This window comes from Peribacillus sp. S4 (genome assembly GCF_046715815.1).
Lineage (GTDB): Bacteria > Bacillota > Bacilli > Bacillales > DSM-1321 > Peribacillus > Peribacillus frigoritolerans.
The window spans coordinates 1,972,475-2,087,817 of sequence record NZ_CP175708.1; the positions used below are offsets into that span (position 1 = coordinate 1,972,475).

The 115,343-nt window shown below is 39.2% G+C and carries 102 protein-coding genes, 3 rRNA genes and 4 pseudogenes (1 of these 109 cut by a window edge); 76 read left to right on the forward strand and 33 right to left on the reverse strand.

Annotated elements, in window-relative coordinates; genetic code table 11:
- Positions 1–543: 543 nt before the first annotated feature.
- Entirely contained in the window at positions 544–1,038 is a 495-nt protein-coding gene (locus ACJ9PY_RS09470; RefSeq protein WP_411739873.1) for a pLS20_p028 family conjugation system transmembrane protein, read from the reverse strand.
- Between the two features lie 384 nt (positions 1,039–1,422).
- Here ACJ9PY_RS09470 and ACJ9PY_RS09475 point away from each other — a divergent pair, with 384 nt between their 5' ends.
- Positions 1,423–4,056, forward strand: coding sequence for a zinc-ribbon domain-containing protein (locus ACJ9PY_RS09475; RefSeq protein WP_411739874.1), 2,634 nt, complete (start codon positions 1,423–1,425; stop codon positions 4,054–4,056).
- Between the two features lie 299 nt (positions 4,057–4,355).
- Here the strand turns inward: ACJ9PY_RS09475 and ACJ9PY_RS09480 are convergent, their stop codons facing one another.
- The 4 genes from ACJ9PY_RS09480 to ACJ9PY_RS09495 form a co-directional block, all read right to left on the reverse strand.
- Entirely contained in the window at positions 4,356–6,593 is a 2,238-nt protein-coding gene (locus ACJ9PY_RS09480; protein WP_411739875.1) for a M14 family metallopeptidase, read from the reverse strand.
- Between the two features lie 1,473 nt (positions 6,594–8,066).
- Entirely contained in the window at positions 8,067–9,389 is a 1,323-nt protein-coding gene (locus ACJ9PY_RS09485) for a citrate:proton symporter (RefSeq protein ID WP_328132037.1), read from the reverse strand.
- 403 nt (positions 9,390–9,792) lie between these two features.
- Complete coding sequence (locus tag ACJ9PY_RS09490) at positions 9,793–10,917, reverse strand: AbrB family transcriptional regulator (RefSeq protein WP_098936060.1); 1,125 nt, start codon at positions 10,915–10,917, stop codon at positions 9,793–9,795.
- Positions 10,918–10,964: 47 nt separating this feature from the next.
- On the reverse strand, positions 10,965–11,825 hold the full coding sequence (locus ACJ9PY_RS09495) for a LysR family transcriptional regulator (RefSeq protein ID WP_063576696.1): 861 nt from the start codon (positions 11,823–11,825) through the stop codon (positions 10,965–10,967).
- Positions 11,826–12,093: 268 nt separating this feature from the next.
- Between ACJ9PY_RS09495 and tcuA the strand changes: the two genes are divergently transcribed.
- Positions 12,094–13,605, forward strand: coding sequence for an FAD-dependent tricarballylate dehydrogenase TcuA (tcuA, locus tag ACJ9PY_RS09500; RefSeq protein WP_411739876.1), 1,512 nt, complete (start codon positions 12,094–12,096; stop codon positions 13,603–13,605).
- Positions 13,606–14,263: 658 nt separating this feature from the next.
- On the opposite strand, the gene ACJ9PY_RS09505 is transcribed toward tcuA, so the two are convergent.
- The gene (locus ACJ9PY_RS09505; protein ID WP_164468794.1) at positions 14,264–14,410 is read right to left on the reverse strand and encodes a hypothetical protein; all 147 of its coding nucleotides are present in this window, start codon (positions 14,408–14,410) and stop codon (positions 14,264–14,266) included.
- A gap of 57 nt (positions 14,411–14,467) precedes the next feature.
- Positions 14,468–15,595 carry a 2-methylaconitate cis-trans isomerase PrpF family protein gene (locus ACJ9PY_RS09510; protein WP_411739877.1) on the reverse strand — a complete coding sequence of 376 codons (1,128 nt, stop codon included), beginning with the start codon at positions 15,593–15,595 and terminating at the stop codon, positions 14,468–14,470.
- Positions 15,596–15,743: 148 nt separating this feature from the next.
- Here ACJ9PY_RS09510 and ACJ9PY_RS09515 point away from each other — a divergent pair, with 148 nt between their 5' ends.
- Complete coding sequence (locus ACJ9PY_RS09515) at positions 15,744–16,607, forward strand: LysR family transcriptional regulator (protein WP_034313052.1); 864 nt, start codon at positions 15,744–15,746, stop codon at positions 16,605–16,607.
- A gap of 248 nt (positions 16,608–16,855) precedes the next feature.
- Positions 16,856–18,166: a CitMHS family transporter gene (locus tag ACJ9PY_RS09520; protein WP_095680033.1), complete on the forward strand. Its 1,311-nt coding sequence runs from the start codon at positions 16,856–16,858 to the stop codon at positions 18,164–18,166.
- A gap of 93 nt (positions 18,167–18,259) precedes the next feature.
- Here the strand turns inward: ACJ9PY_RS09520 and yyaC are convergent, their stop codons facing one another.
- Positions 18,260–18,793 carry a spore protease YyaC gene (yyaC, locus tag ACJ9PY_RS09525; protein WP_098864185.1) on the reverse strand — a complete coding sequence of 178 codons (534 nt, stop codon included), beginning with the start codon at positions 18,791–18,793 and terminating at the stop codon, positions 18,260–18,262.
- 515 nt (positions 18,794–19,308) lie between these two features.
- Here yyaC and ACJ9PY_RS09530 point away from each other — a divergent pair.
- Positions 19,309–19,668: pseudogene (locus ACJ9PY_RS09530) on the forward strand (VOC family protein).
- A gap of 360 nt (positions 19,669–20,028) precedes the next feature.
- Here ACJ9PY_RS09530 and ACJ9PY_RS09535 read toward each other — a convergent pair.
- Complete coding sequence (locus ACJ9PY_RS09535; protein WP_411739878.1) at positions 20,029–21,249, reverse strand: cytochrome P450; 1,221 nt, start codon at positions 21,247–21,249, stop codon at positions 20,029–20,031.
- 595 nt (positions 21,250–21,844) lie between these two features.
- On the opposite strand from ACJ9PY_RS09535, the gene ACJ9PY_RS09540 reads away from it, so the two are divergent.
- The 6 genes from ACJ9PY_RS09540 to ACJ9PY_RS09565 all read left to right on the forward strand — a co-directional run bounded on the left by ACJ9PY_RS09540 (position 21,845) and on the right by ACJ9PY_RS09565 (position 27,302).
- A complete protein-coding gene (locus ACJ9PY_RS09540; protein WP_170956404.1) occupies positions 21,845–22,006 on the forward strand; it encodes a hypothetical protein in 162 nt (53 codons plus the stop codon).
- A 49-nt stretch (positions 22,007–22,055) separates the two neighbouring features.
- Entirely contained in the window at positions 22,056–22,412 is a 357-nt protein-coding gene (locus tag ACJ9PY_RS09545; RefSeq protein ID WP_411739879.1) for a DUF1796 family putative cysteine peptidase, read from the forward strand.
- 472 nt (positions 22,413–22,884) lie between these two features.
- Complete coding sequence (locus ACJ9PY_RS09550; RefSeq protein ID WP_411739880.1) at positions 22,885–23,946, forward strand: ABC transporter substrate-binding protein; 1,062 nt, start codon at positions 22,885–22,887, stop codon at positions 23,944–23,946.
- Between the two features lie 28 nt (positions 23,947–23,974).
- Complete coding sequence (locus ACJ9PY_RS09555) at positions 23,975–24,790, forward strand: ABC transporter ATP-binding protein (RefSeq protein ID WP_063576690.1); 816 nt, start codon at positions 23,975–23,977, stop codon at positions 24,788–24,790.
- A gap of 21 nt (positions 24,791–24,811) precedes the next feature.
- On the forward strand, positions 24,812–25,636 hold the full coding sequence (locus ACJ9PY_RS09560; RefSeq protein WP_057276162.1) for an ABC transporter permease: 825 nt from the start codon (positions 24,812–24,814) through the stop codon (positions 25,634–25,636).
- 769 nt (positions 25,637–26,405) lie between these two features.
- Entirely contained in the window at positions 26,406–27,302 is an 897-nt protein-coding gene (locus tag ACJ9PY_RS09565; protein ID WP_330502452.1) for a DMT family transporter, read from the forward strand.
- A 157-nt stretch (positions 27,303–27,459) separates the two neighbouring features.
- On the opposite strand, the gene ACJ9PY_RS09570 is transcribed toward ACJ9PY_RS09565, so the two are convergent.
- On the reverse strand, positions 27,460–29,253 hold the full coding sequence (locus ACJ9PY_RS09570; protein WP_278089222.1) for a LamG-like jellyroll fold domain-containing protein: 1,794 nt from the start codon (positions 29,251–29,253) through the stop codon (positions 27,460–27,462).
- Between the two features lie 442 nt (positions 29,254–29,695).
- Here ACJ9PY_RS09570 and ACJ9PY_RS09575 point away from each other — a divergent pair, with 442 nt between their 5' ends.
- Complete coding sequence (locus ACJ9PY_RS09575) at positions 29,696–30,445, forward strand: class I SAM-dependent methyltransferase (protein ID WP_411739881.1); 750 nt, start codon at positions 29,696–29,698, stop codon at positions 30,443–30,445.
- A gap of 361 nt (positions 30,446–30,806) precedes the next feature.
- Positions 30,807–31,516, forward strand: a pseudogene (locus ACJ9PY_RS09580) (transposase).
- Between the two features lie 134 nt (positions 31,517–31,650).
- Here the strand turns inward: ACJ9PY_RS09580 and ACJ9PY_RS09585 are convergent.
- The gene (locus tag ACJ9PY_RS09585) at positions 31,651–32,064 is read right to left on the reverse strand and encodes a hypothetical protein (RefSeq protein WP_411739882.1); all 414 of its coding nucleotides are present in this window, start codon (positions 32,062–32,064) and stop codon (positions 31,651–31,653) included.
- Between the two features lie 456 nt (positions 32,065–32,520).
- Here ACJ9PY_RS09585 and ACJ9PY_RS09590 point away from each other — a divergent pair, with 456 nt between their 5' ends.
- Entirely contained in the window at positions 32,521–33,075 is a 555-nt protein-coding gene (locus ACJ9PY_RS09590; protein ID WP_369316614.1) for a GNAT family N-acetyltransferase, read from the forward strand.
- Between the two features lie 539 nt (positions 33,076–33,614).
- Here ACJ9PY_RS09590 and ACJ9PY_RS09595 read toward each other — a convergent pair.
- The gene (locus ACJ9PY_RS09595) at positions 33,615–33,941 is read right to left on the reverse strand and encodes an antibiotic biosynthesis monooxygenase family protein (protein WP_057276156.1); all 327 of its coding nucleotides are present in this window, start codon (positions 33,939–33,941) and stop codon (positions 33,615–33,617) included.
- 208 nt (positions 33,942–34,149) lie between these two features.
- Here ACJ9PY_RS09595 and ACJ9PY_RS09600 point away from each other — a divergent pair, with 208 nt between their 5' ends.
- The 5 genes from ACJ9PY_RS09600 (at position 34,150) to ACJ9PY_RS09620 (ending at position 39,508) form a co-directional block, all read left to right on the forward strand.
- Positions 34,150–34,995 (forward strand): aminoglycoside 6-adenylyltransferase, encoded by an 846-nt coding sequence (locus ACJ9PY_RS09600; protein ID WP_411739883.1) that lies wholly within the window; start codon positions 34,150–34,152, stop codon positions 34,993–34,995.
- Positions 34,996–35,060: 65 nt separating this feature from the next.
- Positions 35,061–35,612, forward strand: coding sequence for a dihydrofolate reductase family protein (locus ACJ9PY_RS09605; RefSeq protein WP_411739884.1), 552 nt, complete (start codon positions 35,061–35,063; stop codon positions 35,610–35,612).
- 283 nt (positions 35,613–35,895) lie between these two features.
- The gene (locus tag ACJ9PY_RS09610; RefSeq protein WP_098187227.1) at positions 35,896–36,765 is read left to right on the forward strand and encodes a cation diffusion facilitator family transporter; all 870 of its coding nucleotides are present in this window, start codon (positions 35,896–35,898) and stop codon (positions 36,763–36,765) included.
- A gap of 451 nt (positions 36,766–37,216) precedes the next feature.
- Positions 37,217–38,845 (forward strand): ribosomal protection-like ABC-F family protein, encoded by a 1,629-nt coding sequence (gene abc-f, locus ACJ9PY_RS09615; protein WP_411739885.1) that lies wholly within the window; start codon positions 37,217–37,219, stop codon positions 38,843–38,845.
- 243 nt (positions 38,846–39,088) lie between these two features.
- Positions 39,089–39,508, forward strand: coding sequence for a VOC family protein (locus tag ACJ9PY_RS09620; RefSeq protein ID WP_411739886.1), 420 nt, complete (start codon positions 39,089–39,091; stop codon positions 39,506–39,508).
- 230 nt (positions 39,509–39,738) lie between these two features.
- On the opposite strand, the gene ACJ9PY_RS09625 is transcribed toward ACJ9PY_RS09620, so the two are convergent.
- A complete protein-coding gene (locus ACJ9PY_RS09625) occupies positions 39,739–40,011 on the reverse strand; it encodes a ribbon-helix-helix domain-containing protein (protein ID WP_198426235.1) in 273 nt (90 codons plus the stop codon).
- A 376-nt stretch (positions 40,012–40,387) separates the two neighbouring features.
- Here ACJ9PY_RS09625 and ACJ9PY_RS09630 point away from each other — a divergent pair, with 376 nt between their 5' ends.
- From ACJ9PY_RS09630 to ACJ9PY_RS09685, 12 genes are all read left to right on the forward strand, one after another.
- Positions 40,388–41,716: a PTS sugar transporter subunit IIC gene (locus tag ACJ9PY_RS09630; protein ID WP_063576676.1), complete on the forward strand. Its 1,329-nt coding sequence runs from the start codon at positions 40,388–40,390 to the stop codon at positions 41,714–41,716.
- Positions 41,709–42,005, forward strand: coding sequence for a hypothetical protein (locus ACJ9PY_RS09635; protein ID WP_411739887.1), 297 nt, complete (start codon positions 41,709–41,711; stop codon positions 42,003–42,005). Before ACJ9PY_RS09630 ends, ACJ9PY_RS09635 begins: the two co-directional genes overlap by 8 nt.
- On the forward strand, positions 42,002–43,084 hold the full coding sequence (locus tag ACJ9PY_RS09640) for a DUF871 domain-containing protein (protein ID WP_411739888.1): 1,083 nt from the start codon (positions 42,002–42,004) through the stop codon (positions 43,082–43,084). The genes ACJ9PY_RS09635 and ACJ9PY_RS09640 overlap by 4 nt, the downstream gene beginning before the upstream one ends.
- A 30-nt stretch (positions 43,085–43,114) precedes the next feature.
- Positions 43,115–43,420: a PTS sugar transporter subunit IIB gene (locus ACJ9PY_RS09645; protein ID WP_048685915.1), complete on the forward strand. Its 306-nt coding sequence runs from the start codon at positions 43,115–43,117 to the stop codon at positions 43,418–43,420.
- 24 nt (positions 43,421–43,444) lie between these two features.
- A complete protein-coding gene (locus ACJ9PY_RS09650) occupies positions 43,445–43,771 on the forward strand; it encodes a PTS lactose/cellobiose transporter subunit IIA (RefSeq protein ID WP_063576673.1) in 327 nt (108 codons plus the stop codon).
- Between the two features lie 272 nt (positions 43,772–44,043).
- A complete protein-coding gene (locus ACJ9PY_RS09655; protein WP_411739889.1) occupies positions 44,044–44,946 on the forward strand; it encodes an aldo/keto reductase family oxidoreductase in 903 nt (300 codons plus the stop codon).
- Between the two features lie 817 nt (positions 44,947–45,763).
- The gene (locus tag ACJ9PY_RS09660; RefSeq protein ID WP_411739890.1) at positions 45,764–46,363 is read left to right on the forward strand and encodes an NTP transferase domain-containing protein; all 600 of its coding nucleotides are present in this window, start codon (positions 45,764–45,766) and stop codon (positions 46,361–46,363) included.
- A gap of 135 nt (positions 46,364–46,498) precedes the next feature.
- Entirely contained in the window at positions 46,499–48,658 is a 2,160-nt protein-coding gene (locus ACJ9PY_RS09665; protein ID WP_411739891.1) for a xanthine dehydrogenase family protein molybdopterin-binding subunit, read from the forward strand.
- The gene (locus ACJ9PY_RS09670; RefSeq protein ID WP_063576666.1) at positions 48,655–49,119 is read left to right on the forward strand and encodes a (2Fe-2S)-binding protein; all 465 of its coding nucleotides are present in this window, start codon (positions 48,655–48,657) and stop codon (positions 49,117–49,119) included. Before ACJ9PY_RS09665 ends, ACJ9PY_RS09670 begins: the two co-directional genes overlap by 4 nt.
- Complete coding sequence (locus tag ACJ9PY_RS09675; RefSeq protein WP_411739892.1) at positions 49,116–49,982, forward strand: FAD binding domain-containing protein; 867 nt, start codon at positions 49,116–49,118, stop codon at positions 49,980–49,982. The genes ACJ9PY_RS09670 and ACJ9PY_RS09675 overlap by 4 nt, the downstream gene beginning before the upstream one ends.
- A 26-nt stretch (positions 49,983–50,008) precedes the next feature.
- Entirely contained in the window at positions 50,009–50,803 is a 795-nt protein-coding gene (locus ACJ9PY_RS09680; RefSeq protein ID WP_176548577.1) for an XdhC family protein, read from the forward strand.
- Positions 50,804–51,309: 506 nt separating this feature from the next.
- Positions 51,310–52,419, forward strand: coding sequence for a DNA alkylation repair protein (locus ACJ9PY_RS09685; protein WP_411739893.1), 1,110 nt, complete (start codon positions 51,310–51,312; stop codon positions 52,417–52,419).
- A gap of 148 nt (positions 52,420–52,567) precedes the next feature.
- Here ACJ9PY_RS09685 and ACJ9PY_RS09690 read toward each other — a convergent pair whose 3' ends face one another.
- Positions 52,568–53,122, reverse strand: coding sequence for an HPP family protein (locus ACJ9PY_RS09690; RefSeq protein WP_057276138.1), 555 nt, complete (start codon positions 53,120–53,122; stop codon positions 52,568–52,570).
- Between the two features lie 289 nt (positions 53,123–53,411).
- Positions 53,412–53,996 (reverse strand): CGNR zinc finger domain-containing protein, encoded by a 585-nt coding sequence (locus ACJ9PY_RS09695; RefSeq protein ID WP_063576662.1) that lies wholly within the window; start codon positions 53,994–53,996, stop codon positions 53,412–53,414.
- 378 nt (positions 53,997–54,374) lie between these two features.
- Between ACJ9PY_RS09695 and treP the strand changes: the two genes are divergently transcribed.
- The 3 genes from treP to treR all read left to right on the forward strand — a co-directional run bounded on the left by treP (position 54,375) and on the right by treR (position 58,323).
- Positions 54,375–55,826, forward strand: a complete 1,452-nt coding sequence (gene treP, locus ACJ9PY_RS09700) for a PTS system trehalose-specific EIIBC component (protein ID WP_063576661.1) — start codon at positions 54,375–54,377, stop codon at positions 55,824–55,826.
- 81 nt (positions 55,827–55,907) lie between these two features.
- On the forward strand, positions 55,908–57,578 hold the full coding sequence (gene treC, locus ACJ9PY_RS09705) for an alpha,alpha-phosphotrehalase (protein ID WP_411739895.1): 1,671 nt from the start codon (positions 55,908–55,910) through the stop codon (positions 57,576–57,578).
- Positions 57,579–57,609: 31 nt separating this feature from the next.
- Positions 57,610–58,323 carry a trehalose operon repressor gene (gene treR, locus ACJ9PY_RS09710; RefSeq protein WP_411739896.1) on the forward strand — a complete coding sequence of 238 codons (714 nt, stop codon included), beginning with the start codon at positions 57,610–57,612 and terminating at the stop codon, positions 58,321–58,323.
- A 47-nt stretch (positions 58,324–58,370) separates the two neighbouring features.
- Here the strand turns inward: treR and ACJ9PY_RS09715 are convergent, their stop codons facing one another.
- Positions 58,371–58,718, reverse strand: coding sequence for a DMT family transporter (locus ACJ9PY_RS09715; protein ID WP_057276133.1), 348 nt, complete (start codon positions 58,716–58,718; stop codon positions 58,371–58,373).
- A gap of 25 nt (positions 58,719–58,743) precedes the next feature.
- Positions 58,744–59,073, reverse strand: a complete 330-nt coding sequence (locus ACJ9PY_RS09720; protein WP_054396540.1) for a DMT family transporter — start codon at positions 59,071–59,073, stop codon at positions 58,744–58,746.
- Between the two features lie 193 nt (positions 59,074–59,266).
- Between ACJ9PY_RS09720 and ACJ9PY_RS09725 the strand changes: the two genes are divergently transcribed.
- Entirely contained in the window at positions 59,267–59,527 is a 261-nt protein-coding gene (locus ACJ9PY_RS09725) for a hypothetical protein (RefSeq protein WP_098864509.1), read from the forward strand.
- Positions 59,528–59,976: 449 nt separating this feature from the next.
- Here ACJ9PY_RS09725 and ACJ9PY_RS09730 read toward each other — a convergent pair whose 3' ends face one another.
- Positions 59,977–60,216: a hypothetical protein gene (locus ACJ9PY_RS09730; protein ID WP_411739897.1), complete on the reverse strand. Its 240-nt coding sequence runs from the start codon at positions 60,214–60,216 to the stop codon at positions 59,977–59,979.
- Between the two features lie 1,019 nt (positions 60,217–61,235).
- On the opposite strand from ACJ9PY_RS09730, the gene ACJ9PY_RS09735 reads away from it, so the two are divergent.
- Positions 61,236–61,697 carry a GNAT family N-acetyltransferase gene (locus ACJ9PY_RS09735; RefSeq protein ID WP_106027894.1) on the forward strand — a complete coding sequence of 154 codons (462 nt, stop codon included), beginning with the start codon at positions 61,236–61,238 and terminating at the stop codon, positions 61,695–61,697.
- Between the two features lie 63 nt (positions 61,698–61,760).
- Here the strand turns inward: ACJ9PY_RS09735 and ACJ9PY_RS09740 are convergent, their stop codons facing one another.
- Positions 61,761–62,180 carry a CotD family spore coat protein gene (locus ACJ9PY_RS09740; RefSeq protein ID WP_411740257.1) on the reverse strand — a complete coding sequence of 140 codons (420 nt, stop codon included), beginning with the start codon at positions 62,178–62,180 and terminating at the stop codon, positions 61,761–61,763.
- 27 nt (positions 62,181–62,207) lie between these two features.
- Positions 62,208–63,122, reverse strand: a complete 915-nt coding sequence (locus ACJ9PY_RS09745) for an aminoglycoside phosphotransferase family protein (RefSeq protein WP_268937567.1) — start codon at positions 63,120–63,122, stop codon at positions 62,208–62,210.
- Positions 63,123–63,650: 528 nt separating this feature from the next.
- On the opposite strand from ACJ9PY_RS09745, the gene ACJ9PY_RS09750 reads away from it, so the two are divergent.
- Positions 63,651–64,340, forward strand: coding sequence for an N-acetylmuramoyl-L-alanine amidase (locus ACJ9PY_RS09750; protein ID WP_411739898.1), 690 nt, complete (start codon positions 63,651–63,653; stop codon positions 64,338–64,340).
- Positions 64,341–64,696: 356 nt separating this feature from the next.
- Here ACJ9PY_RS09750 and ACJ9PY_RS09755 read toward each other — a convergent pair whose 3' ends face one another.
- Positions 64,697–65,335: a LexA family protein gene (locus ACJ9PY_RS09755; protein WP_187049242.1), complete on the reverse strand. Its 639-nt coding sequence runs from the start codon at positions 65,333–65,335 to the stop codon at positions 64,697–64,699.
- 134 nt (positions 65,336–65,469) lie between these two features.
- Here ACJ9PY_RS09755 and ACJ9PY_RS09760 point away from each other — a divergent pair, with 134 nt between their 5' ends.
- Positions 65,470–65,694 carry a helix-turn-helix transcriptional regulator gene (locus ACJ9PY_RS09760; RefSeq protein WP_034312951.1) on the forward strand — a complete coding sequence of 75 codons (225 nt, stop codon included), beginning with the start codon at positions 65,470–65,472 and terminating at the stop codon, positions 65,692–65,694.
- Positions 65,695–66,425: 731 nt separating this feature from the next.
- Positions 66,426–67,958, forward strand: coding sequence for an esterase/lipase family protein (locus tag ACJ9PY_RS09765; protein ID WP_411740258.1), 1,533 nt, complete (start codon positions 66,426–66,428; stop codon positions 67,956–67,958).
- A gap of 479 nt (positions 67,959–68,437) precedes the next feature.
- On the opposite strand, the gene lexA is transcribed toward ACJ9PY_RS09765, so the two are convergent.
- Positions 68,438–69,061: a transcriptional repressor LexA gene (gene lexA / locus ACJ9PY_RS09770; RefSeq protein WP_034312948.1), complete on the reverse strand. Its 624-nt coding sequence runs from the start codon at positions 69,059–69,061 to the stop codon at positions 68,438–68,440.
- 154 nt (positions 69,062–69,215) lie between these two features.
- Between lexA and ACJ9PY_RS09775 the strand changes: the two genes are divergently transcribed.
- From ACJ9PY_RS09775 to ACJ9PY_RS09820, 10 genes are all read left to right on the forward strand, one after another.
- A complete protein-coding gene (locus tag ACJ9PY_RS09775; protein ID WP_034312946.1) occupies positions 69,216–69,527 on the forward strand; it encodes a LysM peptidoglycan-binding domain-containing protein in 312 nt (103 codons plus the stop codon).
- A gap of 19 nt (positions 69,528–69,546) precedes the next feature.
- Positions 69,547–70,203: a recombinase family protein gene (locus ACJ9PY_RS09780; RefSeq protein ID WP_034312943.1), complete on the forward strand. Its 657-nt coding sequence runs from the start codon at positions 69,547–69,549 to the stop codon at positions 70,201–70,203.
- Positions 70,204–70,268: 65 nt separating this feature from the next.
- Positions 70,269–70,502, forward strand: a complete 234-nt coding sequence (locus ACJ9PY_RS09785) for a DUF896 domain-containing protein (protein ID WP_034312941.1) — start codon at positions 70,269–70,271, stop codon at positions 70,500–70,502.
- 229 nt (positions 70,503–70,731) lie between these two features.
- The gene (tkt, locus tag ACJ9PY_RS09790) at positions 70,732–72,735 is read left to right on the forward strand and encodes a transketolase (protein WP_411739899.1); all 2,004 of its coding nucleotides are present in this window, start codon (positions 70,732–70,734) and stop codon (positions 72,733–72,735) included.
- Positions 72,736–73,031: 296 nt separating this feature from the next.
- A complete protein-coding gene (sirA, locus tag ACJ9PY_RS09795; RefSeq protein WP_411739900.1) occupies positions 73,032–73,472 on the forward strand; it encodes a sporulation inhibitor of replication protein SirA in 441 nt (146 codons plus the stop codon).
- A gap of 84 nt (positions 73,473–73,556) precedes the next feature.
- A complete protein-coding gene (locus tag ACJ9PY_RS09800) occupies positions 73,557–73,772 on the forward strand; it encodes a YneF family protein (protein WP_034312934.1) in 216 nt (71 codons plus the stop codon).
- Between the two features lie 817 nt (positions 73,773–74,589).
- Positions 74,590–75,009 carry an RrF2 family transcriptional regulator gene (locus tag ACJ9PY_RS09805; protein WP_034312932.1) on the forward strand — a complete coding sequence of 140 codons (420 nt, stop codon included), beginning with the start codon at positions 74,590–74,592 and terminating at the stop codon, positions 75,007–75,009.
- A gap of 100 nt (positions 75,010–75,109) precedes the next feature.
- Positions 75,110–75,493 carry an IDEAL domain-containing protein gene (locus ACJ9PY_RS09810; protein WP_057276124.1) on the forward strand — a complete coding sequence of 128 codons (384 nt, stop codon included), beginning with the start codon at positions 75,110–75,112 and terminating at the stop codon, positions 75,491–75,493.
- Positions 75,494–75,542: 49 nt separating this feature from the next.
- Positions 75,543–75,857 (forward strand): thioredoxin, encoded by a 315-nt coding sequence (trxA, locus tag ACJ9PY_RS09815; RefSeq protein ID WP_034312928.1) that lies wholly within the window; start codon positions 75,543–75,545, stop codon positions 75,855–75,857.
- Between the two features lie 79 nt (positions 75,858–75,936).
- Positions 75,937–77,058: an NADH-dependent flavin oxidoreductase gene (locus ACJ9PY_RS09820; RefSeq protein WP_264640878.1), complete on the forward strand. Its 1,122-nt coding sequence runs from the start codon at positions 75,937–75,939 to the stop codon at positions 77,056–77,058.
- Between the two features lie 533 nt (positions 77,059–77,591).
- Here the strand turns inward: ACJ9PY_RS09820 and ACJ9PY_RS09825 are convergent.
- From ACJ9PY_RS09825 to ACJ9PY_RS09840, 4 genes are all read right to left on the reverse strand, one after another.
- On the reverse strand, positions 77,592–77,987 hold the full coding sequence (locus ACJ9PY_RS09825; RefSeq protein WP_328145171.1) for a hypothetical protein: 396 nt from the start codon (positions 77,985–77,987) through the stop codon (positions 77,592–77,594).
- Between the two features lie 91 nt (positions 77,988–78,078).
- Positions 78,079–78,411, reverse strand: coding sequence for a hypothetical protein (locus ACJ9PY_RS09830; RefSeq protein ID WP_411739901.1), 333 nt, complete (start codon positions 78,409–78,411; stop codon positions 78,079–78,081).
- Positions 78,412–78,901: 490 nt separating this feature from the next.
- Positions 78,902–79,300 carry a DoxX family protein gene (locus ACJ9PY_RS09835; RefSeq protein ID WP_095679715.1) on the reverse strand — a complete coding sequence of 133 codons (399 nt, stop codon included), beginning with the start codon at positions 79,298–79,300 and terminating at the stop codon, positions 78,902–78,904.
- Positions 79,301–80,246: 946 nt separating this feature from the next.
- Positions 80,247–80,420 (reverse strand): aspartyl-phosphate phosphatase Spo0E family protein, encoded by a 174-nt coding sequence (locus ACJ9PY_RS09840; RefSeq protein WP_072272814.1) that lies wholly within the window; start codon positions 80,418–80,420, stop codon positions 80,247–80,249.
- Between the two features lie 246 nt (positions 80,421–80,666).
- Here ACJ9PY_RS09840 and ACJ9PY_RS09845 point away from each other — a divergent pair, with 246 nt between their 5' ends.
- From ACJ9PY_RS09845 to ACJ9PY_RS09870, 6 genes are all read left to right on the forward strand, one after another.
- Positions 80,667–81,374: a cytochrome c biogenesis protein CcdA gene (locus tag ACJ9PY_RS09845; protein ID WP_411739902.1), complete on the forward strand. Its 708-nt coding sequence runs from the start codon at positions 80,667–80,669 to the stop codon at positions 81,372–81,374.
- Positions 81,375–81,797: 423 nt separating this feature from the next.
- On the forward strand, positions 81,798–82,274 hold the full coding sequence (locus ACJ9PY_RS09850) for a CcdC family protein (protein WP_034312912.1): 477 nt from the start codon (positions 81,798–81,800) through the stop codon (positions 82,272–82,274).
- A gap of 166 nt (positions 82,275–82,440) precedes the next feature.
- Entirely contained in the window at positions 82,441–83,496 is a 1,056-nt protein-coding gene (locus ACJ9PY_RS09855) for a YeeE/YedE thiosulfate transporter family protein (RefSeq protein ID WP_411739903.1), read from the forward strand.
- A gap of 41 nt (positions 83,497–83,537) precedes the next feature.
- On the forward strand, positions 83,538–83,765 hold the full coding sequence (locus tag ACJ9PY_RS09860) for a sulfurtransferase TusA family protein (protein WP_034312908.1): 228 nt from the start codon (positions 83,538–83,540) through the stop codon (positions 83,763–83,765).
- A gap of 128 nt (positions 83,766–83,893) precedes the next feature.
- Entirely contained in the window at positions 83,894–84,199 is a 306-nt protein-coding gene (locus tag ACJ9PY_RS09865) for a DUF3219 family protein (RefSeq protein WP_095394913.1), read from the forward strand.
- An 80-nt stretch (positions 84,200–84,279) separates the two neighbouring features.
- Entirely contained in the window at positions 84,280–84,708 is a 429-nt protein-coding gene (locus ACJ9PY_RS09870) for a DUF2621 domain-containing protein (RefSeq protein WP_034312903.1), read from the forward strand.
- 143 nt (positions 84,709–84,851) lie between these two features.
- Here ACJ9PY_RS09870 and ACJ9PY_RS09875 read toward each other — a convergent pair whose 3' ends face one another.
- Together ACJ9PY_RS09875 and ACJ9PY_RS09880 are read right to left on the reverse strand one after the other, a co-directional pair.
- The gene (locus tag ACJ9PY_RS09875) at positions 84,852–85,007 is read right to left on the reverse strand and encodes a transposase (protein ID WP_098187409.1); all 156 of its coding nucleotides are present in this window, start codon (positions 85,005–85,007) and stop codon (positions 84,852–84,854) included.
- Between the two features lie 2 nt (positions 85,008–85,009).
- Positions 85,010–85,201: pseudogene (locus ACJ9PY_RS09880) on the reverse strand (IS5/IS1182 family transposase); the annotation flags it as partial.
- Positions 85,202–85,669: 468 nt separating this feature from the next.
- On the opposite strand from ACJ9PY_RS09880, the gene ACJ9PY_RS09885 reads away from it, so the two are divergent.
- Together ACJ9PY_RS09885 and ACJ9PY_RS09890 are read left to right on the forward strand one after the other, a co-directional pair.
- Positions 85,670–86,815 carry an exonuclease SbcCD subunit D gene (locus ACJ9PY_RS09885; protein WP_095679709.1) on the forward strand — a complete coding sequence of 382 codons (1,146 nt, stop codon included), beginning with the start codon at positions 85,670–85,672 and terminating at the stop codon, positions 86,813–86,815.
- A complete protein-coding gene (locus tag ACJ9PY_RS09890; protein ID WP_411739904.1) occupies positions 86,812–89,943 on the forward strand; it encodes an AAA family ATPase in 3,132 nt (1,043 codons plus the stop codon). Before ACJ9PY_RS09885 ends, ACJ9PY_RS09890 begins: the two co-directional genes overlap by 4 nt.
- Positions 89,944–90,009: 66 nt before the next feature.
- On the opposite strand, the gene ACJ9PY_RS09895 is transcribed toward ACJ9PY_RS09890, so the two are convergent.
- The gene (locus ACJ9PY_RS09895; protein ID WP_034312897.1) at positions 90,010–90,417 is read right to left on the reverse strand and encodes an Hsp20/alpha crystallin family protein; all 408 of its coding nucleotides are present in this window, start codon (positions 90,415–90,417) and stop codon (positions 90,010–90,012) included.
- A 496-nt stretch (positions 90,418–90,913) separates the two neighbouring features.
- Here ACJ9PY_RS09895 and ACJ9PY_RS09900 point away from each other — a divergent pair, with 496 nt between their 5' ends.
- Both ACJ9PY_RS09900 and ACJ9PY_RS09905 read left to right on the forward strand, forming a co-directional pair.
- A complete protein-coding gene (locus ACJ9PY_RS09900; RefSeq protein ID WP_411739905.1) occupies positions 90,914–91,258 on the forward strand; it encodes a hypothetical protein in 345 nt (114 codons plus the stop codon).
- Positions 91,259–91,441: 183 nt separating this feature from the next.
- Complete coding sequence (locus tag ACJ9PY_RS09905; RefSeq protein ID WP_411739906.1) at positions 91,442–91,666, forward strand: hypothetical protein; 225 nt, start codon at positions 91,442–91,444, stop codon at positions 91,664–91,666.
- A 393-nt stretch (positions 91,667–92,059) separates the two neighbouring features.
- On the opposite strand, the gene ACJ9PY_RS09910 is transcribed toward ACJ9PY_RS09905, so the two are convergent.
- Positions 92,060–92,206, reverse strand: a complete 147-nt coding sequence (locus ACJ9PY_RS09910; RefSeq protein ID WP_186442107.1) for a hypothetical protein — start codon at positions 92,204–92,206, stop codon at positions 92,060–92,062.
- A gap of 399 nt (positions 92,207–92,605) precedes the next feature.
- On the opposite strand from ACJ9PY_RS09910, the gene ACJ9PY_RS09915 reads away from it, so the two are divergent.
- The 6 genes from ACJ9PY_RS09915 (at position 92,606) to ACJ9PY_RS09940 (ending at position 99,437) form a co-directional block, all read left to right on the forward strand.
- The gene (locus tag ACJ9PY_RS09915) at positions 92,606–92,926 is read left to right on the forward strand and encodes an RNA polymerase sigma factor (protein ID WP_411739907.1); all 321 of its coding nucleotides are present in this window, start codon (positions 92,606–92,608) and stop codon (positions 92,924–92,926) included.
- Complete coding sequence (locus ACJ9PY_RS09920; RefSeq protein WP_411739908.1) at positions 92,904–93,176, forward strand: hypothetical protein; 273 nt, start codon at positions 92,904–92,906, stop codon at positions 93,174–93,176. Before ACJ9PY_RS09915 ends, ACJ9PY_RS09920 begins: the two co-directional genes overlap by 23 nt.
- 407 nt (positions 93,177–93,583) lie before the next feature.
- Positions 93,584–95,134, forward strand: a 16S ribosomal RNA gene (locus tag ACJ9PY_RS09925).
- Between the two features lie 177 nt (positions 95,135–95,311).
- Positions 95,312–98,244 (forward strand): 23S ribosomal RNA (locus ACJ9PY_RS09930).
- Positions 98,245–98,308: 64 nt separating this feature from the next.
- Positions 98,309–98,424 (forward strand): 5S ribosomal RNA (gene rrf / locus ACJ9PY_RS09935).
- The 16S, 23S and 5S rRNA genes sit together here, the layout of an rRNA operon.
- A gap of 161 nt (positions 98,425–98,585) precedes the next feature.
- Positions 98,586–99,437, forward strand: a complete 852-nt coding sequence (locus ACJ9PY_RS09940) for a tyrosine-type recombinase/integrase (RefSeq protein WP_411739909.1) — start codon at positions 98,586–98,588, stop codon at positions 99,435–99,437.
- Between the two features lie 279 nt (positions 99,438–99,716).
- Here the strand turns inward: ACJ9PY_RS09940 and ACJ9PY_RS09945 are convergent, their stop codons facing one another.
- Entirely contained in the window at positions 99,717–99,956 is a 240-nt protein-coding gene (locus tag ACJ9PY_RS09945) for a hypothetical protein (protein ID WP_098865472.1), read from the reverse strand.
- Positions 99,957–100,526: 570 nt separating this feature from the next.
- On the opposite strand from ACJ9PY_RS09945, the pseudogene ACJ9PY_RS09950 reads away from it, so the two are divergent.
- From ACJ9PY_RS09950 to ACJ9PY_RS09985, 8 genes and pseudogenes are all read left to right on the forward strand, one after another.
- Positions 100,527–100,625: pseudogene (locus tag ACJ9PY_RS09950) on the forward strand (recombinase family protein); the annotation flags it as partial.
- Positions 100,626–101,129: 504 nt separating this feature from the next.
- A complete protein-coding gene (locus ACJ9PY_RS09955) occupies positions 101,130–102,731 on the forward strand; it encodes a long-chain-fatty-acid--CoA ligase (protein WP_411739910.1) in 1,602 nt (533 codons plus the stop codon).
- Between the two features lie 84 nt (positions 102,732–102,815).
- Positions 102,816–104,084 carry an MFS transporter gene (locus ACJ9PY_RS09960; RefSeq protein WP_411739911.1) on the forward strand — a complete coding sequence of 423 codons (1,269 nt, stop codon included), beginning with the start codon at positions 102,816–102,818 and terminating at the stop codon, positions 104,082–104,084.
- Between the two features lie 95 nt (positions 104,085–104,179).
- Positions 104,180–105,352 carry a thiolase family protein gene (locus tag ACJ9PY_RS09965; RefSeq protein ID WP_411739912.1) on the forward strand — a complete coding sequence of 391 codons (1,173 nt, stop codon included), beginning with the start codon at positions 104,180–104,182 and terminating at the stop codon, positions 105,350–105,352.
- A gap of 111 nt (positions 105,353–105,463) precedes the next feature.
- Entirely contained in the window at positions 105,464–106,612 is a 1,149-nt protein-coding gene (locus tag ACJ9PY_RS09970; RefSeq protein WP_063576639.1) for an acyl-CoA dehydrogenase family protein, read from the forward strand.
- Between the two features lie 70 nt (positions 106,613–106,682).
- Positions 106,683–107,867, forward strand: a complete 1,185-nt coding sequence (locus ACJ9PY_RS09975) for a thiolase family protein (protein WP_411739913.1) — start codon at positions 106,683–106,685, stop codon at positions 107,865–107,867.
- Positions 107,868–107,953: 86 nt separating this feature from the next.
- Positions 107,954–108,358, forward strand: coding sequence for a PaaI family thioesterase (locus tag ACJ9PY_RS09980; protein WP_063576637.1), 405 nt, complete (start codon positions 107,954–107,956; stop codon positions 108,356–108,358).
- A gap of 63 nt (positions 108,359–108,421) precedes the next feature.
- Positions 108,422–110,026 carry a long-chain-fatty-acid--CoA ligase gene (locus ACJ9PY_RS09985; protein WP_411739914.1) on the forward strand — a complete coding sequence of 535 codons (1,605 nt, stop codon included), beginning with the start codon at positions 108,422–108,424 and terminating at the stop codon, positions 110,024–110,026.
- Between the two features lie 94 nt (positions 110,027–110,120).
- Here ACJ9PY_RS09985 and ACJ9PY_RS09990 read toward each other — a convergent pair whose 3' ends face one another.
- Entirely contained in the window at positions 110,121–110,885 is a 765-nt protein-coding gene (locus ACJ9PY_RS09990; RefSeq protein ID WP_411739915.1) for a hypothetical protein, read from the reverse strand.
- A gap of 343 nt (positions 110,886–111,228) precedes the next feature.
- Here ACJ9PY_RS09990 and ACJ9PY_RS09995 point away from each other — a divergent pair, with 343 nt between their 5' ends.
- Positions 111,229–111,804 (forward strand): hypothetical protein, encoded by a 576-nt coding sequence (locus ACJ9PY_RS09995; protein WP_411739916.1) that lies wholly within the window; start codon positions 111,229–111,231, stop codon positions 111,802–111,804.
- A gap of 153 nt (positions 111,805–111,957) precedes the next feature.
- Here the strand turns inward: ACJ9PY_RS09995 and ACJ9PY_RS10000 are convergent, their stop codons facing one another.
- Positions 111,958–112,374, reverse strand: a complete 417-nt coding sequence (locus tag ACJ9PY_RS10000) for a PaaI family thioesterase (protein ID WP_411739917.1) — start codon at positions 112,372–112,374, stop codon at positions 111,958–111,960.
- A gap of 1,253 nt (positions 112,375–113,627) precedes the next feature.
- Between ACJ9PY_RS10000 and ACJ9PY_RS10005 the strand changes: the two genes are divergently transcribed.
- Together ACJ9PY_RS10005 and ACJ9PY_RS10010 are read left to right on the forward strand one after the other, a co-directional pair.
- Positions 113,628–114,485 carry a MurR/RpiR family transcriptional regulator gene (locus ACJ9PY_RS10005; RefSeq protein WP_411739918.1) on the forward strand — a complete coding sequence of 286 codons (858 nt, stop codon included), beginning with the start codon at positions 113,628–113,630 and terminating at the stop codon, positions 114,483–114,485.
- A 46-nt stretch (positions 114,486–114,531) separates the two neighbouring features.
- Positions 114,532–115,343, forward strand: the 5' portion of a protein-coding gene (locus tag ACJ9PY_RS10010) for an amidohydrolase (RefSeq protein WP_411739919.1). It continues 319 nt past the right edge of the window; only the first 812 of its 1,131 coding nucleotides appear in the window; its start codon is at positions 114,532–114,534; the stop codon falls past the right edge of the window.

Genomic DNA, 115,343 nt, shown 5'->3' on the forward strand with positions numbered 1-115,343 from the left:
GGTTAGTTAGCATGTGTTAACTTACGTTAAGCATGTTGCCATAAGAACTAAAAATGATGATTCAAAAAGGAAGGAAGATAATAATGGAACTTGAAAAATTAAAAAGTGATATCGAGCAATTAAAAAACAATCAAAATACAATCAAAATACAATAATCATTTGATCATGTAACCCCATTACTTTCCCTATTCTTGTTTGCCCTTCTTGTTGTTGCTGTACCATTTCTTGTTCAATTGAAAAAGCAACTTCTTGCGTTCAAGTTTCGGTTTTCCAGGAACCATTCGAACCATTTGGACTTTGTTTTTCTTGATTTTGATTTTGTGCTTTTAAATCTGCAGAATAACCACTTTTAGAACCATACGAAGTCTGTTCTGTGGATTGGTCCTGTCCTTTTGATCTAAAAGGCTTTGTGCCATTCCTGCAACTCCTGGAATACCACTTACACCCTTCAATGCGGCCATTTACCTTTTGATAATCCTTTCAGAGTATTTGCAGTACCCTTTGTTGCACCCGTTACGCCTTTTGCAACAGCATAACCACCGGCTATACGGCACCCCAGCTAGATTTCAGTACTGCATCAATACCAAATAACGGTTCAACGATATTGGGACCATCAATTACAGCAAGAGAGAAAGCAAATAATGCAATTAAATAGGCGACACCATCTAATTTATCGGTAATAAACTCTGTACCAATCAGATAGATTTTCATTGATAGGAAAATCATAATTGTCACTAGAAAAGTATTTGGGATACTTTGAAGGATTTGCTTTGTCTTTTGCCCTGAATGAATATCAGAAGGGGCTAAAATGATTGCTAATACGTAGTTGAATGTTAACTCAAAGAAAAGTTTTGCTAACTTAATAGTAATTGTCAGCATAGTGAATGCTGTAATAGCTAATGTTATGGCGATTGTCCCAAAGTTCCAATCCCAACGGTAATACTTCTCTTTAAACGCAGTGAACCAACCATTATCTAACTCAATTTCCTTTGGATTACCTAAATCGTCATACTCCAAACGATTAGAAAAAACCCCCAAGTCCTATTTCAGACATTTCTTTAGCTTCCCCTGCGGGATCAAAATCCTTATCAATCGCCTGTGTAATATTAATTTTCAAAAAAATTCGATCTTTTGGAACTCGGTTTGAATGGTTTAGCTCAGTTGTTTTCCAACCCGTTGCATCAAATTTTTATGACTTTTTAAGATTTAGGTCTGGATGACTGCTGAAAGTTATACCATTTGTAAAAAAGCCGTTTCATTCCTTTTCGATTAAAGAATTCTAAGTGATTTTTAATCAAACTTTTTTATAAAATGGATTCTTTTTTTGTTCCGTAGAATATGGGTTTATTGAACGTTTTTGATTAAACTTTATTTTAAAGCTACAATGAATTAACTTAAAGACTTTTTAAGGATGTGTAGAATGTGCCTGTAAGGATGGATATAGCAGGAATTCAAAAACTCGCTCAAGCAAAGGGGGGAGTCTGTTTATCTAAAAGATACATTAATAATAAGCAAAAGTTATTTTTTAAGTGTAGGGAAGGTCATATCTTTCAAAAACGTTTGAATGATTTAAAATCTTATGATAGCTGGTGTCCATTCTGTGCTAAGGTTAGAAAATTAACTCCTGAATATTTAGAACAGATACTTAAATCCTTGGAAGAAGAAGAAGTGAGTCTTTCGAAAAAATTACACAAAAGTACAACACATAATCGACTGTCGATTGAAGATATGCATAAACTTGCTCAACTAAACGCTGGTAAGTGTTTATCAGAAATTTATGTAAATATTATGACGGCTCTGGAGTGGGAGTGCCAAAAAGGGCACAGGTTTGAAGTAATACCCAACGATATTAAAAATTCTAATACATGGTGTCCATATTGTAGTAATAAAAAAGTATGTGATGATAACTGCTTAGCAACTGCTTATCCTGACATTGCGAAAGAATGGCATCCTAAATTAAATGGAGAGCTGACGCCTTATGAAGTAGTGTTTGGTTCATCGGAACGTGTATGGTGGCAATGCCAATTTGATAAAAGCCACACATGGCAAGCAAGAGTGGTAGATCGATTAAATCGAGGATGCCCAAAGTGTTGGAAAGGTCAAAAGACATCTTTTCCAGAACAGGCAATTCATTTTTACTTGAAACAAGTGATGGAAGACACTGAAAATAAGTTTTATCATGAAACTTTTAAAGATAAAAAGCAAGAAATAGACATCTATATTCCATCTGTTAAATTTGCTGTGGAGTATGATGGAAGACCTTTTCATGATAGAAACAGGCAACAGGAAAACGATGAACAGAAAAACTATGTTCTGAAAGAAGCGGGAGTCCAACTGATACGTGTACGTTCTGATGGATTACCATTTATACGATTACATGATGCATTATTGTTGACTCATTATTATTCGCAGGGTCGTTATTATTCATCGTTAGATAGAGTGATTCTTGAAATTTTTATTTCCTTGGGTTTGCATCTCAAAAAACTATGTCCATCTATATATGAAAAGAAGAAAGACTTAATTCAAAAAGCCATGCAATCTATTTCTTCGTTTAATGACAGATTAGAAATTTTGAGTCAGTACCGTACTAATAAAAAAGAAAAAAGTTTAAAAATATTATTTCCAGAGATTACAGCAGAATGGCACCTAACAAAGAATAGTGTAGTAAGTCCAGAACATATTTTTGCTAATTCTCATAAAGTTGTATGGTGGCAATGCGAGCAAGGGCATGAGTGGGAAGCACCAGTGAAACAACGAAAAAACGGAGGGGGAAAATGCCCGATTTGTAACTCTATTGTTACAACACACCCTGATATAGCTGCGCAATGGCATCAAAAGTTTAATAAAGCAAACATTCCATACGGTATTACATATGGATCAGATATTGAGGCTTGGTGGATTTGTTCATGTGGATATGAATGGAAAGAGGAAATATCTAAAAGAACAGGCAGAAAAGACAAAGGCTGTCCAGTTTGCCGAAGCAAAATCTTAAATCAATTATCTTCATTACAGGGTAAATATCCAGAGATTGCGGCAGAATGGCATCCAACATTAAATGGAGATGTAACACCGAATGATGTATTACCAAACTCCAAAGAATCTGTGTATTGGATGTGTCGAAACAATTCAGAGCACGTATGGAAAATGAATATTGCGTATCGAGTGAATGGAAAAACAACTTGTATATATTGTGCAGGTACAAGAACATACTTTGAAAATGGATTTGCTTCTCAATATCCTAAACTTATGGAAGAATGGTGTTATGAACAAAATAAGGGAATTAATCCGGATGATCCATTATTAAAACCTATGGGCAAAGTATGGTGGCGCTGTAAAAGGGAACAGAACCATATCTGGGATATGCCCGTTTGGTACCGTATTAGAGGAGAAGGCTGTCCTTATTGTGCCAAAAAAAGAGTGTTGCCAGAAGAGAGCTTTGCTGCCCTACATCCAACATTGCTCTCAGAACTACATTCAAAATTGAACGAGGAAGTAGACCCATGGCAGTTGACACCTAAATCAGGGAAAAAAGTGACATGGCAGTGCAAGAGGGATGAACGGCATATATGGGAAATAGGAATTAATAGACGTACTCATCATGGTGAGGGTTGCCCGTACTGCTCAAAGACACGAGTGTTACCAGAGGAAAGCTTTGCTGCATTATTCCCTGGTATGCTCGAAGAATGGCACCCTATCTTGAATGAAGGAATTAATCCCTGGAGTCTATCCTCTAAATCGGGGAAAAGAATAACTTGGCAATGTGTAAATAACGAAAGACATATCTGGGAAACTCTTGTGAGTTCCAGAACATCAGATTTAACCAAGTGTCCTTACTGTTCGGGAAAGCGTTTTTTGCCAGAAGAAAGCTTTGGTGGTCACTATCCATATTTAGGAAAGCAATGGCATCCTACCAAAAATAAAAGAGATCCTTACGGATATGCTCCTAATTCAAAAATGGTTGTTTGGTGGTTCTGTGAAGAATGTAATCATGAGTGGAAAGAGGAAATGGTAAAACGCACAACTACAAAAAAACAGAAACCTTGCTGTGGTAAATAATGAAATTTGTCCGGAATGCGGTAAGGTGTTTGAGCAAGGAACCTTGGGTGTAGCTTTTTGTAGACCTTGTGAATTAGAACGAAGAGATTAATATTTATTAATAAAATAGTTACCAGGTTTTATTCAATATAAAAATCTATATTTCAATTCACATTGATAAAAGTGGAGTAACAAAAGGGTAACGCAACCCTGTGTTACTCCTTGAATTGAGTTAAAGATGTTACATTAAAAGTCATAAAAAAACGCATAATAACGCGGGTTAGTTAGCATGTGTTAACTTACGTTAAGCATGTTACAAATTAGTGGAAATATGGGCGGCTGCCGTCAAGCGTATAATATATCGTGGCTGGCTCACTTGTTTCAATCTTAACATCAACCGGACCTGTGTATTTACCGTTTCCAGGTGTAGCTTTTGAGGAAGGCGGCTGATGGTCTTTTGCACTGTTGTAGGCTACTTTAATTAAGCCAATCAACCCATTGGCAAATTCCATTGCTTCTTCATGACCTTCTACAAAGGCTGGCTGGAATCCAACTGCCTGCCATCTTTTTGTATCCTTATTCCATAAATCTGCCCCTACTTCGAAGTTCCAGGCATAAATCCCCTTTTCATACCATAGGTAGTCCGCAGAGTTACCTGCAGCAGAGTATAGTACGTCAGGAATTGGACCTGTACGACTAGGTAGAATGACCGTTCCGCGGTGGTCCTGAATATCATTTAAGATGTTATCAGAAGCTGCCCAGTAAAACGCTTCTTCACCAGCTGATGGGCGTGGCAGTGTAGTACGTTTTGAATCGTAAGCACCAGGGGACCACATGAAGTAGCCGCCATAACTATGAATATTCATTGCAAACTTAATATTTGGGTTTTTGTCAGCAAGCCAGACAAGGTTTCTTCCTTCAGGCTCAGAGTTTTCAGCTGGTCCAGCGTAAGTATCTCCCGTGCAACTTGTACCTCCGCCAATATAGCCATCAAAAACGGAACCAACAGAATGGTTGCGGTTAAGGTCAACTCCCCAATTATTTCGGTACCCAGGATCAGAGGCAGTGGGGCCACAGTGATTGGTCATATTCTTACGCTGCATATTGTAATCATTTAAGCTGTAATTAGCACCATCAGGGTTTACTGAAGGTACAAGGAATATATCAAGATTATCAACAAGCTTTCTTGTCTCACTATCTTGATTATAGTTTCGCAGTAGTCTTTCCGCCGTTTCGATTGTTACGAGTGGGGTCACCCATTCACGGGCATGCTCCTGAGCATATCCAAGAACACCTGGTTTAGAACCGTCACGATGCTTGCCGATTCGGATCGCTTTTACTGTGAAAGGATCACGGGAAACGTCTGCCCCAGCTTTCAAGCCGTCAGTTAATATCGCAGCATTTGTAGTTGGTGCGACAACACCAGCACCAGTATTACCGCGGTATGTAGTCGCAGTGACAAGTTGGCTAGCATTCTCATTCAGTGCTTTAACCACTTGTGCGGCAGTACTTGTTGCCTTTCCTGACGAATCAGTAGCTAAATCTACTAAAATCTTGGTACCATCCACAGTCACTTTTAGTGGTGCATTATTGGTTCCCGGATTCTTGAATTCTACCGATACATCATTCCCGCCTTCATGTCCCCATGCTTTTGAGGAAACAACAACTGCGAGATTGGTCGTGCCGCCGATAGTTGCTTGGGCAAGACGTCTGTAACCATTTGTTTTATTTGGCATATCAATGATTTCTACCAAGTTCGGGAATTCTTTTGAAAGATTTTCGGCACGTTCATATAATTCATTTGGTGCCATATAGTGGTCAACAAAATCCGTAACATAATCTGTTTTTGGATGTTTCGGCTCTTTCCCTAACCATTCAGTAATGGTGCTCGTAGCTGTTCCTCCAAGATTACTTTCAATTTTAACAGATGAAGGAATGGCGCTAACTGGTAAAAGCAAATAGTGATAAAAATATTCACCGTAATCTACCAATCTAGAAAGTGTAGCAGATTTTTCCTCACCGTTCTCGGTCCAAGTTGCTTTAAGTGCTGTGCTAGCAGTCGCACCGGCGCTTGATTTTACTTCGAGATATAGGAAGGTGCCTGATTGATTGGTAAAATGGTTTGCCCTAAGGACTTTAAGTGTATCCTCGGAAGCTGCCAGACTGGCTTGCAGCTGGACAGTAGATTGCCGCTCTGCCACGCGTGTGCTCCATTGATTTTCGGTGATCAGGGTCTCTTTTACATTGATGCCAAAGGTCTTTAACATGGCAATTTCTGTTGGTGTGACAACGGCATCCACTTCATAGACTCCGTCGTGTGCTTCGATTCTGTGGGTAAGGTCAATTCCAAGCTCAAGAAGCTTGTCCTTTGCCTTATCATTTGGTACTACAAGTTGAACAATTGAGACCGTTTCTTTCTTAGGAATCGGCTGGTCAGGTTGTTCGACCGCTGCAACCGGAATACTTAGGCTTGTATAGAATGTAGAGAACCCTAGTCCGGTTATGGCAGTCATCACCACTAAATTCCTTTTCCATTTCTGCTTTTTCTGTTGTGTCAAAAACTGCACCCCCAAAATGCTAAAAATTTTAATACAAGCTTATTGTAAGTTGAATGTACTTAATATCTTGTCGTAAAATCAGAGGCAGTTAAAAATACAAAAATTTTATTGAGAAAATATAATACTTTATTTTAGAAGATTGAATTTTAGACTGTTTTTCCTATTTAAAAAGTACTGCGCCACTCGAAATCCAGTAATTTCAGGAGTACAAAATTACTGGATTTTATTCCATTATAATTCCTATAAACTGTATATTGGTAATCAACTGTTTTTATTGTTTAATATTGTTGTTGTTTGTTTAATTTTGTAAAAGGAAAGTTGTAATATATTTCATGTGAATTGCGGCTCTATTGTTAAAAACCATCAAATGCCTATCAACCTTTGTGCCAGTCCAACATTTAATAAAGAAACAAGAATTATTATGAATAGGAATGATGGGGAATGGCAAAAAGAAACCGAGGAAAATCAATCAGCTACTTGCCTTCAAATGGCAGAGGGAAATGCCCACTGTGTGAAAGAACAGGAGTAAAGCTTCTCTACCCGCACAAAACTGAAACATCCCAAACCATCAAAGTCTGCAAAAACTGCCGCCATAAATAAAAATCACATAGTAAAAAATCACATTCAGCAAATGACCGTAAAAATTGAAACCATGGAAATGGTGGCTATTACATGGTAAAAGTGCTACAAGCAAGTAACAACCGCACAGAAGCAGAATCTGCTATTAAAAAACCGAATATAGTCTATTACATGAGAATGCATGAGAATCTATTGAACTCTAGTAGATTGTCATATATTCTCTTTTTTAGTATTATCAAGCGATGGTGATCCAGAGAAAGATTGAAAGTTCACTGGAAGAGGAGGCGAACCAGGCATGGTCCAACTTGCCTGAGGATCAACGCCTTAAGCGGGTGTTTTTTTTAGAGGCTCTTTTCGTAAAGATTGTTGTTTTTAAAACGAAACTATTTAAGGTTGATTGGAGCGGAAGTGCGAGACTCCTGCGGGAGCAACGGGACAGGTGAGACCCCACAGGCGTTTACGCCGAGGAGGCTCACCGCCCGCACCAAGGAAAGCGAGCATCTGGAGGGGAAATCAACCACAACTCACTACCTGGTAAATAGCAACAAAGTATGTTAAAACAGCCTTTTTAGAAAAGACATCGATTTGGAAAAAGGACCAGTTTGTCCGTACTTATATCAATGAGCGTTTTGTGGAACGGTTGAAAAAGAAATGGAACTTGGTAAGTAAGTCAATTGAAGGACATGCTTTACATTAACATAATGAATGATAAAAATATTTACATTCTTTAATCCAATAGATCCACATAATATCAGTAATTACTTCAGTTTTCCAATCTTATTTCATGGTTTCAATCATAGAACTTTACCTAACAACAAAGTTGTATCAAAAAACCATCTAGCTGAAAAATGCCACAAAAGTCCTTGCAAACAAGTATACAAGGACTTTTATAAATTACATAAAAGAAATAGCACCACTAATAATAGCTAATACTGTTAAGATTAACGTTGTCAAGATGGCCCATTTGTATGCGAATTTCTGATATTCTCCAAGGTCTTTATCAACCATACCAACTAATAGAATGGTTGATGCAACAAGTGGACTCATTAAATGAGCGGGTTGTCCCAATATAGAAGCACGAGCAATTTCCAATGGGCTAATACCATAGGCTGATGCTGCTTCTGCAAGAATAGGGAGAACTCCAAAATAATAGGCATCATTCGATAAAACAAAAGTGAATGGCATACTTGTAATGCCAACAATGACAGGAAAAAACTGTCCTAATGAAGCAGGTATTATCGCAACCAGTCCATTAGCAATAGCATCAACCATTTTTGTACCGGAAAAGATTCCTGCAAATACTCCTGCCGCAAAAACTAATAGAACAACAATTAAAGCGTTTCCAGAATGTGCTAAGATACGTCTTTTTTGCATTTCCAGATTGGGGTAGTTAACCATTAAAGCTATAGCGAAACCGACCAAAAATAAAATGGGGGAAGGAACCAATCCCATAATAAGCATGACCATAATGCCTACCACAATTAATAAGTTAACCCACAAAAAACGAGGACGTTTAATGTCAATATGAGGAAATGTTTCAGTGGCTTCATTTTCAACAGTAGCAGCTATTTCATTTTTGAACTCTTCTATGTGTATTACACCAAGTCGTTTACGTTCTCTTTTCCCTAAAATAAATGCGACGAAAATAACCCAAAGAGCACCACCGATCATGGTAGGAATAAGTGGAACAAAAAATTCGGATGCATCAAGTCCCAATACTGCTATTGCTCGGGTAGCAGGGCCGCCCCAGGGGGTCATACCACTCATAACACTTAAAGCCAGCATGGCTACAGTGGCTAAAACCAATGGATTCATACCGATTCGTTTATAAAGTGGATACATAGCTGAAACAGTAATGATATACGTTGTTGTACCGTCTCCATCTAGGGCCACAAGTAATGCAAGAATTGTGGTACCCATCGAAATTTTGACAGGATCTCCCTTGACAACTTCTAATAACTTTTTGATAAGTGGGTCAAATAAGCCCGTATCTATCATAATGCCAAAAAACAATATGGCGAATAATAATAGAGCTGCAGAAGGAGCGACTAGCTTAATGCCTTCCATCATCATAGTGCCAATTTTGCTTCCAAAACCACCAACTACAGCAAAAACGATCGGAACTAAAGTTAAAGCAACAATGGGTGATAAACGTTTGGACATAATTAAATAGGTAAAAACGGTAACCATGGAGATGCCTAAAATTGTAAGAAACATTAATAAATCCCCTCCCAAATTTTGAATGCGCTTTCAATTGATCTCTGGATGACTAAGAATTAATTTCGTGACTCTTCATAAAAAATTAACTGGTAGATTAATAAGTTTTACATTATGCTTATGCGCTTTTCTTAATTAAAGGTAATACAGGGAGAACAATAAGTTAAATACATATTTTTTTTGTGTTGGTATCAAAATAATTTATTCTTAAAAAAAAGATTGGAGGGAGGAGAGCAAAGAAAGCCAAAGGATAAGTGATACAATAAAGAAATTTTTAAAAATTTAATGCTATTTTTAGTATTTAAAAAGAAGGTCATCATCTTAATATTGTGAATGATGACCTTCTTTTCTTTATAAATCAGACTTTTTCAGTGTCCTTGAGCAAAGCTCTCTCCTTTTTTAATTAACATTTAGTTTTAACGTTACTGTTCTTGTCTTTTTTTCTTAAACTTAATTTTAATACCAATCTTAGTAATGGAGGCACTGCGGCATAAATAAAAGCCATCCGAAATAGTTGATAGCTGGTAACAGTAGATACATCAGCATTTACTTCTTGTGCAATGATTCCCATTTGATCCATTCCACCAGGGGCTAAACTTAAAAAACCCGTAATAGTCGATAAATCATAATAATGGGTCAGTAGAAAACTAAAAAACATTGTTGCGCAGATCAAAATCAGTCCGTTCATCAAAGCAAATAATAAGGTTTTTCTTTTGTTGTCAAGTTGTTCCGGTTTTAATAGTAAACCGATATAACCGCCAACCATAAATTGAGATATATCAAGAAGTGAAGGAGGAAGTGGTGGTCCCTGCAAACCTAAAAGACCTATTGCAGCAGTAACAATTACTGGTCCTAAAAAGTAAGGAGCTGGTAATTTGAATATTTTACCTATTCTTGCTGCGAGAAAACAAATAAGCGCGAACAGAAAGATCAGAGGAAATAAATCACTCCACTCTGGAATAACGTTATCCATTATATTAGAGGAATCATTGGTACGATTCGCTGCAAAAATGGGACTGAAAATTAAAAGGGGAACTAAGAAAACAACCATTATCACTCTTGTAACATGGAAAAAGGTTACGGTCGTAATATCAATACCTTTCATTTCTTCTGCAAACACAACAATTTGTGACAAACCTCCAGGTATACTACTTGTTAAGGAGGTAGGATAGTCAATGCCGGAATATTTTGACATAACAAAAGCTGTACATACACACACAAGGACAATTAAGGTTGTAAGGATCAACATTGAGGGAAGGTGACTAATCATGTCAGACAGTGAGCTCTTGGTAAAAGAGATGCCAATTGAATAACCTACAATAATTAATCCAGTATTTCTCATCGAGACGGGCCAAATTAATTTAACGTTTTTGAAACGTGATGCAATTAATAGGGCTGCCATTGGCCCTAGAAGCCAGGGGATTGGCAACCTGATAAGAGAGAAAAGACTGCCTCCAATAAAAGCAGTTAGAAGTGCAGCTGAAAATTGGATTGTCTTGCTTGCATCATTTAAATCCCACTTTTTCATGTTAATTCTCTTCCTTTGTACTAGTTTTATTTCGATTCGTCTTATTTCTATTGTTTAGAATCATTAAGAAAATCAATAAATGCTTTTACTTGTGCCAAATCCATAGTCACATCTCGGTAAAAAACCCAAGTTTCTCTAAGCAAAAAGCTATTATCGCTTAATACAATGGGGAAAGTATACAGTGGTTCATCATCTTTAATACAGATTTCTGGTAAAATGGCATATCCTAAACCATTAAGAACCAGTTCCTTACATGTTTCAATCCGATCTACCTCCATTGAAATCTTAGGTGGTACCGCAAATGTTTCCTGCCACCAGTTTTCAATAGTATTTCTTAACGATTGGTCTGTCTGATAATTAACTCTAGGAAGAAAAGGAAGTTCTTTTAATTCAATTTTTTTACTGGAGGCAATACAAATCTTTTCTTCTTGAAACAACACTTTATTTTCCTGCCATTTGTAAGGACCTCTAACGATCCCGAGGTGTGCTTCTTCTTTTTGAAGCATCTGATGAATTTGAGAACTCCATCCAGTTTTCAAACTGATTTCAACCTCTGGATATAGGGTTAGAAATTCTTTTAATAATACTGGTAGTTTATATCGGGCAAACAAGCCAGATACACCCAAGCGTAAAGTTCCTTTTACTTTTTTATCCAAATTTGAGATGTGTTCTTTTGCAGCGCCTAATTGCTTACGCATATTTTTCGAATATTGTACGAGGTATTCCCCTTCAACTGTAAACTCGACACCTCTTTTGCCTCTAGAGATTAAATTTGTTTTGAACTCTTTTTCCAGCTGTTTTATACGATAGGATAAAGCTGGCTGAGAAATAAATAGTCGTTGTGCCGCCTTGGTTATATTTCTTTCTTCGTAAAGAGTAATTAATATAAGCCAGTCTTTTTCATCCATAAAATTTTTCTCCTTTAACCATAAAAAATATTTATGGGTAATTATAAATAATGATAATTTATTTGATTTCTAAAAGTATAATACAACTATTGAAAAAAGAAATCTATCTTTTTATGTAAACCAATAGACTCACTATATTTTTGCCTTTCCAGCATTCCTTCATAAATTTTTTCTATGGCAATGAATAAAAAAACAATATTATTTTTATTTATTATAATCACTTATTATTTACATGAAGCGTTATCACTACTTATCAGGAGGGGTAAAGATGTCAAATACACGAAATTATGATGTAGTTGTAGTAGGGGCAGGAAATGCAGCATTATGTGCCGCAATCTCAGCAAAAGAGGGAGGTGCTAGAGTTCTTGTATTAGAACGAGGACCATTGGAAAAGCGTGGAGGGAACTCTTTCTTCACGGATGGAGCCATTCGTGTGGCATACAATAATTTAGACGCAATCAGAAAAGTAATACCTGAATTAACAGATGAAGAATCCGATTTAATTGTAATGCCTGAATACACGGAATCCGACTATTACAATGATTTAATGCGAGTAACAGGCGGACAAAGTAATCCCGAATTAGCAAAACAGCTGGTTACTAAATCGTATGAAACAATTGCGTGGATGCGTGATCAGGGAATAAAATTTGAATTGAATTATGAAAATCAATCTTTCGTACAAGCTGGCAAGCGCAATTTCTGGGGAGGACTGCCTATCAAAACGGAAGATAAAGGCGTGGGCTTAATGAGACAGCTCTTTGCGCGGACAGAAGAAATTGGCATTGACGTTTGGTACGATTCACGTGCTGTGGAGCTCGTATCAAAGAATAACACAATATCCGGTGTCGTTGTTGAGAAGGATCAAACAATGGTAACAGTTCAGACATCCGGTGTGATTTTGGCTTGTGGCGGCTTTGAAGCCAATAAGAAAATGAGATGTGAAAATATTGGTGAAGAATGGGAAGCTGCAATTGTTCGTGGAACCGAGTTCAACACAGGAGACGGCATTTCCATGGCTATGGCAGTAGGGGCTCAAAAATTTGGGCAGTGGTCTGGATGTCATTCGATTGGGACAGATTATAACGCGCCAAAAGTAGGAGATTTCACAAAGCCGGGAGATATTTTTAAAAAGCATTCTTATCCGTACAGCGTCATGCTTAATAATGAAGGAAAACGTTTTGTTGATGAAGGAGCAGATTTGCGAAATTACACCTATGCCAAATACGGCCGTGAGGTATTAAAACAGCCTGGACATGTGGCATATCAAATTTATGATGCACAGGTACGCCCGATGCTGCGTAAAGAATATGACCTTGAAGAAGCGACTATTTATAAAGCAGATACACTTGGAGAGTTGGCTAGTTTACTGCCGGTCAATCAAACACAATTCCTTAAAACGATCGAAGAATACAACAGTGCCGTACAAGATGGCGAGTATAGACCCGCAGAGAAAGATGGCAAAGGAACGAAAGGAATTACCCCTCCTAAATCCAACTGGGCACTTCGAATTGAGCAAGGGCCATTCTATGCTTTCCCTGTAACGTGCGGAATTACGTTCTCGTTCGGCGGTTTGCATGTAGATGTTACGGGACATGTGTTAAACAAAGAAGAACAACCGATAAATGGTCTCTTTGCGGCTGGTGAAATGATTGGGGGGATTTTTTATGAAAACTATCCTGGTGGATCCGGGTTAATGTCTGGAGCAGTCTTTGGAAAATTAGCTGGTTCATCCGCAGCCCACTATATTCAAGAAAAGGTTGAAGCGGTCAATAATCATTGAGTCCTTTCCTTGCATAGTTAATTAGATAAGAATTTGTCCAAAAAATCTAGGGATACATTAAATAGAAGAATGAAAAACAGCCAAGGCTTAAAAAAGTTCTTGGCTGTTTGGTACTTCAAATATTAAAAGTCTTTATGCATTGACTAAAACTCATATCATATAGGGATATGAGTTTTAGAGTATAGCTTTAAGCGTCCTGATGGCCAGACAATATGATTTTTCTTCTATTATAGCTATTCAATTTTAGCACCAGCTGAATGGATCAGCTGGGCACTATCGCGCATGAAGTCAGCGCTGACTTATCAACAGTTACCAGATATCAACTATTTTGTATGATATATATTTATATAGCTGTTCTTCCTATGCTCCGATTGATGCAAAAATTGAGCCTGTGAAAAAGGATACCATTCAATAAATAATGGGTTGGTTTGTGGGTGTTTTTCCCTATATCAAGGATGATAGATAACAATTTGTTTTCTTTTTGGTTAAATACTCCAGTAACCATGAAAATCGGGATTCAGTATATCCTAACTTGTATAAGGGTGAGCGCTCCCCCCCGGAAAATTTTCATCTATTCTCAATCCTATTTTATAATTGAATTTTGTAGGCATCGGTTAGTTGGAGATACATTATAGTCTGGGCTCTATTGAAAACTCACTTATACAAAACAAGGATCATTGAAGTAAACTATTTCGGAAAGAATTTTAGTGCCTTTCATATTTTTGAATAGTTCTTTCGCTTCTTTTTCTGTGTCAAATTCAAAAATTTTAATATTTCCTTTTAAAAAGACAGTGATGACCCACATTGAAAAGCCTCCAAGTGTTAGATAATTTTTTTGCTGTAATTTGCAAATCAATTCAAATCAAGCTAATTGATAGGAAAGCTCGTAATTTTTTTTCGTGTACACGTATCCCTCTAAAATGATTCTCGCTGTGCGTACCACCTTAATAGCGCGTATGTGTCCTGCCAAAAAATCAACTTTTGTTTCCATGATCCCTGCCGGGTGGGCTAATCGAAAAATTTCCTGTTTAACGTTCACCATCTCAGATAAAATCGTTTCCTGTAAGTAAGCTCCTGCAGTTGCACAGATGGCTCCTGTAATAGCAAGCGCTTGATGGGGCTTTTGCATCGACATCATTCTGATCATCAAATCCATCTCTGACGCTTTTCTTTCCGATCCGTTTAGGTCGACGTAATCCATAGGAGGAGCAATTAGGGTCATTTTAGGCACAGCAGGAGATTTGACAGTTGCTGATTTCTTATCGGAAAATTGACACATTTCAGCTGCAATCGACCGGATTTCTTCTAGTTCATTTAATTTTTCCTGTGAATAATCAGTGGGCAATTCGCTTCCGTTTAGACCAATATCCTGTGCCCTTACAAAAACAAGTGGATTGGCAACATCAATGATTGAAACTTGAATCAGTCGATCCTTCGTTTTAATCATGTCAATTGGATTTCCTGTAGGGAAAAGTTTTCCTGTAACTGCTCCTTCAGCACGAGTAAAAGAAAGATAAATAGGTGATCCTTTACCAGGCACGCCTGGAATTGAGCAGCTGCCTTCTTTTTTCACTTGTCCATTTTCAACCTCTACTTCTGCAATTATCAATTTCTGTGTATTCACGTTAAAAATTCTCACCGTTGTAACAGGTTCTTGTATAGGGACTAATCCTTGCTCAATTGCGTAAGGTCCTACAGCAGATGAAATATTCCCACAATTTCCTTTAAAATCAACCATTTGATTATCGATACTGATTTGCGCAAATGTATATTCCACATCGAATTCCGGTGATTCTGATTTTTTGATGATCGCTGCTTTACTTGTCAATGAATTCGCTCCTCCAAGACCATCAATCTGTCTCCGATCCGGACTGCCCATCACGTCAAGTAAGAAATCTTCCCAGAGTGAGCGATTCGAAGGCATATGTTCAAAGTTAAGGAACACACCTTTACTTGTCCCGCCGCGCATTACAACTACAGGTACTTTCATTGTATAACCACCTTTTCTCAAATCAATATTTATAGCACTACCGGTTCCTTTGAAAATATAGTATGATATGTTCATTCATAAGTAAAATACATATTTTTTTTAAAAAAATGATAAAAAAACTTATAATCCAAAAGCGGGAGATGGTTAAGTGGACGAAAAAGATTGGATTGCGATAAGGGTACTATATGAAGAAAAAAACATTAGCCGTGCCGCAGAGCGTTTATATATATCGCAGCCGGCGCTAACGTATCGGCTTAAAAATTTAGAAAAAGAATTTAGCACAAACCTATTTTTCAAAATAAAAGGAGGCATTGAGTTCACTTCAGAAGGGATACATTTGGCGGGCTATGCGGAAGAAATGGTGAAAAAGTTGCAAAAAACGAAAGATTATATGCTGAATATGAAAAATGAGGTAAGAGGAACGTTAAGGCTTGGCGTTTCCAGCAACTTTGCCCAATATAAACTACCAGAAATATTGAAAAAGTTTTCAACACAATATCCTCATGTACAATTTAATGTGAATACAGGGTGGAGTACTGAAATCATGCATCTTCTGGATTCCTCTAGTGTTCAATTAGGCATACTGCGTGGAAATTATGAATGGTATGGAATCAAATCATTACTGCATAAAGAAAGACTTTGTTTAATTTCTAAGAAAGAGGTAGACTTGGATAATTTGCCGGAACTTCCATTCATAAATTATAAGACCGACAGTTCTTTAAAAAACTTAATAAATGGCTGGTGGCATGATAGATTTCCAGAGCCACCATTTGTAACTATGGAAACGGATCGGCAGGAGACGTGCAAAGAGATGGTCAAAAATGATCTTGGTGTTTCCATTCTGCCGGAAATATGCCTGCAGCCTTCAGATAATTTGCATACATACGGGTTATCCTACAAAAATGGGAAGCCGGTATTAAGAAATACATGGTTAATGTATAACCAGGATTCATTAAAACTCTCTACTGTGAAAAACTTTATTGATTTCTTGAATAAAAATTCCAATCTTTAACGAAAAAGCACTATGAAAGTATTGAAAATTTCATAGTGCTTTTTTGGATTTATTAATTTAATATAAAATGGATTATAAGTTTTTTTTTCGAAAAAGTAAAAAAAATATGTATTTCACTTATTTGATGATATGAACTATTCTAAAAATAGAAAATAAAGCAACAGGGAATCAGAAGATATGCAATATTTTTTAGTTATTCAAACTTCTCATCTGGTTTGTAAGCGGTTTCTTTAATAGGAGGGATTCATATTCTTACGTTACTTGGAATTTCAATGGTCGTTGTCTTTACTTATTTAATCATGTCTAAACGGTTATCACCTGTTAATTCTCTTGTAGTCATTCCAATTATCTTTGCATTAATTGGCGGATTTGGTCCAGAGCTCGGAGATATGATGCTCGATGGAATAAAGGTTGTCGCACCTTCAGCCGCTTTGCTATTGTTCGCTATTTTGTTTTTCGGAGTTCTGATTGACGCTGGATTATTTGATCCACTCATTAAAACCATGTTAAAAATCGTAAAAGGGGATCCGGTAAAAATAGCGATAGGTACAGCAGTAATCGCAATGACCGTTGCCTTAGATGGTGATGGTACCACGACTCATATGATTACGATTTCCGCTATGCTGCCTCTTTACTTACGCCTTGGTATGAATCCACTTATTCTTGCCACTATTTCTATGCTGGCTGTAAGTATTATGAGTGGTATGACTCCTTGGGGAGGACCTGCAACAAGAGCAATAGCATCTTTAGGTCTCGATGCAAATGAATTCTTTGTTCCGATTATCCCAACACTATTCGCAGGTATTGCAGCTATTCTTTTTACCGCTTACGTACTTGGGAAAAAAGAGCGTAAAAGGCTTGGTGTTGTTCATATCAAAGCTGCACCTGAAATGAAAGGGGCTCTAGCTGAAGCAGCGGTAGCTTCCGCCATACAAGACGATTTAAAGCGCCCTAAATTAATATGGGTCAATCTTTTGTTGACGCTCACGGTTATGGTCATTCTTGTAATGGGCTTAGTGCCGGTACCTGTGTTGTTTCTAATCGGTTTTGTGCTTGCTTCAATCATTAATTACCCTAATCTAGAACAGCAAAAAGAGCGAATCGTGTCACATGCAGGAAATGCTATTACCGTCGTCACACTAGTATTTGCGGCTGGTATTTTCACTGGGATCTTTTCCGGAACGAAAATGGTAGATGCCATTGCAAATTCATTAGTGGCCATCATTCCGGATTCTTTAGGCTCTTTTTTACCGATGGTCGTTGCGTTCACCAGCATGCCATTTACGTTCGTTTTATCCAATGATGCTTACTACTTTGGTGTTTTGCCAATTCTTGCAGAAGCAGGAGAAGCTTATGGAGTGAGTCCTTTAGAAATTGCCAGAGCTTCCGTATTGGGCCAGCCTGTACATTTCTTAAGTCCACTCGTGGCATCGACTCTTTTACTGGTAGGGATGGTAAAAACGGATATCGGGGAACTACAGCGGTATGCATTTAAATGGGCTCTAATTTGTTCATTAGTCCTTATCATTGTTGCTATCTTGACAGGGGCTATTATTTAAGTACAATGTTATCTAATAAATTCTTCGAACTTAAACAAAGTAGGGCTGTGCCAAAACCAATTATTATTAGTGGTTTTGGCACAGCCCATTCTTTTATTTAATTCCAGAAGTCTCGCCGCTAGCTTGAGTAATTATTTTTACGATTGTTTTCGCAAGGTTCATAACCGTGTATAGACGAGTATCATTTAAAAATTGCATCGTTGGCAGCGGATCTATATAATTGACCATTCCTGTAATATGATAATCTCCAACTTCCGGCAATACTTTTTTTAAAGCTTTCCCAGGGACAAGAGGTCCATCCTTCAAAAAAACATAACCGACCTGGTTTTGATTCCCTAAACAAGCATCCACACTAAAAATAAGAGGCTTTTTGAATTGTTTTTTAATTTTTTTCAATGTGTCTTTTAAATTAAATGCATGAACAGGATTTTCCAAAGTACCGTAAACACGATAAGGCACCGTATGTTCTTTAAGCATTGTCCCGACTAAAGGGCCTAATGAATCCCCAACTGATCGGTCTGAACCAATGCACAGAAAGATTACATCTTCATTTTGACATCCAGAAGATTGAATAATCTCTTTGACTTTTAATGCTAAGCAGTTTATATCTTCGCCTTTTGTTTCCACAGAACAAATTGCTCCTCTTCTTGTAAATTAGACTCATCTTAATTCCCCTTTGTCCTATTATACGAACAAAAAGGACATCATGCATGTAAATATAAGCATATGCTTGGGAAAGATAGTTAACACTCTGAAAAATGGCAGTAATTCAAAACATCCCTTTTAATTTATTTGGCGAGGAAGTGGGAGTTGGTTTACAACTAGAAAACGTAACGACTTTATTTTAAACTACAACCAAGTACACCAATATACAAAGTTAATTAACATAATCAGCGTTCTAGGAATCTATATTATTGATCGAGAGAGTAGGAGGGGAAGGCTCCTTTTTTATTATACGTTTTTTTAGATTACTTATATTATACGCCCTTTGTAAAGACCTATATCCAGGTGAAAGGGAAATGGATGTACCAGTATGGTGCAGTATATTCCGAAGGAAGCACTGAAATCTAATTTTTTTATAAATGGATAACTTTGGTAAAGCTAGATTATTAAAATAACCAATGTTCTTAGGGAGGAAACAAATGAAGGTAAAAAAAATACATCATGTCAATAATTTGTTCCGATTATGAAAAATTAGGGTGTGATATCGTGAAGGAGACATATCGGTCAGATAGGCAGTCGTATAAATTGGATTTAATGGTCGGAGGGGAAATTTAGCTTGAATTGTTCTCATTTCCTGATAGCCCAAATCGTCCAGTTATCCTGAAGCAAGAGGGCTTAGACATCTTGCTTTTGAAGTGGAAGATATTAATCGAGCGATTGAAGATTTAGAAAAAGAAATCATTCCAGTCGAACCTATCCGTGTTGATGAGTTAACAGGAAAAAGGTTTACCTTTTTTTGTGATCCGGATGATTTGCCTCTTGAAATATATGGAAAGTAGTATTTGCAGTAGGGTTATGTATATTTTGATAAGAAAAATCTTTCATCAAGGTGCCCTAAAACAAAATAGTACTCAAAACAAAAATGGAACTCATTTTGTGATTTCCATTTTTGTTTCTGTATTTTTTATGTCATAAAATCCGTATTATATATAAATTTTTATCAACCTAGTACAATGGAATTTTTAATAACTGGATAAATGTAGGATTTAATATCTTCTCCAATAAATGCTTTTCAAATATTCAATTTTAAAAGGTCGTAATTTTAATATACTTCTTTTTCATTGAGTTATTAAAAATTCATTTTTTGTTATTGATAGGTTTTTGTATTACCTAATCTATATATTCTCAGGCAGCAAGGCTCATTGTCTTGTGAATTTTAAAGGAAGTCTTTTCACTCCAAAAACGAACGGACTTGGAATCGCCTCCAGCTCAGTCCCTTTTACATCTTCCAATTTTGCAAATGTACTTAATAGTTTCACGAGAGCTACTTCTGCTTCTAGACGTGCAAGCGGGGCACCTAAACAAAAATGAATACCAAACCCGAAACTCAAATGAGGATTTAATTTCCTTTCTAATGTGAACCGATTAGGCTCTGCAAACTTTTGTTCATCCCGGTTTGCCGAAGCGACCCAGCAAATTACTTGTTCCCCCTTTTGGATTGTTTTGCCCCCAACTTTGACTTGTTCCTTTGTAACACGGCCAATTGCCTGTATTGGAGGATAAAAGCGTAGTGTTTCTTCTACCAATTTTGGTATTAAAGGCAGATTTGTCCTAGCTTGTTCTTGAATGTTTTTATCTTCTGTCATATAGCGTACGGCATTTGTAATCAAATTAGTTGTTGTTTCATTTCCCGCAACTAATAATAAAACACAGAAAGATAGTACCTCTTCTTCTGTTAATTTTTCCCCATCAATTTTTGCTGCTAATAATAGCGAAATTAAATCTTCTTCTGGATTTACTTTTCTCTCTAAAATTATTTTTTTGAAATATTCTTTAAGAAACTCACTTCCTTCCTTACGTTTCTGTGCCATTCTTTGAAAGGCTTCATTTGAATTATCCTTGGCGCCTGCCACGAGAACATCAGAATAGGTTTTAAAAAGATCCCGATCCCTAGCAGGGACCCCCAATAATTCGGCAATTATTATGACAGGCAACGGACCAGCAAGGTTATGAACGAGATCCATAGTCCCTTTCTCATTAACTTGATCGAGAAGGTAAAGTGTCACCTCTTCGATTTTATTTTTTAAATCCTTCACTGCTTTAGGAGTGAATGCCTTGTTCACTAAGTTTCTCATTTTTGTGTGTCTAGGAGGGTCCATTGTCAAAATGCTTCCTTGAAGAGTTCCAGACCCTCGTTCCGATGAAAACAGTTTTGGATTTTTTAGAATATAATGAACGTCCTCATATCGAAATACATCCCAGCAGCTTCGAGCCTCGTCGTACCTTACAGGAGTTTTTTGTCGTAAACTATTAAAGATTGGAAAAGGAAATAATTGATCTGCGTTCGAAGCAATTTCACTCATGGGGATGAGATTAGCATACTGCTCCACTGCGCTTGTTGAGTTACGTACTTGTGTCATGGTTTCATCTCTCCTTTTATTGTGACTAATATTCATACATAAACTAGTCATGAACCGGTTCATTAACTAAGATAACAAACTCATAAATTGGTTTCAATTGACATAAATTGAGATATTTTTCAATAAGAAGAAAGTAATGACTTTGAATATTTGACTCACCACCTATTGAAAAACTCTTTTGAGTTTCATAGCTTCTCGTTTAAGATCATACCGGTACCCCAAATAGTCGGAGGGGAATATCAGCCGGAATTGTTCTCTTTTTTCTTATAGCCCAATTGTCCAACTTATCCTGAAGCAAGAGGGCTTAGGCATCTTGCCTTTGAAGTGGGTGATAGAATCAAGCGATTGAGGAGTTAGATAAAGATTATTGACCCTACAATAAAAGGTGGAAAGGGGACAATATTTAGATAGTCATTAACTTCTCCATAATTTTCTTTTGCATTTCCAATAATCCCTCAAGTTCCCAACAAGTCCACTTTATCAAAGTTGGGATTCTTTTATTTTTCATGTACATAAAAAGGGCTGTTAGTAATCTATTAAGTACTATACAGATTTCCATGAAGCTTCATAGGATATAAAAAAGGAGGTACAAGCTATGAGAGAAAAAATAATTAACCCGGAAAATAACCGTTTCCGCTTAATAACAGGCACATTTCCGGATAAAGAAACTGCCGAAATAATGGCTGAAGAACTGAAAATTCGTTATGGCTGGATTGTGTATATAATTCCAGAACAAAGTGAAAAAGACTGGCAATAAAATTAGTTACCTCGGTGAAATAGGGAAATTAGTAGAGCGGATGACTGAATTGAAATTACAAGATATAAAAGGATCTTATGATGTAATCATTAGCCTTGGCAGTTGGTGTGGACCTTCCCTTAATTTAAGGCGGTCTTCATTTCCCCTTGATTGGGTTGAATTTAATTCGCTCCCGGATGTAAGCAGAATATTGAAGAACAGATTTGTCGGATTTATGGATCTTAACAATATGAAGCAGGTAGATGGCATCGCTTTTTATCTTGATGATGGAGAAGTGGTTTTTTCAGATGAGTGCGGCAAGCAGCAAAAAGCGCATATTATTCAAGATACCTATTATAATGTTATTTCAGTTCATGATTTCCCTATGATACCTAATCAAGATTGGACTCATCTTTACCCTGCTTGAAAAACTCAATTACCGAATAAATAAGTATATTGAAATAATGTCAAATGGCAATTCCATCTTATTCGTTAGGTGGGGGCAATTTCCGTTCACAAAGCAGTGGAATTACAATATACAATGTGGGATTATGTGTATAATGGGGTAACCTTAACAAAAACATATTCTAGTACTGACTTCGATTCTTATACTGCAATCTTTTTTAAATTGCTGAAGCATTAAGTTTTTTTCTTTATTTCGCATAAAATTGTATCTCAAGAGTTAAAGGGCACTCATGATTTTAATGAGTGTTTTTTTGTGCAGTAATTTGCTCAATTATCTAAATATTCCAAAATTACAATTGACCCATAAGGGACAGCTGATTTAGAATTGATATGTATATGAAATTATGTTTTGTATATAAAACTAAAATAGAGGAGGAATATAGTTAGTTAGTGAATGAAATGTTAAAAATATTTGATTTAGGGAGGTAAGTAATATGTTTAAGAATAAATTGGCGTTCGTTCTGCTTTGTTTGGTGTTAATAGTATCTGCATGCGGTCCAAGTGACGAAACAACTACAGAAAACAAAGGGAATTCAGGAGGAAAAGCGGTTAAGCTTACTTTTACGGAACCTGCACGATTATTGTCGGTTGCCCCATTGTATGTAGCAATAGAGCAAGGTTTTTTTGAAAAGGAAGGAATTGAAGCTGAGATTGTTTCTGGTGGTGGAGGAGCACAAGTAATCGCTTCTGTATTATCAGGTGAAGCTCAGTTTGCGGTCTCGGGTCCTCGAAGTATGTTTACTCCTCTTGACAAAGGTGAAGATTTATTGGCAATTCAATCTTTAAATTCTGCGCTAACCTATCAAATTACACTCTCTAAACAATATCAAAAGAAAAAGAATGTTTCTAAAGACTCATCACTTGAAGATAGAGTGGCTTCATTGAAAGGCGCAACTATTGGTACAAACCTTGTTGGAGATTCTGGAGACGTATACACCCGTCAGTTAATGCAAATGCATGGAGTTGATCCCAATACTCTTAAAACCGTCAAATTAGCAGGAGATGGATCGAAGATTGGCGGTATGCAGGAGGGGATTGTTGACGGGGGAATAGCATCACCCCCAATGGGTTTACAAGCGGAAAGTAAAGATATAGGAGACATTGTAATCAATACAAGTGAAGAGCCAATGTATGGGAATATGGTCTGGGAAGCTGTATTTGCTAAAAAAGAATATTTAGAAGAAAATCATGAAACATCATTGAAAGTAGTTCGGGCAATAGGGAAAGGTATGGAATTCACACGTAATAACCCAAGAGAGGCAGCCGAATCGATCGAATCTTATTTTGATGGAATAGATGTTGATATTCTAGAGGAATCATTAATCGGATTGAAAAACACTTTTAAAGGCTATGGGGAAATGAATCAAGAAGCTTGGGATAATGCCCAGGATCCATTAGTTGAATTTGGCAAGATATCAGGCGTTTCTACTAAACAGGATACAACTGAAGATGTTATTTGGACAAATAGTTATATAGAAGAGGTTTTTAAAAAATAATTAGAATGGAAAGGAGATGATAGGTAAGATGGAAAATGCACAACTGGAAAACTTTAAATTGTCTACTCGTTTTTTAGATGTTACTTACGTAAATAACAAAACTGGTGCAGAAGTGATTGCCCTGCAGAATATAAATTTAAACATTAAAGATGGTGAATTTATATGTATTGTTGGGCCGAGCGGCTGTGGAAAGACCACTTTTTTAAATACTGTAGTTGGATTGCTAAAGCCAAGTAAGGGAGAAATACTATTAGATCAGCAAAAAATTGATGGTCCCGGCAAGGACAGGGCAATGGTTTTTCAAAACCCGAGTCTATTACCTTGGAGAACTGTTTTGGAAAATGTTCTTTATGGAGTTGAACTGTTAAAGCAAATAACCGCAGAGAAAAAGAAAGAGGCCAAAGAATTTATTGAAATGGTCGGTTTAAAAGGTTATGAAAATCATTATCCACATGAATTGTCAGGTGGGATGCAGCAACGGGTAAACTTGGCTCGGGCATTAACGGTAAACCCATCATTAATATTATTGGATGAACCATTTTCGGCATTGGACGCACAAACTAGGGAATTTATGCAAGGTGAGTTACTTAGAATATGGGATGAGACAAAAAAGACAAGTCTTTTCATTACACACCAAATTGATGAAGCGGTATTTTTAGCTGATAGAGTTTTTGTTTTTGGGGCAAGACCAGGACGTGTAGTGGAGGTTGTTGATGTTGATATACCTAGACCAAGAGATCTCCATGTGAAGCGCAGCCCGGAATTTTTAGAGTTTGTAGATCATATTTGGTCCATTATTGAACAGGAGTCTTCTAAACAAGGTTTCGATAATAAAGAGAAATAATTAATGTGAAAGGAGAACACTATGACGAAGGGTATGATAGAACTTACACAATCAAAGCAAAAGATAAAAAAGGCGAAGAAAATGAAAAAAGAAAAAAAGTCATTTTTTATCAGTGTTGCTTCTGTTTTACTATTCCTGTTGCTTTGGGAAACTGCCTCTCAAAATGAATGGATAAATCCATTGTTCATAAGCTCACCAATTGAAATTGCACAAGCGGCAGTTTTAATGGTCCAAGAAGTTTCCTTTTGGGAAAATATGAAGGTAAGTGGTTACGAATTTGTTTCAGGCTTTGTTTTAGCCATACTTATTGGAATCCCAATAGGTGTGTTATCAGGTTGGAACTCTACCTTTAATGCAGTGGTTAACCCTTTCATTTCAGGATTATATGTAACTCCTAAAGTAGCACTATTACCAGTGATCATCATTGCATTCGGAATAGGGCCAGCATCAAAAATTGTTATCGTATTTTTGATGGCCTTCTTTCCAATAGTGATGAGCGCTCAAAAAGCTATGTTAACATTAGATCAAAACTTAATAAAAGCAGCAAGGACATTTAGTGCAAGTGAATTTCAAATTTTTAAAACAATTGCATTGCCTTCGACGGTACCATTCCTTTTAAACGGTATTCGCTTAGGTATAGGTCAAGGATTAATTGCAGTGGTTGTAGGTGAATTATTCGCTTCGACAGCTGGTATCGGATACCAATTGACAAGCAATGGTCAAAATCTACAAACAGATCGCATGTTTGTTGGCGTGTTAGTCATTACGATTACGGGAATCATTCTTACTTCATTATTAGGCATTATTGAAAGACGCTTTTCATCTTGGAAACCTGAAAATAATTAATTAAATTAATTCTGTATCCAAACTCAATGAAAATCGAGTTTATCCGCGGTTTGAACGTTGATTTCCATTCCAGGCACTCGCTTTCCGCGGGCGGTCCGGGAGCCTCCTCGGCGCTATTTGCGCCTGTGGGGTCTCCCTTGGCCTCGCTTTTCCCGCAGGAGTCTCGTACCTTCCATTCCAATCAACTAAACTGTAGCCAAACTCAATGAAAATCGAGGTTGGATACGTTTTTTTATTAAAAAACGTTTCAGTCGATTTCAGAAATCCGCTCCCTTTCCGCCGGCTGCCTGCCAAGCCTCCTCGACGCAAGCCTCCTCGACGCAAGCGTTTGCGGTGTCTCGGCCAGCCAGTAATTCGGCAGGAGTGTCGCAAATTTCTTCAATCCAATAAGGATTACAGTGAAAAAAATTTAGGTAGAACTCTCCAGGCACTCCCTTTCCGCAGGCAGTCCGCCCTCAGCGCAATTGCGCCTTCGGGGTCTCACTGGAAACGCTTTTCCCGCAGGAGTCTCGCACATCCGCTCCAATCAACTTGTTTTGACTATATAACTATTTGGTTTAGTATGCTTTTCAAACCTGATCCATCTTTTAACAAAGCTCTCAAATCCAATCCCAAATGGAATAGAATTTCTTCAGCGATGGTTACAACACAGAATGTACTTAAATTCGTTATTTTACTGTGACACTTCACAGCGAGATAGAAATTTTATTGAAGTTCTCACGTATCCATGATACCTTCAATTTATAGGGATGGTTGGGAGGAATAGGTTTTGAACACTAAGGCATTTTTATTGGCATCTATAACAGTAATTATTTGGGGCTCTACATTCGCTGCTATTCGTGCAAGCTTGCATGGCGGATATTCAGCCGGTCATTTGGTACTTGTTCGTTATCTTATAGCATCAGGAGTTTTTATCCTTTATGCTCTCTGGCCTGGGGTGAAATTTCGACTCCCGAAAAAAGAGGATTTGTTGAGGATTTCGATTCTTGCATTTATTGGCATTAGTATTTACCATATCGGGGTGACATTCGGGGAACAAACGGTTTCGGCGGGAACGGCTGGAATGCTGATCGGTTCAGCACCTGTCTTCATCGCGATCATTGCTGGGTTCGTTTTAAAAGAACGCCTCGGACTTTACGGATGGATTGGTTTAGGAATTGGATTCACAGGAATCACCTTAATAACATTAGGTACCGCAGGACCTTCCCTGAATATTTCTGAAGGAGCTTTTTTAGTACTGATGTCAGCTATTGCTTCTGCGGTGTTTTTTGTTTTCCAAAAGCCACTGTTTAGCCGTTATAATCCGATTGAATTGACAGCTTACTTCACATGGATCGGTACAATACCCTTTTTTATATTTTTTCCTGGGCTATTTCAAGAAATTCAACATGCAACGATGGAAGGTCATTTATCAGCGATTTTTGTTGGTATTTTCCCTGCGGCCATCGGTTATGTAACTTGGGCAGTCGCTTTATCATTAGGAAAAGCCAGTTCCGTTTCCAGTTTGTTGTACATTGAACCTGTGATTGCCATTTTCGTCGCTTGGGTTTGGCTGCAGGAAGTACCTAGTACCCTTTCAGTCATTGGCGGCAGTATTGCGATATTGGGGGTCCTTGTCGTTAATGGTTTCGGAAAGTATAAATCAGTGGTGAAAAAAGCAGCATGAAAACTAGAAAAAATAGCAGCATCCCAGATCATCATGAATGAACGTATATCCTTCTAGGACGACTCAACACATAGGAGGGTATCCTAATAAAAGGAATTCACCCAGGTTGATGAGGTTAATCAGACACCTGGGGAATTGGATTTTTCCGACCTGTTCATTACCTGAAATTAAATCTATGTTTAAAGTCCCATTTCAATTTAAATGAATTATTTTCACTTGTTAAAAATTTATAATCAATATAGGACTTTTCTTTCCTAGTCATTCCGTCAACATATGGGGAATAAGTACGGAATAATAATACATTTTTCTTTTCATCAAATTCTACAAGTCTTAGCCAGCCATTTCCCCCTCGATAATTCGTTTGGTAATTGACCAGCATTTGAATGACATCATTTCCTGCTGAGTTTTGTTTTACCCGATGCGCTATCCCATAAAAATGTCCATTAACCGTCATGAACACTTGATTATGGTTCTTTACAAGTTCATCCCATATCAGCCGGCCATTGGACGAATCGGCGGCAATGGTTTTATCATCTTTAACTTTCGGAAAAATAATATCATGTGAGACGAGGATTGTCGGTTTATCTTTATGCCGTTCCAGAACTTTTTTTGACCATTCCAAGTCCTTATGGAGATTTTTCATATCCACGATTAAAACTAAGTATTCATAACTCCCGGCCTTAGCGATTGCATATGAGCTATACCCAGAGGGAGCCGATCCCTTATAGTATTTTTTATTCATAAAACGCTGTGGCCCATAATGTGTTAAAAAAGGATCTCCGGCAGCATAGTCATGATTCCCAGCCGCCATCATATATGGAATTTCCTTTTTATCCAAAAGGGAAATGGCTCTGAGCGAATTCTGCCATTGTTTTTCTGAATCACTATCGACAATGTCCCCAACAAATGTATTCATGATAATATTGTTCTTCTTGGTGTTATTGGATATCCAGTTCATTTGACTATTGAAAATCTCAGGATTTTGGCTTGAATATTTCTGGGTATCTGGAATAAAGAGGAAATTGTAATTCTTCTTATTCGTTAGAATGGGGAAGGACTTGTTTGATCCTTCAAAGGGTTCATCGTCACGAGCATCCTGTACTAGCCATTCTTTTTCAGTTAATGCCTTATTGGCAATTCGTATTTCCTGGATATTCCCTCCGAAAAGCGCATCCAACTTATTTCCCCACTCTGTGGCGCCGATATTCCAGCCTTTACCTTTTAATGCTGCAATACCTATGGCCTTTTCTGATTCTCCATAATCACTAACGCCATTTAAAGTTAGAGTCGTTGTGCTACCATCATTAACGACTGCCAAATGGTACCATTCACCAGCATTTAACGAACGAGACCAATTGCTTACATTATAGTTTAGATTGGATGGATGGCTTGTCCAGTGTAATTTTTGATCACTGGATATAGATAAAGCAGAAAGGATTTTTTTCTCGCCTTCCATTTTATTAAGATCTGCCGCCTGACCTTGTCTTGAAAAAAGCCCCATGCCACTTTTGGGTTTCCTTGGCATCTTAAATACAAATTCAATGGTAAAACCCCTATCGAAATTCTCTGAATTGATAGGTGCATCCCGTATGGTTTTAAAATACCTTCCTGCAGGGGCGTTTTCGTAATTGGCGAATTTCAAGCTATCAACTTTATCTTGAGCGTAATAATCTTCTTCAGACCATTTCAACATTTTTTTTAATTCGGGTGATGCAGGGTCACCTTTCGTCACTAACTCTAAATCATTTCCATGTTTGCTTGTATCTTCAATAATTAAATTGCCTTTATCGATTGAACCGCTTTTAACATGTTGTTTTGTGAATTTCCAATTTGCAACGATACTGCTCCGATCATTTTCAGCAACGGAATTTAAAGAATCGGCTGACTTGGCAATACCAGGAACAATCATACATAAGAGTGAGAGACCTATAAATGCTTTTTTCATTCTCATAATATATTCACCCCTTTAAATTAGATTAAGCAATTTAAAAATAATGGTTAAACATGTTAAACATGTATTCTTTACTTACTACCTGGGTAATTTTTGAGAAATAAGCCTAGGTAGGGAAGATTCCGTATAAGCTGCAATAAGGTATAGTTTGCTTATCTTCTCGATAACTTATTAAGGATGAGTAAAAAAGACTTATTACTAAAAAAGACATTAGGAGATAAGGCCTAATGCCTACAATTTGAAATCAAGGATAACAACTAATTTGAAGTATTTTGTTCTTTAGGTGGGAGGGTAGGAAAACAAGCAATGTGTTAGTATTAGGACAGTGATCCATCAAGATAATGAGGTGAAAAAAATGGTGAGAAGGAGATAGGTAGCCTCCTGTAATAGATGTGGTATTAATCTTAGGAGGCTATCTTGAATTATAGGAGATGTATGAGTTATGAAACAAAACAAATATGATGATGCAAATTTCTTTTCTGCGTATGAGCAAATGCCACGATCAGTCAAAGGACTCGAAGCTGCCGGAGAATGGCATGTATTAAAAGAGCTAATGCCAAATCTGCGTAATAAAACGGTACTTGATTTGGGCTGCGGTTTCGGCTGGCATTGCCGATTTGCCCGAGAGCAACAGGCAAGTTCCGTCGTTGGTGTGGATATTTCCGACAATATGCTTCAAAGAGCACGTGAAAAAACGGATGACCCTTGTATTTCATATATTAAAATGCCGATTGAAGATATCGATTTTTCCAGCTCTGAATTTGATGTGGTTATCAGTTCATTGGCTTTTCATTACATTAAGTCATATGAGGCAATCTGCAAAAAGGTCCATGATTGTTTAAAGCCTGGAGGCACTTTTGTTTTCTCGGTTGAACATCCAATCTTTACTTCTCGCAACGAACAAGCTTGGTATGACGATAATCACGGCAATCATCTGCATTGGCCAGTTGACAACTATCAGTACGAAGGTGTGAGAGAAACAACCTTCTTAACCGAAAACGTAGTAAAGTATCATCGAACGATTTCAACATATATGAATGACTTGATTGGTGCAGGTTTCAGCATAAAGGCAGTAAAGGAACCGATGCCTTCTGATGACATGTTAAAAAGTGTTCCTGAAATGAAAGATGAAAATCGAAGGCCCATGTTTTTAATGATCTCAGCAGTAAAGGAACCGAAAATAATGAAGTAAACGAAAAAAAGGCGTTTCTACGAAAGTAGGGACGCCTCAGACTGTAGACAAACTCGATGTAAATCGAGTTTGTCTATTTTTATGGCTTGTACAATTTTGACGTTGATTGGAACGTAGGTTACTCGCTTTCCGCGGGCGGTCGGGAGCCTCCTCGGCTTTCGCCTGCGTGGTCGCCCCTAGACGCGCTTTTCTAAGCAGGAGTCTCGAACACCCGCTCCAATCAACTTTGTCTTACCGTTTAGATAAAATCAAACAAGATCGTGAAAACCATGGAAAAAAGCCTTTTCCACCAGATAAATTTGATAAAGAAGAGACCAAAGAGATTAAAGAAAGTATAACGGATTCTGAGAGTTGTAACTATGTGAAAGATGAACGAACAAAACAGTTTGCCTATTCATTCCACGCGGCAGCAGACCTCAACGGTTTTGTAATGGGAACGATTGTAACACATGGAAATACACATGACAGTCAGATCTTAGAGCCACTAGTTGAACAAGTGATTGAGAAAGTTGGAAAACCGGAAGCCGTTGCCGCAGATGGAGCTTATAAAACACCAGCGATTACAAGCTACCTATTTAACAAAGAAATCATACCGGCTTTACCTTATACACGTCCTCGCACCAAAGAAGGATTTTTCCGCAAACAGGACTATGTATTCGATGAACATTTTGATTGTTACCTTTGCCCTTCGGGCGAAACTTTAAAGTACTCAACAACTAATAAAGAGGGCTATCGCGAGTACAAATCGCCAAAACAAATTTGTACAACATGCTCATTTTTATCTCGTTGTACAGAAAGCAAGGACTGTCAAAAAGTGGCGACGCGGCATATCTGGCAAACACATGTGGAAGAAGCAGATCATCTGCGTCGTCATCAAGATGCAAACCTATATATGCAAAACGTAAAGAAACGATTGAGCGTGTATTCGCAGATGCAAAAGAAAAGCATGGTATGCGTTGGACTCTTTTAAGGGGACTTAAAAAATTGTCGATGCAGGCGATGCTTACTTTCGCTGCCATTCATTTAAAGAAGATGGCCAATTGGGCATGGCGAGGTCCAAAAATGGCCTAACATAGTAGGCCCGTTGAGCCCCAATCTCTTAACTTTAGGCGAAAATTCAAAGGGAATTTCAAAAAGGGGTCGGAATTTTTTAATTCCGAACCCCTTTTGTCTACAAACTGAGACAGCATAAGCTGTCTTTTTTTTCACCATCTACAAATCCAATTCCAACCAAATCCGGGAACCCATACTCTCCTACAGCGTGGAATCCATTGTCCGTGTTCCCAATGACCGCCGCCATGACCGCCACCGTGTCCGCCCCATTGACCGCCGCCATGACCGCCACCGTGTCCGTTCCAATGACCGCCGCCATGACCGCCACCGTGTCCGTCCCATTGACCGCCGCCATGACCACCACCGTGTCCGTCCCATTGACCGCCGCCATGACCGCCACCGTGTCCGTCCCATTGACCGCCGCCATGACCGCCACCGTGTCCGTCCCATTGACCGCCGCCATGACCGCCACCGTGTCCGTCCCATTGACCGCCGCCCGGGCCAGGTATTCGTTCTCCATCTATATAATAATGCACATTATTAGGGTAGTAAGTGTAATTATACATTCAAGAAATCCTCCTTTTTTTGTTTACCCTTTCAGACTATGTACAAAGGGTGGGAAGGGTCCTATATGGACAATGATGGACAACAAAACAGGGCTGCCTATTTATTGTTGTTAAAATAAAAGACAACAATATTAATGGCTGTTTTTTTTTTTTGCCTCATATTGAATTTTTGTTCAGCATTAAGGTAGTAAAGGAACCGATGCCTTCTGATGACATGTTAAAAATTGTTCCTGAAATGAAAGATGAAAATCGAAGGCCCATGTTTTTAATGATCTCAGCAGTAAAGGAACCGAAAATAATGAAGTAAACGAAAAAAGGCGTTTCTACGAAAGTAGGGACGCCTTTTAGTTATTAACATTAATTTTTAAGCAATAATGCGTTGATTATCGACTTTAATTAGGTAATGATTAAATAGTTAAATATGGAAATGGGAGTTTGGAAGGGGGAAATTGAATGGTGAAGGTATTTCCGGTTATTGAAACCAAACGATTGATATTAAGGGAAGTGACACTGGAAGATGCGGGTGACATGTTCAAATATCTATCTGATACAGATGTGGTGAAGCCAATGGGGTTAGATCCATTCGAGACAGTAAATGATGTATGGGATGAAATTAAGTGGTATGAATCTATTTTCGAAAAAGGTTCGGGAATTAGATGGGGAATTACATTAAAAGATTCCGGTAAGGTTATAGGAAGTTGTGGTTATCTGAATATGGTAACCAAACACCATCGTGCTGAAATTGGATATGAATTAAGTAAAGACCATTGGGGAAAAGGCATTGCGAGTGAAACATTGGAAGCCGTTGTTATGTATGGTTATCGCCACTTTCACCTGGAAAGGATTGAAGCTTTAATTGAACCTGATAATCACCCATCCCAAAAACTAGTGGAAAAACAAGGATTTAGAAGAGAAGGACTTCTTAGGCATTATGAATTTACCCGTGGCAAATTCGATGATTTATACATGTACTCACTCATAAAGGAAGATCTTAACGGCAATTCCTTTTAATTAATTCATTATGAAGATCGTTTAAGAAGCGGTCCCTGTTTGTCGACAAAAGTGGATTTCGGAATGCACTCATTGCGAAGCCCTTTTACGATTTTACTGAGGGGATGATTACCAATTGGGGTTTTAGCGGTCTGAAGACAAACTCAATGGAAAACTAGTTTGATTTCAGTTAAAAAAAGTTCTAACCGCAAGCGGCTTTGGTATCTGAAAGTTACTCTCCAAGGGTATGGTGAAATTGTCGAATTTAATAAGTGTTTCACAAAACAGTAAAAATCCATAATGGGAATTAGTCTTTAACATGTTTTGGGATGAACATCCTAAAGTGAAAAAAAAATCTAGTTGATTGAAATGGAAGGTACGAGACTCCTGCGGGAAAAGCGCGTCCAAGGGAGACCCCACAGGCGCGAAGAGCGCCGAGGAGGCTCCCGGACCGCCCGCGGAAAGCGAGTGCCTGGAATGGAAATCAACGTTCGAATTTACAAACCCAAAATAGTAGAGCGGTTTTTTTTATAACTATATATTCATAAATCTTAGTTTACTCATTTGCTTGTATAATCTCTTTCAACCTTACAAATTCGGGTAGTGTATGACGAGTACCAATCTTTCATACCTTTTTCTTGTGCCTTTTTGTGAGCGGCATTTTCCTTCCAAAGCTTTATGGCATCCAAGGACTTCCAATAGGATACGGTAATTCCTAACCCGTTTTGATCTCTTACGCTTTCGACTCCTAAATAGCCATCTTGTTGAGCGGCAAGTTCATCCATGAATTCTGCGGTTGAATTATAGCTTGCGGCATCCTTATCGCTTCTTAGCGAAGTAAAAATGCAAGCGTAATAGGGCGGTTCGGGAGTATTTGCAAATAACATGAAATGATGCCTCCTTTTAACTTAATATTCAAAATAATACCACATAGGCGAGAATGGGAATAGTTGCCCGGTAAAGAGGTACTCAGCAAAGAAAACAAGGAGGTAAAAAGCAGTATATATATCTGACACGGCAATTCTGCTAAAGGGATTTTATTCTGATTCACGAATATATATTACTTTAACGGCTTTACAAAAAAAGGAGATGGTCTTGTGTGCGGGATTCGTTAGCAACCATATAGAAAGAGATGCATTTTTACCGGAACAACGCGATATTCTTTTGGAAAGTGCATTAAAAGATTTATCGGCAGATCCTGATGTTTTGGCTATTTACATTTCTGGTTCATTAGCAAAAGGAAACGATGATCAATACTCCGATATAGATTTGCACACCATTGTTAATCCAAAACGTAAAGCAGAATTTTTAAAGGGAAAAAGGGATAGAGCCAATAATTGGGGAGATGTTTCATTTCACGAAGACTGCAATCCTTATTCACCGTATGTCGTCACTCATTATAATACCTTTGTAAAAGTTGATAGCTGGTATCATGCACCTGAGGAAATTGTTCCCTCCATTTGGTTAAAAGAGGTAGAAGTCATCTATGATCCTTTAAATAGTATGAGTCCTGTTATAAAAGAATCGGCAGAGAAAGTGTATAAACCTACACCTGATGAAGTTGAGCATTGGAGAGGAAAGCTGCTTGCATTTGTCCATGAAACCTACAGGGCCGTTATGAGAAGAGAAATGCTATATGCACTATCCAATCTTGATAGGATACGGTGGCTGATTGTGTCTGGTTGGTATATGGAAATGGAAGAGCATTTAGATGTTCCCTATGGAGTATGGACAAAAATTGAGGGCAATAGAAGTAAGTTAGCTGGAAAGCAGTTATCCCTGTTGGAAAGTTGGGATTGTGGCCGCAATTCAAATGAAATTATTAAAACGGTGAGACGTATGATCTCGGAATTCCTCAGACTAAATGAATACTTATGTACTCAATGGGGTGTCGAAACAAATGAAGACCAAATCAAAAGAATAATCGATATGGCTATCTGATACCACATGAGGCTAATGAAATAAAGTACGTGTAAAATGTGTATTCTCTATTGGAGGGATGCTAAGTGGCACAATTGGTATATCATGTAGCCGTTTCACTGGATAATTTCATTGCCGACCAAGCAATGTTGGAAGGGGATATCAATCATTCTTTTTTCTTATTTGAAGGAGAGCATGTCCCGGACTTTTTATCCGATATCCAGCATTATGAAGCGGTGTTGATGGGAAGTAAAACATATGAATTTGGATTTCAATTCGGAGCCAAACCTGGTGAACCAGGTTATAAGGGTTTGAAACATTATATATTTTCGAGCTCCCTTCAGTTTGAATCGAATGAGGAGGTAGAGCTTATCGAGGGAAACGCCGTTGCGTTTATTGAAAACCTCAAACAGCAAGGTGACGGAAAGCTATGGCTTTGCGGGGGCGGAGAACTGGCTGGAACGTTATTGAAACATAAACTCATTGATCAATTGGTGCTGAAAGTGAATCCAGTCATAATCGGTGAAGGCATCCCTCTTTTCGGCAGTGTTAAGCCAAGTCTAAAATTAGATTTAGTTGAAATGAAACAATATCCAAACGGGGTGCTTAAACCTACATATAATATTATTTATGCGTAGGAACTTCATTCCCTAAATAAGTTGTACTTCTCCTTAGCAGTGAGGGTTGTGTTACCGCAACCCTTTTCTAATGCAACAAATCTTCTTTCGGAGGGAAATTTGCAGCATAAGGGCTTTTCCTATAATAAAACCACCATAAATATCATTCTTTTCAGATAGTTTGCCATATGCAACATAGTTATCTATCACTTACTTATATAAAGTGATACAAAAAGGTTGCTATAGACCCACCCATTTTTAAGTTGATATGATATTCAGGTACTTAATTGTGGGGGGAAGTTGAATGGAAGAACAAAAATATAATGACCTCAAATTAGGCGAACGTGGTGCAATCATCAGTATTATTGCTTATATTTGTCTATCAATCATAAAGCTGGCTATCGGATACATAAGCGACTCAGCGGCTTTAAAAGCGGATGGGTTGAACAACACGACTGATATTATCGCGTCCCTTGCCGTACTGATCGGTTTAAGGCTAGCTCAAAGACCCCCAGATAAAGATCATGGTTATGGTCATTGGAAGAGTGAAACGATTGCATCAATGGTAGCTTCATTTATCATGTTTGCTGTTGGTGTACAAGTATTGATAGATGCTGCTGCTTCCATGCTTAAAGGTGGAGAGGAATCACCTGACATTATTGCCGGATATGTAGGTGTTTTATCAGCAATAGCCATGTATTTTGTATACCGATATAATAAAAAGCTTGCTATGAAAATTAACAGTAAAGCCGTTATGGCAGCTTCGAAAGATAATATTTCCGATGCTTGGGTAAGTATAGGAACAGCTATAGGGATTTTCGGATCCCAATTAAACATGCCATGGCTTGATCCCCTTACGGCCATCATTGTTGGATTATTAATATGCAAAACAGCCTGGGATATATTCAGTCAAGCCTCACATGAACTTTCTGACGGTTTTGATGAAAATAAAATTCATCTATATAAGGATGTAATTACAAATGTAGATGGAGTCAAGGGGATAAAAGAAATTAAAGGAAGAAATTACGGGAACAATGAAGTGATTGATGTTGTGATCCTTGTCAATTCCACCTTGGATATTAAAGAAGCACATGATATAGCAACACATGTAGAAAAAGTGATGATGAAAGATCATGGAGTTTATGATGTTCATGTCCATGTAGAGCCCAATTAACTCTCTCTTTCATTATGAATTAAAAAAAGGTCTAAATCTGCTTTACAAACATATAAATGATATGCAATCATTAATTCATTACATTGGAAGGAAAAGGTACCTTATACAATGAAGCAGTAATCTTATCAAATAAACAGTAAATCTGAATCAATTTCAATGGGTGTAATCGGTTAGATATGTTCAATGCAAATAAGCCGTCACTTTGTTTGCTTACCGGATTTATCGGTAAGTAAAGTGAATTCATTTTTTCATTTGAACAAGAATCTTTTTAGATACCCATGTGAGATTTTTAATGATTATGTTTAGAGATGGATTCGTCTGTTCGTTTATAGGTACTAATTCATATACAATTACTTTTTCTGATATTCAATCAGATGAGGTATATTTGGTTTATGTATATTAATTTAGTAACAGGCGATCTCTCTCTAGAAAAATGGAGGGGGATTTTTTTATGTTATTTTTAAAAGCGAATGATTTAAAGAAAAGTTACGGAAGCCGTGAAGTTCTTTCTGTTGATACACTTCATCTTTACAGTCATGACCGTGTTGGTTTGGTTGGCAGGAATGGAGAAGGTAAAACGACCCTGCTTTCTATACTAGCGGGAGTGAGGGAACCCGATTCCGGTCATATCGAGAGCTATGGAACAGTCAGCTATATCCCGCAGATGGAAGAAACTGAACAAGAAATAAGCGGGGTATTAACGAGTATATGGAAACTGCCCGATGAGAATCAAGAAATCATCAGCGGCGGTGAACGAACCCGAAGAAAAATCGCCGCAGCCCTTTCTTCCAATGCGGATGTATTGATCGCGGATGAACCTACCAGCCATTTGGATATATTCGGAATTGAACAATTGGAAAAAGATTTAAAATCTTTTAATGGCGCTATTTTGCTTACTTCACATGATAAAGCATTCTTGAATCATCTATGTACAACAATATGGGAAGTTGAGCAAGGCAAGGTAACGGTATATGAAGGGAATTACGAAGCGTATATAGTACAAAAGCAGGCAAAAACAGAAAAGGAAAATAAGCAATATGAAGAGTATACCCGCGAAAAGAACCGGTTGAAACAGGCTGCACAAAACCTCCAAGCCAAATCCGATTCAATTAGGAAAGCCCCTAAACGAATGGGTAATTCAGAAGCAAGGCTGCATAAACGGAGCTCCGGGAAACAGAAGGCGAAATTGAACCGTTCTGCTGAAGCGATCGAAACTCGAATCGAAAAATTAGCAAAAATAGAAAAACCGAGGGAAGATTCCCCCATCATCTTTGATATTTCAGAATTTCCATCTTTGCATAGCAAAAGGGTCATTCGATTTAATGGCTGTTCCCTGAAAGTCGGGTCACGGGTGCTGAAACAACATATTTTCGGAGATGTCCCCTTAGCTTGCAGACTCGCCATCAATGGTCAAAATGGTTCAGGAAAAACGACATTATTGAAAAAGATAGTGGAAAGGCACCCAGATTTATATGTCGCGATGCCAGCAAAGATTGGATTTTTTGCCCAACAACAAGAAAATTTAAATGAAAGTAAAACGGTTCTCGAAAATATATTGGAGGACAGTCCCTACAATCAAGCCTTTATTCGTACACTTTTATCACGATTAGCTTTTAAAGGAAATGACGTTCACAAACAAGTATCACTTTTAAGCGGTGGGGAAAAAGTCAGGGCTTCCCTAGCAAAAGTTTTTTTGGGAAACTATAATGTACTGGTTTTGGATGAACCTACAAATTACCTGGATATTCATACTAAAGAGGCTTTAACAGAAGTGTTAAAAGCATATCCAGGAACGATCGTTTTTGTGACTCATGATCGTTCATTGATCCAATCGCTTGCAACACATTCACTTTCATTTGAAAAAGAACCTCCGAGAGTATGTGCTATAAATAAGGAATCAACAAAATCAGCCACTCGCAAGGATGGCCTTGAAGATAAGCAGGCTGAGCTTCTTATGATTGAAGTGCAAATCATCGAGACACTTGGTAAACTGTCCAGTGTTATGAAGGAAGAGGAAAAAGCGGAATTGGATAGGGAATACCTCCAACTCTTGAACAAGAAAAAAGAGCTTGAAGGTTAAGTGCAATCCATTAAAGGCCCTTCTCAATCGAGAGGGGCCTTTTGATTGATAAAGAGCGGTTAAAGTAGAGAGATAGATTACACTTTAAATACCAATAAAATGGATTAGTGAAATTAATGAAAAAAAAGATGGGGGATGTTAAAATTAACCAAGTGTATGAAGGAAAGACTCATCTTGATTGGGATTCAATTAGATAAAATAAATGAGATTTAGAAGGAGAAACTAAGTAAGAAGGGGGCAATCATGAAACCACGTATTACTGTCATTACATTAGGTGTGGATGATTTGGAAAAATCGCTGGAATTCTATCGGGATGGCCTGGGATTTCAAACAGAAGGAATAGTGGGCAAAGAATTTGAGCATGGAGCCGTTGCCTTTTTGGACTTGCAAGAAGGCCTAAAGCTTGCCATATGGAATCGAAGGGATATAGCTCATGAGGCCAAGGTTCCTTTGTCTCCAGCAAGCCCTACTGAATTTACCCTTGGTCACAATGTAGGCAGTAAAGAGGAAGTGGATATTGTGTTGGAAAAAGCAAAAATAGCTGGAGCGATCATAACCGATCCGGCACATGACACTTTCTGGGGAGGATACTCTGCACACTTTCAAGACCCTGATGGACACCTTTGGGAAGTCGTTTGGAATCCGCAGTGGGATGGTGAATAGAATCATGATTAGAGATCATTTCGATACTCTAGTTTTATTCATTCCATTAAAACAATGAAGATCAGAGTCTAGGGGAGACCGCGCAGGTTTAAAGGCGCCGAGGGCTGTCCGCCCGCAAAAAGCGAGTGCCTGGAGTGAAAATCCAACGTTCAAATTATAAAAACCATAAAAAATTGTAGGCAAAATCGATTTTCATCAAGTTTGCCTACAGTATGAAACAAGTACTTTACCTAGGGGTTATGTGCTTGTTTTTTATTTATGAACTCTCTGCTTTTTGCAATCAATTCATTATTCTTTTCAATCGCTTCGTTATTACTGTATTTCACCTGATTAACGGTATCATTATCTTCCATGTATTCAAGCAGCAAGTCTACCGCTTTATCCATCAGTCTTTCGATGGGGATACCTCTTTCTTCAGCCAAATTAGCGAGTCTATTATTCAAGTACGGATTGAGGGTAATGTTTATTGGTTTTCTCGTTTCAGAATTGATAGGCCGTTCCACCTTCAGTCTTTTAATCTATCATATACCTTTAATTGAGGGTTAACAAATATAGTGTAGGGAAATGTATGTAGGCTTTGGTTCATCTTTGCACTCAATTCTGGAAGTGAAAAGTGATTTCAAAAAAGAAAGCAGGAAATTGGCAGTGATCAATTTTCCAGTTTTCTTTTTTTTGTGCACTTGGGGAGTCACGAGAAGGGTTTGCGCTACTTTTATCAACAGCGGATTTATAACTGCACTATGTATTCTTGGATTTCAAAGTTTATAACACAAACTATATTTTCAATAAAAATATTGACATAATCAATATAACGTTATAATGTTTATTTATTGTAATTGTGTGTTTTTTCAGACTTTTAATCAAAAGGGGGAAAAGTTATTGAATAATTTTATGGGGATACTCGAAATGAAAGTGCTTCCAGTCGCAAACAAAATTGGTTCACAAAGACATCTGCTGGCAATCAGGCACGGTGTTCTGGCAACACTTCCACTGACGATCATTGGATCATTCTTTGTTATTTTGTTGAATTTTCCAATCAATGGGTATGACGAATGGATTGCACCTTATCGTGCCGCTTTGGATGTTCCGTTTCGGTTTACGGTCGGAGCAATGGCATTATATGCAGCTTTTGGGGTGGGGTCAGCGCTTGCAGGACATTATAAATTAGATCAGCTCAGTGCAGGCCTTCTATCAGTCTTAGCTTTTCTGATTACATGTGTTGTGCCTACCCAAGTCATGGAATCCGTTCCAGGAGTAATAGAAGCCGGTCGCTGGTTACCTATCAGCTCTTTAAGCGCAGCCTCTTTATTCGGTGCAATAGTAACATCCTTGATTTCCGTTGAGATTTATCATTTTTTGATTAAACGCGATATTAAAATCAAATTACCGGAAAGCGTTCCGCCAATGGTTTCGAATTCCTTTGCAGCCCTGATTCCAACATTGGTCGTAGTTCTTCTTTTCTGGGGCATTCGTTATGGTTTGGGCTTTGACATTAACTCGATCATCACTACTTTGGTGTCACCTCTCAAAAATTTATTGGTTGGCAATAGTTTAATAGGAGGTTTGCTTACAGTCTTTCTCATCGTTTTCTTTTGGTCTCTTGGTATTCATGGACCGGCAATATTGGGTCCAATCATACGGCCGATGTGGGATTCGGCGATTCTCGAGAATATGGATGCATTTGCAAGAACGGGTAATGCGGCGAATTTACCCAATCTATTTACCGAACAATTCATTCAATGGTTCGTCTGGATTGGCGGGGCGGGCTCGACATTATCACTTGTTGTACTATTCCTATTTTCAAAATCGAAGTATTTGAAAGAGCTTGGTAAACTGTCCTTTGTTCCAGGGATTTTTAATATTAACGAACCTATCATTTTTGGAGCGCCGATTGTCATGAACCCCATTTTAATGGTTCCATTCATTGTTGCCCCTTTGGTAAATGTCATCGTCTCTTATACATTCTTTCAATTAGGGTTAATACCGATGATAATGGCTAAACTGCCGTTTACGGTCTTTAGTCCAATTGCCGCTGTCATCAGTACAAATTGGACAATCATGGCCGGGGTTCTCGTTTTATTGAATTTTGTCATCTCATTAATGATCTATTTTCCATTTTTCAAGATGTTCGAGAAGCAGCATCTACGTGATGAAAATAAAATAGAAGCTGGACCGGAAGAAAAGAAAGCGGGCATTAAATATGCCTGAAATAATATTCGCCATTCTATCATTTGTCGGGGCGCAAATCATTTTTTCCCGTACTCGGCTAGGTGAAAGTTTAACACCATGGAAATCGGTTGGCCTGTCTATTTTAATCATTAGCTTTTCAATCTTTCTATTTACCGCAATGGGATCGACTTATTATTTGATTGTCATTGTACCAACGATTATTTGTTCTGTAATGGTATCCTCCCGCTACCGTGACTATTTAATGGGATTACAAACTAAGCGGTCTCAATGGAAAGAAAGTAGAAAAGGAGTGAATGATAGCTTATGAGAAGATTAGGTATTTCAATTTATCCGGAACACTCTACACCGGATAAAGACAAGCAATATATTAAACTTGCCCATAGTTATGGTGTTGAACGAATATTCACGTGTTTATTATCGGTTTCAAAACCATATGAAATTGTCATGGAAGAATATAAAAATATTATTTCTTATGCGAAAGCGCTACATATGGAAGTCATACTTGATGTTGCTCCAGCTGTTTTCGATAAGTTTGATATTAGCTATGATGATTTAAGTTTTTTCGCAGAAATGGGAGCTGACGGCGTTCGTCTGGATCTTGGATTCGATGGCTTGAAAGAAGCTAAAATGACCTATAATCCTTATGGATTGAAAATCGAATTGAATATGAGTAATGATGTTGATTATTTATCGAACATTCTGACGCATCAGGGCAATAAAAATCAAATCATTGGCTGTCATAATTTCTATCCCCAAAAATTCACAGGTCTTCCTTACGACTTCTTCATCGCCTGCAGTAAACGGTTTAAAGAACATGGCATTCGTACAGCTGCATTCGTTACTTCACAGACCGGTGATATAGGTCCTTGGAGTATAAATGATGGATTATGCACATTAGAACAGCACCGTGAACTTTCAATTGATGTACAAGCCAAGCATCTATGGGCAACGGGTTTAATTGATGATGTCATCATTGGGAATGCTTACGCTAGTGAAGAGGAACTAAGAATGCTGGGGGCCTTACAGCGTGACATGATCGAGTTGAAAGTGGAACTCCATTCGGATGCGTCACCAATTGAGCAAAAAGTTGTACTGGATGAATTACACCTTCGCCGTGGTGACATCAGCGAGTATATGGTCCGTTCAGTGGAGGTCCGAAAAAAATATGCGAATGAAGATTTCGCAGTCCGGGAAAGTATCCCACAGCGCAAAGGGGCCGTTTTCATTGGCAATGATTCTTTTGGAAAATACAAAGGCGAACTTCAAGTCATCTTAAGGGATATGCCATTGGATGAACGTAAAAATGCAGTCGCCCATGTTGTAAAAGAGGAACTTTTTTTACTGGATTATATTAAACCATGGGGCACATTTAGATTGATTAAATAACCTGACCCTAATTTATAAGGAGGAATAATGATGAATATTTTATTATGCTGTTCTGCAGGTATGTCCACTAGTCTTTTGGTTAATAAGATGGAGAAAGCGGCGGTGGAAGAAGGATTGAGCGTGAAAATCCAGGCTGTTGCCACTATGGAAGTAAGAAACCATATAAATGAGGTGGATGTTATTCTTTTAGGCCCTCAAGTTCGGTATCAACTTAATGATATAAAGAAAATAGGGGATGAAAAAGGAATACCTGTAGATACGATAAATCCAATGCATTATGGAACTTGTAATGGCAAGGAAGTATTGCGTACGGCCCTCCAATTAATTTCAAAATAGCATACTATCAAAAGGAGTGGTAAAATGACGAAAACAAAAGAGGATCTATCAGAATTATCATTTCAATTAATTCTCCATAGCGGGAATGCCCGCAGTTGTGCAATGGAGGCCATTGCCTTGCAAAAACAAGGTAAATCAAGCGATGCCCAGGATAAATTAAAGGAAGCGGAACATGAGTTTGTTGCTGCACATAAAATCCAAACCGCATTGATTCAACAGGAAGTGAATGGTGAGAAATTCGATATTCCAATGCTCTTGATCCATGCTCAAGATCACTTGATGACTTCCATGACAACAAAAGATTTAGCGATAGAAATCGTGGAATTACACAAGAAAACACAAAAGAACTAACAATATTCAGGAGGTTGCTGCGGCAGCCTTTTTCTTATGTTCATAACGTGTGAACTTCAACGAGAAGGCGGAGATATCCTCCTTCATGAACCTAAGTTAAATGAATATGGCAGATAAGGGTCACTCAGGATTAGGATTCTCCGAAAATTTAAATTATACTAGGTTCATGACAGTAGCCATAGATACTGTCACTGATTAACGAAGGGCAGTCATGATAGAAAAACAAACAACTAATTAGCAAGCGCAATCATTTTATAAAAGGGGAGAAAAGCATGCAAAGAGTCAATCTAACTGAAGATCTTAGTCTTTCAAGAATTGTACACGGTATGTGGAGATTGGCAGATTGGAGATTTTCTGCCGAGGAAATCTTAACTCTTATTGAACATGGAATGGATCGGGGCGTCACTACATATGATCACGCAGATATATATGGAAGCTATACGTGTGAAGAGATTTTTGGGAACGCACTTTCATTAAAGCCTTCTTTACGCTATAAAATGGAAATCGTTACGAAATGTGGCATCGTTCTTCAATCAAAAAACCGTCCTTCCCATAAAAGTCACCATTACGATACTAGTAAAACCCATATCATAAAGTCAGTTGAACAATCTCTTATGAATCTTAAAACCGATTATATTGATCTGTTACTTATCCATCGTCCGGATCCCCTGATGGACCCGGCGGAAACGGCTGAGGCGTTTAATCAATTAAAGGAATCAGGAAAGGTCCGAAACTTTGGGGTATCGAACTTCAAAAAACCGCAATGGGATATGCTCCAATCATATCTAGACTATCCGCTTGTGACGAATCAGCTGGAGCTTTCGGCATACAATCTTGAAAACTTCGAAGACGGAACCTTGAACTTATGTCAGGAAAAGGGCGTTGCGCCTATGGCATGGTCACCGCTTTCAGGAGGCAGCATCTTTGAGGAATCGAACGAAAAGGCTGTCCGTTTAAGAAAAACGTTAGAAACCGTGAAAGAAGAAATCGGTGCCAATGGAATAGATGAAGTGATGTATGCCTGGCTGTTGAGGCATCCCGCAAAAATCATTCCAATCGTTGGGTCCGGTAAGAAAGAACGGTTGGACAGCGCCATTGATTCACTAAACTTAAGCATGGAAAAAGAGCAATGGTTTAACATATTTACTAGCTCGATGGGACATGATATTCCGTAATGAATTGTACCTTTGAACAAGAAACCTTGCCTTCATTAATGGGGACCTCCGTAAAGAGGTCCCCATTCTTAAATTTCAAACAGAGACGAGATGGACTTTCACTTTACAAAGCATGATTTTTGGTGAATTTTTTTAAGTGCTAATAAGATTTTTCCATATAATAAAAATACTATTTGATTTTAGCGGTGAAACAACATGAAAATCGGGGTAATAGGCTCAAATTATTTTGTTTGAATCCATATCAATCCACTTTCCCATGTTTCCCAAACCATTCATTTCCGTTCAATATGATATGTGGAAGAAAGCAGTCTATTAATAGAAAATGCGGGAAAACAAACCAATCTATTACTGTTTTCAGGTTCCAAACCTTTTTTATGGATACGAAAAGGTTAAAAGGAACTTATATAGAAACTATTTATGTCCCATCTTCTGGACTTTAATTCATGAACAAGTAAAATAGATAAGCAAAGATGCACCACTACATCTCATCTTTATTTTGTATATTTCCTACCTCCGCACTCTACACATATAGTATGTGGGAACATAGTTTACACCTTCAATGTTGTGAAAATTTAGGGGTGAAATGATTCTGATTCTTATTTTGAATAAACTAAAACAGACAGGAAAATATTTATCCTGTCTGTTTTTTTGCCTCTTAAATAACTACGGTGAAGCGTACCATAAGTAATATAATGAGGCTTTTAAGCATATAAAGAAAAAACAATATGTTCTCTTATTAGTCCATACAGCAAATCCTGCCTCCGCTTGTGCTTTTATTGTGAGATTTAAGAAAAATGATAGGTAGAAGGTGACGAAAATGGAAGCGATCGTCCTAGCTGCTGGATATTCCAGCCGAGCGAATGCATTTAAGATGACTTTGCCGATGGGGCAAATGAGCGTGTTGGAGCAAACGATCTCTAAATTTGAAGGAATATGCAGCAGGGTCATCGTCGTAGCTGGATTTCAAGCGGAAATCATCCGAGAGGAAATTGCCAAAATCATCAGTGAAAATGCCTATTCATTTCAGATCAAATTTGTTTATAATGAAAACTTTAACCAGGGAATGTTTCATTCCATTCAAAAGGGCTGTAACGAAGTAAATGCCCCAACCTTCTTTTTAACTCCCGGCGATTGTCCGCTTGTAAAAAAAGAGTCTGTTCAGCTACTAGCAAAACACAAAGGAAACGTGGTTATTCCGAGCTTTGACTATAAAGGCGGCCATCCCATTAAATTATCGAGCGAAGTGAAACAGAAAATTCTCGAAACCAATCCAGAAAGTAATTTGCGTGTGGTCCTGGACGGTTACGAAAAGCAATACATGAATGTAGATGATGCGGGAGTATTAATGGATGTTGATACACCGGAGGATTACCAAAAAGCCATTGATTATGATAATGCTTTAAATTTCTCGAAGTAAAAATAAAAATAAAACCTACGAAAATCTTGAATAGAAATGAATCATAAAAGATCATGCTCATTGATAAAATCATTGGAAGAGGTTTCTATTCAGAATATGTCCCATTAAAAAAATGAGTCGAAGGGTGTTGTTGCAATGAATCTCAAAGACATAAGCACCTCAGTGCCCAAAAAGGACCATAAAGGTAAAGTATCGGGCCAGTTGCCCTATATTAGTGACGTGAAAGTGGAAAATATGGTTTATGGTGTTTTGTATCGATCGCCAATTGCTTATGGAAAAATCATATCCATTCAATTACCCAATCTTCCGGAAGGGTATGAAGCTGTTGGAGCAGAGCATATCCCCGGACCGAATTATGTCAAAATTATCAAAGAAGATCAGCCCATTTTTGCCAATGAGTGGGTCAATTATATTGGTGAGCCAATTCTCATGCTCACGGGCAAAGACCTGGATATCCTATACAGTTTGTTAAATGAAGTGAAGGTTGAATTTGAAGAACATCAGGCTATCTATACATTGGACGAAGCGATCAAGCAAAAATCAGTATCCTTAGTTTTGGCAAGCTATGAATTTGGGGAAAGCTTAGAAAACATTTCAGCTATCGAGCAGGGAGCCCATCAAATCATCGAAGAAGAATATGATACGGGTTATCAGGAGCATGTCTATCTTGAGCCGCAAGGAATGCTCGCCGTTTATAAGGATGATGAAATTGTCGTCCAGGGATCGATGCAATGTCTTTATTATATAAAAAATGCATTGCTAAGCGCATTAGCCTGTGGTGACGATGAAGTCAGGGTTGTTCAAAGTCCTACCGGCGGAGGTTTTGGCGGAAAAGAAGATTATCCTTCTATGATGGCTTGTCACGTAGCCGTTGCCGCAAGAGCAGTAAAAAAATCGGTAATGCTCGTGTTCGACCGTTCTGAGGATATGCTGGTAACGACGAAAAGGCATCCGGCCAAACTCAAATATCGGACGGCCCTTGATAAGGAAGGAAATATTTTAAGCATGTGTGTTGACATCTTTCTCGATGGAGGGGCAAATGTTGGATTGAGCTCTGTCGTGCTGCAGCGCGCATTATTAAACAGTGCTGGTGTTTATAAAATTCCGCATTTTCATGCAAAAGGCTATGTCTTAAAAACCAATACCGTTCCGAACGGCGCCTTCAGAGGCTTTGGTGCTCCTCAAAGCTTTGCCGGAATCGAAAGTCATATTGGACATCTTAGTAAACTGGCAAAAATCGACCCGCTTGATTATAAACGAAAATACCTCGTCAAACAAGGAGATCCCACCATCACCAAAGGTAAATTCCGCGACCCGATATTAGTGGAAGATATGATTGAGGACGTACTCACCGTGTCAGAATACAATAAGAAAAAAGAAGACTTTCAGCGCTTAAATCAACAAAATCAGCGCTATAAAAAAGGGATAGGAACTTCGCTGTTCCTCCACGGCTGTGGGTTTACTGGCAGTGGCGAAAGAGATCATATTAAAGCAGAGGTGAAACTGGTTAAATCAAAGGACGACCAGGTATCACTAAAAATCTCAAACTCTGATATGGGACAAGGTATTTTGACGACGTTGTGTAAAATTGTCGCCAAAGAACTTAACCTCCCGTTCGAAGATATTTTGTACCCCTACCCCGACACAAAAGAGGTTCCCGACTCGGGTCCGACAGTAGCTTCCAGGACGACGATGATTGTCGGAAAATTGCTTGAACGGGCCGCGAAAAAACTTAAGAATCAGTGGCAAACAGGGGTGGAACAGGAGGTGGTTGAGCACTATGTTCACCGTGAAATGATTCCTTGGGACGAGAAAACCTTCACTGGAGATGCGTACCCGGCTTATTCATGGGGCGTTAATATCGTTGAAGTAGAAGTTGATACGTTAACAGGTAATTTAAAGTTAGAAAAAGTATACGGCAATTATGAAGTTGGGAAGGTCATCGATGAACGGATTATGAAAGGCCAAATTGACGGTGGTTTGGCTCAAGGGCTAGCATACGGTTATCTGGAAAAGATGACGTCAAAACAAGGTAGAATCCAACAAAAAAGCATATCGGATTATGGACCGCCGACTTCCTTGGATATTGTTTCAATTGAAAGCAAGGTCTTTGATAACCCTTATGCTGATGGTCCATACGGGGCGAAGGGCGCAGGTGAATTGACTTTAATCGGAGGCGCTCCAGCAGTCCAAGCTGCGATTGAGGATGCCCTGCACACTTCTTTTCAGCAAATTCCGATTACACCGGAAGTCATTATTGAAAGTCTTTGGATGAAAGAAGGTGAAGAGGGTTGATTACTTTCACACTAAATGGAAGAACGGTAGAAACTGACGCCCCTGCTACAGCAAGATTACTAGATTTATTAAGAGATGAGTTTGAGTTAATCGGAACAAAGGAAGGCTGTGGTGAAGGGGAGTGCGGAGCCTGCAGTGTTTTTGTGAATAACCTCCTGCAAAACAGCTGCCTTATTCCAATTGGCTCGATTGCTGGTGCCGATATTCAAACGATCGAAGGCATCATTGAAACGGAACAATTTAAAATTTTAGATGAAAGCTATTCCATAGCCGGGGGAGTGCAATGCGGCTATTGCATACCGGGAATGATTATGGCAAGTGCAGCTTTGTTATCTGAAAATCCTCATCCTTCAGAGGCTGAAATTCGTGAGGGCATCTCCGGAAATCTGTGCCGCTGTACGGGCTACAATATGATTGTTGATGCGATTAACCTAGCAGCTAAAAAAGGTGATGGCTTATGATAGAGAAAATAACAGCGTATCGCTTCGAGCGTTTAGACGAAACTTTGAGCCAATTGAATAGAGAAGATTGTGCAATCATAGCCGGAGGCACCGATGTTATGGTCCTTCACAAAAGTAGAAGGGGAGTACCTCCAAAAATCCCTAAACCGATTGTTTTCATTAATCATCTTTCCGAATTAAAGCAGGTGTATCAACATCACAAGGATCTCCACATCGGGGCCTGCTGTACCTATAGTGAATTACTTGAAAATCCGTTGATTCCTTTTGCTTTAAAGAATGTAATTAAAACAATTGCTGCCCCGGCAATTAGAAACCGGGGAACATTAGGCGGTAATATATGCAACGCCTCTCCAGCCGGTGACATGCTTCCTTTGTTATATGTATACAATGCAAAGCTTCTGTTGCGCTCCGTAAATGGTGATCGCATGGTCGCGATTAGCGATTTCATTCAAGGTCCACGACAGGTTCAACGCTTTCACAATGAAATGGTAACGGAGATTATTCTGCCGTTTGTATTAGGAGATTCACATGTCGTTTTCGAGAAAGTCGGCAACCGCAACGCAGATGCCATTGCCAAAGTATCGTTTGCGGGTTTCGTCCGGATAAGCAAAGATCGAATCGATGACATTCGATTTGCCTTCGGGGCGGTCGGACCTACGATGGTTCGTTCCATTGATATTGAGAGGAAACTGGTTGGAAAAACGATACCATTAGCCGATGCAGACATCGCTGAAATTGTGGCAGCCTTCGATAAGATCATTAGACCAATCGACGATCAACGCTCCACTGCGGCATACAGAAAAACCGTCGCATTACATCTTTTACGTTATTTTCTTAGCATGAAGCAATATCAACCGAATTAATGTTTAAAGATAGGGGGGAGCTTTTCATGCAGCTGATGGAAAAAGTGGCCATGCTGACGCGCCAAAACGAAACCTTTGCTTTAGCCATGATTATTGAATCAAAGGGCTCGACTCCCAGGCATGTTGGAAAAATGATTGTCTACCGGGATGGTACCATTGAAGGGACTGTCGGAGGGGGCTTGGCTGAACACTATGTGATCGAAGATAGTGTAAAGGCGATCCAAAATGGACAATCGAAAATCGTTGAATATAAATTGAATAAACATGCAAAAGACGGAATTCAGATGAATTGTGGCGGCACGTTACGGGTCTTTATTGAAGTCTATAAAAGCAGGCCTGAACTCATTCTGGCTGGGGCCGGTCATTTAGGCCATGCGTTGGCAAAGCTTGCTGATTTCCTTGAATATCCTTATTGCATTGTCGATGATCGCGTTGGTTATTGTACAAAGGAACGCTTTCCGAATGCGGCAAACCTTTTTGTGAACGAGGATATTGGAAAGGCTTTGCTCGCAGCCAACCTAAATGAAAAATCATATGTGGTAATTGTTACAAAAGATTGTGATGATATTGTATTAAAAACGGCACTGCAATTTCCGATTGCATATGTTGGGATGGTAGCCAGTAAACGCAAGGTCATAAGCATATTTGAAAAGTTAAAAAGTGAAGGGGTCACGCAAGAACAGTTGGAGCAGGTCCATTCTCCAATCGGTTTGGAAATTGACTCGGAAACATCAGAAGAAATTGCCATCAGTATTATCGGTCAAATCATCAAATTAAGCAAGGAAAAAAAGCCTGTAAAGGTGAAACAATTAAATAGATAAGTAGAAAGGTCAGATAAAGCAAAAATCAAAATGTCTAATAGATAATGGGGTCAGTCCCCACTGTGTTAAAGTACTAACTCAGTGGGACTGACCCTTTTTCTTTGATAAAAGCTAGAAGCAGGCCCTTGCTATTAGAGTGGGCCTTTTGTCGTTTTGATTCATTCATTAATATGCTAGAAATATTTTACTTTATATGCTACTACTATCATACTATACACAAAGGAAAACTCCTGTATGGGGATATTAAATGGACTTATGGGAAACGGGTTCTGGTGCAAAGATTACATCCATTGGAAAGAGGTTTATAGATTCCTATAGAATCAGCTATTATGCAGTCGTTCCTAATAGTGATGAATGAACTTCACTTGATTTTGGACAGACTTGTTCTGTAAAGTAAGCTTCCTTTTTTAATGATTGTATCGTGCATAACATAGTTTGAAATGATAGCTGATAGGCAGTGCAAGTATCCAAAAGCAAATTTAACCTGAAGAAAAGAAGTGAATGAAATGGCTGAGCCTTTAAAGGATTTATATAATGAAATGTTCATTCGTGAATTCGGTGAAAAAGTAAAGGGTGTCCATCCGTCCTTCTCTACTGAATCGTTTAAAGGGGAAGTAATTGATGAGCATTGGGACGAGAGGAAGTTAAAAGAACGAATAAGGCACATTTCCATTACTCTTGGAAAGTATCTTCCAAGTGATTATCAAGAGGCTTTGGATATTTTGTATCGGCTTGATAAGGATTGTGAGGGTTTTAGATATTTATTTTTCCCTGATTTTGTAGAGGTACATGGATTGAATAAGAAAGATTGGCCGTTATCGCTAGATGCGTTGGAGCGTTTTACAGCAAGGTCATCCTCCGAGTTTGCAATCCGTGCTTTTATCTTGCTTGATCCCGTTTTAATGATCGAGAAGATGAAGGGATGGACCAATCATGATGATGAGCATGTCCGCAGGCTGGCTAGTGAGGGATGCAGGCCCAGGTTACCTTGGGGCCAATCTTTACCGATGTTCAAATCCGATCCGGCACCCGTCTTGGAATTACTTGAGAACCTGAAAAACGATCCGTCCCTATATGTTCGCAAAAGTGTGGCCAATAACTTGAATGATATTGCCAAAGATCATCCGAAAACCGTAATAGAAACAGCTAAGCGCTGGTATGAAAGCGGAGAACCCAACACGATTTGGATTATTCGACGGGGATGCAGGACCTTAGTTCGTCAAGCAGATCCAGAAGTCCTTTCTTTATTTGGATACACGGATATATTGAATAATCCGAATATCATTACAAACGCATTTATTAGAAATGAACCAGACTCGATTATTATTGGGGAAACGAGTGAACTTCATTTCGGTTTTCAAGTTCAAGGAAAGAACACTGTGAAACTTCGCATCGAGTATGCCATCGATTTTGTGAAAGCAAATCAGAAAACTTCCCGTAAAATTTTCCTATTGGCAGATAGGGATTTCTCAGATGGTGAAGGAGTTGAAAGAGTGAGGATTCACAATTGGAAAGACCTGACGACACGTCGACATTACATGGGGATCCATCGAATATCACTCCTTGTGAACGGAGTGGAAGTTGCTGAAACGCAAGTCAAACTAAATGATGGATGATAAAGGTTATTGAAAAGCGAGGGAGAACTTAATTAACAGGAATACAGCAATTAAGGTTGACAAAAACGAGGAGTCTGAGCGTTCCTCGTTTATTATTTCATGATAGTGAAACATTGAAAAATTATGCTTTATCCACATTAAAAAGCAATCAAATCCAAAAGGTTGGATAGCTCCGATTGCTGCGCAAATTATTAATTAACAATGCCAGTAAAACGATTATCACGGCACCAGTTAAAACAGGAGTAAATAAATAACTCCAGCCATACTGGCCAAGCATGATTACAAGCGGGTCTGCTCCAGCTGGCGGGTGCGTCGTTTTTGTCAGCATCATCACCGCAATTGCTAATCCGACAGCCAAGCCGATTGCCCAAGGTTCATCGCCAAAAAAATGATAGGAAGCTAAACCTACGAATGTTGAAATAAAATGACCGCCTATAATATTACGCGGTTGTGATAATGGTGCATTCCACAGACCGAACGCCAGCACACAGCTGGCACCAAATGGAGCCATTAACCACACTGCTGATGTTATTTTTGTTAAAAGAATTAAGGCGAATATAGTTAAAAATCCCCCAATCAACCCCGTTATTGCGTCCTTTACATTTATTTGTAAAGGGCTTCTTCCTTTTCCCTTCATCTTCGATAAATAATGAATATGAAATAAGCGTTTTTCATTATGCCTCGCGGCTGAAATACGGTCCAAAGTGAACCCTCCTTTTTTATATAATTAGACTTTACATGAAATGGACTAACCCGTCAAAATAATTTTTAGTGGTTAGTTTAAAAATCCAAAAATAGCAAAAAAAGCCAACTTAGTGTGTTGACAAGAGGAGGTTCAGAATAGTTTCAACCCGAATCATTTTACTGTTTTATGAAATCCTAAATGGATGTGAAGAAATTAACTGGAATCGTTTTATAATGAATAAACTGCAGGCAACAAGCTTACTTCAAAATTTGTTTACATTCTGACAAACTTAATAAGGTGTGTATCTTCATTCATCATCAGATTTCCGGTGTTGAAATCTGGCTACCTTTTTCCTATTCCCGCATATTTTCATTGAACACCATTTGCGTCTTCCGCTTTCATCGATAAATAACAGGACGCAATCATCATTCGAGCATCGCTTTAATGATGACAGCTTATTTTTTTCAATTAAAGTTAATGAGTCGAAGGCAATATAAGATTGCAGGATACCTTCCGCTTCTCCAACAGGTATGGGAACCAGTTTTTGATCACTTAATTTATATGTGAAAGGCGATTTTTCGATTTTTTTTTCCAAATAGGCGATAAACCCATCAGGAATCGAATTCCCATCTGCTATTAATTCAAATTGTTTTCTTAAAATAGTACGCATTTCTAGAATGCTTGCAAATACTCGTTGAATTCTCTCTTTAATTATTGGGGATAACTGATTATCCAAATATGAGTTATTCCCTTTTATTACAGTAAGCCAGTCCAGCATATCCCGTTCTGATAGTATTAAGTCTTGCCGTTGGCCACGACTGACCAGTTCCGTATTCACTAAATCCAGAGAAAGATTCCCTGATATAAGTGGAAATTTATTAGTTTCAGACATAAGTTCATCTCCCATTTCCCTGCTAAATTCTAACCATTAAAATATAAATTGAGAGGTTATATCTTCATTATACCTTATTTCTGAATTTTTCAGCTACTCGTCTAAAATCACGGGATAATATGAATGCTATCAAAATCCAAATGTGCAAGAACAGAATCGTAAATGAAAGTCCATGATAATCAATTCTTTTAAAGTGGGGGAAAAGTGCAAGAACAGAATCGTAAATGAAAGTCCATGATAATCAATTCTTTTAAAGTGGGGGAAAAAGTTCTTGACATATCCTGTACGTACAGGATAATATGAAAGCGTATACAGAACCTATACGTACAGGTTATAAAAACAACTATATTTTGCTTTCTAGGGAAAGGAAGTAGTGAAATGGGTAAATACACAGAACCAGCAACGGATTTGCTCCAACATGTCGGAGGGAAAGAAAATATTGCGACGGTTACGCATTGTGCAACAAGAATGCGTTTTGCGTTGAAAGATCCCGCCAAGGCGGATGTAACGAATATCGAATCGATTAAGCTTGTGAAAGGAACTTTTACACAAGCTGGCCAGTTTCAGGTCATAATCGGGAACGAAGTATCATCGTTTTATAATGAATTCGTTTCCATAGCTGGACTTCAGGAAGCGTCAAAAGAAGATGTGAAAAATGCAGCAAAACAGAATATGAGCTGGCTGCAGCGTATGATTGCTCATCTTGCGGATATTTTCACCCCGCTGATTCCTGCCATAGTCGTTGGCGGACTCATTCTTGGATTCCGCAATATCATCGGGGATATTAAAATGTTCGATGACAGCACAAAGACCCTTGTGGATATTTCACAATTTTGGGGAGGGGTACACGCCTTCCTTTGGCTTATAGGTGAAGCTATTTTTCATTTTCTTCCTGTTGGGATTACATGGTCGATCTCGAAGAAAATGGGCACGACTCAAATTCTCGGCATCGTCCTTGGTTTGACCCTGGTTTCCCCACAGCTTCTTAATGCATATGCAGTGGCAAACACAAAGGCAAGTGATATACCTTTTTGGGATTTCGGTTTTGCCCATGTCGATATGATCGGCTACCAGGCTCAAGTCATACCAGCGATACTTGCAGGGTTCGTCTTGGCGTATTTAGAACGGTTCTTGAGAGATAAAGTGCACAATTCCATTTCCATGATCGTCGTTCCATTTTTCGCGTTACTTCCAACTGTAATCATTGCCCATACCATTCTGGGGCCTATAGGCTGGAAAATCGGTTCTGTCATTTCTACGATTGTATATTCCGGATTGACTTCATCAGTTGGCTGGCTATTTGCTGCCGTTTTCGGCTTTGCCTATGCACCGCTTGTCATCACAGGCCTGCATCACATGACAAACGCAATCGATCTTCAGCTTATGAGTGAACTTGGCGGTACGAACCTATGGCCGATGATCGCGTTATCCAATATTGCACAAGGTACGGCAGTGCTAGCAATGATTTACATCAACAGAAAGGACCAGGAGGAGAGACAGGTTTCCATACCTGCCACGATTTCTTGTTATCTCGGTGTAACCGAGCCAGCCATGTTCGGCATTAACTTGAAATACGGCTTTCCGTTCTTAGCCGGTATGATCGGTTCACTTTTCGCAGGCATCGTTTCAGTCGGATCTGGAGTAATGGCAAACTCAATCGGTGTTGGAGGGATTCCAGGTATCCTATCCATCCAGCCGCAGCATATGGGAATGTTTGCACTCGCGATGCTGGTTGCTTTCGTTGTGCCATTCATTTTGACTATAGCATTCTCCAAACGTCCTAATATGAACTTGAAAACTAGAACGAAAACAACGAAATTAAATGCTTGATAACGCGGAGGGAGAAGCATTCTCCCTCTTTTTTACGATACTTACGAAAGATACATCGGGGATCGAAGAGGAGGAATTACAATGAAGGATTTTAAAAAAAGTACCATCTATCAAATTTATCCGAAATCATTTAAGGATTCGAACGGTGACGGCATCGGGGACATAAATGGTGTTATTGAAAAACTTGATTATCTGAATAAACTGGGAGTGGATTATATTTGGCTCACCCCTTTTTATCGTTCACCGCAAAATGATAATGGATATGATGTAGCCGATTATACATCCATTGATCCTGTTTTTGGGACGATGGATGATTTCGAAAGATTGGTGAAAGAGGCGAATTCGCGGGATATCCAAATCATGTTGGATATGGTATTCAACCATACATCAACAGAGCATGAATGGTTCCAAAAAGCATTGGCTGGAGATAAAGAATATAAGGACTATTATATTTTCAAGAAATCGAAAGATGGAGAGCCCCCTACGAATTGGATTTCGAAATTCGGAGGTCCTGCATGGGAATATGTAGCGGAACATGATGAATACTACCTCCATTTGTTCGATCGAACACAAGCTGACCTTAATTGGGAAAATCCCAGAGTGAGGCAGGAAATCTTTAATGTAGTAAACTTCTGGCTGGATAAAGGTGTCAAAGGATTCCGTTTGGACGTCATCAATCTTATTTCGAAACCTGACATCTATGAAAATGACAAAGATGGAGATGGCCGATGTTTTTATACAGACGGTCCCAAGATTCATCAATTCCTCAAAGAAATGAATGAAGAAACTTTCGGGAAGGATGAAGAGGTGCTGACAGTAGGGGAAATGTCATCGACGACCATTAACCATTGCATCAAATATTCAGCTCCAGTTGAAAAGGAGCTGTCCATGGTATTCAGTTTCCATCATCTAAAGGTGGATTATAAGGATGGGGAAAAGTGGTCACTTGCAGATTTTGACTTCAGTCAGTTAAAGGAGATACTAAGCAGCTGGCAATATGGGATGCAAGAAGGAAATGGATGGAATGCCCTGTTCTGGTGCAACCATGACCAGCCGAGGATTGTAACCAGGTTCGGGAATGATCAAGAGTATCATAACGAATCTGCCAAGATGCTGGCAACAGCCATTCATATGCTTAGGGGAACCCCTTATATTTATCAAGGGGAGGAAATAGGGATGACCAACCCGAAGTTCAATGATATTGGACAATACCGGGATGTGGAATCGATTAATTATTATAATATTTTAAAAGAGGCAGGCAAGGATGAAAAGGAAATAATTGAAATCCTTCAAGCTAAGTCCCGTGATAACTCGCGAACTCCCATGCAATGGGAAGATACGGAGCATGCAGGCTTTACAAAAGGGACTCCATGGATTGCGGTGCCTGATCATGCTAAAAACATCAACGCTGAACACGCACTGATGGATCAGGATTCCATTTTTCATCATTACCAAAAACTTATATTCTTACGCAAGAAACATGATATCATTGCATATGGGGACTATCAGGAAATTCTTGGCGACCATGACGCTTTGTTCGCTTATATACGCAGTTATGAAAACGAGAAACTTTTGGTCATCAATAACTTTTATGCAAAAGAAGCGTCCTTCGAAATACCAAATGATATCGACCTATCCGGGTACAACTCAGAGCTCCTGCTCTCAAACTATATCGATTCGAAAGAACTTGCAGGTGATTTTATCCTCCGTCCCTATGAATCGGTTGTCTATTTGTTGAAAAAGGACGAGTAGCAGACTAAGAAAAATATATTGTGGTGATGAAATGAACAGCAAATATCTATCGCTATATGGTGATATCGTTTCAAAAATTGAAGAAGGAACCTTTCCGACAAATTCAAAGCTTCCTTCCGAAAGCAGCTTCATGGAAGAGTATGACATATCCAGGGATACTGTGAGAAAGTCCCTACAGTTGCTTGAACAAAATGGATATATCCATAAAATCAAAGGCAAGGGTTCATTTGTCTTGGACTTCAGCAAATTTAATTTTCCTGTAGCAGGGTTGATTTCCTATAAAGAAATGGTGGAAAAGTTGAATTTGCATTCCAAAACGATCATTCATAAGTTGGAGCTTGAGACCCCCGACTCAAATATGGCCAAGCTTCTAGACTTAACTGATGATGGTAAAGTATGGAAGGTTTCCCGGATTCGGCAAATCAATGGGAAGAAAATCATCCTGGACAAAGACTATTTCAAAAGCGAGTTCGTAAGCAACCTGTCAAAGGAAATTTGTGAGGATTCGATTTATGGATATATCGAAAAGGAACTTGGGCTCCAGATTGGTTTTTCAAATAAGGAAATTACCGTGGAGCCATGCAGTGAAGAAGATAAACAATTATTGGACATTGAAGACTTCGATATGGTGGCAGTTGTGAAAAGTACGGTCCATTTAATCGATGGAAGCTTGTTTCAGTATAGCGAATCCAGGCATAGACCCGATAAATTCAAGTTCACGGACTTTGCACGGAGAACTTGGTGAAGTCTACTGATATTTTTGAATGAGCGGGGAGAGGAGGAGAGTCAAACTTAGTTTGATTCTCCTTCCGCTTGTTTGGAGGTATGGGAAGCATTTAGTAAAACCACTCCGCCAATTATTAATACTAAGCCGCCTAAAGTAGTGATACTGAATGGCTCATTCCATAAAAGCACGCCTATCAATGCTGTTAAAGCTGTGCCTATTCCTGACCAAATGGCGTAAGCTAAGCTTAACGGAATTGTTTTAAGACATACAGATAAACTATAGAATGCTATACCAAATCCTATCATAACCCCAAATGTAGCGGATAAATGAGTGAAGCCTTCAGACAGCTTAAGCATGGTCGTACCAAATACTTCGCTTATGATAGAAATTCCTAAAGCTATGTATCCTTTCATATTGTTACCTCCGATTATTAAATTGTTAAGAAGTGCCTTCACTAGAGAGTTTCAATACAACCACTCCGCCAATGATCAGGACTAAACCTAAAAATTTTTTCAGGTTAAAGCTTTCTTTATAAACGATAACTCCCACTAAAGCAGTTAAAGCTGTGCCTATTCCCGACCAAATGGCATAAGCCGTTCCAAGCGGGATGGTTATTAAAGATAACGATAGGCAATAAAAAGCCAAACCCATCCCAATAACCACACCAATGGAAGGGAATAACCTTTTAAACCCGTTTGATACTTTTAACATCGAACTGCCAAACACCTCACTTAGGATGGCAATTGCCAAAAATGCATAAGGATTCAAGATGAACTCCTCCTATATATATATTACTTACTATTTTTCAATCTCTTCCCCCAAGAATCTTAACATCTAAAGGATTCATATTAAACCCATACCACCTATATTCAGTTACATATTTTCTGTCATGGCAGAAAATTTCCAGTTACGCTCATTATAAGACTGAAAGTGATACAATAAGCCGCCCCCTCCGACCGAAATCCTTGATAATAGTAAGTTAAGGATATCTTCTAATTCATCGGAATTAGGGAAAATAGAAGAAACGCAAAGCATCAAGTCAATCAGAGGTGAGGCGGGGGGAAGTGTATCACTTGATGGAAGTTTTTTATTGGATGCCTTAAAAGCGATAAAAGAAAACGAGGTAAAGCTAAGTTTTGGCGGTCCAATGAGACCTGTCTTAATCGAGCCAAGCGAAAATTCCTCCTATCGTCATCTTATATCACCAGTGAGAACATACTGAGGAACAAAGCCTAAGAAACGAATAACGGGGGGAACGGCAACAGCCTATTACTTCAGGTGGAAGATATGGTAACAGTCAATCACCAAGAAAAAGAGATCCAGTAAAATCTGGACCCATTATATTCATAGAGATAGAAAAAAGGTCTTCATTCTTGGTGTAAGGCCGGCACTTGATTTCGAAGGTAAAGGTAGAACCTTTCATCTAGCCAGATACATCCGTCCATCAATTGAATGGAAAAACCAGTCGACAGTCTGAAGAACCTCTGTAAAGACATGGTTTATTTTAAGATATACCTCGATAGAATATATAATATTCATGTGATCCACCAATAGCAAAATACTCACTATTGGTTTGTTAGTAGGGTGTATTTCTCCTATGTCCAGTTAGGAACGCTCCAAGAAGGAAACCTTGACCGCCAATTGTTTTTCCTATAAACGGGGAGGTTTCACTTATTGGCGCAAGAAGTGGAATTGTACATCCAAAAATTTCATATACGATGGCAATAATTCTTTTCCTTTTAGATCTTGAGATAGAGAAGGATCTACTGCTAAACGCAAGTAGGGATCAAGCTGAAGTTTTCCCGGAAGCAGTTGCGCTTCACGTGTTTTTTTCAGTGTCCCCAGTTGATCTAAAGTAATCATTTCAAGTTGATCTCGCTGAATAGAATCATGTATAGAAAGCATACTCATTAATACTTCTATTTTAAAACAAAAATGAATCTAGGAAAAAGTGTTCTATCAAGGTAAGACAAAGTTGATTGGAGCGGGTGTTCGAGACTCCTGCTTAGAAAAGCGCGTCTAGGGGAGACCCCGCAGGCGAAAGCCGAGGAGGCTCCCCGACCGCCCGCGGGAGCGAGTGCCCTACGTTCCAATCAACGTCCAAATTGTAAAAGCCATAAAAATAGACAAACTCGATTTTCATCGAGTTTGTCCACAATCTGAAGGGATTTTCTGTATGAAGATTTTTACCACTTATTCAACTAAAGACCCTTAAATCAAAGCTTAACAAAAGTCTTTGGTTAATCCGGCATGATAATATGGCTCCGTTTTAAGGTATACCCAACTGTGAAAAAATCAACGGAATATCATCCATATTGGTGTTTAAACAATATTCCCAAGTGCGAAATAGGTAACCACTTTTAGAGTGTACTAGCACCATTCATAACACGTATTTCGAATGTACAAAATCAAACCGTGCAGGAAGGAAAGGGTCACGCTTTAAGTTGTAAAGCTCATGATCCTTATCCGCTTTCAAGAAGGAAGGATCGTGTTTTATCGTGCTTGAACTCACATATTCAACTATTACATATGCAAGGACATTTAGAAGACTTTCTCCGTAATATTTTTTTCGCTCATAACCGTTTCCGATACCTTTTTCATTTGGCTGACGTTATCCTATGAAAATAGGATTCCTTATAGTAAGTACAATTCATAGATTGCCTTAAGAAAGCCAGCGGCAGACAAGTTTGGCTTTCGGATAAGCCATAAGCGTTTCATCAGAAGCTCTATCTGCTTTAATAAGATTAATGTTCCTTCATTTAGGCAAGTTCTCTAAGATCCATAGCCAGCAGCTTGTGGTGGCGAAGCGATTGAAATATGGACCTGATTTTTTTGCCTTCCTGAACTAACTTTTCAAATAGTGGCTAGGATTGTTTTTGGAATGTGGACGTTGCTTGATTGTAATATAGTATAGGCAGGGGGGGATAATTATGTATGTAAGTCAATCCAGGGATCATGAAGTAATTGCAAAATTAAATCGAAATGTTCACAATCTGCATGCAAAACTATATCCTAAGTATTTTAAGGAATATAATTATAATGCAATGAAAGAAACTTTTAAAAATTTGGTTGAAAATGATAATTTTGTTTTTCTAGTTTTAAAAGATCATGAAGTGCCAATTGGTTACGCATGGATTGAAATTAAAAACTATCCTGAAAGTGTTTTTAAAAATGAGTATAAATCAGTATATGTGCATCAGCTTAGTATCATTGAAGGTCAAACCCATAAAGGTTACGGTAAAAAACTAATGAATGAGGTCTATGATATTGCTAAAAAGAATGATATAGATTTAATAGAACTGGATTATTGGTTTGAAAACATGGCAGCAAAAGAGTTTTATAAGAAACAAAATTTTAAAAAGTATAGGGAGTTTGCATTCAGACAGTTGTAAATCCTTTGTAACTCAATGAGTTTGAAGGAATTAATAAAAAACCCCGATTCGGGGTTTTTTTAATTAATATCTTAACATTCTCCTCGAATAACTGGGGGGTTGAGGTACTCCACAAACAAAACTTTGTGAATAACACTCTTTTACGATACTTCGGGTATGCGGTATATAGGTGTTGAAGTGTTTATTCACGGTTGTTGTATGTGTCGGGTGAAAAACCGGAATAACAGTGTTAATGACATTGGTTTTAACATATTGCTTGGTCGGGGAGGTTTGAGATGGATTATATTGAGTGGGCATTCTGTGAGGTGGGCAATATTGTGGTCGACATTGACCGCCTTTCGGATGCCCCCAGGGCTTATTATACATGTAAACACCTCCTGGGGTTTTTTTGAAAGTCATTATTAGTTTATGAAAATAAATGATAAAGGGACTGGTATAAATGCCTTTATCAAAAATTACGGGCATATCAGATCCTTCAATCATTTTCAAAAAAAATGAATAAACATTAATTTACCGCATTCGGTTAATCGCTTCACAAACAAATGACTTGTGTCTTTTCCGCCAGATATTTTCCTTGCTTTTTTCCAAGCCCCATTCGGGAAATGTAGATAACCGCAATGCGGCAAATAATTGCCAGAAGGGTAGGTTTGTAAAATTCACCTCTGGCATCATGGATTTATATCGATTGGTGAAGTCATTCATCGCTTGCATTCCAAAATGATATAAAATTTCGAGTTGACTATTGGCAAGATCAGTCAAAGGGTCCCCTAAACCAGAGTCTTCCCAATCAATTATGGAAACTAGTGTATCCTCTTTCCATAATATATTTCCTGGCCAATAATCACCATGAAGAATCACTTCCTTATTCATGGAGGGTAGCGGCATGGAGGATTTCAGCAAATCTCTAATCAAGCTCAAATTTAATGTTTCGTCCAGGATTACCCTATCTTTATTATTTAACATCTCGACATATGTATTTTCCAGTTTAGGCATGAATGATAAAGATAGATCTGCACAATTAACACGATGGATTTTTGCTAGATTGATTGCCAATTGCAAGATATGATCATTAAGATTTGAGGGGGTGAATTCTGACTTACCCTCAATAAACTCGATAAGTATGCATGGCTTGGAAAATATCTCGCAGGATTGCTCAAAGTAATAGGGCATTGGTACAGGCAAACAGGCAGCTTTCAATATCCCTAAGAGCTTGTGTTCAAATGAAGCAATATTTGGATTCCGTTTCAAGTCATTATCACCATGCTGACGAACGATCATTTTTACGATCCGCCCTGACGATTGTAATATTTCCAGTCCTGTCACATTTGCAGAAATTCCGCCCATTAATTCCCATGCGCGAATTAGCTTGTTTCCTTGATCCAACTTTTTAACTAATTGTTCAAACTTATCATATTCATTTATCATACAATCTCTCCTTTTAGAATCCCTACAATGTTTAGGAATGAAAGTTCACATGATCATTTTCTATAGCTTTCGTAAAAAATTCAAAGATTCCATTTAGCAATTTTTATAAATGAAACCAATAGCTTGTCACACACAATTAATCTAAACAAAGTGGGGTGTGCTGACATTGAAAAATAGAAAAGTATAAGGCGGAAACTACGAAAGGGACGCTACAATATAATATTAGTGGAAACAGCAAACCAAAAACCGATAAATTTGTGTTAATGTTGACTTTTTTAATATCCCTCAATCTTCTTGTTCCTTAGATTATAGATGGCTTATTCTCCAAAAATTCCAAATGCGAAAGTAAAAAAATAGAGAAAGTCTTTTTCAAAGAATTCCCCACCATTGGGCGAATGACATCATATAATGCCACTTCACCTTTAGGGGGTGTTTTTTTTTTTGAGAACGGCAGAATTTCTTTAATCCGATAGTTATGTGTACAAGCATTTGTTAATACGTAACATAAGATTAATAGAGGTGATAGAAATGGTGAAAGTATTTATTGATCCCGGCCATGGCGGTACGGATTCAGGATCGGTCGGAAATGGATTGAGAGAAAAGGATTTAACTTTAAACATTGCAACCCGAATTAAAGACATCTTATTGATAGAATATAATAACGTTTCTGTGAAAATGAGCAGGACCCAAGATACCTTCCCCACCTTAAACGATCGTACGAATGCAGCGAACGCGTGGGGAGCTGACTTTTTTTTCTCCATCCACATTAATGCAGGCGGCGGAACCGGGTACGAGGATTACATTTATACGTCTACTAACCAGATAACGAAAGAGTATCAAGATCATATTCATTCAGAGGTCATGAAGCTTATCAACATCCAGGACAGAGGACAAAAAACAGGAGATTTACATGTACTCCGTGAAACGGAAATGCCTGCACTCCTGACTGAAAATGGATTTATCGATAATGTAAATGACGCAGCAAAGTTGAAAACGTCATCCTTTATCGAATCACTGGCTCGAGGACATGTAAACGGTTTAGTTAAATGCTTCAATCTAACTAAGAAAAGTACAGCTGTATACCACACTGTCGTTAGTGGGGATACAGTATATTCCTTAAGCAATTCTTATGGCAGTACGGTTCAGCAAATTAAAGATTGGAACGGTCTTGACAGTCAGTACACCATTACGGTTAACCAGAAACTGCGGGTGAAATGAATAATTAATAATTATTTATACCTTCCAGAAGCACTCCACACAGTAAGCTCTTCTCAAAAAGAGAGGGGCCTTTTTGATTCAGGAATATACATGTAATGAAAAACTCTACATTCTGCCGTCCTGATTCGGTCCTTCCGTATGTAAGGTATGCCTTTTTTTTATGGGCTGACACAAATTTAAATGGATTTTATGTAAAGACAAATAAAAAGACAATACTAAAAAGCACAAACCATGATGGCTTGTACCTAAAATGCAGCAGCAATTAAGTTGATAAACTGAAAGAATTGAATCTATGTATGGCTGCTCATTATTCATTTATTTTACTTTCTTCCCGTAATAAACCCTCGAGTTGGATATTAGTCGTATATTTTAATGGCTTGAACCACTTTTCCTAAAATACGGACTCTATCATTTTTTATGTTATAGGTTTTTTCTTCATAAAAAGGATCCGTGCTGCAGGGAGTGAGTATGATGTTTTCTTCATTGATTCTCACTTTTTTGACCGTAGCATCGTGTCCATTTACCAAGACCACTCCAATTTTCCCGTTATCAAGGTAGGTGGTTTTTTCAACGAGAATCAATGATCCGTCTCTGAATTCTTTATTCATGCTATTGCCATTCACTCTAAGGAAAAAATATTCTTTATCCGATTTAAGCATCGAATTTAATGCCGGCATATACGCTTCTATATATTCGTTGGTGAAATTAGGCTCTCCAGCTGGGATATTTCCGTAGACACCAATTAATCTTACATTTTTTTCATTTAGGAATTCCATTCCAGGATTATTTCTAACGATAGGCGCTCCTTCAATGAGGTGGGATAGCGGTATTTCAAAACAAGTGGACATCATGCTCAATTTATCCATTAAAGGTTTATTCCGTCCGGATTCCCAAGCTGATACTGCCGTAGGAGCTACTTTTAATACTTTTGCCAAATCTTCTTGTGTCATTTTTCTTTCTTTTCTTAACATTTTAATCCGTTCACCAATGTGCATATTTCTTCACCTCTTACTTGAATATACACTATGAGTGAAAGTGAGTAAACGAAAAGTGCGTGAATTTTGCGAAAAAATGTTGGTAACTATACTTCAAGTGTGATATTATTTTTTTAGATAGGGGGTGACAAGATATGACAAGCGTTAAGTTCACACTTAAACAAGCCAGGAAGTATAAAGGATTAACTCAAGATGAAATGGCTAAAGTGCTGAAGATGGCCAAGAGGACTTACATTGACTATGAGCAATATAAGATTCCTTTGCGAATCGATAAGGCTTATTTATTTGCTGAATGTGTAGGATTCTCGATTGACGATATCATTTTTTTTGACCCTGACCTACACTTTAAATGTAGTTAAAACTTCAATTGAACCAGCATTTCCTCAACAGAGTGGCCATTTGAATCCATACAATCCTGACTTCCATAGGACAAGATTCAAGTAACGATGGAAAGGGGGAACAAAGAGGAAAGGGAAAATAATTCTTTTGAAGTTGCATAGGAGCTGCTGACATTAGAACATTTGTAAAATACGTGTATGGAGTTAAAGGTGTACAAATCCAATCTTCTTGTGCAAATATACGATTGTTACTGAGATTCCAATAATGACAGCCAATTGCCGTTAAAGAAAATTATTTACTTAATGTTTAGGGCGGACTTCTGAACACCATGAATAGGAGCAAATGGACAATGGCAAATTCGAAGGAAAAGTTAATCTGGATGAACAAGCCCTTATCCTATGCAGGATAAGGGCTTGTTCTCTATTTTCGTGAATTGGCAGCATTCCGTTTTCTCCAAAGCACGTCTTCATAAAATGAAAAAGACACATACATAAATGAATGGAAGTCAAATCTTCATACTTTTTCTCTATTATAAATGAAACTTCTTCTAGTTTTTTTCTCCCATCTTTATGAAGATAGCAGGTAATGGTATGCAAAAGTACAATTATATACTAATGAAGGCTATGGAAGCTGGGCATTGGTAATTGGATGAGTTCAAAAAAATTCCAGATGATATTGGAGGAGATAACCCTTGAAAAGGAATGTAATCAATTATGTCGTTTTTCTTGTCCTCATTCTAACCATATTATTTATGGCAAAGCCAGACATTTCCTCAGCAGGAAAATTGAAACCGCCCTCCGAAACTTTCAGTCCAGGGGATTGGTTTCTTGGAAGTATTCCTCCCAATCTTGATACAAACAAACCACCTATCGTGTTTGTTCAAGGGAAAAACGGCAGTTCAACCAGCTGGTATGGCGAAACGGATTATCATGGTGTCAATGATATGTATACCAAAGCGTATGAAGCTGGCTACCAAACGGTTTTTGTTCAGCTTCATGATTCAGCTGGAAATGGGTCAGTGAGCCAATATGCCAATGGAAGGCTTTTAGCTCAAATGCTTTCAGAAATCAGTAACCATTTCGGGGGCAAAAAAGTAAATATTATAGCTCACAGCAAAGGGGGCCCAGACACCCAAGCGGCTCTAGTCCACTATGGAGCACACCAATATGTTGGAAGGGTGATCACTTTAGCTTCCCCACATCATGGTTCGCACTTAGCTGATTTGGCTTATAGCTGGTATGCGGGCTGGCTTGGTTCCTTATTAGGTCAAAAAGATGAGGGAACTTATTCTTTACAAGTTGGTAAAATGGCTGAATTTCGTTCTGTCACGGATAACCATATCAACTCTCGTAAAAACTTGTATTTCACTGTGGCAGGTATGAACAGAGGCCCGGTACTATCAGCCTTATCAATGGGGGGACAATATTTATCATCATATGGGGAAAATGATGGACTGGTGAATGTATGGAGTACAAAAATACCCTATGCAACACATTTATTTACGGATCCCAACTTTGATCACGACAATATTCGAGTTGGCTCAGCTGTATTTTCAAGAATTGAACCCTATTTAAAAAGCACATCCACCGCTGGAATTCCTGCATATCATGTCAATTATAAAGAACGAGTTGAAGATGATATCATTACAACCGCACTCGCTCAAACCGTTCTGGGTGATGTCCTGAAACAAAATGCCTGGGTCGAACAAAGCTTCCATGTAAATGAAGCTGCCCCAGGTAATATAAGCATATATACAGCCTCAAATGATGTCGAGGTTGAATTGATTTCTCCATCCAATAAAAAGTATTCACCTTCCTTAAAGGTTCATTCAGCCAAAAATGAAACTTCCTTTTTTAATGGTGCAACCATCCAATCATTCTACAGAAATAACCTTGAAATTGGTGACTGGAAAGTACGAATGAAGACTAAATCGCCAAAAGACGCCTTCCTGTTCACAGCACAATTTAACGAAAAGAATCCCATTACATTAAGTATGGCCGGTAAAGTTAAGCAAAAAGATGCAAAATTTTTAATAAAGAATCCAATGAATGATAAAAAAAGACCAATCAGTACAACATTTTTGGTTCATCTGATAGATGAAACCGGTAATGAAATTAGTGAAAAAAACTCAATTAAGGCAATGGATACTGAAAATTTTACTGGCACCCTTCCAGAAGTACCTAAGTCAGGTGTTTATAATGTAACAATAGATGTTAAGGAAAAAAATGTGGATGGTACTGAAAGAACCCGGACGCTGATTCGTTCGGTCTATATTGAGAAATAACGAAATGCCTTCTCTTAGTTGAGGAGGCATTATTTTGATGGTAGGGGTAACTAGGGAAATGGTAATTCAGCCAATGGAAACAGCCAGGTCGTAATTACTTATTGAAGTATTAATTCAACGGGTCTCTGATGGATATGGTTGGAAGTTTGTTATAGGGGGAAAATAAATATATGTATTTTTTTCCCTGCACTTGCAAATGCTTGTCAACAAGTGCAGATTCAACAGTGGAATGACTTGGTCGATCTAAACCTTATTAAAGTGGGGATTTTAAATCCTCTTTTTTTTATTTCAATGAGCTTTTTTCCAAAGTACATATTACCAGAAAGGCGATAGTATAACTTTCATCCCTTATAAAGGATGTATAAATTCCCATGAAACTAGATTCTATTAAAAAATATTTCAATATCTACTCTTCCATATGCATATTGAGAGAATTCTGGACATAAATTAAACAAACAAAAAAAGCGCGGGAAGCGCTTTTAGTGTATTTGTCTATATAAGCCTATTACTTTTCCAAGTATCGAAACATCTCGTAAAATAATTGGTTCCATATTTGAGTTCTCAGGCTGAAGCCTTATGTAATCCGGTTCCTTAAAGAATCGTTTTACAGTGGCTTCATCATCTTCCGTCATCGCCACGACGATATCTCCATTATTGGCACTGCTTTGTTGTTTCACGATGACATAATCTCCATCATGAATTCCTGCTTCTATCATACTTTCACCCATGATTTCCAGCATGAATACATGGTCATCATGTGGAACCATGCTTTCGGGAAGCGGAAAGTATTCTTCAATGTTCTCAATGGCCGTTATCGGCATGCCCGCTGTAACTTTTCCAAGTAACGGCACGTTAACGACATTGACTTTGGGAATATTGTTCGCTTCCTCCAAATTCATTATTTCAATGGCCCTTGGCTTGGTTGGGTCACGTCTAATAAGGCCTTTACTTTCCAGGCGGGATAAATGTCCGTGTACTGTTGAACTTGATGCAAGTCCCACTGCTTCGCCAATCTCCCGTACGGAAGGCGGATACCCTTTTTGGCGGACCTCTTCTTTAATGAAATCAAGAATATCTTGCTGCCGTTTTGATAGTTTTGTCATTTGTGCACCTCTTCCCCAATGTTCTTTGCTACATTATAGCATGGCCCCCATCTCTATACAAACATAAGTTCGAATTTGTTGTTGACTGAAACAAACGTTCGTATTATAATTTGATCATAACATACGAACGAACATTCGCTTTGGAGGGATTATCATGAAAAAATTATACAAAAATTATATTTATACGATTCTATTAGCGGGATCAGTATTCATCTTTTCAATTTTATTCTCTTGTACATTGAACAATGATCAAAAAAAGGATTTCCTTTCTATAGAAGTAAGCGAGGGTGACACCCTATGGGGAATTGCCGAAGAATATGAAGAATCAAATTTGACAAAAAAAGAATTCATTGGTTGGATAGAAGAGAATAATGGAGTCAGTGCGGATTCGATAAAGCCTGGACAAGTCATTGTCATACCGGTTAAAGGGGAAGAACTTGTCCAGAATTTGGCCAGTGAGCAGTAAGTAGTAAAGGTAGGGTATTATGAAGGCGGTAATCTATTGTAGGGTCAGCACCGAAAAAGAGTCACAGGAAACATCATTGGCAAGGCAGGAAGATGAATTAGTCAAATTGGCTGAAAAGATGGATGTGGAAGTTGTCTCCATTATAAAAGAACAGGCAAGTGGTTATGAGTTGAATCGGGATGGCATTTTTGACATGCTCGAACTATTTAAAACCAAAGAAGCTGAAGTGCTATTAATCCAGGATGAAACAAGACTGGGAAGAGGGAATGCCAAAATAGCCCTTTTCCATGTCATCCTTAAAGAAGATGTGAAAATTTATACTCTCTCACACGATGGGGAGCTGGAGTTATCGGATTCGGATGCCATGGTCATTCAGATAGTGGGCATTGTAGAAGAATATCAAAGGAAACTACATAATCTTAAAATAAAGCGCGGAATGATGAGAGCCGTTGAAAAAGGGTACCGTCCTCAAAAAAATCTTCAGAATCAAAGGAATTCCACTGGAAGGGATCGTATGGAGATTCCTATTGAAGAAATTATTAAACTGCGTGCCAATGGGTTAACATTCTCGGAAATCGCAGCCACATTAAGGGGCTTTGGATACAATGTATCTAAGGCTACTGTGAACAGGCGCTTTCTCGAACATCAAATGAATACAAAGGAAAGTAAATCATAGAACTTGTAATTTCGCTTTTTTTTTAATACCATGACAATATCCGCAGATTATGAAGGAGCGAAATTATGTTATCAAAAGAAAAAATAGCCCGTATAAATGAACTTTCTAAAAAGGCAAAGGGTGAAGGCTTGACGGAAGTTGAAGCGAAAGAGCAAACCCAATTGAGAAGTGAGTATTTGGAAACATTCAGGAAATCCATGTCCGACACGTTGGAGCATGTGAAAGTCGTGGATCCAGAGGGTAATGACGTCACTCCTCAAAAGATAAAAAATATAAAAGAAAAACGAAATTTACATTAATGCTTGGATTCTTCTGATGGAATATTCCATTTGAGGATTCTTTGGCATTTTGGAGTAAAAAGAAAGTGCATTCATGTATGTATTCTCCTATTTAGTTTAATCTAAATAGGTGACTTCTTATTCCTAGAAAATTGTAATATTGGGGCATTAAATAGTGATTTTAGTTGTGATATTATGCTTGTCACTATAATATAAAGAGGTACATTACAGGAAGGGATGTTTTTACAATATGTTAGATAAATTAGATGCACTTTCTATCAATACGATTCGTACATTATCAATTGATGCAATTGAAAAGGCTAATTCCGGCCATCCGGGTATGCCAATGGGTGCAGCGCCAATGGCGTATAAACTATGGACCGAATATATGAACCATAACCCGAAAAATCCAGAATGGTTTAATAGAGATCGCTTTGTTCTTTCAGCTGGACATGGTTCCATGCTGTTATACAGCCTTCTTCATTTATCAGGCTATGGCTTATCTATCGATGATTTGAAAAGCTTCCGTCAATGGGGCAGTAAAACTCCAGGACATCCTGAATTCGGACATACGGCTGGTGTGGATGCAACTACCGGGCCGCTTGGACAAGGTATCGCAATGGCAGTCGGAATGGCAATGGCGGAACGTCACTTGGCAGAAAGCTATAACCGCGATTCTTATAATGTGGTCGATCATTATACATATAGCATTTGTGGGGATGGAGATTTAATGGAAGGTGTTTCTGCAGAAGCCGCTTCATTAGCTGGACATCTACAACTGGGAAGACTTGTTGTTTTATATGATTCTAATGATATTTCCCTTGACGGCGACTTAAGTCAATCATTTAGTGAAAGCGTAGCAGACCGGTTCAAATCTTATGGATGGCAATATATCCGCGTTGAGGATGGCAATGATCTTCAGGAAATTGCTAAAGCGATTGAAGAAGCGAAAACCGACGAAGCACGCCCAACATTAATCGAAGTGAAAACGGTTATCGGTTACGGTTCACCAAATCGTTCAGGTAAATCTGCCGTTCACGGCGCTCCGCTGGGTGCTGATGAGCTTAAATTGACAAAAGAAGCATACAAATGGACATTCGAAAAGGACTTCCATGTACCTGAAGAAGTGTATTCACACTTCAATGAAGCTGTTGTTGATGCAGGAGCTCAAAAAGAAGAAGCTTGGAATGAATTATTTAAAAATTACAAAGAAGCACATCCTGAGTTAGCACAGCAATTAGAGCTTGCAATTAAAGGTGAACTGCCTGCTGAATGGGATCAGGAAATTCCAGTCTATGAAGAAGGTAAGACATTAGCTTCCCGTGCTTCAAGTGGGGAAGTACTGAATGCGATCGCCAAAAAGGTCCCTAGCTTCATTGGGGGTTCTGCGGATTTAGCCGGGTCTAATAATACTGCCATCAAAGGTGAGACAGATCTATTACCTGGTAATTACAGTGGCCGTAATATATGGTTCGGTGTACGTGAATTCGCTATGGGTGCTGCTTTAAATGGAATGGCACTTCATGGTGGCTTAAAAGTATATGGAGGAACATTCTTCGTATTCTCTGATTATCTACGTCCTGCCATAAGAATGGCAGCACTGATGGGACTGCCTGTTAATTATGTGTTCACCCATGACAGCATTGCTGTAGGGGAAGACGGGCCGACTCATGAGCCAATCGAACAATTAGCATCATTGCGCGCAATGCCTAACCTAGGGGTAATCCGTCCAGCTGATGGCAATGAAACGGCAGCAGCCTGGAAAGTGGCTATGGAGTCTACAAATAAACCAACTGCTCTTGTACTGACTCGTCAAGGATTGCCAACAATAAAAGGCACTTCCGAAACTGCGTATGAAGGTGTTTCAAAAGGTGCTTACATCATCTCTGCTTCTAAGAAAGAAGTAGCCGATGCATTACTTCTTGCGACTGGTTCCGAAGTGAACTTGGCTGTGGAAGCACAGGAAGCTTTAGCGAACGAAGGAATTGATGTTGCGGTAATCAGCATGCCATCATGGGACCGATTTGAAACTCAATCAAAAGAATATAAACAAAGCGTAATCAATCCGGCAGTGAAAAAACGTTTAGCTATCGAAGTGGCTTCACCGTTTGGCTGGGATCGTTATGCAGGTGATGAGGGTGAAATATTGGCCATCAATCATTTTGGAGCTTCTGCACCAGGCGGTAAAATCATGGAGGAATTCGGTTTCACTGTAGAAAATGTAGTTGCTCTTGTTAAAGAAATGCTTAAATAACAATAATGCGGAACTGACACCAACTAGATTGGTGTCAGTTTTTTTATCAAAAGAGTCCTATTTCATATTGAATGTGCTTCTATACTAAAGGAAATCTTCCATTCGACAAAAAAAGAAGAAAATTTCTCCAGCAAACAACATATCTTTTTTGTTTGTCAATATATAATGAGAATAAATAAATTTCGTTTAAATGTGTCAGTTAAAGGGGAAAGTCATCAATAGTGGAAAATAGTGGACAGGGTGCTGGTGGTTAGATGTTTCGTACCAAAATAGGGAAAGCTAGGAGGCATTGGCTGATGAGAACCTATCAAATTTATTTAATCGAAGATGAATTTGCCCATCATTATTATGGAAGAGAAAAGCTATTTTTCAATTTGTTTTTGGAATATATTCAAGCAAGGGGCAGACTAAAGAGTATTTTGCAAAAACAAATCGAATATGTCACCAAAAAAGTCCCGATTATCCAGTTGCAGTTAGCTATTGAACAACGTTTGCAAAAAAAGATGAATTATTGGACTCAAAATGGAAAATACTATTTAGAAAAAACAAACGGAACAAGTAAAGCCGTTTTAATCATTCAGAATGATTCCATTACTCTTGAAGCTGAAGGAGACTATGAAGCGGAAACGGCTTTCTTTGAAAGTATTCGAAAATATGAAGCGAGTTTTCTGGCCATTGATTTTGAACATGAAAAATACGGTTGGTTAAAACCGATAAAAGAAAGAAAATTTGTCTAAATGGGGGACTTTTCGGTAGCGGGTATTGTATAATAACCTTTGGTCTAGTACACTGATGTTAGACAACATGAAGGAGGAAATAGTATGTGGGTTTACATTCTAGTTGGCGTACTGGCATTGATTGCTGGAGTAGTGCTGGGATTTTTCATCGCTCGTAAATACATGATGGATTACTTAAAGAAAAATCCGCCAATTAACGAACAGATGTTGAAAATGATGATGATGCAAATGGGTATGAAACCATCCCAAAAGAAAATTAATCAAATGATGAGCGCCATGAATAAACAACAAACAAAATAAGATAGCATGAAACCTTGATATATCAATGTTCTTGGAAGATTGGATGCAAAATTTTATATAATATCGAAATGGATTTAGTCTGAATCCTTCTACCGATTTTATATAAAATTTTGGTTTATCTTTCATTTTTGTTTCTTAAGCCACTTTTTCTGAATGAATGATTCAGAAAAGGTGGTTTTTGTTTTGGAATGGTAAGGTAAGTCCTCCATCTATGTGAGGGTTTTTTATTTGGAAAGTAAATTCTCCAAAAAATTATACTTGTCCACACTTTCTATCAAAAGATGCATATATAGTATTAAGGAGGGTGGTTATAATGATAAATGATTTTGTAAAAAAATGTAAGGTGTGTTTTCCTATGTGTGAGCTTAAATTTGAACACAAAAGTAAATTTAAAGACAACAAATGGGAATCAAAATTCAAATTGAAATCTAAATGTAAAAAATAATAAATCTTTTCTATTAATCTTTTTATTTAAGCGCTAAACCATTAATGAGTTAGTGATTATAAAAATTGATTAAAGTAATCATCCGAGTAATCGGGTGTTTTTTATTTGAATGTTTGTAAATAGAAAAACCATTCATGAAGAAAGAATGGATTCGTTGTCAATTTAGTGTATCTATAATTAAGGGATAAATATTATCACCAAGTCTTACTTTAAGGCTCAATAACTTGGGCAATATTAAAAGCGTAAAGTGGGGATTTCACTGCAATACTAAATTGATCAAATATAATGGAGGAAGCTGTTGAGGTTTTTGAGTTGACTTTATCAACTGTAAATATTAATATTACAGTAATCTCCTTGAGGAGGATACGTAAAGTGAATAGTGATTTTACAATAGCTGTGCATAGTTTGGTCTATTTAGCTTATCTACCAGATCATATGGCAAGCAGTGAGTCCATCGCAGAAAACGTTTGTACAAACTCGGCTAGGATTCGGAAAATGATGAGCAGCTTAAGAAAAAAGGGATTTGTTAAGACTAAAGAAGGTGTGGGCGGAGGCTATATACTAGACTGTAACCCTGAAGAGGTAAGTTTGGCGGATATTTATATAGCGGTCTCACATGGAACCCTGAAACCAAAGTGGTGTACAGGCGATCCGGAGAAAAAATGTGTCATATCTTCAAATACCCAGGTAGTCATGGATCAAATATTTGATGAAGCTGAATTATATTTTGAAAAATATTTAGAAGATATAACTCTCAGCACATTTTTGGAAAAAATTAAACAATGTCCGTGATATTGATTTAGTTTTTTCTTTGCACAAAATGTATATTTTATTAATACAGTTAATAACTATAGTTTTAATATTAAATGAACATAAAAGGGGTGCTAAGGAAATGGTTGAAAACAATCTGTTCAAAAATGGGGATTGGGTACAGGGAAAATCAAGAGATGGGGAACTTATCCATGGTTTCGTTGAAAACGTAAGCGATAATCGAGAAATCGTTAAAGTGAATGTAGTTGAAAGTGACAATGAAAAAGCGGTTGGGAAATCGATTTGGATTCCGAGTAAATGGACTGAAAAACTGCCGGATCTAGAAGTCAGTAACGAAGCTCATCTTTTGGCCTTAATTGATTTGGCTTTACTTTCTAAAGATGAAACATGGTTTATGGAGTTATCCGGTAAATTGGAATCCATCAAAATCCACCCGAAAATAACTGCCCGGAAATCAGAGGTTCAAATCCCGGGAAATAGAATCGCAAAACTCGATTTTAAATAGTGTGAGTAAAGATCATTAATATTTCGGATAATACAAGGAGGAAATGATCATGACAATAGAACATGTTACAGATGATAATTTTGCTAGCGAAATCAAGGAAGGCTTAGTATTGGTTGACTTTTGGGCCCCATGGTGCGGTCCGTGTAAAATGATTGCCCCAGTTCTTAATGAAATCGATGAGGAAATGGGTAATCAGGTTAAGATCGTTAAACTTAATGTGGATGAAAATTCAGATACGACGAGCGAATATGGAGTGATGGGAATTCCAGCTCTTATTCTATTCAAAGATGGAGAAAAGGTAGATCAAGCTATTGGCTTCCAGCCAAAAGAAGCCATTTCGGCATTAATCGCAAAGTATGCATGATTATAATCATAACGCGGATGATATTTAATTAAGGACTTATACCAACCAACAGGGTGGGTAACTAATGGAGGATTACTAAATGAATTCTAAATATACACCATTATTTGAATCGTTCAATTTAGGAAAGAAATTAGAAGTGAAAAATCGATTGGTGATGGCACCTATGACAAATTTCTCTTCTAATCCTGACGGGACTGTAACCGATGCGGAAGTTAACTATTATGAACGTCGGTCAAGCGGGGTCGGCATGGTTATAACGGCATGTACTTACGTGACGGCTAATGGCAAAGGTTTTCACGGGGAATTTGGCGGAGATCAGGATGAATTGATACCTAGTCTAAGTCGTTTGGCATCAGCGATTAAAGCGAAAGGGGCAAAGGCAATTCTCCAGATCTTTCATGGCGGCCGAGAGGTTCCACCCGAATTGGTAAATGGTGATGTTGTCAGTGCAAGCAACATCCCATCGGAAGGTGAAGGGAAAGCAGTTCCACGTCCACTATCTGAAAAGGAAATAGAATCGATCATTCTCGACTTTGGTGAAACCACCAGACGTGCCATTGAAGCGGGATTTGACGGTGTCGAGATTCACGGTGCAAATGGTTACTTGCTACAGCAATTCTTTTCGCCGCATTCGAACCGTCGTGAAGACAAGTGGGGCGGTTCTCTTGAAAAGCGTCTGACTTTTCCATTAGCGGTTGTGGATGAAGTAAAAAAGGCGGTTGCCAACCATGCCAAGGATCCGTTCATCGTAGGTTACCGTTTTTCACCGGAAGAACCGGAAACACCAGGAATCACAATGGATGATACACTTGCATTAATTGATGGGCTTGTAACAAAGGATCTGGATTATCTTCATGTTTCATTAATGGATTTCTGGTCGAAAGCAAGACGGGGAACCGACGTTGACCGACCTCGGATAGAGATCATTAAAGAACGTATCGGAGATCAAGTTCCATTAATTGGTGTTGGTTCCATCTATACAGCAGATGATGCGATCAAAGCACTGCAATCGGGGGTTCCGTTAATTGCATTAGGGCGTGAAATCATAATTGATCCTGAATGGGTACAAAAAGTGGAACAAGGCAGAGAAGCTGAAATCGTGACCAAAATAAACAAAGAAAATCAGCAGCAACTTGATATTCCAGACCCATTATGGCAAGCGATCATCCACTCTCCAGGATGGTTTCCGGGGATTGAATAAAAGTTCTTAAAAGTACTGATTTGGTTATATAACCCGGTTAAGAAACACATATAAAAGTGTTCTTATCCGGGTTTTTATGTATGGAAAAGTCATTTATATGAATGAGAATCTAAATAGTGATTTTAAATTGAGTCCGAATGAATAACTGAGCATTCTATTTCTAAGCTGATTCGGAAATAAAACAGGGGAAAGTTTAGAATTTTTATTGACTAGCACTTAAGCCTCACCGGCAGATACATTCGGAAATTTTGGGCTTTCTTTACGGAACGCGTGGAAAAGGTAGGAAGGACGCTAGTTAACACCAGAAGAGCAACCATTAATTAATGGTTGCTCTTCTGGTGTTATCTTCTTTTTAACAGAATAGCTAATATTAAAGATATTTGCAGAGAAATGATAAGTAAAAGAGACAATATAAAATGTTCATCTAAAGATGCATCATAGCTAAAGATAAAAAATAAAATCACTGATATTATTAGAATGAAAATGAAATTAATAATAATTTGCCTCATGGTCTCCCCCATTCTAACAACAGATCAATAAGACAGCGTCAATGCATATGACCTTGTATCTGTAGCTGTTGTTGGTGTAATAGATAAACCGGCCGGATAAACTGAAACAGAAGGTGTACCAGCAATTCTTCTATGACCATACGTTATTTTAATGTTTATTTTACCATTTTTGGATGTGGGAACATATACATATTGTCCAATATAACCTTTATGCTTGGTTTTACTAGTAGAAGCCCTTATATCATATGAACCAGCCACTCCAGCACTTGGTTCCCAATTACTTGGAGAATACTTGATTGCATAATCAATCCAACGTCCATTTCCTTGTTGATCTTGAGAATATCTGTGCTGGTGTTGTTTTACTTTCCCTCCACTAGTTGGCAGGTACAGCCCTGAACCTGAAGGGAAACCAATCGTCATTTTATCAATTAACGTATATGAAGGTGTTTTTAGCCATTGAAAGTTACCGTATATATAAAATTTATCTTCTTTTGAACGATCACTTTTTACTTTATATACAGTTCCCCCCCATTTTTAAAGTTGTTGCAGCAATTGATGCAAAAGTGCTGATTTGCCCTGGTTTAGTAACTTCTAAATCATATATAACCATAAATTCCGATCCAGAATCTATAACTTTAGCCTCCTCTTCAATTAATCGTCTTGAAACTTCAACAGGTAAATCCTCGGATTCTTCTTGAGTATTGCCGACTTCATTTACAAGATAATTCAACTCTTCTGGTGTCAGCCTTTCTTTGCTAACGCTTGTACCATTTTCCTCGGCAAATCCTGTTGCAGAAAGACTAAAAGAAAATAAAAATACTGTCACAAAAGATAAAAGCCTCATTTATTTTTCCCCCTTTTTCTTTTTATTATGGATTTTCCTTTTTTCAAGCGTTAAAAATATAAATCAAAAAAACATGAGGTAATGATCATTCTCGTTATTACTGTACTCTATTATTTTTGAATGTGAGTTTTAGTTTTTAGACATGATATTTCAAATTAGGAACTATTGTTTTCAATCCAAGATTTTCTTTTGTAGGAACATAAAGAATAGGATTCGATGGTACTCTATAATTTAATGGCATTATTCCAACTCCTTTGTGAAAATTACTGTATAAGAGTGATGCTTAGGGAGTTTGCATTTTAATATTGAAACCATTTAATTTAAATATGGGACAACCTATGTAAGCTATACTCGAAGTAACTATCACTTAGTTATAAGCTTTGATAACCACTAGAAAAATTTCTTAATAATGGGGAAAAAGTAAAAACACGGAGTGGCTATAGCCAACTCCGTGTTTTTCATAATATAGGATTATAAAACCCAAGCTTCCTTAAAATAGAAAGGAATCAAGAGAGTATGGGCCAGCTCCGGTTAGCGCAACGCCAATCGCCACTGCAAGAATGGCAAGATTATATTCATAACCGTTTTGAGTTGCCCAGTAGCCATTTGCTCCATGGACTTTAACGATCGCAACGAGCATTGTAAGTGCAATTAATATACCTGCAAAGGGTGTAAGGAGACCTAAAGCAAATAACGCTCCGCCTATAAGTTCAGATAGACCGGCAAATAGGGCCATGGTAATTCCTGGCTTCATCCCAATTGAATCAAACCAGCCTCCTGTACCTTTCAAGCCGTGACCGCCAAACCACCCAAATAATTTTTGAGCTCCATGTCCAACAAACGATAACCCTATTACTAAGCGTATAACTAATAAACCAATACCAATCATTTATGATTCCTCCTAGAGTTTATTTTGAATTTAGATATCTTTAATTCGAGATTTATGTTTAAAAAAATACACTGATATTATCTCGAGTTAATTTATCTTTAATTAAAGATAATATTTTTTGATCGATTTGTCAAACACAATTTTTATCATGTAAATTTAAAATGATTGCTTTAGAAAAAGAAACGAGGATAGGTGAGGTTTCCTGGTTGAATTTGAAAATAAATATATTTAGGTAGAAAAAAGTATTCCTTTTATTTGTAAGGGATATCTCTTAAACGAATGCCTCCTGCTACATACATCTTACATATAATTTCACACTGTTACTCGTGAATTTAGCTGATTTACTCATAAATTTTGCGTTTATCGAAGATTTAGCTGTTTTTACTCGTAAATTTAGCTGTTGCCCTCGTAAATATTGCGTTTACTCGTGAATTTACACGATTTACTCGTAAATTCGCTCTATTTACTCGTGAGTTTAGCTGATTTACTCGTGAATTCCGCGCATTTACTCGTGATCAATATATATGGAAATCAATTGAGGCCGCCGACTTGGAAATACAGTTAAGAAATTGATTAAGAACCGGCGGCCATTACTTAAGGTGTTTAGATAATCGAAAATACTCATATGTGTTGTGTAGGGTGCTGCAACGAGGATTAAATAACGTATCACACTGGGGTAGGAAGTGGTCCGGACGGTACTTCCGTCTTTGCTGAATCTTCTGCTGTTCTGTTGTGACAAACTATGCTTCGACATTCCGATGCAAAAAGATTCTTATGCATTATTTTAAATGGAAAAACAGGCAATGCCCATGGCGGTTGCCTGTTTTCTTATATTGCAAAGGTCATGCCTAAGTATCCTAATTGAGAAAGAAGGTAAAAAGGGGAGATTGACAGCAAAATAAATCATATAATAACTTATGTGGTTATCAATGGGAGATGTACTGGATTAAAAATTTGTACCGGTTTTATAAAAAAGTTCATTATATTTATTTAGTAACTGATCAAGTTGCTGGCTATATTCAACGGCAACATGAGAGTTTAAACCATCTTTAGCGACAATTTTGATAAGTTCATTTCTCTTTATTTCAATCTGTTCGAGAAATTCATTCTTTTTAGCCATTATATTTCCTTTCTGGCCCCAACATTTATTTCAAGGTACCCTTAATTTATGTGTTCGTTGTAAAATCTGTATGAATATAACAATTATATCGGCTTGGACTAATGAATTCAAATAAGTTAACTTAGCCTGTCGCCCATCCAGTTATAAGCTATTGGTTGTCATGAAATATTCACAGTTCCATAAATGTATTTTTTTATCTTATTTGTTACAATGTTTATAGGTTGACATACATAGGAGTGAGCTTATTTGAATGATATTAATATGTTTTTAGCTTTTGGGGCGGGATTCCTGAGTTTTATTTCGCCTTGCTGCTTACCGCTATATCCGGCCTTTTTATCTTATATCACTGGTATGAGTGTAGGTGAAATCAAATCCGAGAACGTCATGCTCCAAAGAAGAAGCATGCTGCATACTTTATTCTTCCTTCTTGGGTTTTCCCTGGTTTTTATTGCAATTGGTTTTAGCACTTCATACTTAGGTTCCTTTTTCTCGGATTACAAAGAATTAATTCGTCAGATTGGTGCTATCCTGATTATCATTTTTGGTTTATTCATTGTAGGAATCTTTCAGCCGAAATCTTTGATGAAAGACAGTCGTTTTGAATTCAAGAATCGACCTAGCGGATATATAGGTTCCATTCTTATCGGACTGGCCTTCGCCGCTGGATGGACTCCTTGTGCAGGTCCGCTGTTAGGTGCTGTCATTTCATTGGGGGCAACGAATCCAAGTGCTGCCATGAGCTATATGACTGCCTATATTTTAGGATTTGCCATCCCGTTCTTCATATTATCCTTCTTTGTCGGAAAGTTGAAATGGATCAAAAAGTACAGCCAATACATCATGAAGATTGGCGGATATTTAATGATTATAATGGGTGTGGTTTTATTTTTTGATTGGATGACCAAAATAATTGCAGTCCTGTCTAGACTATTCGGTGGCTTTACAGGTTTTTAGTCCATAATAAGTTAATTTTTCAATATTATTCTAATTGAGGCCAGCTATTAGGTCTTATGGTGCCCATTTCGTTGATTTTGGGTATAAGGTCAGTCACTAAGTGGTTGATGAAGGCGGGATTGGGCGGTAAGCAATGAATATTATATAGAAATTAAATCCTGATTTAAGAAATTAAGAAGGAACTTCAGGCAGCGATGTTCATAATGCAAAAATGGTTGACGAAGTCTATAGAAGCCGGGACCAAGGTTTTATCGACAAGCCTTTTGTCGAGCCGGAATTGGAAGCATCATCAATAGCGGGCTTAATTAATAAACACCTCCTTGTTTATCTTAAATAGGTACTATATACTTTGTTTATAAATTGAAGTCATATATAATTTTTAATGGTACTTACCTATTATTAGTTAAAAGGGATGGTTAAGAGATGATATATATATCAACAGGTATAGCGATTGTGATGGCTATAGGTGTTTTCATATTACGGATGAAGGAAACGAAAAAACCAGTGAATGAAAAGAAAATCATTTTACCGCCGCTGTTTATGAGTACCGGTGCCTTGATGTTTATTTTCCCGATGTTCAGGGTCACTCGATACGAATTGTTGGAGGCTCTTGTTGCAGGAATGCTATTTTCCATCTTATTGATCAAAACATCTAAATTTGAAGTTAGAGATGAAAAAATTTATATTCTGCGCTCTAAAGCGTTCATATTCATATTGATTGGTCTCATGGTGATTCGACTGGTGGCAAAGCTGATGCTTGGAAGCACGATTGAAATCGGTGTATTGAGCGGAATGTTTTTCTTACTTGCTTTTGCGATGATCGTTCCGTGGAGAATTGCCATGCTTTACCAATATAAGAAAGTTAAAGCAGCCAGTTTCGGCGGAGGCAGTATGGTTTGATATCAAAGGAATAATCTACAAAACCTGAGTCGTTATTCATGATGACTCGGGTTTTTCATTTGCATGGGAACTTCATTAGAAAAAAATCAATCCAAAAACCTAGTAATTTCATCCGAATTATATTATATTAGTATTATTATTATTTTACTTAAGGAGGAAACGGTACATGTTACAAATGATTGTGTTAGGGATTATTTGTGGTTTACTGCTGGGATTTGTGCTTCAAAGAGGCCGTTTCTGTGTTGTTGGTGCATATCGTGATTTGATTTTAGCTAAAGATGGACGGATGTTTTTGGCTACATTTGTTGTTATAGCGATACAAAGTATTGGTGTTTATGCATTGAATGATACAGGGGTCATTCAGTTTGGAAATGATGGTTTTCCATGGCTGGGAACCATTGTGGGTGGCTTTATTTTTGGTATTGGTATGGTTCTGGCAGGAGGTTGCGCGACTGGAACATGGTATCGTGCCGGAGAGGGCATGATCGGAAGTTGGGTTGCTCTTTTTGGATATATGCTAGGGGCAGCAATGACGAAATATGGTGTATGGAAAGTGGCAGGGGATAATCTGTTATCTTATCGTACAAATAATACGTATATTCATGAAACGTTAAATGTTTCGCCTTGGGTTCTTGTTATTATTTTGACACTCTTGGTTGGCATATTGGTGATTCGTGAATTGAGAAAACCGAAACTTCCAATCTTTAAAATGAAACCGAAAAAAACCGGAGTGGCCCACATCTTATTCGAGAAACGCTGGCATCCTTTTGTGACAGCATTATTGGTCGGCCTTATTGCAATCATGGCTTGGCCGCTGAGTGCAATGACAGGGAGGATGTTCGGACTTGGAATTACAGCGCCTTCCGCGAATATTTTAACTTTCCTTATCACCGGAGATGATGCGTTAATCGATTGGGGGACGTTTTTAGTAGTAGGCATTTTCCTAGGTTCTTTCATCGCTGCCAAAGGGAGCGGGGAATTCCGTTGGCGTTTGCCTGATATGAAAACGTTACGTAATAATGCAATTGGCGGTGTAACCATGGGATTCGGTGCAAGTGTTGCCGGGGGATGCACAATCGGAAATGGCCTGGTGAATTCGGCGTTATTTGCTTGGCAAGGTTGGATTGCGATTATCTTTTTCCTTCTGGGTACATGGGTAGCAACATATTTCACGATCATCCGTAAGCAAAAGCAGGCAGCCGCCGCATCCAAAGCGGCTTAAGATACGAGTCAAAAATTTTTTAATCAAGGAGTGGAATATAAATGGCAAAAGTATTGGAAACGACTGGAATGGTATGTCCATTCCCTTTAGTGGAAGCAAAAGAAGCGATCGCGGACATGGCAAAAGGTGAGGAATTGATCATTAATTTCGATTGCACACAAGCAACGGAGAGCATTCCGCGTTGGGCTGCTACAGAAGGTCATGAAATCACCGAGTTCGAGCAAATCGATGACGCTAAATGGCGTATAATCGTTAAAAAGGGAAAGTAAATTGATTTGAAGAAAACGTGCTCAAGTTTCCTGTGCACGTTTTTTCATTTTTTCAAGGTTGAATAATTGGCGCTGAGAGTTTCTAGTGATAACATGTCTTTAACCACTTTATTAAGGAGATGTTGATAATGGTTGACGAGGTCATTTTAAACGATGTTCCGCTGCAAGTTACGGATTTTCTTTTTGAAACTGTAAAGGATTCTGAAGGTAAGGAAATCAGAAAAGTCAGTTTCAATTTCAAGGTCACACATAGTGAATATCATGATATTACTACACTTCTTTATCAGATGGTTTTTGATTTAAAGATTCCACAGTCAAACGAGGAGTTTCGTGCAGAGATTTTTAACTATGCAACTTCGGTCACGAATCTATATGAAGAAAATGCGGTAGGGGATTTTTCACTCGTCTTGCTGGAAGTGAACGGTCAAGAATGATTGCATTGCCAGTCTTGTAAAGATATGGGTTACTGTCTATAATAATAGTGACGATCATTCTATACATATGAGGTGGTACTTTGCTTAGCGGATGGTTTTTATGGTTCATTCTATTTTGGGTAGCCCTTTTAATTATATTGATGAGCATAGGTGGCTTTTTCATGTTTCGAAAGTTCCTGAAAAGATTTCCAAAAGAAGATGGGAAATCCGATATGGATTGGGAAGAATACTATTTGGATCAAACAAAGCACTTATGGTCAAAGCAGCAAAAGGAATTACTGGAAGATTTAGTGAGCCCTGTGCCAGAACTTTTTCGTGATGTTGCACGTCATAAGATTGCGGGAAAAATCGGGGAGTTGGCGCTAAAGGAAAAAGCGGGCGATATTACCGAAGATTTAGTGATACGCGGCTATATCATTGCCACACCAAAGCGGGACCATAAATTTTTGCAAAAAAAATTAGCTGAAAGAAAGGTGAATATGGGTCCATATGAACATTTATTCAGCTAATGATGAAAAAAGCAGACTCATTTGGAGTCTGCTTCAGTTTGTAGACAAAAGGGGTTCAGAATAAAAAATTTCGAACCCCTTTTAAAATTCCCTTTGAAATTTTGACCAAAGGTTAAGAGATTTGGGATCTTCGAGCCACTAGGTTATGCTATTTTAGGACCTTGCCATGTCCACATGGCCATCTTCTTTAAATTAATGGCAGTGAAAGTAAGCATCGCTTTCATCGACAATTTTTTAATTCCCCTTAAAGTAGTCCAACGCATACCTTGCTTTTCTTTTGCATCCCCGAATACACACATAATCGTCGTATGGAACGAATAGCGAAGGTATATTGAATGAATGTCAGTTTAACTAAAATAACTGGATCATTACTTCGGCGTCCTACCTCTGAATACATATCTTTCACCAAGTCATAAATGAAAGTGAAGTCAATGGAAGCCTCCATTTTACGAATCAAATGGTTCGGTGGCACCAGTTGATTAAAAGTAATCATTTCACGTTATTCTCGTTGAATAGAATGATGTTTCGAAAGCATCCTCATCACCTCAAGTTTTAATAGATTTATTTTAAAACAAAAAAGACTGTAGGCAAAAGGAGTTCTATCCAAATTTTTAAACATAGTTGATTGGAACGGGTGTGCGAGACTCCTGCGGGAATAGAGAGTCTAAGGGAGACCCCACAGGCGCGAGTGCGCCGAGGGCGGACCGTCCGCGGAAAGCGAGTGCCTACGTTCCAATCAACGTCAAAATTTGTACAAGCAAAAAAAATGTAGACAAACTCGATTTTCATTGAGTTTGTCTACATTCAGAAGCAGACTCATTTGGAGTCTGCTTTTTTCATTATGTATCATGCAAAAGAATGGAGCTGTGTGGTAAAAATTAGAACGTTTGTACCCAAACCATGCTATTCGTTAAATTTTTGATATAATAATAGTAAGTAAAATTTAGGACGGAGTGAAACTATGAAATTTATCCATACGGCTGATTGGCATTTAGGTAAAATCGTTCACGGGGTACATATGACAGATGACCAAAGGCATGCGCTCTTGCAATTCATAGAAATTGTCGAAGAGGAAAAACCGGATGCGGTTGTGATTGCCGGTGATTTATATGATCGTTCCGTTCCGCCGACTGAAGCGGTGGAGCTTCTTGATGAAATCCTTTATACGATTAATGTGAAAATGAATACTCCGATCGTTGCGATATCGGGAAATCATGATTCTGCGGAAAGACTCGCATTCGGTTCATCATGGTATCGTCATAGCCAGTTATACATTCATGGGAAATTGACAAAAACATGTGAGCCGGTTCGCATCAAGGGCGTGAACTTTTATTGTGTTCCTTATGCAGAACCTGGGACGGTCCGCCATCTTTTTGAAGATGATAGTATCCATTCCCATCAAGAGGCAATGAAGCGGATAACCGGAACGATAGCCGAGAATTTCAATAGTGATGAGCCGAATGTCTTTGTAGGACATGCTTTTGTATTAGGCGGAAAAACGAGCGATTCGGAAAGGGTCTTGTCGGTAGGTGGTTCTGGCTGTGTCTCATCCGACTTATTCGATGCATTCGATTATACGGCACTTGGGCATTTACATAGCCCAGACGCGATACGTCATCCTAAGGTGTTTTACTCTGGATCACTATTAAAATATTCTTTTTCCGAGGCCAAGCAGAATAAATCGCTTTCCATCGTCGATATGCAAGAAGATGGAAGCTTTGATATTCGTTATCGTTCTTTGGCACCCAAGTTCGATATGAGGGAAATATCCGGGGTTATGGAAGAGTTGCTTGATCCCGCTTTCTATCAATCGCAAAAAAGGGATGACTATTTGAAAATAACACTAAATGATGAGGGGGCACTCATCGATCCTATTAACCGCTTGCGTCAGATTTATCCGAACGTACTTCATCTGGAGCGAAAGTGGGATTTGACCGACCTTAGGAGGAAAAATTCCTTCACTTCTGTAAAAGATGAACGGAAATCAGAATTGGACCTGTTTGAAACGTTTTATCAAGAAATGACAGATAGGGACTTTGATTCACAAAAGCAGGATTTGATGGTTTCGGTAATTGAAGCTGTTAAGAAAGAGGAGGCTTTGAAATGAGACCGGATATTTTAACGATGCAGGCATTCGGACCATATGCAGGAAGGGAAACCATTGACTTTAATTCCCTTGGGGAACGGACCATGTTTGTCATCTCTGGAAAGACAGGCGCAGGGAAAACAACGATATTTGATGGGATTAGTTTTGCGATATATGGAAAAGCCAGCGGTGAAGATCGGAGCGGGCAAGATTTACGAAGTCAGTTTGCCGAAGATGATCTGTTGACTGAAGTATCATTACAATTTATCCTGCGTGGAAAAACGTATTTGGTGACCCGGTCGCCACAGCAGGAACGGAAGAAAAAAGCAGGTGAAGGAACAATTACGGTTGGAGCAAAGGCTGAATTATATGAGGTATTGCCTGAAGGAAAAAAATTGCTGGGTGCGAATGTAAGGGAAGTTGAAGAAAAAATTAAAGTACTCATTGGACTTGATGCGAACCAATTCCGGCAAATCCTGATGATTCCACAAAATGAATTCCGAAAACTGTTAACTTCCGACAGCAAGGATAAAGAACAGATTCTCCAGAAATTATTTCATACTGAACTTTATAAACGAATAGAAGAAAAATTAAAAGAAGAGGCTTCCATCCTAAGAAAGCAAAGCGAAAAAAGTGCTCAGCGGCGAATTGAATTGATGAAAGGCATCCATCCTGGAAATCATGAAGAGCTGCAGGCGCAATTGCAAGGGGAAGAGCCTAATGAACAGCAGGTTTTACCGTTGTTACAGGAAGTCATTTTGCAAGCAACAGAAAAAAATGAATATATAAATAACCAAATACAGGAAAAGCAAAAAGCTCGTGATCAAGTAAATCAAGAGCTTTCAAAAGCTGTCGATTTATTAAATCGATTTTCGGAAAAAGAAAAACTTCGAAAAGAAAAAGAGGCCCTTGAAGCAAAGCTGCCAGAAATGGAACAAGTGAAAGTCCAAATGAAAATGGCACACAAAGCGGCTTCACTTGAAAAGCAGGAACAATACTATTTGCGAATTGGCAAACAAGTGCAAGATGCGAATGCCGAACTTCAAAAGTTAAGCGAGCAGTCCGAGAAGTTACGAACTGAGCGCATTGAGAAGCAGGATTGCTATGATAAGGAAATGTTGAAGGAAAATGAAAGAGAGCGGGCAGTCCGAGCTGTTCATCAGCTTGAGCAGGTAAAAGAGGCTGTCATGACTTTTGCAAGCTTAAAAGCACAGGTTACCTTAGATGAAAAAGAGTGGCAAACTTGTAAACGACTTCGTGAAAAAACTGTTTCGGAACATTTGTCGGTCGAAGCGGAAGCTGAGAAAGTCGCTCAAGAAAAAACAGAAGCGGAAAAAGCGGCTGTTCTTTATCGTGATCAGGAAATTGAAGCAGAAAGAAATCATTCAGCTTTATCGAAAATTAAAAAGCTTCAAGAAGTTCTTTATGAAATCCAGAATACGAAACGAGTGCTGGATGAAAAGAATAATCGGTTCCAGGAGTTACAAAGAATACAAATTCAGGAGAAGGAAAAACTGGAAACCCTGAACAGAAACTGGCGATCAGGCCAAGCGGGTATGCTTGCTTCCATGCTGCACTCTGGAGAAAATTGTCCTGTGTGCGGTTCACAAAGTCATCCAAAACCAGCACAGATGCATGAGCATATGCCGACGGATTTTGAACTGAAAGAGCAAGAAAACAAGCTGAAAACGGCGGAACAACAAAAAAGCCAAGCTGAAAGTGAATATTATCAAGCGAAATCCAAATATGACGCACTGTTAGAGTCTTCACAAGAGAAGCTAAGTGACTTACAAAATGACATGCCGGAGTTTAAGTTTGAGGATATTGAAGAGCATTTGACACAGTTTGTACAAAAAGGAAAAGTGCTGCAAGAACAGCTAAAAGAATTGATGCGGAAAAAGTCAGTATTAAATGATCTGGAAAAAAGGTTGCTGGATTTAAAAGAGAAAGCATCCGAGCTAAAGGAAAATCTGATCTCTTTAGAGAGAAAAGAGGACCAAGAAAAAACCAGGTATATTGAAAACTCTACAAAACTAACAGGATTAACCGATTCCCTGCCAGACGGAATACGGACAGAGGAAGAATATAATGCAGCTTATCTAATGGCTGTAAATACGCAGCAACGCTTACAATCGGCCTTGGAAGATGCACAAAAAAACCTTCAACTGGTGAAGGAAAGAGAATCGGCCATCAGTGCGAAAAAAGAATCCCTAAGTGGAAATATCGAGGCTTTAAATACAGAATTGAAAGAGGAGCGGGAAAAGTTAATTGCGGATATGACCAATCAAGGTTTTTCCAATTATAAAGAATATACGGCAGCAAAAATATCGGAAGCAGCTCTTGGAAACTTGGAGGACCAAGTTCAGCAGTATAATCAAAATTGGCAAAGTGTTTTAAGTCTGTTTCATGATTTGGAAATGAAATTAAAAGATGTGACCAAACCGGATCTTGAAGGATTGAAAAAGACCTTCGATTTCATAGATGAAGAATTGGAGTCGTTACGCCAAAAACAGAATGAGTTGCAGGCTGAAAAACGGACTAACGAAGAAATTCAAAGGAAATTGGCGCAAATTAGGGAAGAACAGAAAAGTTTGGATGAAAGGTACAGTATCGTCGGTCATCTGTCTGAGATTTCCAAAGGTCAAAACTCCTTCAAAATAACTTTTGAACGTTATGTACTGGCAGCCTTTTTAGATGATATCTTAAAAGAAGCCAATTCAAGGCTGCTGAAAATGACAAGCGGAAGATATCAGTTATTGCGAAAGCTTGATCCTACACGAAGGAATATCCAGAGCGGTCTGGAGTTATCTGTGTATGATCAATATACAGGACAAGAGAGGCATGTCAAAACCCTTTCGGGAGGAGAGAGCTTTAAGGCTTCCCTTGCACTTGCCTTGGGTCTTGCGGATGTTGTCCAGCAGAATGCTGGCGGAATTTCACTTGAAACGATGTTCATCGATGAAGGTTTCGGTACGCTCGACCCTGAATCTCTTGATCATGCAATTGAAGCATTAATGGATATACAAAGCACTGGGAGATTGGTCGGGATAATATCCCATGTCCCGGAATTGAAAGAAAGAATCGATGCACAGCTTCAAGTCATTTCGACACAAAAAGGAAGTCGGACGTCCTTTTATTTTGCTGGTTAATCAAGAAAAAAGAATGGCTAAGGGGGAAGTGGTCCCTAGGCCATTCTTTTTATTTTTATGAACGAACTACTCAATGTTAATATCTTCAGCTGTTTTTCCGGGGGAAAACTTATGGATGCGAATCACCAATATCGGATTCGAGAATTCAGCGGTAATTCTTCGTGAGCAAATCGAAAAGGGGAAAGGGATCTTTCTCTGTGTGGGCAGCTTATCTTCTTTTTTTTCAAGAAATGGCTTATGAGTATCGTCAACGATGATCGATAGCTCATTATCACTTAGGCATACTTTAATATCTTTTACATCATGATCTTCCAAAACCGCTTCCACCATATACTCATCGTCACTTTCGTATATATCAATTGAAAAAAGTTGATGATCCAACGCACAAGTTTCCGGATCCAGAAAAAAACTTTTTACCCATTCATCAAACTTTTCAACCTCAGTCATTTGCGATCCATGTTGATTGTCTTGCATGTTGATACCCCCGGTTTTCCTTTGAGGTATTATATGATGGAGCATGAAGAATGGTGATTGGAAAAGTGAAATTGAAGATAATAAAAGATTTCGGGAAATTGGTTCGAAAAATGTAAAAAGCAACCAATACAAAGGGACAATGTGTATGCGGGTATTAAAAAGCAGAACAAGTTATAAAAGAAAGGGTCATAAGTCCTTCTAAAAGAGTGGATTTTTTAGAGGGATTGTAACTTTATAAGTACAAATAAGGCTTATAAAGCATGTAACTTCTTAAACTAAAGGGCGTGGTTCTTGAAGAAATTTCGCTTTTCTTAATGAACTAAGGGGTGCGTTAGCTGAAGATCAGAGCTGTCTTTAAGGCAGCTTTTTCATATGGAACTATCGGGGCAGGTTAGTTGAACAAGGATAATCCACAATTTGAATAGAATATGTAGAAAACAAATAGTTGGTTGGAGTATCAATCCAAATAACAACCTATGAAGGAAGGGTAAGTAAAATGAAGAAAATGGTTGGTTGGACACTTACTTTAGCTACGCTTTTGATAGGTGGAGTCATTTATTATTTCATAACGTTATCTCTATACGAACCATCAAAAGATGCATTTGACTTCCCAGTTCCTAAAAATGCTGAGCTAGTCCAGGAAAATGAACAAGGGAAAAGTTATGATTGGTCAAAAGCGTCGGAAGAAAATGGCATACCATTTGGATATGAATTAGTCCTTAAAGCGAATGGATGGAAAAAGGGAGAAAGAGAAGGGGCTTCCGTTTTTTACACAAAAGGAAATCATAAAATAGATTTGATTTCTACAACGAAGCATTTAAACATCCTTAAAATGAATTAATATAAAGGAAATATCTTATTCAGCTAACAGGTGCGTTAGTTGAGAACCGGGGCTGCCATTTGGTGGTCTTTTTGCTTAATGAACTAAAGGGGCAGATTAGTTGAATAACAATTGAGCTATTAAACCTCAAATACTGGACTATTTTTCTTAAAATTAGGAAAGATAAATTTTGAGTTGAGTTTTATGAAAAGGCTATATATATTGATTGTTACCATTCCGATGTTGTTTTTTTGTTCAATTCAAGGATACGCACAACCTAAAGAATGTCCTGTGTTAAGTCAATTAGAGAAAACATCGATTAAGGATAAAAAAGAGGTAATAAAAGCGTTAAATACTTTAATATCAAAAACTTATGGAACTGGAATAGATGATTGGATGTGTATTGGTCATCTAGGTGGAGGAATTTGAATACCTTTTACGACCTATGTTTTAAAACATTTAAGATTAAATACCAAAAGTGAGTGAAATTTCATGGGCAAAGAGTCTTTATTTCAATATTTATCGCTGCAATTCTTTCCGTTGTTATTCGTTCCATACTTCGTGCCAATGGCATTCACAATTTTCTTAGTGAAAATTCAACTGTTCAAGCATTAATATATTTGGTCATTTGTTTATTGATTTTCTTTGTTTTTAAAATGAAGTCTGAAAGATAAGACTTATACACTTGTCAAAATCTTGTTCAACTAACGGGTACATTACTTGAATATCCTACTGGATTGAAAGAAATTCTCAATAAGGAGAATTTCTTTATTTTGGTATTATTCTATCCAATATCCATTTCAATTTCTCTTCTTAAGATACTTATCTCAATTCATCCCAATATAAAAAGACATACTCTGTTTCATGCTCCTTTTTCAACTCATCAACACTTGCTATTATTTCTAAAGTTTTCTTTTTATTCGTACGTAAAGTATTACTAGCGTTCTGTTTTAAACCCTTTTCATCCATGATATACACTCTCCTTTTTAGCATAGTTTGTGTCCTGCCCCTCTTCTTATTCTTGTTTTTGCAAGGAATGTAATCAGTTGAAATATTCAATAAAAGAAGGAAAATGGAATGTATTATGAAAATCAGCTTACAGAGTTCGCTCTAATATATGTCTTATGCTGCTTTGTTCATTTCACACGTGCAAATAGAGGCTAAAGGAAACAAACATTAAAAAGATTCTTGTTTGTATAAGAGAACATATTGTGAAATATTTCACTTAAAGTAACGGGGAGGTTAGTTATGTTGAATTAAATGCTTTAGCCGCCATTTTGTTTGGCGGTTTTCTGTTGCCAATAAAAAAAATATTTTTTGTAACAAAATTGACTTGAATCGGATATATAGACGAAAGGAGGAAAAGGCTTGGGAGAACTAGATGAAATTTATAGCAATTATGCTGAAGAAGTTTTTAAATATCTAATGTGTCTTTGTCACAACTCAGATTTATCAGAAGAACTAACACAAGAAACCTTCTATCAAGCTGTAAAATCCATTGATAGATATAATGGTGAATGTAAAATGTCAGTTTGGCTTTGTCAAATAGCGAAGCACTCCTATTATAAGTATCTTGAACGTAATAAGAAACAACAAAGACATATGCTTCAAGATGACGCAATGCATACTTCTCCTGAAGCTGAACTTATTTATTCGGAAGAAAAAATTGCCCACAACAGAAGTGACTGAAAAAGAAGAAAAACAACTTCTTGCCATTTTAAAAAAGTATAATAAAAAACTTAATTTGTTAGCTGTTTTACCAGCAGCAGATATAGAAGATTGGTTGCAAGAAAATGCTTCTGTAAAACAGAAACCTACAACGATCTATCCTATTGAGTACAATAAAGCTGCCATCGTCATTAAGAACGAGGGGATACTTAGGAAGAATGAGCCTATTACCCCTAGTGGTTATGATTTAGGAACTGTTGTTAATTGGTGATGTCTCTCAATAGTCTGTTCGTACGAACTTTTATATTCATATTGAATGATCCATCGATTATTTTAGTGCGTCCCAGTTGATTAATTTAAAGATGAAACACGTAGGGTGTTTTTTTTGTATTCATTAACAAGATGGTTTCAAGAGGAAAGTGTTATTAGAGTTTTACGGATTAAATGTTGACACTAAAGAAAAATAGCAGTATGATAATGAAGTCGCCTAATTAATGAGCGATTTTAAAAAAGAAATACTTCGTAGAAGTTGACAACTATTCAACGTTATGTTAAGATGAAATAGTTGAAAAAAACCTACAACAAATTGCTCTTTGAAAACTGAACAAAACAAAGCGCCAACGTTAAATTTTAAGTGAGCACACACTATCAAAAAAGCAAATGAGCAAGTCAAACATTTCTTCGGAGAGTTTGATCCTGGCTCAGGACGAACGCTGGCGGCGTGCCTAATACATGCAAGTCGAGCGAATCGACGGGAGCTTGCTCCCTGAGATTAGCGGCGGACGGGTGAGTAACACGTGGGCAACCTGCCTATAAGACTGGGATAACTTCGGGAAACCGGAGCTAATACCGGATACGTTCTTTTCTCGCATGAGAGAAGATGGAAAGACGGTTTACGCTGTCACTTATAGATGGGCCCGCGGCGCATTAGCTAGTTGGTGAGGTAATGGCTCACCAAGGCGACGATGCGTAGCCGACCTGAGAGGGTGATCGGCCACACTGGGACTGAGACACGGCCCAGACTCCTACGGGAGGCAGCAGTAGGGAATCTTCCGCAATGGACGAAAGTCTGACGGAGCAACGCCGCGTGAACGAAGAAGGCCTTCGGGTCGTAAAGTTCTGTTGTTAGGGAAGAACAAGTACCAGAGTAACTGCTGGTACCTTGACGGTACCTAACCAGAAAGCCACGGCTAACTACGTGCCAGCAGCCGCGGTAATACGTAGGTGGCAAGCGTTGTCCGGAATTATTGGGCGTAAAGCGCGCGCAGGTGGTTCCTTAAGTCTGATGTGAAAGCCCACGGCTCAACCGTGGAGGGTCATTGGAAACTGGGGAACTTGAGTGCAGAAGAGGAAAGTGGAATTCCAAGTGTAGCGGTGAAATGCGTAGAGATTTGGAGGAACACCAGTGGCGAAGGCGACTTTCTGGTCTGTAACTGACACTGAGGCGCGAAAGCGTGGGGAGCAAACAGGATTAGATACCCTGGTAGTCCACGCCGTAAACGATGAGTGCTAAGTGTTAGAGGGTTTCCGCCCTTTAGTGCTGCAGCTAACGCATTAAGCACTCCGCCTGGGGAGTACGGCCGCAAGGCTGAAACTCAAAGGAATTGACGGGGGCCCGCACAAGCGGTGGAGCATGTGGTTTAATTCGAAGCAACGCGAAGAACCTTACCAGGTCTTGACATCCTCTGACAACCCTAGAGATAGGGCTTTCCCCTTCGGGGGACAGAGTGACAGGTGGTGCATGGTTGTCGTCAGCTCGTGTCGTGAGATGTTGGGTTAAGTCCCGCAACGAGCGCAACCCTTGATCTTAGTTGCCAGCATTCAGTTGGGCACTCTAAGGTGACTGCCGGTGACAAACCGGAGGAAGGTGGGGATGACGTCAAATCATCATGCCCCTTATGACCTGGGCTACACACGTGCTACAATGGATGGTACAAAGGGCTGCAAACCTGCGAAGGTAAGCGAATCCCATAAAGCCATTCTCAGTTCGGATTGCAGGCTGCAACTCGCCTGCATGAAGCCGGAATCGCTAGTAATCGCGGATCAGCATGCCGCGGTGAATACGTTCCCGGGCCTTGTACACACCGCCCGTCACACCACGAGAGTTTGTAACACCCGAAGTCGGTGAGGTAACCTTCATGGAGCCAGCCGCCTAAGGTGGGACAGATGATTGGGGTGAAGTCGTAACAAGGTAGCCGTATCGGAAGGTGCGGCTGGATCACCTCCTTTCTAAGGATAATTACGAGAGCGCTTTTGTTTTGTTCAGTTTTGAATGAGTAATTCATTCAAATAGGAAAGACGAACATCACAATGTGATGGATAACTTTCTGCTTTGTTCCTTGAAAACTAGATAATAGATAGAAGGCAATTAATTTTTTTCAAAGCATCTGTAAGATCTTTTTTAACGGTTAAGTTAGAAAGGGCGCACGGTGGATGCCTTGGCACTAGGAGCCGATGAAGGACGGGACTAACACCGATATGCTTCGGGGAGCTGTAAGTAAGCTTTGATCCGGAGATTTCCGAATGGGGAAACCCACTGTTCGTAATGGAACAGTATCTTTACCTGAATACATAGGGTACTGAAGGCAGACCCGGGGAACTGAAACATCTAAGTACCCGGAGGAAGAGAAAGCAAACGCGATTTCCTGAGTAGCGGCGAGCGAAACGGAATTAGCCCAAACCAAGAGGCTTGCCTCTTGGGGTTGTAGGACACTCAACATGGAGTTACAAAGGAACGGGGTAAATGAAGCGACCTGGAAAGGTCCGTCGAAGAAGGTAAAAACCCTGTAGTTGAAACTTCGTTCCCTCCTGAGTGGATCCTGAGTACGGCGGGACACGAGAAATCCCGTCGGAAGCAGGGAGGACCATCTCCCAAGGCTAAATACTCCCTAGTGACCGATAGTGAACCAGTACCGTGAGGGAAAGGTGAAAAGCACCCCGGAAGGGGAGTGAAATAGATCCTGAAACCGTGTGCCTACAAGTAGTCAAAGCCCGTTAATGGGTAATGGCGTGCCTTTTGTAGAATGAACCGGCGAGTTACGATTTCATGCGAGGTTAAGTTGATGAGACGGAGCCGCAGCGAAAGCGAGTCTGAATAGGGCGAATGAGTATGAGGTCGTAGACCCGAAACCAGGTGATCTACCCATGTCCAGGGTGAAGTTCAGGTAACACTGAATGGAGGCCCGAACCCACGCACGTTGAAAAGTGCGGGGATGAGGTGTGGGTAGCGGAGAAATTCCAATCGAACCTGGAGATAGCTGGTTCTCTCCGAAATAGCTTTAGGGCTAGCCTCAAGATGAGAGTATTGGAGGTAGAGCACTGATTGGACTAGGGGCCCCCAACGGGTTACCGAATTCAGTCAAACTCCGAATGCCAAATACTTATTCTTGGGAGTCAGACTGCGAGTGATAAGATCCGTAGTCGAAAGGGAAACAGCCCAGACCACCAGCTAAGGTCCCAAAGTATACGTTAAGTGGAAAAGGATGTGGAGTTGCTTAGACAACCAGGATGTTGGCTTAGAAGCAGCCACCATTTAAAGAGTGCGTAATAGCTCACTGGTCGAGTGACTCCGCGCCGAAAATGTACCGGGGCTAAACGTATCACCGAAGCTGTGGATTGACACCGTATGGTGTCGATGGTAGGAGAGCGTTCTAAGGGCGTTGAAGTCAGACCGGAAGGACTGGTGGAGCGCTTAGAAGTGAGAATGCCGGTATGAGTAGCGAAAGAAGGGTGAGAATCCCTTCCACCGAATGCCTAAGGTTTCCTGAGGAAGGCTCGTCCGCTCAGGGTTAGTCGGGACCTAAGCCGAGGCCGAAAGGCGTAGGCGATGGACAACAGGTTGATATTCCTGTACCACCTATACATCGTTTGAACGATGGGGGGACGCAGAAGGATAGGGTAAGCGCGCTGTTGGATATGCGCGTCCAAGCAGTTAGGCCGGAAACGAGGCAAATCCCGTTTCCATTAAGGCGGAGCTGTGATGGCGAGGGAAATATAGTACCGAAGTTCCTGATTCCACGCTGCCAAGAAAAGCCTCTAGTGAGATGTAAGGTGCCCGTACCGCAAACCGACACAGGTAGGCGAGGAGAGAATCCTAAGGTGTGCGAGAGAACTCTCGTTAAGGAACTCGGCAAAATGACCCCGTAACTTCGGGAGAAGGGGTGCTTTTTAGGGTGAATAGCCCAGAAAAGCCGCAGTGAATAGGCCCAGGCGACTGTTTAGCAAAAACACAGGTCTCTGCGAAGCCGCAAGGCGAAGTATAGGGGCTGACACCTGCCCGGTGCTGGAAGGTTAAGGGGAGAGGTTAGCGCAAGCGAAGCTTTGAACCGAAGCCCCAGTAAACGGCGGCCGTAACTATAACGGTCCTAAGGTAGCGAAATTCCTTGTCGGGTAAGTTCCGACCCGCACGAAAGGTGTAACGATCTGGGCACTGTCTCAACGAGAGACTCGGTGAAATTATAGTACCTGTGAAGATGCAGGTTACCCGCGACAGGACGGAAAGACCCCGTGGAGCTTTACTGCAGCCTGATATTGAATTTTGGTACAGCTTGTACAGGATAGGTAGGAGCCTGAGAAGCCGGAGCGCCAGCTTCGGTGGAGGCGTTGGTGGGATACTACCCTGGCTGTATTGAAATTCTAACCCGCGCCCCTTATCGGGGTGGGAGACAGTGTCAGGTGGGCAGTTTGACTGGGGCGGTCGCCTCCTAAAGAGTAACGGAGGCGCCCAAAGGTTCCCTCAGAATGGTTGGAAATCATTCGTAGAGTGTAAAGGCACAAGGGAGCTTGACTGCGAGACCTACAAGTCGAGCAGGGACGAAAGTCGGGCTTAGTGATCCGGTGGTTCCGCATGGAAGGGCCATCGCTCAACGGATAAAAGCTACCCCGGGGATAACAGGCTTATCTCCCCCAAGAGTCCACATCGACGGGGAGGTTTGGCACCTCGATGTCGGCTCATCGCATCCTGGGGCTGTAGTCGGTCCCAAGGGTTGGGCTGTTCGCCCATTAAAGCGGTACGCGAGCTGGGTTCAGAACGTCGTGAGACAGTTCGGTCCCTATCCGTCGCGGGCGCAGGAAATTTGAGAGGAGCTGTCCTTAGTACGAGAGGACCGGGATGGACGCACCGCTGGTGTACCAGTTGTCTTGCCAAAGGCATAGCTGGGTAGCTACGTGCGGACGGGATAAGTGCTGAAAGCATCTAAGCATGAAGCCCCCCTCAAGATGAGATTTCCCATGGCGCAAGCTAGTAAGATCCCTGAAAGATGATCAGGTTGATAGGTCAGAGGTGGAAGCATGGTGACATGTGGAGCTGACTGATACTAATAGATCGAGGACTTAACCAACGCTTTTTAAAAAATGAAATACCTTCTTATTATCTAGTTTTGAAGGAATAACGTTCCTTTTATGTTTGGTGGCGATAGCGAAGAGGTCACACCCGTTCCCATTCCGAACACGGCAGTTAAGCTCTTCAGCGCCGATGGTAGTTGGGGGTTTCCCCCTGTGAGAGTAGGACGCCGCCAAGCAATGTTTATCACATCAATTAGGATTCATAAACCCGTATAAACAGGTTCAAATCCTATCTACGCATCTAAACCTTAGGATTATCCTAAGGTTTTTTTGTATAAATTCCACAATTCGTTGGAAAGGCTTATTAATAGCATGATTTTGGTAGGGGGCTTCTCGAATGACCAGTAAAGAAGAAATCCTGGACAATAAACAAATTCTTCATTCTTTTGCGAAATGGTTAATGGGTCAAAATAAATCCGATGGTACGATTAAAACCTATGTGGGAGTCATCTCCCAGTTTCTTCAATGGTTTAAAGATGAGGCGGAAGAGATTGAAAAATTCCACGTCCAAAGCTATTTAGACGATATGGAACAGTCAAACAAGAGTGGAGGAACGATTGAAAAACATTATTCAGCCATTACCATGTTTTCCAGGTTCCTTGATAAACCCGAAATCGTCCTCAACATCGATCGTAAAGCAAAGGAAAAGAAAGAAGATCCGCCAAAAGCCCTGAACATGCTTGAGCAAGCTGCTCTCCTAAAAGAAATCGAGGTCTCTGGGCATTTCAGGAATATTGCTATTGTCTACACAATGATTCATACGGGTATCCGGGTGTCCGAACTTTGTGATTTGAACCATAGTGACATTCAAAAAGAGGGAGAAAGGCAATATATCCTCATTCGGGATTCAAAAGGTGATATAGACAGGAAGATTCCACTCTCCATGACTGCTAGTGAAAAGATCAAGGCATACAAGGAATTTTTAAATATGGAAACGGAAGCCATCTTCATATCCAGTGTGAATCAACGCATAACGCCAAGGTCCGTGCAATATATGTTGACTAAATATAATACGACTCCCCATAGGCTGCGGAATACGTTTTGCCAAACATTAATCGAAAAGGGGATAGACCTTCAAACCGTTTCAAAATTGATGGGGCACAAAGATTTGAACATGACCAAACGTTATATAGGAGAAGGAAAAGAAGAATTGGAATCAGCCATTGAAAATACTTTTGATAATTTGTAGGATTGGGAATACTTAACGATATACAAGAAGTTTTCCTTCATTATATAAGTTCCAATAGCACGGGGAATTTAATGCTGATGATTTAAAAATAGCATTTCTTTTATAGTTGTAGGCCTTTTAAAGGACAGATTAAAATGACTAGGAATTTTTAAGGAGAAGATCTCTTTTGGTGAATGCCACCCAAAACAACCCTTTGGTAGCCAAGAGGGTTAATTAGAAGGAATTTATTCTTTACCTAGGGTAGACTAGAAAACATCATTGGACTTCTTATTCTACAATTTAGGGTTGCAGGGTAGTTTCTCTTAGTAGTTTCTCGGCTTCAATTATACAAGCACCCCTGTCATGTAGGTATTCAAGTGAGATACTCCTTTTTAATGCTGTTTGTTCAATTAATCTAATTTCATGCTGCATAGCACCAGACAAGATTCCATTTTCAATGTTCTTATTTATTTCATAATAAAATCCTGCCAATAATTCTAACGGTAATTCATCGTAAAGGGAACTTTTTTTGATCTTCATAAAGTACCTCCTCATTTTACAATAAAACTAGCATACATATTTGTAATAAAAACATAAGGGATTTAAAGGGGAGCTTTTAAGCTAGGGAAACCCTGAATTTGACCGAATACAGAGTTTTTTTGTATTTGAATAATATGATTGATGAATCACTGTTTCCTATTCGGAAGAAGCTATTCTTTCTATGTACTGTTCCGGGTATTGGCCCCACCTACGCCAGATACTATGACGGCCACGCATGCCATCCAACCTATTATCATCATAAAAGAAAGCGCTTACATTGTCAAGAATTTCATTTGGAAATTCGAGCAAAAACCTCTTGGTATGATAAAAGGATGACAGGCTGATAGGATGAAGGGGCTAAAATTAACAAAATCAGCAGATTTATTATTTTAATAATATCCAAAAAAGAAAATGTTGTATTTCACAAAAATGGTTGAGCGCCGTTTAAAGCTAAAAAATTTCCGAAATGGTCTGTATAGCATTGTTACACCCGTTCGTAAAAGTTAGAAAAACATTTACGAACGCTTTTGATAGAATAAGAGAGAGAAAAATAGATGAAGGAGTAAAAAAATGGATGTCCGTAAATTTGGATACATAAGAGTGAGTAGCAAAGATCAAAATGAAGGACGACAACTTCAGGCCATGTTGGATAATGTTCTTAAAGAACGTATATCTAGATCTTTACAGGATGGTCCGATCGATTGAACCAGTTGTGTGGCTTTGATGATTCTTGGATTCAGCGGTGGCAAAATCAGTCTACGAACGCGCAAAATCTAAAAATCCAGGAATGGAAAGGGAGCTATAGATTTTTTATTAACCGTAGGTCAATAAAATTCGAAAAGCCCATCCTCAGCTGGATGGGCTTTTCAATTTTATAATCCCCAAAGTCTATAACACGATTTGTGAGTAGGTATAATCTATAATATGGTAAAAGTCAACTTTTCAATATCGTTAGTAAAGAGCTGAGTTTATATAAATTCAAAAATGAATTATGGGCATTTCGATGAATCCCCTACAGAAAGGCATTATTTGTGAATAAAATTCATTAATGAATTGACTGATGTTAATAATAAGCGATTTTACATTAAATTGGGTCTTGGCATGCTAGTTGCATAATAATAGTTATAAATCAAACATGCACGATATGAAATTCGTTTATGTGCGGAGGGATAAATGGTGCGAAAAACAATAAATAAACCATGGGAGCAATGGTATGTTGAAAGAATGAAATCTATGAAGCTACCGGAAATATCCGTCTATTCACTGCTTGATATAACAGCGAGTAAGTTTCCACACCATACAGCCATCATTTATGAAGACCAGTCCATGGATTATAAGAATCTAAAAATGCAGGTAGACAAACTTGCAGGTAAATGGAGAGAAATGGGCTTTGTTAAAGGTGAACGGATTGGACTGATGATGGGCAACCACCCTTATTTCATAATCAGTTATTATGCTGCACAGGCACTGGGTCTGTTGGTTGTACAAATTAATCCCATGTATAAACCGCGGGAACTATTGCAAATATTAATAGACTCGGATACCAAGAATATTGTATTTGACCAAACGGCCGCAAATACAATCAAAGAAACGAAGGCGATATATGAATTTGATGTATGCATTGATACGGAAAATGATCAAAATGGCTCCTATTCCCTTAAAACGATGATTGAAACAGGGGATGCGATTAAGAAGCCCGTAGTGATAATCCCTCATGAAGATACGGCAGTCATCCAATATACTGGCGGCACCACTGGGAAGATGAAGGGTGTCATGCTTACTCACCATAATTTAACCTCCAATGTCGTGCAGAGCTTTGAAATGTATGGTGATTCCCTGAAACCTGGCGAAGAAATCGTTTTGGCAGCTACGCCTCTTTACCATGTTTATGCCATGACGAGCGCAATGAATCTAGGTATCTATATTGGAGCTGCCATCCTCTTATTTCCTAAATTTGAACTTGAAGATGTACTTGCAAAAATAAAAAAGTACCGTCCGACTTTCTTTCCGGGAGTTCCAAAGATGTATAACGCTTTCGTCAATCATCCAGGAATTGAAAACTATGGACTGAATTGTTTAAAAAGTTGTTCTTGTGGATCGGCGCCCCTGCCGGTTGAAGTAATAAAGCGATTTGAGGGGCTGACCGGTGCCAAAATCGGAGAGGGTTTCGGTTTGTCTGAGGCTTCACCTTCCACTCATCGTAATCCGCCTTTCGGAAAAAGGAAAATAGGAAGCATTGGCATCCCTTTTCCAGGCACGGACTGTATGATCATTGACGATGAAAATAATGAAGTGCCTAACACATGCGTCGGGGAGTTGCTCATAAAAGGCCCGCAAGTCATGAAGGGTTATTGGAATAACGAAGCCGAAACCAAAAAGGCCTTGCAGAATGATTGGCTATATACTGGCGATCTTGCTGTGATGGATGCCGAAGGATATTTCTATATCGTCGGCAGGAAAAAAGAAATGATCATCGTCGGCGGATTCAATATTTACCCGCAGGAGGTAGAAGGGGTTCTGTACGAACATCCGGCCATTAAAGAGGCAGCTGTGGTCGGCATCCCACATAAAGAAAAAGGAGAAATAGTGAAAGCATTCATCGTACCTAAAGAAAGCGCTTCCGTGGATCTTGAAGAAATAGAAGGATATTGCTATTCCCAATTGACGCCGTATAAAGTACCAAAAGTATTTGAATTAAGAAAAGAACTTCCGCGTAATACAGTGGGTAAACTATTAAAAAGATTGTTAGTTAAGGAGGAATTAGAAAAGGGTTGAAAGTGGGGGAGTGTGATTTCAACCATCTAAGTTGAACCTTACGTTGGTTGGTAAGCCATTGTAAACAAAAGAGGAGGGATTCATATGCGTTGGGTTGTTCTCATTCTATTATTCTTTGGAGCCGTCATCAATTTTGCAGATAAATCGATCGTGGGCCTCGCAGCTGTTCCCATCATGAAGGAATTCAATCTTACCTATGCAGAGTGGGGCCTTGTTGGAAGCAGTTATTATTGGCTTTACCCAGTAACAGGGATTTTTGGGGCAGCATGGGCTGATCGGCTGGGGGCTAAAAAAGTGCTGGGGTTCATCATGCTGACATGGACCGTTTTGCAATTCGGCGTTTTAGCCATTACCGCTCTTCCATTATTAATTCTATACAGGATTTTACTTGGCGCATTCGAAGGGCCTTATAGCCCAATTGCTTACAGTCATGCCGATAAGTGGTTTCCGTCGAAGCTGAAAGGTTTTGCCAATTCGGTTGTTGTTGGCGGAGGGACCGTTGGCGCGATGATCGTGGCACCGATCCTCGTATCCTTAATTACGATATTCGGCTGGAAGGTTGCCTTTGCCGCCCTTGGTGCAGCAAGCCTTGTTTGGTTCTTCCTCTTTCAATTTTTAACAAAGGAAAATCCAGTTGAAGTATACGAAAACGTCCAAAAGAAAAAGAAACAAAAACTGGAAAAAATAAAAGTGAAAGACTTTTTGCTGCTACTGGCCTCGCCAACTGCTTTGTTTACTACGCTCGCTTATTTTTCAACGTATATTTTAGTAGTTTGGTTTTCCGTTTGGCTCCCGATTTATTTAGTGGAAGCCGTAAAAATGACTCCAAGTCAAATGGGAACCAGCGTTGCGATAATCGGAGTCGTTTCCGTATGTATTTATATGGGTGTTTCGATGGCGTCCGATCATTTATTCAAGAAGAATCAGAATTGGCGATCATCAAGGGTATTCGTCGTTGCGGGCGCCATGATTCTTGGTGCATTGTTCTTTTCCTCAATCATGATATTTCAAAATCCAATCTGGGTGATAGTCGCCATGTGTTTAGCAAAGGGTCTTACATACGCCATTTTACCAATTGGACCAACGATCATGATCAATGAAATGCAGGAGCGAGGGGGATTGATGACAAGCATCTTAACATCATCAGGAAATCTAGCGGGAATTGTTGCACCTCTATTAACTGGCTATATCATAAGTCTAGCTGGAGGAAATCAACTATTGGGTTATAACCTATCGATATTGTTCATGGCCATCCTTGTCCTGGCTTTTGGCATCCTGTTTGCGATATTCGTTAAACCGGCCGGGAAACTTAAAAATAAAAGTTCGGATAACTTTGACCTTAAGTCCTCATAAGCAGAGTCGAACCTGCTTACATTCAATGAAACTAGTGAAGAGAAGGAATGCCTTCAAATAATGGCGTGAATAAAAGGAAAAGGAGCGGATTGGACATGAATAGAGAAGCCGTCATAGTTTCTGCAGTTCGAACAGCAATTGGAAAACAGGGAGGTGCACTTGCATCTGTTCCTGCCCACGTATTTGGAGCAGAAGTGATGAAAGAAGCCTTGAAACGAGCGAATCTAGAACCTCGTATGGTAGATGATGTAATCATGGGGAATGTGTTAAGCGGGGGTGGAAACATTGCCAGGTTAACTGCACTGGAAACAGGCCTCTCGATTCATCTTCCGGGTCTGACTGTCGACCGACAATGCGGCTCGGGAATAAATGCTGTCAACTTGGCTGCACAAGCGATCCGGGCTGGCGAAGGCGATGTCTATATCGCCGGTGGGGTCGAGAGCATGAGCAGGGCGCCATACTTGATGGACCGACCGGAAAAACCATACAGTGCAAAGCCGCCGCAGTTCAGAAAGTCCAGGTTGTCCCCTAAAGAGATTGGCGATCCCCCGATGGGAATCACGGCTGAAAACTTAGCGGGAAAATATGAGGTCAGCAGGGAAGAACAAGATGCCTTTGCTCTACAAAGCCAAAAAAATATGGCCAGAGCCGTGGAAGAGGGCCGGTTCAATGAACAAATTGTGCCTATCCACATTCCCGTCAGAAAAGGTGACGATATCGAATTTAAATTGGATGAACATCCTCGACCGCAAATAACGAAAGAAGGGCTAGCCAAATTATCGCCTGCATTTCTGGAAGGCGGGTCCGTGACTGCAGGCAATAGTTCGGGATTGAATGATGCCGCATCAGCATTGGTCATCATGTCGAGGGAAAAAGCGGTGGAATTGGGGATTAAGCCTTTAGCGACGATCAGGGCACAGGCAGTTGCAGGGGTAGATCCAAATTATATGGGAATAGGACCTGTTCCCGCTATAAGAAAGGTAATGGAGAAATCAGGACTTTCCTTAAATGAAATGGACATCATTGAGTTTAATGAAGCATTCGCCGCTCAAGTCATTGCTTGTAATCGGGAGCTTGATATGAATCTAGCAAAAGTGAATGTGAACGGGGGAGCCATTGCACATGGACACCCGCTAGGTGCGACGGGTGCCATCCTCATTACGAAAGCGGTTCATCAATTGAAGCGTTCTGCCGGAAGGTTCGCCCTTATTACAGCTTGCATTGGAGGCGGACAGGGAATTGCTACGATAATTGAACGTGAAGGCTGATTTTATATGTGTGTTTACAAAAAAACAATCAATTTAGCACAGCATTCAGACCTAAATGCCCTACTTGTCGATGGCTACTATACATGAACAGAACTAAGGAGGAATAAACTCATGACAATCACTTTAACCAAGGAAATGCAGCAAATGAAGGAAATGATCCGTAATTTTGTTGAAAGGGAAGTGGAGCCCTTCGCCATACAAATTGAAGAAGAAGATGCCATCCCAGAGCATTTGGTGGAAAAAGCGAAAGACCTTGGCTTATTCGGGATAAGCATTCCCGAACAATACGGTGGAATTGGCTTAAATGCGGTGGGAAAGGCTACCGTTTTAGAGCAGTTAGGAAGGACCCATAATGGTTTCGTTTCATTAATAAGCGCTCACACCGGGATTGGCAGTACAGGTCTGGTTAAGCTGGCATCCGAACATTTGAAAAATAAATACTTGCCTGAAATGGCAGCAGGCACGAAAATTGGCGCCTTTGCTTTATCTGAACCCGGAGCGGGATCGGATGCAACCAATTTGGCAACGAGTGCAGAAAAGAAGGGTGATTACTGGGTGATGAACGGGACGAAACATTTCATCACGAATGGGCCGATAGCTGATGTTTATACCGTATTCGCTTTAACGGATAAAGATAAAGGGGCAAAGGGAGGGATTACCGCTTTTTTAGTGGAAAGAGACTTTCCTGGTTTGACTGTCGGCAAAAAGGACAAAAAAATGGGATTAAGAGGATCATATACCTCACAGGTCATTTTTGAAGATTGTATCATACCTGAAGAAAATGTAATCGGCGAAGTTGGAATGGGATATATTTCTGCACTTAAAATTTTAGGTGAAGGGCGAGTAGGATTGGCTGCAAGAGCAGTGGGTTCAAGTGGGAAATTAATTGAATTATCAGCTAAATACGCCAAAGAGCGCATCCAATTCGGTAAACCGATCGCTGACAACCAAGCGATTCAATGGATGCTTGCTGATATGGCAACCGAAACGGAAGCCGCAAGAGCATTGACGATGATGGCGGCACAAAAGATTGATGAAGGAAAAAAAGTGATCAAGGAAGCATCAATGGCCAAACTGTTCGCTTCTGACGTTTTTAATCGGGTGGCGGATAAAGCGGTACAAATTCATGGCGGGATGGGATATATGGCTGAATATCCAGTAGAACGTTTTTATCGGGATGCCCGCATAACGAAGATCTATGAAGGAACGAATGAAATCCAACGTTTAATCATTGCAAGAAATGTCTTGGAAGAGTGCTGAATGTTTAATGTTTTATTCGGGCAGGTAGTCTTTTGCCCAAGTATCCGGAATTTCAAGGGGGAGGAACGAAATGGGAGAAGATATCGTGATCGTGAGTGCTGTACGAACACCAATTGGTAGGTACGGTGGAGCATTTAAAGAGATTAGTTCCGGTCATTTGGCTAGCATTGCCATTAAAGAAGCGATCAAACGGGCAAATATTGCAGCGGAACAAGTGGATGAAGTCATTTTCGGGGAGGTTAGGCAAACGACCGAATCCTCGAATGTCGCGAGGGTGGCAGCATTGCGATCAGGGATTCCCGATTCTGCACCGGCTTTTACGGTAAACCGATTATGTGCATCAGGAATGCAAGCGATCACCTCAGCAGCACAGCAGATTAGCTCAGGTCAAGCAAATATAGTCGTTGCCGGGGGTACGGAAAGCATGAGCCGGGCACCGCTTTATTTAAGAAGTGCCCGTTTTGGGGGAGACAGGACCCAACTAGTTGATTCTAATACTGAAGCTGGGCAGCAGCCTCAAGAAATTTATGGGAAAAGTTTGGGGATGGGAATCACCGCTGAAAATGTCGCACAGCGATACAACATTTCCAGGGAAGAACAAGATGCCTTTTCAGTGGAAAGTCAACGAAGAGCGGCGCAAGCTATGGAAGAAGGAAGGTTCAAAGATGAAATCGTTCCTGTCCAGGTCTCTGACAGGAAGAGTACGGTTATCATTGAAACGGATGAATATCCACGCCCTGACACCACAATGGAAAGGCTTGCAAGCTTAAAACCGGCATTCAGGGAAAACGGAACCGTCACAGCAGGGAATGCTTGTGGCCGTAATGACGGGGCAGCTGCATTGGTCTTAATGAAGGCCAGTGAAGCGGAACGGTCGCAAGTACAGCCGATCGCAAAGATCGTCGATTGGGCGACTGCTGGAGTTTCTCCTGAAGTGATGGGAATTGGTCCAGTACCAGCCGTTGGAAAACTTATGGAGCGCACCGGGAAAAAAGTTGAAGAAATTGGGCTTTTCGAATTAAATGAAGCGTTCGCTTCACAAGCATTGGCAGTAATCAGGGATTTATCGCTAGATGAAAACAAGGTGAATGTAAACGGAGGCGCCATTGCACTTGGGCACCCAGTCGGATCGACGGGCGCAAGGATCGTGACAACGCTAATACATGAACTGATTCGCAGGAAAGAAAAATATGGAGTTGCTACACTTTGTGTAGGCGGCGGCCAGGGAATGGCGATCATGATTGAAACGATATAGTCCAACGATAAAGGAGCGGAAACCCCATACGTTTCTGCTCCTTTCCGTTTATAATTTGAATCGCGCAAAAGTGAGGGGGAGGAAGATTGCCTGTTGAAGTGGAGGATATTCGGAATCAATTCGAAAGTAGTGCATTCTTTTCGCATATTGGGTTTGAAATCATTCGGTTTGAAGAAGGAAATGTAACGATAAAGCTAAACATTGAAGAACATTTACTTAATGTCAATGGAACACTGCACGGGGGCATTCATGCCACCATGCTGGATACCATCCTAGGAATGGTGACTCGTTCCGTTACCAAATCTAAAGTCGTGACGACAAGTTTAACAGTACATTATTTAGCTAGCATATCAAGCGGGGAACTCTTTGCGGAAGCAAAAGTCCTGCAAAAAGGATACAAAATTGCCTTTACTGAAGGAGAAATAAAAGATGCTGAAGGCAACATCATTGCTAAGGGGACAGGGATTTTTAAAATCATTCGCGATAAATGAGGCAAGGATGATTAAATTGGCTGACAAGTGACTATGCTCCATTTTAATAGTAAAAAATGAGGTGTGAAAAAATTGACTAGAACTTGGCATCGATTTTATCCGAAAGAAACCCCAGCAGAAATTGACATTCCAGTATTGTCCTTATATGGACTCCTTGAACGTTCAGCCCGACTTTACCCAACCTGCAAGGCCGTAATAGATGGGGATCGGGAAATGACATATATGGAATTAAAGGATGCCGCAGATCGTTTTGCTGTGAATTTAGACAACCGTGGATTTCAAAAAGACGATCGTATAGCAATCATGCTGCCAAATTGTCTAGAATATATCATTGCCTATTATGCCACCCATCGTTTGGGAGGTATGGTCGTTCAAGTGAACCCACTGTATAAGTCGAGTGAATTGGACTATATATTACGGGATTCCGGAGCCAATTGGTTCATTGGGCGGGAGGTACAACGGGAAATATTAGCGCTAACAAGTTTTTCTGAAAGGTTAACGTTCATATCTGCCGAGCAATTAATGGAAACTGGAACGGATTTATCAAGAAAAGATAAGGAACTTCCTGTTCTTGACATCGACCCAAAGGAAGCTGTGGCTGTTCTTCAATATACAGGGGGAACTACAGGGAAATCAAAAGGGGTCATGCTCACGCATTTTAATTTGATCTCGAATGTATTTCAAGATTTTGCTTTCACGGCTAATGCCCTTCAACTCCAAAGTCCTGGCGAACGGATGCTTGGATTGACCCCATTATTCCATGTCTTTGGTAATGGACGATTGAATAGTGCCATATATGCCGGATCAACTTATATCACATTAGAGAAATTTGAAATAGATAAGGTGGTAGATTTGATTCGAACACATCGGCCAACCATTTTTCCTGGTGTCCCGACCATGTATATTGCTTTATTGAATCACCCGGATTTGACGGCGGACGATTTATGCTGCTTTAAGTACTGCAGCTGTGGTTCTGCGCCGCTCCCGATAGAAATCATTCAACAGTTCGAAAAAAAATTACGGATTACAATATTGGAAGGATTCGGGATGTCGGAAACTTCCCCCACTACACACCGTAATCCAGTCATAGGACAGCAAAAACAAGGAAGTATCGGAATTCCATATCCAAATACCGATGCTAAAATCGTCGATTTGAAAACAGGCGTTGATGAATTGCAAGCAGGAGAAAGAGGCGAACTGATCATTAAAGGCCCGCAAGTAATGAAGGGATATTGGGAAAATCCAGAGGAAACCGCAACAGCTTTGCGGGATGGATGGCTTTACACTGGGGATATCGCGACGATGGATGAAGAGGGATATTTCTATATCGTAGGCAGGAAGAAAGATATGATCATTGCAAGCGGTTATAATGTATATCCAATCGAAGTCGAAGATATTATTTATCAGCATCCAGCCGTGAAAGAGACATGTGTATATGGAGTACCGGATTCATACCGTGGGGAAACGGTAATAGCGGCCATAGTTTTAAAGAAAGGCAAGTCAGTCACGGAGCAGGAAATCAGGGAGTTTTGCGTGCAGCGACTTGCCAGATATAAAGTGCCGCGAAGTTTTGAGTTCAGGGAGCAATTGCCAAAATCAGCTGTCGGGAAAATATTGCGCAGAATTTTAATGGAGGAAGCACAGAGCCCTACTGCCGGGGGCAGATAAGCATAGCAGTTATCGTAAGGGAGCTCAGATGAAACCCTAAATAAGGGAAACCTTTATTCGAGGTTCCCCTTATTTAGGGTTTATAGACGATAATCTATTTTCCTTTTAGGGGAATTTCAAATGAAGTCCCATCCACCAATAATTCATGAGACTCACCATCCGCTATATCATCGGTAGTGTATGAAAAGGAATCGAGCCGATCTAATTTTGCCTCTGGATCAACCAATAAACCAATTGTGCCTTTTCTCAATTCTCCTGGTTGGTAATCTAATCGACTTACTTTTTTTGTCCCCATAAAAGTATCCCCGGAATGGATGAAATTTTTAGAAGGCACATCATATGTAAGATCATCATTGAAAGTAACATTTTCCATGCTGAAGAACTGAAGTTCCTTCGAATCTTTATTTTCAACAGAATAAGTTATCTCTAGATAAGAAACCTCTTCATCGATATCCGTTTTAGACAACGCCGCCCGTTGATCGATTTCCTCCATGGATAAATTCTCTTTATAATATATCGAATAGGCCTCTTCAAAACTCAATCCCGTATAGGACTTGAGTTCCTCTTTTGCTTCATCTGTGAGTGAAGATAATTGAATCCTGCGGATATCCTTGACTGTGATGACCATCGGTGCCAATTCAAAAGCCTCATTAATAGACTTCGTTTCTAGTAATCTGAAGGTTCCCCAATTTTTTTGGCGAACCTTATCCCCGACTTTTTCAAGATGGATCCCGCCATATTCATCAACCTCAGGAATTTTGGATTCCTTGGCTTCCGCATTTTCCCCTTTTTCAGTTTTATCGCTCTTGAAATAATTTAAGGCAATCACACTTAAACAAATAAGCAATAATCCAACCATTGCTGAAATGATCCAACTTTTGCGAATACTTCATCACTCCTTGTCTTAAACCATTGATGTCAAAGAGTAATATACCATTTTTTTTGCAAAAGAAGGAAAGGGGAGTGCCTGAAGATTGATCCTTATGATTACTAGAACATGTTCATCCAAATGATTCGAAGTTCCCTGTCCATGATAATGATTTCTCAGCTACAGTACAAGCCGTTTTATAAAAGATTCATATCATATTTATAACGAAGGGGAAATCTTGAAAAACTGAGAACATTCTTTTATTCTTTTATAGTTTTCTCATCCCTGGAGACCTCTCTAGTAACAAATTTTAAAAAAAGGAGACGTTTAGGGAATGTTGTGGCCAATTAACAATGGTAAGGAAAGGTTACATCAGCCAAATAAAAGTGCAATGCTGTCCATGCAAGAGATAAAAGCCATTGAGTCCTGGATATCTCAAATAGGGATATTCCAAATATATATAACCGCTGGACAATTAGTATCTACCGCCAGAAAAACGCTCAAGTTCAAGTATAAAATAATCGGGCATGGTTTTAACCGGGTTGTCTATGATTTAAATAATGGCTATATTTTAAAAATTGCATTGTCACAAGTAGGACTAATAAGCAATGCAAATGAAGCCTATATATACAATAACTGTAATGAGGAAGTCAAAAAGTATTTATGTCCAGTTAAGGAGTATGGGACGGGCTGGATAATCATGAAGAAGGTGGACACGAAAGTGCCGTTTGCAATCAAGGAATATACGAAACTGTTCAAGTTGGAATTAAAATTCCTGAGGCACGGTATTATCCCAATAGATTTGCGTTTAGATAATGTCGGATATAACGAGAACGATGAAATGGTCGTCATTGATTACGGTCTATTCACCATGGATCTCAAAAGCCCCGTGCTGCGATGGCTTGTTTGATGAGGTGTCTATCCAAAGAAAGTATAAAATTGATTTACCATGAGGTGATTAGGCGAAGCGGTGAATCTTGTGCTCTCTTGATTTTATCGAATGGTCTAAATGAAAGAAGCATGTTACGAAGGGATTTTTTGTGCAACATGCTTTTTTTATGGTTTAAAGGATCATAACTGATGACACAACGCTAGCCACTTTTTTATCATTTTGAAATAAATCTGCAAGTACATAAGCTGTTTTTTTTCCGATTCGGTCTACTTTTGCTTCAACTTGTACGTCTCCTAATCTTACTGGTCGATGAAAGGTAGTATGTAAATCAATGGATGCGAAGGATTGTCCGATGCTTAATTTAGATGATATCGCATAAGCCATCATAATATCTGCTGCAGAAGTGACAAATCCACCCATTGCTACACCAATTCCGTTAATAAACTTTTCATCTACTTTCCATAAACCTCTCGCAATTCCATCCTGGGCATAATTTGCTTCAATCTGTAACGTTAGATCACAATTCGGAGGTTGTTTCCCCTCTGTAATAACTTGTAAAAGCTCGTTTCCTTTAGATGGTTCCCCCATTAAAACGCCCCCCTTGAATAAGTTTAAACTACAGAATATTCTAACATATATCTTAGTGTCAATGAAGTTATTGATTTTACAAATAAAGTAATTAGAGACCCGAAGTGGTGGATTAGATTTCCACTTCAGGCACTCGCTTTCCTTGGGCGGTCTGGGGAGCCTCTTCGGCTTCCGCCTGCGGGGTCTCCCTTGGACACGTTTTTCCCGCAGGAGTCTCGTACCTTTCGTTTCAATCACTTTTATTAAAAATTCAGATGAACCCTTTTGTATAAAAAGTAGCTCGGAATGGTCACACCCCGAACCGAGAAATGTAATTTGGTGGTGGATTAGATTTCCACTCCAGGGACTCACTTTCCGCGGGAGGGCGGGAGCCTCCTCGGCGCGCCTGCGGGGTCTCCCATGCCACGCTTTTCCCGCAGGAGTCTCGTACCTTCCGTTCCAATCAACTTGTATAAAAATTCAGATGTGAAACCCTTTTGTATAAAAAGTAGCTCGGAATGGTCACACCCTGAACCAAGAAATGTAATTTGGTGGTGGACTTGATTTCCACCCCAGGCACTCACTTTCCGCGGGCGGTCTGGGGAGCCTAACTCGGCTTCCGCCTGCGGGGTTCTCCTCTAGACATGTTTGTTCCGGAGGAGTCGCGAACACCCGCTCCAATCAACTTTGTTTTATTTAGACAGAATCCTTTTGTCTACAACCTAGAAAATTTTTGTTTGCCGACAGTCTTTTTTTGTGGGTTTATAAAATGGGAACGTTGATTTCCACTTCAGGCACTCGCTTTCCGCGGGCGGGAGCCTCCTCGGCGCGCCTGCGGGGTCTTCCCTAGACACGTTTTTCCCGCAGGAGTCTCGTACACCCGCTCCAATCAACTTTGTGTTTTAAAAGAAAAAATTGTAGGCTGCTCTATTCGGAACCAAGTTTAGACTAGTTTATACTTTAAGTTTTTCAGAGTAATCCTCATTGGATTGAAGAAATTTGCGACACTCCTGCCGAAATACTGTCTAGCCTAGACCCCACAGACGCTTGCGTCGAGGAGGCTCGGCAGACAGTCGGCGGAAAGGGAGCGGATTTCTGAAATCAACTGGATATCATTTTATAAAAAACTGTAGAAAAGTTCAAAGTTGATAATTGTCAAAAAAATCAAAAACTTCTTCTTTTTCTAATTAAATTGTGATAGTGTATAAAACAAAGAAGTATTTCCTTCGTCATAAATTTAAAAAGAAGTATTTAATTCATCAGAAAGGAGTGATATGGTGGAACATCTTTCATTTAAATTATTAGTAAAAGAAAAATTTGACCATCTATCGGCAGGTCAAAAAAAAGTTGCCGCTTATCTGATTGAAAATTTGGATGAAGCCGCTTTTAAAACGGCATTTCAAATTGGTAGGGAAGCGGAGGTTAGTGAAACAACGGTCATTCGGTTTTCCTATTCATTGGGATTTGAAGGGTTTAGTAAAATGCAGTCGAGGATTCAAAAACAGCTGCTGCACCAAAATCAAATAGACTTATCGAATACTGATTCCATTCTCCACATTGATGACAAGCAAGATCCCTTTACAAAAGTGATAGAAAACGAAGTTCATATTTTAAGACATCTATTAGATCATACGAACGTTCAGGATATATGGAAAGCAGTCGATGTTCTGATCCAGGCTGACCAAATATTGATTGCAGGACATCGGGTTTCCCATGCTGCCGCCTATTGGTTCTCCTATACGCTAAGTTCATTAAGGGAAAATGTAAGTTTATGTTCACCTACAGGAGACTTCTATGAAAAGTTTTGTAATCTCACAAATAAGTCTGCATTAGTTGTTTTTTCCTTTCCCAGATATGCAAACGAAACATTAAAAGTTGCTGAGTGTGCCAAAGAACAAGGAGTTTGTTTAATTTCAGTTACAGACCGCCTTCTGTCACCAGTTGGACGCATCTCTGATATTTCTCTGACAACTGAAGAAAACGCAGAAACCGGAACCAATTCAATCGCTTCCGTTATTAGCTTGTTGGACTTGGTCATTGCAGGCATCCATCAAAAAGACGCAAAACGGATATATACCCATCAGCAAAAATTAGAAAGGCTATATTCAAGTTATGAGGTGTTTAATGAATGAGTTTTTAATAAAGTTAAAATTCATGTAAAGGAGGAGGGGTATCATTATGGACCCGATTCAATATATTGATCAGCATCAAGAAACATTGATGAAGTCCTACCATGACTTGCATTCTTTGGCTGAGCCAAGCTGTCAGGAAGAAAGAACGTCTTGCTATATTTTAAAATGTCTTAGGGAAGCGGGCATCACCGTAAAAACATTTCAGGGCCATTATGGAATCATTGCCGAGATTCCAGGCATTTCAAAAAAGGTTGTGGCATTAAGGGCTGATATGGATGCACTTGTTCAGGAAGTAGATGGAGTTGTTAAGGCCAATCATTCATGTGGACATGACGCACATAGCACAATGGTTTTATATACGGCATTGGCCATTGCCTCCAGCGGAATCCGGCCTAAACACACTCTCCGATTTATATTTCAGCCTGCAGAAGAAAAAGGGGAAGGCGCTCTTCAAATGATCAATGATGGCGCGTTGGAGAATGTTACATATTTATTCGGGGTACATGTAAGACCCAGTACGGAGGTTCCTTATATGAAGGCTTCCCCCGTCATTGTCCATGGCTCAGCCGAAACAATAAGGGGTACAATCAAAGGCCTTCAGGCTCATGCATCCCGTCCAAAAGATGGAATAAATGTAATCGAAGCAGCAGCTTTGCTTGTCCAAAAATTACAGCAGATTAATCTTGAAACCGAAATTCCTTATTCCATCAAAATGACTCAATTTGAAACAAACAATAAAGCATCAAACGTTATCCCGGAAACAGCTGTCTTTGCTATTGATGCCAGAGCACAGTCAAATGATGTAATGAATGAACTAAATCGCTTAACAAAGGAAGCTTTTGAACAGACAATGGAACA

What these genes read in the sequence shown, in the direction of transcription:
- ACJ9PY_RS09485 (WP_328132037.1), bottom strand. Translation starts at nt 9,389, where the DNA reads ATGTTTCTTACAATTTTAGGCATCTCCATGGTTACCGTTTTTACCTAT.
- ACJ9PY_RS09490 (WP_098936060.1), bottom strand. Translation starts at nt 10,917, where the DNA reads ATGAAAAAGTGGGATTTAAATGATGCAAGCAAGACAATCCAATTTTCA.
- ACJ9PY_RS09495 (WP_063576696.1), bottom strand. Translation starts at nt 11,825, where the DNA reads ATGGATGAAAAAGACTGGCTTATATTAATTACTCTTTACGAAGAAAGA.
- tcuA (WP_411739876.1), top strand. Translation starts at nt 12,094, where the DNA reads ATGTCAAATACACGAAATTATGATGTAGTTGTAGTAGGGGCAGGAAAT.
- ACJ9PY_RS09505 (WP_164468794.1), bottom strand. Translation starts at nt 14,410, where the DNA reads ATGTGGGTCATCACTGTCTTTTTAAAAGGAAATATTAAAATTTTTGAA.
- ACJ9PY_RS09510 (WP_411739877.1), bottom strand. Translation starts at nt 15,595, where the DNA reads ATGAAAGTACCTGTAGTTGTAATGCGCGGCGGGACAAGTAAAGGTGTG.
- ACJ9PY_RS09535 (WP_411739878.1), bottom strand. Translation starts at nt 21,249, where the DNA reads ATGACACAAGTACGTAACTCAACAAGCGCAGTGGAGCAGTATGCTAAT.
- ACJ9PY_RS09540 (WP_170956404.1), top strand. Translation starts at nt 21,845, where the DNA reads ATGAGAGAAAAAATAATTAACCCGGAAAATAACCGTTTCCGCTTAATA.
- ACJ9PY_RS09550 (WP_411739880.1), top strand. Translation starts at nt 22,885, where the DNA reads ATGTTTAAGAATAAATTGGCGTTCGTTCTGCTTTGTTTGGTGTTAATA.
- ACJ9PY_RS09555 (WP_063576690.1), top strand. Translation starts at nt 23,975, where the DNA reads ATGGAAAATGCACAACTGGAAAACTTTAAATTGTCTACTCGTTTTTTA.
- ACJ9PY_RS09560 (WP_057276162.1), top strand. Translation starts at nt 24,812, where the DNA reads ATGACGAAGGGTATGATAGAACTTACACAATCAAAGCAAAAGATAAAA.
- ACJ9PY_RS09570 (WP_278089222.1), bottom strand. Translation starts at nt 29,253, where the DNA reads ATGAGAATGAAAAAAGCATTTATAGGTCTCTCACTCTTATGTATGATT.
- ACJ9PY_RS09575 (WP_411739881.1), top strand. Translation starts at nt 29,696, where the DNA reads ATGAAACAAAACAAATATGATGATGCAAATTTCTTTTCTGCGTATGAG.
- ACJ9PY_RS09585 (WP_411739882.1), bottom strand. Translation starts at nt 32,064, where the DNA reads ATGTATAATTACACTTACTACCCTAATAATGTGCATTATTATATAGAT.
- ACJ9PY_RS09595 (WP_057276156.1), bottom strand. Translation starts at nt 33,941, where the DNA reads ATGTTATTTGCAAATACTCCCGAACCGCCCTATTACGCTTGCATTTTT.
- ACJ9PY_RS09610 (WP_098187227.1), top strand. Translation starts at nt 35,896, where the DNA reads ATGGAAGAACAAAAATATAATGACCTCAAATTAGGCGAACGTGGTGCA.
- abc-f (WP_411739885.1), top strand. Translation starts at nt 37,217, where the DNA reads ATGTTATTTTTAAAAGCGAATGATTTAAAGAAAAGTTACGGAAGCCGT.
- ACJ9PY_RS09620 (WP_411739886.1), top strand. Translation starts at nt 39,089, where the DNA reads ATGAAACCACGTATTACTGTCATTACATTAGGTGTGGATGATTTGGAA.
- ACJ9PY_RS09635 (WP_411739887.1), top strand. Translation starts at nt 41,709, where the DNA reads ATGCCTGAAATAATATTCGCCATTCTATCATTTGTCGGGGCGCAAATC.
- ACJ9PY_RS09640 (WP_411739888.1), top strand. Translation starts at nt 42,002, where the DNA reads ATGAGAAGATTAGGTATTTCAATTTATCCGGAACACTCTACACCGGAT.
- ACJ9PY_RS09645 (WP_048685915.1), top strand. Translation starts at nt 43,115, where the DNA reads ATGAATATTTTATTATGCTGTTCTGCAGGTATGTCCACTAGTCTTTTG.
- ACJ9PY_RS09650 (WP_063576673.1), top strand. Translation starts at nt 43,445, where the DNA reads ATGACGAAAACAAAAGAGGATCTATCAGAATTATCATTTCAATTAATT.
- ACJ9PY_RS09655 (WP_411739889.1), top strand. Translation starts at nt 44,044, where the DNA reads ATGCAAAGAGTCAATCTAACTGAAGATCTTAGTCTTTCAAGAATTGTA.
- ACJ9PY_RS09660 (WP_411739890.1), top strand. Translation starts at nt 45,764, where the DNA reads ATGGAAGCGATCGTCCTAGCTGCTGGATATTCCAGCCGAGCGAATGCA.
- ACJ9PY_RS09665 (WP_411739891.1), top strand. Translation starts at nt 46,499, where the DNA reads ATGAATCTCAAAGACATAAGCACCTCAGTGCCCAAAAAGGACCATAAA.
- ACJ9PY_RS09675 (WP_411739892.1), top strand. Translation starts at nt 49,116, where the DNA reads ATGATAGAGAAAATAACAGCGTATCGCTTCGAGCGTTTAGACGAAACT.
- ACJ9PY_RS09680 (WP_176548577.1), top strand. Translation starts at nt 50,009, where the DNA reads ATGCAGCTGATGGAAAAAGTGGCCATGCTGACGCGCCAAAACGAAACC.
- ACJ9PY_RS09685 (WP_411739893.1), top strand. Translation starts at nt 51,310, where the DNA reads ATGGCTGAGCCTTTAAAGGATTTATATAATGAAATGTTCATTCGTGAA.
- ACJ9PY_RS09695 (WP_063576662.1), bottom strand. Translation starts at nt 53,996, where the DNA reads ATGTCTGAAACTAATAAATTTCCACTTATATCAGGGAATCTTTCTCTG.
- treP (WP_063576661.1), top strand. Translation starts at nt 54,375, where the DNA reads ATGGGTAAATACACAGAACCAGCAACGGATTTGCTCCAACATGTCGGA.
- treC (WP_411739895.1), top strand. Translation starts at nt 55,908, where the DNA reads ATGAAGGATTTTAAAAAAAGTACCATCTATCAAATTTATCCGAAATCA.
- treR (WP_411739896.1), top strand. Translation starts at nt 57,610, where the DNA reads ATGAACAGCAAATATCTATCGCTATATGGTGATATCGTTTCAAAAATT.
- ACJ9PY_RS09715 (WP_057276133.1), bottom strand. Translation starts at nt 58,718, where the DNA reads ATGAAAGGATACATAGCTTTAGGAATTTCTATCATAAGCGAAGTATTT.
- ACJ9PY_RS09730 (WP_411739897.1), bottom strand. Translation starts at nt 60,216, where the DNA reads ATGAGTATGCTTTCTATACATGATTCTATTCAGCGAGATCAACTTGAA.
- ACJ9PY_RS09735 (WP_106027894.1), top strand. Translation starts at nt 61,236, where the DNA reads ATGTATGTAAGTCAATCCAGGGATCATGAAGTAATTGCAAAATTAAAT.
- ACJ9PY_RS09740 (WP_411740257.1), bottom strand. Translation starts at nt 62,180, where the DNA reads ATGATTGAAGGATCTGATATGCCCGTAATTTTTGATAAAGGCATTTAT.
- ACJ9PY_RS09745 (WP_268937567.1), bottom strand. Translation starts at nt 63,122, where the DNA reads ATGATAAATGAATATGATAAGTTTGAACAATTAGTTAAAAAGTTGGAT.
- ACJ9PY_RS09750 (WP_411739898.1), top strand. Translation starts at nt 63,651, where the DNA reads ATGGTGAAAGTATTTATTGATCCCGGCCATGGCGGTACGGATTCAGGA.
- ACJ9PY_RS09755 (WP_187049242.1), bottom strand. Translation starts at nt 65,335, where the DNA reads ATGCACATTGGTGAACGGATTAAAATGTTAAGAAAAGAAAGAAAAATG.
- ACJ9PY_RS09760 (WP_034312951.1), top strand. Translation starts at nt 65,470, where the DNA reads ATGACAAGCGTTAAGTTCACACTTAAACAAGCCAGGAAGTATAAAGGA.
- ACJ9PY_RS09765 (WP_411740258.1), top strand. Translation starts at nt 66,426, where the DNA reads ATGGCAAAGCCAGACATTTCCTCAGCAGGAAAATTGAAACCGCCCTCC.
- lexA (WP_034312948.1), bottom strand. Translation starts at nt 69,061, where the DNA reads ATGACAAAACTATCAAAACGGCAGCAAGATATTCTTGATTTCATTAAA.
- ACJ9PY_RS09775 (WP_034312946.1), top strand. Translation starts at nt 69,216, where the DNA reads ATGAAAAAATTATACAAAAATTATATTTATACGATTCTATTAGCGGGA.
- ACJ9PY_RS09780 (WP_034312943.1), top strand. Translation starts at nt 69,547, where the DNA reads ATGAAGGCGGTAATCTATTGTAGGGTCAGCACCGAAAAAGAGTCACAG.
- ACJ9PY_RS09785 (WP_034312941.1), top strand. Translation starts at nt 70,269, where the DNA reads ATGTTATCAAAAGAAAAAATAGCCCGTATAAATGAACTTTCTAAAAAG.
- tkt (WP_411739899.1), top strand. Translation starts at nt 70,732, where the DNA reads ATGTTAGATAAATTAGATGCACTTTCTATCAATACGATTCGTACATTA.
- sirA (WP_411739900.1), top strand. Translation starts at nt 73,032, where the DNA reads ATGAGAACCTATCAAATTTATTTAATCGAAGATGAATTTGCCCATCAT.
- ACJ9PY_RS09800 (WP_034312934.1), top strand. Translation starts at nt 73,557, where the DNA reads ATGTGGGTTTACATTCTAGTTGGCGTACTGGCATTGATTGCTGGAGTA.
- ACJ9PY_RS09810 (WP_057276124.1), top strand. Translation starts at nt 75,110, where the DNA reads ATGGTTGAAAACAATCTGTTCAAAAATGGGGATTGGGTACAGGGAAAA.
- trxA (WP_034312928.1), top strand. Translation starts at nt 75,543, where the DNA reads ATGACAATAGAACATGTTACAGATGATAATTTTGCTAGCGAAATCAAG.
- ACJ9PY_RS09820 (WP_264640878.1), top strand. Translation starts at nt 75,937, where the DNA reads ATGAATTCTAAATATACACCATTATTTGAATCGTTCAATTTAGGAAAG.
- ACJ9PY_RS09825 (WP_328145171.1), bottom strand. Translation starts at nt 77,987, where the DNA reads ATGACGATTGGTTTCCCTTCAGGTTCAGGGCTGTACCTGCCAACTAGT.
- ACJ9PY_RS09830 (WP_411739901.1), bottom strand. Translation starts at nt 78,411, where the DNA reads ATGAGGCTTTTATCTTTTGTGACAGTATTTTTATTTTCTTTTAGTCTT.
- ACJ9PY_RS09835 (WP_095679715.1), bottom strand. Translation starts at nt 79,300, where the DNA reads ATGATTGGTATTGGTTTATTAGTTATACGCTTAGTAATAGGGTTATCG.
- ACJ9PY_RS09840 (WP_072272814.1), bottom strand. Translation starts at nt 80,420, where the DNA reads ATGGCTAAAAAGAATGAATTTCTCGAACAGATTGAAATAAAGAGAAAT.
- ACJ9PY_RS09850 (WP_034312912.1), top strand. Translation starts at nt 81,798, where the DNA reads ATGATATATATATCAACAGGTATAGCGATTGTGATGGCTATAGGTGTT.
- ACJ9PY_RS09855 (WP_411739903.1), top strand. Translation starts at nt 82,441, where the DNA reads ATGTTACAAATGATTGTGTTAGGGATTATTTGTGGTTTACTGCTGGGA.
- ACJ9PY_RS09860 (WP_034312908.1), top strand. Translation starts at nt 83,538, where the DNA reads ATGGCAAAAGTATTGGAAACGACTGGAATGGTATGTCCATTCCCTTTA.
- ACJ9PY_RS09865 (WP_095394913.1), top strand. Translation starts at nt 83,894, where the DNA reads ATGGTTGACGAGGTCATTTTAAACGATGTTCCGCTGCAAGTTACGGAT.
- ACJ9PY_RS09875 (WP_098187409.1), bottom strand. Translation starts at nt 85,007, where the DNA reads ATGTGTGTATTCGGGGATGCAAAAGAAAAGCAAGGTATGCGTTGGACT.
- ACJ9PY_RS09885 (WP_095679709.1), top strand. Translation starts at nt 85,670, where the DNA reads ATGAAATTTATCCATACGGCTGATTGGCATTTAGGTAAAATCGTTCAC.
- ACJ9PY_RS09890 (WP_411739904.1), top strand. Translation starts at nt 86,812, where the DNA reads ATGAGACCGGATATTTTAACGATGCAGGCATTCGGACCATATGCAGGA.
- ACJ9PY_RS09895 (WP_034312897.1), bottom strand. Translation starts at nt 90,417, where the DNA reads ATGCAAGACAATCAACATGGATCGCAAATGACTGAGGTTGAAAAGTTT.
- ACJ9PY_RS09900 (WP_411739905.1), top strand. Translation starts at nt 90,914, where the DNA reads ATGAAGAAAATGGTTGGTTGGACACTTACTTTAGCTACGCTTTTGATA.
- ACJ9PY_RS09905 (WP_411739906.1), top strand. Translation starts at nt 91,442, where the DNA reads ATGAAAAGGCTATATATATTGATTGTTACCATTCCGATGTTGTTTTTT.
- ACJ9PY_RS09910 (WP_186442107.1), bottom strand. Translation starts at nt 92,206, where the DNA reads ATGGATGAAAAGGGTTTAAAACAGAACGCTAGTAATACTTTACGTACG.
- ACJ9PY_RS09940 (WP_411739909.1), top strand. Translation starts at nt 98,586, where the DNA reads ATGACCAGTAAAGAAGAAATCCTGGACAATAAACAAATTCTTCATTCT.
- ACJ9PY_RS09945 (WP_098865472.1), bottom strand. Translation starts at nt 99,956, where the DNA reads ATGAAGATCAAAAAAAGTTCCCTTTACGATGAATTACCGTTAGAATTA.
- ACJ9PY_RS09955 (WP_411739910.1), top strand. Translation starts at nt 101,130, where the DNA reads ATGGTGCGAAAAACAATAAATAAACCATGGGAGCAATGGTATGTTGAA.
- ACJ9PY_RS09960 (WP_411739911.1), top strand. Translation starts at nt 102,816, where the DNA reads ATGCGTTGGGTTGTTCTCATTCTATTATTCTTTGGAGCCGTCATCAAT.
- ACJ9PY_RS09965 (WP_411739912.1), top strand. Translation starts at nt 104,180, where the DNA reads ATGAATAGAGAAGCCGTCATAGTTTCTGCAGTTCGAACAGCAATTGGA.
- ACJ9PY_RS09970 (WP_063576639.1), top strand. Translation starts at nt 105,464, where the DNA reads ATGACAATCACTTTAACCAAGGAAATGCAGCAAATGAAGGAAATGATC.
- ACJ9PY_RS09975 (WP_411739913.1), top strand. Translation starts at nt 106,683, where the DNA reads ATGGGAGAAGATATCGTGATCGTGAGTGCTGTACGAACACCAATTGGT.
- ACJ9PY_RS09990 (WP_411739915.1), bottom strand. Translation starts at nt 110,885, where the DNA reads ATGGTTGGATTATTGCTTATTTGTTTAAGTGTGATTGCCTTAAATTAT.
- ACJ9PY_RS09995 (WP_411739916.1), top strand. Translation starts at nt 111,229, where the DNA reads ATGTTGTGGCCAATTAACAATGGTAAGGAAAGGTTACATCAGCCAAAT.
- ACJ9PY_RS10000 (WP_411739917.1), bottom strand. Translation starts at nt 112,374, where the DNA reads ATGGGGGAACCATCTAAAGGAAACGAGCTTTTACAAGTTATTACAGAG.
- ACJ9PY_RS10005 (WP_411739918.1), top strand. Translation starts at nt 113,628, where the DNA reads ATGGTGGAACATCTTTCATTTAAATTATTAGTAAAAGAAAAATTTGAC.